The organism is Curtobacterium sp. ABR8, from assembly GCF_057812125.1.
Window position 1 is genome coordinate 447063 of sequence record NZ_CM173818.1, and the last position, 112889, is coordinate 559951.

Sequence of the window (112889 nt, forward strand, 5' to 3'; positions counted from 1 at the left end):
CGAGCCCTCCCAGCGGCCCGTCACACCACGGAAACGCCGGTCAGACGATGCGGGTGCGGACCGTGCCGACGCCGGCGATCGTGCCGACGACGAGTTGTCCGCGTTCCAGGGCCCCGACCCCCTCGGGCGTCCCCGTCATGAGCAGGTCCCCGGGGGCGAGCGTCACCGATCGCGACAGCGCCGCGATCGTCTCTGCCACCGACCAGATCTGCTCCGCCAGGTCACCGACCTGCCGTCGTTCGCCGTCGACGACGAGCTCGATGCTGCCCGCGCTGGGGTCGATGCCCTGCGCCGGGGCGATCGCGCCGATCGGTGCGGATGCATCGAACCCCTTCGCGGTGTCCCACGGACGGCCGAGGCGCTTCGCCTCGGCCTGGAGGTCGCGTCGGGTGAGGTCGATGCCGACCGCGTACCCCCAGACGTGGGCGAGCGCGTCGTCGATGCCGATGTCCGCGCCGCCGGTGCCGATCGCGACGACCAGTTCGACCTCGTGCTCGAGCTGCGCCGTCTGCGGCGGGTACGGGGTGTCCGCGTCGTCGACGACGACGGCGTCCGCCGGTTTCGTGAAGAAGAACGGCGGCTCGCGGTCCGGGTCGTGTCCCATCTCGCGTGCGTGCGCCGCGTAGTTCCGGCCGACGCAGAAGACGCGTCGGACGGGGAAGCGTGCGCCCGTGGTCGTGGGGACGGTCGGGAGGCTCGGGGCCGGGATGACGAGGTCGGTCACGGTCTCAGCGTGGCAGGCTCGCAGGGCATCGGTTCAGCTCTCACCGAAGGACGCCTCGTACTTGAGCTTCCGCGCGCGGGCGCGCTCCTGCCGTTCGCGCCACTCGATCCGCAGTTGCGCGAGTTCCTCTTCAGCGCCTTCCGCGCGCATGAGCGGCGCGTAGTGGGGGCTCGCAAGCAGCCGTGGCGTCGTCAGCTCTCGGTTGTCGAGCAAGCGCTTGAAGGCCTCATCGGTGAGCGTCGAGATCATCAGCGTTCTCCTTCCGGCGGTTCGTGCGTGTGCGGTCGTGGCGCTTCGGACGCCGCGAGCGCCCGGGACATCCAGGTGTCGTCGTCGGTCGTCCAGGTCCTGGTGACGAGCGCCGCGGACATCAGGGCGGCTGCGGCTCGTTGGCTTTCGTCGTCCGAGGTTGCGCGGTCAGCGACCCACGACCAACGCTGCCACCAGAGATCCCGGTGCCCCAAGAACTCGGTATTTCGCCGCCCAGCGCGCCCGTCGACGACCGACACGACCAACGCGCCGACGGCCACGAGAGCCCCGACCACCGACACGACCGCACTCGTCACCGCGACATCCATGTGGACCACCCTGACGCCACAGGACCGGCCACGCGGTGGGCGTGACCGGTCCTGTGGACGGTGATCCGGGCCTCCCGGCCTGTGCAGGAAGGATCAGGCGGACGGGCCCTGCGGCCACCCCGAGAACTCCCACCCGTCGACGGACTCGTGGTCCTCGCCCTTGTCGTACGCGTAGGTGCGCGCTGCGTCCCGCGCTGCGGACAGCGTCGCGAGCAGATCGGCGTGCGCGTCGGCGTCCACCCGGGTCAGGGCGTCGTGCGCCAGCGCGAAGCGGTCCATCTCGTTCCGCATGAGCATGTCGAACGGCGACGTCGTCGTGCCCCGCTCCAGGAACCCGTGCACGTGCAGGTCGTCGTGGCCGTTGCGGCGGTAGGTCAGCTGGTGCACGAGCGACGGGTACCCGTGGAACGCGAACACCGTCGGGGTCCCGGGCAGGAAGAGCTCGTCGTACCGCTCGTCGGGGATCGGGTGCTCGTGCTTCCGCGGGTCGCCGAGGGCGAGCAGGTCGACGACGTTGACGACCCGGACGCCGACCTCGGGCGCGTGCTTCCGGATGATGTCCGCGGCGGCGACGGCCTCGACGGTGGGGACGTCGCCGGCGCAGGCGAGGACCACGTCGACGCGGCCGACTTCCTGCTCGGTGCCGGCCCAGTCCCAGACCCCGAGGCCCGCGTCCACGTGGGCGACGGCGTCCTCGAGCGACAGGAAGACGGGCTCGGGGTGCTTCCCGGCGACGATCACCTCGATGCGGTCGGTCGTCTCGAAGGCGTGCGCCGCGACGGCGAGCAGGGTGTTGGCGTCGGCCGGCAGCTTGATCCGGACCAGGTCCTGCTGCTTCGACGCGACGACGTCGAGGAACCCGGGGTCCTGGTGGGAGAACCCGTTGTGGTCCTGTCGCCAGACGTGCGACGACAGCAGGATCGACAGGTTCGACACGGGTGCACGCCAGTCGATGTCGGTCGCGGACTCGAGCCACTTGGCGTACTGCCCGACCATCGAGTCGATGATGTGGGCGAACGCCTCGTAGGTGTTCAGGAGCCCGTGCCGGCCGGAGAGGACGTAGCCCTCGAGCATGCCCTCCAACAGGTGCTCGGACAGGACCTCGGTCACGCGTCCGCGAGCCCCGAGGTGTTCGTCCCCGACCGCGCGCTGCGCCCGCCACACCCGCGAGGTGACGTCGAAGACCGCGTCGAGCTTGTTCGAGATCGTCTCGTCGGGGCCGAAGAGCCGGAACGTCGACGCGTTCTGCGTGATCAGCGCGGCGAGCCACGGTCCGAGCGTGCCGGTGGCCGAGGCGGTCGAACCGGCCGGTACCCCGTACCCGTCGAGCGCCGGACGGTCGAGGGCCGTCCGGATGCGCCCGCCGTTGGCATGGGGCGTGGCGCTCATCCGCTCGTCGCCGGTGGGACGGATCGTCGTCATGATCCCGAGGGGGTTCCCGTCCTCGTCGAAGAGCTCCTCGGGTCGGTAGGACCGCATCCACTCCTCGAGCTGGGCCCGGTGGCCGTCGTCCTCGCGGACGTTCGACAGCGGCACCTGGTGTGCGCGGAACGTCCCCTCCACCTGCTGACCGTCGACCTCCTTCGGCCCGGTCCACCCCTTCGGGGTGCGGAGGATGATCATCGGCCAGCGCGGGCGCAGGTCGGCGGCACCCGCGGGCTGTCCCGCCGCCGCGCGTGCTGCCTGGGCTCGAGCTGCTGCTTGGATGTCGTCGATGGCGGCGAGTGCCCGGTGGAGCGCACCGTCGAACAGGGCGTGCACGGCGTAGGGGTCGTCGTCGACCCGCCGCGAGTCGACCACGATCGGGTCGTAGCCGAGGCCGCGGAAGTAGGCGGTCAGGTCCTCGCCGGGGATGCGGGCGAGGACGGTCGGGTTCGCGATCTTCCACCCGTTGAGGTTGAGGATCGGCAGCACGGCACCGTCCGACACCGGATCGAGGAAGGTGTGCGCCTGCCACGACCCCGCGAGCGGACCGGTCTCCGCCTCCCCGTCACCGACGACGCACGCGACCACCAGGTCGGGGTTGTCGAGGGCGGCCCCGTACGCGTGCGCGAGGGAGTAGCCGAGCTCGCCGCCCTCGTTGATCGACCCGGGCGTCTCCGGTGCCGCGTGCGACGGGATCCCGCCGGGGAACGAGAACTGCCGGAAGAAGCGCTGCAGGTCGTCGTCGGCGTACAGCTCGCCCCAGGTGCCGTCGAGCCAGGCGTTCGCGTTCATCGCCGGCCCGCCGTGTCCCGGGCCGCAGATGTACAGGAACTCGCGCCCGGTCTCCGCGATCAGGGCGTTGCAGTGCGCGTACACGAGGTTGAGGGCGGGGGAGGTGCCCCAGTGCCCGAGGAGCCGGGGCTTGATGTCGCCGGGCTCGATCGGCCGTTCGAGCAGCGGGTTGTCCAGCAGGTAGATCTGCCCGACCGTCAGGTAGTTGGCGGCTCGCCACCAGGCGTCGACCGCCCGGAGTCGGTCGGTCGTGGAGATGTGCGCAGGGGCCATGTGCCCACGCTACGAAACCCCGGTGCCGGAAACCTCAGGAAAGACGTCCCAAACCGATCGCGAGGGTGCGCCGAATGAGTTGCACAGGGCAAAAGCCCAGGGCGCTCTCCGGTCAGACATGGCCGGCACGCAGCTTCCACACAGCAAAGGAATCGATCACCATGCGCAAGAGCCTGAAGACCTCCATCACCCTCGCCACGACCGGCGCCCTCGTCCTCGGCGGTGCCGCGTTCGGCATCTCCTCCGCCCAGGCCGCCACCCCCTCGATCCACACCGTGTCGTCGTCCGAGTCGAAGATCCCCGCACCGGTCGCATCGGTCCCCGAGGTCCTCGGCGGGTCCACCGCCGTGAAGCTCGACTCCGGCTTCACCGACGCCCTCACCGCCCTGAAGCTCACCCCCGGCGTCTCCGGTGATGCGACCCTCGCCGACGGGTCCGTGTCGTTCCCGATCACCGCCGGGTCGGTCACGTACTGGTCGCCGGACGGCAACTACCGCCCCTACGTGCAGGGCCTGCTCAACCACGACGACTCCGGCCTCACGCTGAAGGCCGGCGACACCACCGTCACGCTCGAGAACTTCGTCGTGAACCCGGGCTCGTCCAAGCTCTACGGTGACGTCCTGGTCAACGGCAAGGTCGCAGCGTCCAACGCGTACCTGTTCGAGCTCTGGGGCGGTTCGCTCAAGCCCCTCCAGCTCGAGGGCGACAACGCCATCCTGACCGGCACCACCGTCCACGTCTCCGAAGACGCCGCCGGCCTGCTGAACAAGACCTTCGGCACCGACGCCGTCAAGCGCGGCCTCCTCGTCGGCACCGCCACCATCACCGCACAGATCAAGTAACACCCCGCACCACCACGCGAAGGGCCGCCCCGGACAACCGGGACGGCCCTTCGTGACGTTCAGCGACGGCGGTGCCACCACCGGCGAGGTCGGTCGTCAGACCCGGCCGCCAGTGCAGCCGCAGCCGCTGCGGCCGCGGCGAGACGGGCCTCCCGTCGCTCCCGCCACGCGGTCACCTCGTCGTCGACGTCCCGCAGCGGCGTCACGACCGGCGGCCCACCGAGCAGTTGGCGTCGGGCTTCCTTCACCCGGGCGTTGAAGTCCACGAGGACATCGCGCACGTCGGCCTCCGTGGACAGCGCATCGAGGGCATCGTCGAGTTCCGCGTCCTCGGTGCGGAGCGCGAGTGCGGGCGGAGCGATGCCGCGGATGTCCTCGCGTTCGATCTTGGAGCGGATCCACCAGTCCGGGTCGTGCTGCCCGTCGTTCCCGGGCAGCGGCTTGCCGTGGTAGGGGTTGCCCTCGAAGACGCCTCGGCGCTCGGCCTCCTCGATCTGTGCCCGCGCGTGCGCTGCGACGTCGGCGGCCTTCAGCAGCCGGCGTTCCTCGCGCACCTCGTCCGGATCGAGCGACCCCCGCTCGATCTCGCTGTCGACCAGCTGCTGGTAGCGGTACCGGGCGGCCCTCCTGAGCCGGTCCATCCGCGCATCGACGTCGTTCATGACCCCTCCATGATCACGCCGAGTGGTCGTCCTCGCCAGTCAGCTCCTCGATCGTCAGCGCTGCCTGGATGAGCGCCAGGTGGGACAGCCCCTGCGGGATGTTGCCCATGAACGCCCCGTCCTCGCTGATCATCTCGCTGAACAGCCCGACGTCGTTCGCCTGGCCGACCATGTCGTCCATCAGCGTCCGCGCGTCGTCGATCCGGCCGGTGCAGGCCATCGCGGCCGCGAGCCAGAACGAGCACGCGACGAACGGCGATTCCTCGTCCTCGATGCCGGAGTAGCGGTACACCAGCGGACCACGCTGCAGGTGCTCCTCGATCGCCCGGATGGTCGAGGCCATGCGCGGGCCGCGGTCGAAGGCGCTCATCGCGTGCAGCAGGATCGACGTGTCGAGCGCATCCGAGCCCGGGTACATCACGTAGTGGCCGCGCTCCTCGTCCCACCCGTTCTCCGCGACCCACTGCTCGATGAGTTCGCGGTTCTCGATCCACTTGTCACGCGGACCGTCGATCATGCCGGCGTCGTGGAGTTCCACGGCGGCGTCGAGCGCCTGCCAGCAGCCGATCTTGCTCGTGACGTAGTGCTGGGTGTCCTCGAGCTCCCACATGCCGGAGTCCGGTTCCTCCCACCGGTGACAGGCGTCGTCGGCGAGCTGCTGCAGGACCGCGGCGGTCTTCCGGTCGAGGACGTTGCCGGCGGCCACGTACTGGCGCAGGATCTCGAACACGTCGCCCCAGACCCCGAGCTGCAGCTGGTCGCCGGCCCGGTTGCCCACCGTGACCGGACCGATGCCGTTCCACCCGGGGACGTCGCGCTCCTCGACGTCGTCGCTCTTCGTGCCGTCGAGCTCGTAGAAGATCGGCATGTCCTCGTCGTGCTCGGCGATCGTGCGCATCACCCACGACACCGCCGCGTGGGTCTCCTCGCGCAGGCCGAACCGGGTCAGGGCGTGCACGGTGTACGACAGGTCGCGCACCCAGGCGAAGCGGTAGTCCCAGTTCTTGCCACCCGTCTGGTCTTCGGGCAGGCTCGTGGTCGGTGCCGCCGCGATCGCGCCGGTCGGCGAGAAGATGAGCAGCTTCAGGGCGAGGGCGCTCCGCTGCACCGCTTCGGCCCAGGGGCCGTCGTAGGAGAACTCCTCGGACCAGGTCGCCCAGTTGGCGATCGTCCGGTCCATCGCGGCGAGCGCGCTCTCCGGCCGCGGCATGAAGATCGGCTCGTCGTGCGTGCCGACGATGGTCAGGATGTGCTTCGAGCCCTCGTCAGCGGTGAACCGACCGGAGAAGCGCGGGCCGTCGTCGTGCGCCGGGTGGAACCCCTGCTCGACGATGGCGATCGTGATGCCGTCGATGCCGATGACGGCGCCGTTCGCGGTGTCGAGGCGCTTCGGCTCGGCGGTGCCCAGCAGGGTGCCCGGCACCACCGCCCACTCGAACTCCACGGAGCCGCTGACCCCCTGGACGCAGCGCGCGACCTCGGCCCACGGCAGGCGGCCGGCGACGCCGGTGACCATCGCGTCCGTCACGGTGGCCTGACCGGACGAGGTCGTCCACGTGGTGACGAGGACGTTGGTCCCCGGCAGGTACTCGCGGGAGACCTCGGCCGACCGGTCCACCGGGCGGAGCGCCACGTGGCCGCCGTGCTCGGCGTCCAGGATGCTCGCGAACACGGGCGGTGAGTCCATCGAGGGGATGGGCAGCCAGTCGATCTGCCCGTCGCGGGCGATGAGCGCGACGGTCCGGCCGTCCCCGATCGCTCCGTAGGTGCGGAGCGGGGCGTACCCGTCGGTGCGTGCGTGGGTGTCGACCGCGTCGAGGGTGTCTTCGGTGCGCTCCGTCATGCACCCAGCCTGCCCGCGCCCGAGGCGCGACCATCAGGCGGACGTACCCCGCCGGGGACGCCGTGGCGGCGGAACCGGCGCGGTACGTCGGCAGGCCGACCGTCAGTGCCCGGTCGTCGCCCCGACGAACTCGACGAGGTGGTCCAGCAGCACGCGCCGGAGCGGCACGGACGACCACCCGTGATCCGCGCCGTCGACGGCGGTGAAGGTCGCGCCGGGGAGCAAGTCGCCGTACCGCCGGCCGTAGTCGAGCGGCACGATCTGGTCTGCGGTCCCGTGCAGGACCTGGGCGGGTCCCGTGTAGCGCTCGATCGAGGCGTACACGTCGAGTCCGGCCATCACCTCGTCGATGAACGCGGTACCCAGCGGCATGCCGCCGAAGTCGAACCAGCCCTGCTGCCGGGCGGGCGCCAGCGGCTGTCCCTGGATCGCGTCGTGCTCGGCGATGTCGTCCACGACGACCCCGGCCGGGGACCACAGGGTCAGGGTCGCGACGAGTTCGGGCACCCGTGCGGCGGCGAGGGCCGACTCGACGGCGCCGAGACTGTGCGCCACGACGTGCACCGGCCGGTCTGCGTCCGTCGCGAGCGCGCGGATCATCGCGACGACCTGGTCGACCTCGTCGCCGATGGTGATGTCGGTGAAGTCACCGTCGCTGGTGCCGTGACCGAGGCGACTGTAGGACCGGGCGGGGATGCCACGCTCCGCCAGCGCGCGGGCGGTCTGCACGAAGAGCTGCTGGCCGCCGGTGTCCGTGCTCCCGAAGCCGTGGACGAGCAGCGCCGCGGGGCCTGTCGCCGTGGCCGCGTCGACGCCACGAGCAGCGGGCACGGCGCTCCCGAGCTGCCAACCGCGGAGTGTCCGTCCGCGGTTGTCGAGCGTGACCGGGAGGAACGCGGTCATCAGTTCGTCCGGTCCGCGAAGCCGGCGGGGAGGTCGCCGGGGGCGGTGTCGACGACGGATTCGTCGTCCTCGCCGACGTGCTCGAAGAGGGTGATGTGGGCGAACTCGGGCACCACGTAGATCGGGTAGGTGGGCCCCTGGTCCCGGTACTCGCGCATGCGGTCGAGGTGGTCGTTCTGGAACAGCACCGTCTTGCTGCCGTCCTCCTCGACCCAGCGAGGGAAGAAGATCGTGCCGTGCAGGACACGCTCGCCGGGGACGACCGTGACGACGACGCTGGTGCCGGTCGGCTCGTTCCAGGACACCTTGTAGACGCCCGCGGTGAGCGCGACGAGGTCCACCTGCTGGTCCTTCACCCAGCGACCGCCGACCATGCCGGAGTGGATCCGGTAGTCGATGGTCGTCGCGTTCTTGACGTACATCTCGTACTGCCAGCCGTTCGCGTACGTGTAGACGAAGCGGTGGCCGACGATGCCGGAGAGGTCCTGCTCGGGGACGGGGTGCTCGACGTTGGTGGTGATGTGCATGCCGTTGAGTTTGCTACCGAACTACGTTTGTTGCAAGCGCATATTCCGTGACTACCCTGGGAACGTGGACGAGCGACCGGACGAACCCGACCTGCGCCGGGTGGCCCGACGGTTGAGCGCGGAGATCGGCCCGTTCCGTCGGACGCTGCTCACCACCGCGCGGCGCTCCGTCGCCCTGCCCGACATCCCGGACGCGCAGATCGAGGTGCTCCGGCGGCTCGACGAGGACGGGTGGTCGAGTCCCACCGCGCTCGGCCGCACGCTCGGCCTGGCCCGGTCGACGGTGAGCAACCTCGTCGCCGCGATGGAGGGAGACGGCCTGGTCGAGCGTCGGCTCGCACGCGGTGACGGCCGGAGCACCGAGGTCGGGTTGACCGACCTCGCTGCACGGCGACTCGCCGACTACGACGCATCCGCCGAGCGGGTGCTCGTCGATGCGTTGACGGCGCTCTCCGATGGTGACCAGCGGGTGCTCGCCGACGCGATGCCGGCACTCGGACGACTGCGTGCCCGACTCGACGAGCGCGCCACTGACTGACCGGTCCACCCCGCGGTCTCCTGCGACGGTTGCCCCACGGAATCTGCATCCCGGGCGTGTCGCGCTTGTGCATCCCGGGCGTGTCGCACTACTGTCGACCCCTGCCCGCCAGCGCGATCGCTGACGGGCGCGACCGCCCGCCCCGGGCACACCGGAAGGACCGCGCATGCGCGCCGTGCAGCACAACGAGGAACGCGTCGAGCTCCAGCTCGCCGCGGCCGCCGTGCTGCCCGAGCAGCAGTGGTCCCTCCGCTATCCCGCGTAGGCACGCGACGTCCCACGACGCCTGCGTGCCCACCCGGCCCGGGGCGTTCGTCATCACCGCTTCCTCCCGTCCGTCCGCCACGTCCGGCGACGACCAGGAGGCCCTGCGTACGACCGTCTCGGACCGTCACCTCGACCGTCACGAAAGCGAGACGACTCCATGAAGAAGATCAACGACCGGCTGCTGAGCTGGGCCTCGATGCTCGAGGACAACACCGAGCAGCAGGCCCGCACGACCGCGCGCATGCCGTTCGTGTTCCCGCACCTGGCCCTGATGCCGGACGCCCACCTCGGCCTCGGGGCCACCGTCGGGTCCGTCATCCCGACCCTCGGCGCGGTCATGCCGGCGGCCGTCGGCGTGGACATCGGCTGCGGCATGATCGCGGTCCGCACGCAGTTCACCGCCACCGACCTGCCCGCCGACCTGCAGGGCCTGCGCGAGCAGATCGAGCGCGCGATCCCACTGTCGGCAGGTGCGTCGAACCGGAAGATCGTCGCGACCGCCGCGCCGCGGATCGCCGAGCTCGAGGCCATGGCCGAGACCGCCGGGTTCGACCCCACGCAGGTGCACGGTGGCTGGCGGAACCAGCTCGGCACGCTCGGCTCCGGGAACCACTTCATCGAGGTCTCCCTCGACGAGGAGGACCGGGTCTGGCTCTTCCTGCACTCCGGATCGCGGGGCGTCGGGAACAAGATCGCCCAGCGGCACATCACGGTCGCCAAGCGGCTGATGGAGCGCTGGTGGATCCAGCTGGCGGACCCCGACCTGGCGTACCTGGTCGAGGGCACGCCGGAGTTCGACCGGTACATCGCCGAGCTGCGGTGGGCCCAGCACTTCGCGCTGCTCAACCGTGAGGAGATGATGGACCGCGTCGTGCGGCAGCTGTCCGAGGTCGTCGGCACCCCCGTCGACGAGCAGGAGCGGATCAACTGCCACCACAACTTCACGCAGCGCGAGACGCACTGGGGGAAGTCCGTGTGGGTGTCCCGCAAGGGTGCGATCCAGGCGACGGCCGGTCAGCCCGGCCTGATCCCCGGGTCGATGGGCACCGCGTCGTACGTGGTCGAGGGGCTCGGCAACAAGCCCTCGCTCGAGTCGTCCCCGCACGGTGCAGGCCGGCTGTTCTCGCGGAGCGCGGCCCGGCGGACCTTCACCCACGAGCAGCTGCGCGAGGCGATGGTCGGCATCGAGTACCGCGACACCGACGCGTTCCTCGACGAGATCCCCGGGGCGTACAAGCCGATCGACCAGGTCATGGCGGACGCGTCGGAGCTCGTGTCGATCCGGCACACGCTGCGCCAGGTCGTCAACGTGAAGGGGGACTGAGACGCGGGCGCTCGTCGAACGGGAGGCGCGGGTGCGGCCCGCCCCGCGCCTCCCGTCCGGCGGTGGGCCGCCCCACCGCCCGGCGCGGCCCGGACAGACCGGGCCGCGTCGGGCACGCTTGACCGGATGGGTGACACAGCAGATCAGGCAGCACGGCAGACCGGACGACAGGTCCGACGAGCGGCGGACAGTCGCTGGTTCGAGCTGACCGCTCGCGCCGGCTTCGTCGGCAGCGGCATCGTCCACCTGCTGATCGGGTACCTGGCGATACTGCTCGGCATCGGCAACGCGTCCTCCGGTGGGGAGACCGACCAGTCCGGGGCGCTGCAGCAGATCGCCGCGGTCCCCGGTGGGGTGTTCCTGCTCTGGCTGATCGCCGTCGGTACGGCAGCGCTCACCGTGCGGCTGGTCGTCGAGGCGATCGTCGGCGGTCGTTCGGACACCACCCGGGGCTGGCTCGCCCGGCTCAAGGACGTCGCGAAGGCCGTGGTCTACGGGATCATCGCGTACTCGTCGGCCTCGTACGCCCTCGGCGCCGGGTCGAGTTCCAGCAGTTCGTCGCAGAGTGCCGCGGCGAAGACCCTCGCGACGCCCGGCGGGGTGTTCGTGCTGCTCCTCGCCGGCGCGATCGCGGTCGCGGTCGGCATCGGGCTCGTGGTGATCGGCTGCCGCCGGTCGTTCCGCAAGCAGATCACGCGACCGTCGGGCCAGCTCGACCGCGTCGTCACCGTCCTCGGGGTCGTCGGGTACGTCGGCAAGGGCATCGCCGTGACCATCGTCGGCGTGCTCATCGGCGTGGCCGGACTGCGGAGCGACCCCGATCAGGCGACGGGCCTCGACGCGGCGTTCGACGCGGTGCGCTCGATGCCCGGCGGCGTGTTCGTCCTGGTCGCGATCGGCATCGGGTTCCTCGCCTTCGGCGTCTACAGCTTCTTCCGCGCGAAGTACGCCCGCCTCTGACGTGCCGGGCGAGCTCGGTCCGGCTGAGGGAGCACGGAGCCGACGCCGGTAGACCGGTCCGATGAGCACCAGCGTGACGACCGGACCCGCGACCGTCTTCTCCGACGCCCGGGCAGTCCTCGCCGAGAGCATCGTGTGGGACCCGTCGGCGCAGCTGCTCCGGTGGACCGACATCACCCTCGGCACCCTCGTCACCGCGCGGGCCGACGGCACCGTCGTGTCGACCGTCCCGCTCCCGCCGCCGCTCGCGAGCTTCCAGCCGCGGGCGTCCGGTGGGTTCGTCGCGGCCCTCGGCGACACCGTCGTCGTGACCGACGAGCACGGGGCGATCGAACGCGAACTCACCCGCGTCGAGCACGCCACCGCCGGCCTCCGGTTCAACGAGGGCAAGTGCGACCCGTTCGGCCGGTTCCTGGTCGGCAGCATGAACCTGACGACCGGGGAGCCCGACGGCGCGCTCTACTCGGTCGAGGCCGACGGCACGACGCGGCTGCTCCGTGGCGGCTTCGGCGTGACGAACGGCTTCGAGTGGTCGGACGACGGCACCGTGATGTACGTCACCGACACGAGTGCGTCGACCATCTACCGCGGCTCCTACGGTCCTGACGGCGAACTCGGCGAGCTCGAACCGTTCGTCGTCGGCCACGCGCACGACGGTCTGGTCCGCGACGACGAGGGCTGCTCCTGGAGCGCGATCTACGGCGGCGGCCGGGTGGAGCGGTACGGCCCGGACGGGTCGCACCTCGAGACCGTGGAGCTGCCGACCCCGAACGTGACGTCGGTGGCCTTCGGCGGCCCCGACATGTCGACGCTGTTCGTCGCCTCGGCGCGGGAGAACCTCACCGAGGAGCAGCTCGAGCAGCACCCGTCCTCGGGGGCGATCCTCGCGGTTCCGACCAGGGTGCACGGGTTCCCCGCGAACACCTTCAGCGGCTGACCGGCCGGGAGCGCACGCAGCGTCGGGGTCCGCAGGTATCGTGGGCGCTCGCCCGACCCGAGGAGACCCACGTGAACGACGAGCGCACGGCAGCGACCCCGGACCCGGGAGGCGAACTCGCGAAGGCGGAGGACGCCGACGTCACCGTCGAGGTGGACCGGGTCGCCGTGGACGGTACCTACGTCCGCGTGAGTTCGATCGGGGAGCCGGGGGAGCGGGCGTTCCTGCTCGTCGCCGGCCTCGGCATCGCGGCCACCTACTACGAGCGACTCGCCCCGCACCTCAACGAGAACGGCCCGGTGCACGCACTCGACCTGCCCGGCTTCGCGGGCGTCCCCCGGTTCCGGGGGAAGGTGTCGATCGAGCGGTACGCCGACGCCGTCGAGAAGGTCATCGACGACCTCGAGCTGGTCGACCCGGTCCTGGTCGGCCACTCGATGGGCACCCAGGTCGTGACCGAGGTCGCGGCGCGTCACCCGGAGATCTCGGACCTCGTGCTCATCAGCCCCGTCGTGGACTCGCACGCGCGCTCGGTCCGGCAGTCCGCGTTCCGGTTCCTGCGGTCGACGCTGCACGAGCCCTCGGCGGTCCGCTGGCACGGCATCACGGCGTACGCGCTGTGCGGCTGGCACTGGTTCTCGAAGGTGCTGCCCCGGATGATCGCCTTCCCGATCGAGGAACGCGCGGCCCACGTCCAGGCGCGCACGCTCATCGTCCGTGGCGAGCACGACGCGATGGTCCCGCGGGACTGGATCCGGCGGCTCGCGCGGGTGTTCCCCTACGCCGTCCTGCGCGAGGTCGTCGACGGCGCCCACTCGGTGATGCACGCCCAGGCCGATGCGGTCGCCCGGCTGGCGGTCGCGCACGTCGACCACCGCCTGCCGGACCGCGGGGTGGGTTCGCTGCAGCGCGTGCGCGACGACTCGACGGCGTCCGACCTGTCACGGCTCAGCCCGGACGAGGCGTGGATGCTCGTCAAGTCGCGCTTCGTCGAGCTGGTCGGCATGGCGAAGAACGACGACGAGACGCTCGAGGCGGCCAAGTCCGCCCACGCGGTCGCCATGGCAGACGGTGACGACCTGCCGGTCGACCCCGCCGACCGCAAGGCGGTCGTCGACGCGGTCGCGCCCGAAGCCGACACGACCCGCTGACGCCGGGCACTGCACGGGGCGCACGGGAGGCCCGGTGCCGGTTCCGCGAACCGGCATCGGGCCTCCCGTCGGTCGCGTCCACGGCGACCAGCGCGCCGGTCAGGCCGTGATGCGGCCCGGCAGCATGTCGGGCGTCAGCGCGTGGGCCTCGGCGAGGACCTTGCGGGCCTCGTCGGTCTTGTCCCAGACGTTCCACAGCAGCACGCCGCGCACCAGGTCGTCGTCGTCCAGGTAGTAGACGACGCCGGTGACCGTGGGGTCCTGCCAGTCCTCGACGGTGCGGAGCTTGGTGGAGACCTGCCCCACCGCCTCGTACCCCATGTCGAAGACGTCGGAGTAGAACATCGGCGTGTGGTCGTAGGTCTCGTCGGCGTCCGCGAGGTTCCGGCCGGCTTGCCGACCCTGCTGCTGCGCGTTGTCGACGTGCTCGACCCGTCGGGTCCCGAGGATCCGGTCCGGGTACTCGGCGACGTCACCGGCCGCGAAGACCGAGTCGTCGTCGGTCAGCAGCGTCGACGAGACCACGATGCCGTCGCGCACGGTCAGGCCGGCGTCGGCGGCGAGCTGCGTGGCGGGCTCGATGCCGAGTCCGGCGACGACCGCATCCGCCTCGAGGACGGAACCGTCGTCGAGGGTGAGCGTGACCCCGTCGGCCGTCTGCGTGCCGGACTCGACCCGGCGGCCGAGTCGCAGGTCGACGCCGGCGTCGACGAAGCGCTGCTGGAAGGCGCGCGCGAGGTCGTCCGGGAACATCCGTCCGCCCACGACCTCGTCCGGGTCGACCAGGGTGACGCGGGCGCCGTTCTGCACGACCCCGGCGGTGATCTCCTGGCCGATGTAGCCGCCGCCCACCACGACCACGTGCGCCCCGGTGTCGGCGAGCTCGCGGAGCTTCCGGTAGTCGTCGGCGCTGCGGTAGTCGAGCACACGGTCCGAGGGTGCAAGACCGGGCAGGCCACGGGGCTTGCCGCCCGTGGCGATGAGCAGACGCTCGTACCCGTGGGTCTGACCGTCGTCCGTGGTCACGGTCTTCGCGGCACGGTCGATCCCCGTCACCGCGGTGCCGAGGACGAAGGACGCCCCCGTCTCCTCGGTGTGCAGGTCGACCTTCTCGTCCCAGCTGAAGTCCGGATCGGTCCACAGCTTCTTCGACAGGGCCGGGCGGGCGTAGGGCCGGTCGACGTCCTCGCTGAGGATGCCGATCGTGCCGTCGGCGTCGAGCTCGCGGACACCGCGGGCGGCGGCGTCGGCGACCATCCCGCCGCCGATGATGAGGTATCGGTAGTCGGTCACGGTGCCTCCCGGGTCAGATCGTGGCGACCGAGCCGGAGTCGACCCGGTAGTTGGAGCCGTTCACGAAGCTGGCGAGGTCGGAGCAGAGGAACGCGATGACGTTCGCGACCTCTTCCGGCTCGCCGCGGCGCTTCAGCTCCATGTAGGGGCGCTCCTCGTCGAGGAAGCTGGTGATCGCGTCGTCGAAGCTCTGGTTCGTCTCCTTGGCACGCTTGTTCATCATCGCGTCCGTCATGGGCGTGTGGATGAACGCTGGGCTGACGGTGTTCACGAGCACGCCCTCCCGCGCGTAGGTGCGGGACAGGCCCTTCGCGAACGACAGGACCCCGGCCTTCGCGGCGCAGTAGGGCAGTTCGTCGTCGTAGGGCTGCGAGGCGTCCTCGGACACCAGGTACACGATCCGGCCCCAACCGCCCTGCCGCAGGTCGCCGATGAACTCGCGCGTGATGCGGACGGGACCCATCAGGTCGACGTCGATGGTGTCGGCCCAGCCCTGCTCGTCGATCTCGTGGAACAGCCCCTGGGCGCCGGTGACGCCCGAGGACTGCACGAGGATGTCGATCGCGCCCACGGCATCCCGCACCTTGCCGTGCAGGTCGGCCAGGCTCGCAGCGCTCGTGACGTCCGCCGCGAACGCGTGCAGCTTGCCGAGCGGCGCTTCGAGCTGGTCGGCGCTGTTGTCGAGCTGCGCCTGGTCGATGTCGCTCACGACCACGGTCGCACCCTCCGCCAGGAGGATGCGAGCCGTGTTCCAGCCGATGCCGGAGTCGGCACCGAAGACGAGCGCGGTCTTGCCCTGGATGCCGAGGTCCACTCGGTCCCCTAGGCGTGCGCCGAGGCGTCGGCGACGGCAGGCGTCGTGGCGGAGGCCAGCGGCGTGCTCGGCGCGCGGTTCTCGGCGGAGACCATCCACGCGAGCTGCTCGAGGCGCTCGATGAAGCCGTGGAGCAGGTCCGCGGTCGTCGGGTCCTCCTCGTCGACCTCGTCGTGGACGTCGCGCATGGTGCCGGTCGCCTGGTAGAGGCGGAGCGTCACCTGGTCGATGGCGTCGTGGGTCGTGATCTCGCCGTCGGGGAACTGGTCGAGGTGGCTCGACGCCGCGACCGTGCTCGAGCGTCCGTCCGGCACGGCGTACAGGGCGCGCATGCGCTCAGCGGTGTCGTCGGCGAACTCGCGTGCGGCGTCGACGATCTCGTCGAGCTGCAGGTGCAGGTCGCGGAAGTTCGTGCCGAGGATGTTCCAGTGGGCCTGCTTGCCCTGGAGGTGCAGGTCGATGAGGTCCACGAGGACCGCCTGGAGGTTCTTGGCCATCTTGTCCGAAGCGTGCATGGTGGTGGCTCCTTTCGCGTCGGTGACCACTCCGGTCTACGCGCCGCGGCCGAGTCCACTCTCAGTGCGCACGGAACCGCGCTGTCCCCCGGGGTGCGGCTCAGTGCGCGGGGGCCGGGTCGACCTGGTCGACGGCGCCGCGCATCTGCTCGAGGAACGACGCGACGATGCGGGCGTCGGACGCAGGGAGCCCCTCGGCGATGGACATCATCCGGCGGTGCATGATGCCCAGGGTCGCGCGGACCTCGTCGTCGGTCTCGGTCGTCGGGGTGATCACGAGTGCACGGCGGTCGGTGGGGTGCGGATCGCGGCGCACGTGGTTCGACTTCACCAGCCGGTCGATCAGGATCGTGGTCGAGGCCGACGAGATCTTGAGGTAGGCGGCGAGGTCCTTCGGGCTCACGCTGCGGCCCGAGCGCTGCGCCTGCAGCAGGAAGCGCACGGCGAGCAGGTCGGTCTCGCCCATGCCCATCGAGTCGCGGGTGCGACGGCGCATCGCGGTCTCTGCGGCACGGTAGCGTCGCAGGGCGTTGAGCACGGCGACCCCGCGCTGGGTCGCGTCGTCGTCGGGGAACCAGTACCCGGACGCCTCGGTGATCTCCTGCGTTGCCATTGGCACAGGCTAGTCCGTCTCGTATGGAGGCTGTCTAGCGACTTCCTGTGGGTGCGGTCGACAGCACGGCCGACCGCACCCTGGTCGGCTACGCGGCGGCCTGCTCCGTCGACGCGTCGGCGAGCGCGGTCAGTGCGCCCTGGACGAGCGTGGTGACCTCGGCGTCCTCGCGCGGGTGGGTCTCCGCGAAGCGGACGACCGACTGCGGGATCGCGACCTTGACGTCCTCCAGGACCTTCGCACCGGCGATGCCGGCGACCTTGCGGGCGTCGTCGTGGGCCCACACGCCGCCGTACTGGCCGAACGCCGAACCGATGGCGGCGAGCGGCTTGCCGGACAGCGGCGAGGCGCCGAACGGACGCGATGCCCAGTCGAGGGCGTTCTTCAGCACGGCCGGGATCGTGCCGTTGTACTCGGGGGTGACGAGCAGGACGGCGTCCGCGGCGGCGATCGCGTCACGGAAGGCGACGGCCGCGGCGGGCGGGGTGTCGCCGTCGATGTCCTCGTTGTAGAACGGCAGGTCGACGATGCCGTCGAACGTGGTGACCTCGATGCCCTCCGGCGCGTGGTGGGCCGCGGCCTCGGCGAGCTTGCGGTTGATGGAGTCGGCGCGCAGGCTGCCGACGAGTGCGAGGACGTTCGTCATGGTGATCCTTCTCGTTCTGGACGTTGTACTGGGGCGGAAAGGTGTCAGCGACAACCAATGCTGTCACGTCGTCAGCCATTCCCGATCCGTGCCCGGTGTCCGCTCCGCTGGTACCCGGTGTCCGCTCCGCTGGGTACGGTGGCGACGTGAGCACCCTTCGGACGCCGGCCAGCACGCCCCGCACGACGAACCCGGACTGGTGGCGCGACGCCGTCGTCTACCAGGTCTACCCACGCAGCTTCGCGGACTCGAACGCCGACGGCCTGGGTGACGTCGCGGGCATCACGAGCCGTGTGCCGTACCTGGCGTCCCTCGGTGTCGATGCCCTCTGGCTCTCCCCGTTCTTCCCGTCGCCCCTCGCCGACGGCGGGTACGACGTGGCCGACTACCGGGCGGTCGACCCGCGACTCGGATCGCTCGACGACCTGGACGCCCTGCTCCGGTCAGCGCACGAGCACGACCTCCGGGTGATCGTGGACGTCGTGCCGAACCACACCTCGGACGAGCACGAGTGGTTCCGGGCGGCACTCGCCTCCGCGCCGGGGTCGGCGGAACGGGCGCGGTACGTGTTCCGCGACGGGAGCGGTCCCTCCGGAGCGCTGCCGCCGAGCGACTGGGTGTCGAACTTCGGCGGGAGCGCCTGGACGAGGGTCCCCGACGGCCAGTGGTACCTGCACCTCTTCGCGCCCGAGCAGCCCGACCTGGACTGGTCGAACCCCGAGGTCCGCGCCGACTTCGAGGACACGCTGCGCTTCTGGTCGGACCGCGGGGTCGACGGGTTCCGGGTCGACGTCGCACACGGCCTGGCGAAGGACCTGTCGACGCCGTACCGCGCATCGAACGAGCACGCGCTGCCGCTCGACGGCTCCGACCCGCTGTACGACCGCGACGAGGTGCACGAGATCTTCGCGTCCTGGCGCACCGTGCTCGACGAGTACGACCCGCCCCGGGCCGCGGTCGCCGAGGCCTGGGCGCCCGCACCGCGACGCGTCCTGTACGCCCGGCCCACCGAACTCGGACAGGCGTTCAACTTCGACCTGCTCGAGGCGCCGTTCGAGGCACCCGACTTCCGGAGCATCATCGAGCGGAACCTGGCGGCGTCCGAACAGTCCGGCGCCTCGAGCACCTGGGTGCTGTCGAACCACGACGTCGTGCGGCACGCCAGCCGCTACGGCCTGCCGGACGGCACCGACACCGATGCGTGGCTGCTGACGGACGGGACCACGCCGGAGCTCGACCGGGAGCGGGGACTGCGCCGAGCCCGCGCCGCGACCCTGCTGATGCTCGCCCTTCCCGGGTCGTCCTACGTCTACCAGGGTGAGGAGCTCGGGCTGCACGAAGCCGCCGCCATCCCGCGCGACCGGCTGCAGGACCCGAAGTGGCTGCGCTCCGGACACACCGTGAAGGGCCGGGACGGGTGCCGTGTGCCGATCCCGTGGACGACCTCCGGGCCGTCGTTCGGCTTCGGCGACGTCGCGCCGCTGCTGCCGCAGCCCGCCGACTTCGGAGCGTCGTCGGTCGAGGCGGAGGACGGCGACCCGTCGTCGACCCTGACCCTGTACCGCGCAGCGCTCGCGGCTCGGCGACGGTTGCAGCGGGGCGAGGAGCTCACCTGGCTGGAGTCCGGCGAGGGCGTCGTGGCCTTCGCCCGGCACGACGGGTGGCGGTCGGTCACGAACCTCGGGTCGACACCGGTGCCGATGCCGTCGGGGGAGGTCGTGGTCGCGTCCGGTCCGCTCGGTGACGCGGCCGGTGTCCTGCCGAGCGTCCTGCCGGGCGAGACGACGGTGTGGCTGGCCTGAGCAGTCCGGCTCCGGTGGTCCTTCCTCCACAGCCAGGAGGCCCGTGGCGGCGTTCCACAGATCGGCTCCTGCCCGCCGTCCGGTGACGTCCGGATCGCGACGATCGGGGCATGACAGAACCCACTGCTCCAGCACCCGTCCCACGTCCGTCCCGGCCGCGGGCGGCCCGTCGCCTCGCAGCGGCGTGCACCGCACTGACCGCGCTCGCCGTCCTCGCGGCGCCGACGATCCTGCCAGCGGGGTCGAGCGCGGCGGCACTCGACTTCCCGTACGTCAACCAGTTCTCGAGCGCGTCCGGCGGAGCCCTGCACGGTGACGCCACCGTCGCCGGCGGACGGCTGCGCCTGACCGAGGACATCCGCAACCAGGCCGGCGCCTGGTCGACGAACGACACCTTCCCCTCTGACACCGGACTCGAGATCGAGTTCACCTACGCGATGCACACCGCGAAGGACGACCCCGGGGCCGACGGCCTGCTCCTGTACCTCGCCGACGGCGCGGCTGCGCAGGGCGTGGGGTCGTTCGGCGCCGGGCTCGGGTACGCCTGCCGCAAGGAGTCCACCGAGGGCGGTGGGCGACTGTGCGACCTGCCCGGTGTCCCTGGTGGGTTCGCCGGGATCGCGATCGACCACTACGGCAACTTCTCGTCGCGCATCAACGCGTCCGGGCCGGGAGCCCAGCCGGACCACGTCGTCGTGCGCGGGTCCGGCAACGGGATCGAGGGCTACCGGTACGTCGCCGGGGCTCCCGCTCCCGGCGGCACGGTGACGAACGGATCGACGCCGCGGAAGGTCCGCATCACGCTGCTGCCGGGCGACGCCGGCGAACTCTCGATGACCGTCAGGCTGCAGGTGGGCTCGACGATGCGCACCGTGCTCGACGCCGTCCCCCTGCACGGGGACGACCAGACGCCGCTGCCGGCCACCCTCCGCCTCGGGTTCGCCGGCGCGACGGGCAGTCACGTGGACAACCACGAGGTCGACGCCCTCAGGGTGTGGAAGCCCGCCGACCTGTCCGTCGAGCACGACCTGCCCGCCACCGCGGTCGCCGGGGCACCCGTCCGCTACACCGTCACGGCGCGGAACCCCGGACCGAACGCCGCCGACCCCAGCCCACTGCAGGTGGACGTCCCCGACGGCATCCAGGACGTCAGGTGGACGTGCGAACCGGCGTCGGGCTCCGGTTGCGCCACCGCATCCGGGCAGGGCGACGTGGGGACCGACCTGGACCTGCCCCGCGGCGGGTCCGCGGTGGTGACGATCGAGGGACGGATCGCCGACGGGGTCGAGGGGCCGCTCGAGAGCGTCGCGACCATCGCGCCACCGACGTCGCTGTCCGACACGGACGAGTCGGACAACACCTCGCGAGCGAGCACCACGGTCGCCGCGGCCGCCCACGTCGAGACGGACAAGACGGTGTCGCCGTCCACCGTCGCGCCCGGTGACGAGGTCGAGTACACCGTGACCGCACGGAACCGTGGGCCCTCGGTCGCCCAGCAGGTCGGAGCGGTGGACGACCTGCCCGCGGCGATGCGGTTCGTCGGGTCCGACGACGGCTGCACCGCCGAGGGGCAGCGGGTGACCTGCCGGTCCGAGGTCGCACTCGCGGTGGGGGAGACCCACGACTTCCGGCTCCGTGCCGTGCTCGATCCGGACTACCAGGGGGACGGGTCCGACGTGGTGAACGTGGCCACGGCGACCTCCCCGACGGACCCGGACGGCGGCGACCCGTCGACGGAGGTCGCGATCCTCGTGGAGCAGGGCGACGACAGCCCGGCGCCGAGCCCGTCCGCCTCTCCGGCACCCGGTCCCGACGACGACCTCGAGGCGTCGGTGCCGGATGCTCCCCGCGGTGACGACGGTGACCGGGACGCCCGTGGACCCGCTCCCGACGCCGGGCCGCAGGCCGTGCAGGGTGCCCTCGCCTACACCGGTGCCGAGGACCTCGGGCTGCTCGCCGCGCTCGCCGGGGTGGTCGTGGCGGCCGGGTCGACCTGCTGGTGGCTCGCTCGTCGGCGCGCACGGCGGTCGGCGGTGTCGGACGACCAGCGGCGCGCCTGACCCGGCGGTGGGGTGGCGTCGCTCGGCCGACGCCGCCCCGACCGGGCATTCGAGCATCCTCAGTGCTGCCGGACCCACGGCGGTCGGTCGGCTCCCACCGCGGCGGTAGGATCGATCTCACGATCCGCATGCCTGAAAGAGGTCCCGTGTCCGACACCGTGGACGACGCCACCACCGTGAACGAGGCGACCCAACGCGCGCGGTACTGGCCGATCCCGATCCTCCGGGCCGTCCCCGCCGCGGTCGTCGCGCTCGTCATCACCTTCTCGACGAACCACGCCGCCGGCTACGGTCTCCTGCTGTTCGCCGGCTTCGCGCTGGTCGAGGGTCTCGTGCTCCTGTGGGCCGGCGTCGCGCGTCTCCCGCTCGACGGACGGTCACGCCGCACGACACTGCTGCAGGCGGTCATCACCCTGCTCGCCGCGGTGGCGGGCTTCGCCGGCAACGGCCTCGGGCTGCCGGCGTTCATCTCGATCATCGTCGCCTTCGCCGTGCTGACCGGGGCGCTCGAGCTGGCACAGGGGCTGCGTGCCCGTCGACGTTCCCCCTTCGCGCGCGACTGGACCACGATCGGTGCGCTCACCCTGCTGCTCGCCGTCGCGTTCCTCGTCACCCCGCCGGACTACTCGCAGCAGCTCGGTGGCGTGGAACAGGTCACCGGCACCCTCGACGCCTCGATCGTCCTGGTCGGCCTGCTCGGCGCCTACCTCGCCATCACGGCGGTCTTCCACGTGATCGCCGGCCTCTCGCACAAGTGGGGCACGGCCACGCCGGCCGTCGCCCCGGACGGAGCACCACACGCATGACCACCCCCAGCCGTCGTGACCGTCTGCGCCCGATCGAGCTCCTCGGGATCTCCGCGATCATCGCGGTGTTCACCGGGCTCGTCGTGCTGTTCTCGACGCGGGAACTGCAGTTGGCCGTGATCTTCCTCGGCATCGCGTTCATCGTGGTGGTCGTCGTGCTCGCGATGCTCCAGCTCGCGTCGACGAGCGACCAGGACGACAACGACATGCTCGGCGGGCACAAGGCGCCCGGCGAGGGCGAGGGCGACGACTTCCACTGATCCACGGCGGGCGCCGTCGCGCGGATCGCTGGCCGGACACGCCCGGGATCACGTTTCCGCCACGGTCCTGTCAGGATCGCGGGTCCTGCCGACACCTCTGGGTGAAGGAGGTGGGATGTGGACGTGACGACCGGCACCGACACGGACGAAGGACTCGTCCGTGCGATCGCGCAGGGGGACACCGGTGCGCTCGCACGGGTGTTCGACCGCTACGCCGCCACGCTCACCCGGTACGCCTGGGCCCTCGTCGACGACCGCTCGGATGTCGAGGAGATCGTGCAGGACTCGTTCCTGACCCTCTGGCAGCGCGCGGTGACGCTCGAACTCCCCGCGGACACCGTGCTGCCGTGGCTGCTCGTCGTCTGCCGCAACCACGCGTTCAACACCGGCCGCAAGCAGGCCCGGCGGCGGGCGGACGAGCTGCCCGAGCACCTCGCCGCACCGACCGACCAGGACGAAGCGCGGGAGCTCCTGCGGTGGGTGCGTGACGAGATCGCCGCGCTCCCCGAGACCGACCGCCGTATCTGCGAGCTCTGCCTGCTCGAGGGCTACTCCTACGCCGAGGCCGCCGAGATGCTCGGCCTGAGCGTCGGGGCGGTCACGCAGCGGGTCTCCCGCAGCCGGCGCCGACTCAAGAAGGTGGTGACGCACGATGAACACTGAACCTCCCGAGGGAGACGACCTGCAGCGCATGCTCGTCTCGATGAAGCAGAACGTCCTCGAGCGCGCCACCCCGCGGGCGAGGCGGGGTCGTGGCCGTTCCGGCATCGTCATCGGTGTCGTCGCGCTCCTGGCCGTGGGCACCGCGACCGGAGCCGTCGCCCTGACGCTCTCGCAGCAGGACACTCCGGTTGCCGCGCCCACCCAGACGCAGGCGCCCGAGCCCTCGCCGACGGCCACCACCCCGAGTTCCGCGCCGATCACCGGAACGCCCCGCCCCACGGCCACCGCCACCCCGACAGCGCCGAGCACGACCGCCACGATCCCGACCGAGTGCCATGCGTTGGTGCCCACGTCCGACTACGACCGCCTCTTCGGCGACACTCCGGTCATGCGGGTGGAACCCCCCGAGGAGGGGCTCCCGCCGGAGTACACGGCGGCGCCGGGAGTCCAGCCGGACGTCGATCCGGACACGGCGCCGACGAAGCTGTACTGCCTCTGGAAGGACCCACGGACCGACATCAGCGGCTTGGCGATCACAGTCGGTACCGGAACGCCGGAGCAGATCGCGGCGAGCGAGCGTGGACTGTTCGAAGGCTGGAACCCGACGTGCGAAGTGGTCGACGGCATCAGGACCTGCAGTCAGACGAAGCAGGATCCGATGTACGGCACGGACTGGGCGAGGACGATGTACACCCGCGGCGACACGTGGGTGCAGATCGACCAGTCGAACTTCCCGACCAACGGGCTCCTGCCCGCTGTCGTCGGGGAGATCTGGGGGGACTGACGGCCGGGAGGCCCGTGGCGGACCCGCCACGGGCCTCCCGTCCGCCGGTGGGGCGACCACCGCAGATCGTGAGCAGAAACGGTCACCTCACGCGCCGCGACCCGACCATTCCTGCTCACGAAGCGTCACACGACGCGCGCAGCGACGAGGTCGCGCGCCAGCGTGCGCACCGCGCGGTTCGGCTCCGGACTCGTTCGGATCGCCAGGCCGATGCGGAGCGGTTCGACCGTGTCCTCGAGTTCCAGGACCGCTCCGTCGTGCCGCACCCCGGAGTCCGGCACGACCCCGACGCCCAGCCCCGCCGAGGCGAACCGGATCACCGCGGGCATGTCGTTCATCTCGGCGACGATCCGCCGACGGATCCCGAGTCGTTCGAGTGCGCCGTCCAGGATGATCCGGTTGCCGAACCCGTGCGCGGTGTCGACGAACGGTTCGTCCGCGAGTTCGGCGAGTGACACCGAGTGCCGCCCGGCCAGCGGGTGGTCCGACGCCGTGAAGACCCGGAACGGCATCTCCCGCAGCGGTTCGACCACCACCCCGGCGGGCACCGTCGGCAGCCCCGTGTACGCGAGGTCGAGCCGTCCGGCGACGAGGTCCTGCACGAGCCCGGTCGTCCCGGACGGTGAGGTCATGAGCTCCACGGTGACGAGCGGGTGCCGCCGCCGGAACCGCTGCAGCACGCCGGTCAGGTCGACGATGTCCATGCTCGTGAAGATGCCCAGTCGCACCCGTCCACGCAGGTCCGCGTCGTCCACGGTCGCCAGGTCGCGCATCCGGTCGAGCGACTCCAACACGGCGCGGGCGTGGGGGAGCAGGTCCTCGCCGGCGGTCGTCAGCACGAGGTGCCGCCCGGTGCGGTCGAACAGCCGGACGCCGAAGGTCCGCTCGAGCGAGGCGATCCCCGCCGACACCGTGGACTGCGCCGCCCAGAGCCGCTCGGCCGCGCGGGTCACACTGCCCTCGGCGGCGACGGTCACGAACTGTTCCAGCAAACGGGTCTCCACGCCCTCATCATCGATCCGATCGATTGCTGACATCAAGAGCATCCGTTGGACTCGATGGTCGAGCCGCGCGATCATCGGAGCATGTCAACCGTGACCGACACCCCGACGGGCGCTCTCCCCGCCTCCGACACCGCTCCCGCGAGCGAGCGTGTCCCGGCCCCGCGCGGCCGTCGCGCGCACACCCGTCGGCGCCACGGCTTCGGGTTCTGGGCCGTCGCCTTCGCGTTCCTCTCGGTGATGGCCTTCGCGACCGTCCCCGCACCGCTGTACGTCATCTACCAGGCACGCGACGGCTTCCCGACGTTCACCACCACGATCATCTTCGCCGCGTACGGCGTCGGGGTCGTCGGGTCCCTCTACCTGGCTGGACACCTCAGCGACGTGCACGGGCGGAAGCCCCTGATCCTCGTGTCGATCGCGCTCGAACTCGTCGCCGCCGTGCTGTTCTTGGTCTGGAACGACGTCACCGGCCTCATCGTCGCGCGGCTCGTGACCGGTCTCGGCGTCGGCACGCTCACCGCCACGGCGACCGCCCACCTCGGGGAGCTCCGGGTCCGTGCGACCGGTTCGTCCGACTCGGCGAAGGGCGCGAGCGTGGCAGCGGGCGCCGTCAACCTCGGCGGGCTGTCGCTCGGTGCCCTCGTCGGTGGTGCACTGGCCGAGTTCGTCGGAGCGCCGCTCATGGTGCCGTACGTCGTGTTCGTCGTCGCCCTGGCCGTGGCCTTCGTGCTCGTCCTCGTCGTCCCGGAGACCGTCGCCCGGCCCGAGACCCGCGTGGCCTACCGCCCGCAGCGCATGCAGGCGCCGGAGGGCAAGGCCGCCGCGTTCTGGGCAGCCGGCGCCGCGGCGTTCGCGGCCCTCGCGGTCCAGGGACTCTTCACCTCGGTCGCCCCGACGTTCCTCGGCACCACCTTCCACGTCACCGACCGACTGGCGGCCGGTGCGACGACCTTCGGGGTGTTCGCCGCGAGCGCCGTGTCGCAGATCGTCTTCGCCCGTCTGTCGCAGCGCGCCCAGATCCGGCTCGGCATCGTGCTCCTCGTCGGCGGCCTGGCGGTGCTGGCGGTCGCCGCGGTCCTGCTGCAGGTCGCCGGGTTCATCGGCGGCGGCGTGGTGGCGGGCGCCGGAGTCGGGCTGCTCTTCCGGGCCAGCATCGCGAGTGCCGGAGCCCTGGTCGGTCCCGAGCGTCGGGGCGGGGTGCTCGCGGCGACGTTCCTCATCGCCTACGCCGGGCTGACGGTGCCGGTCGTGGCCGTCGGGGCGGCGCTCCTGGTGATCCCGACGCTGCCCGTCCTGATCGGGTACGTGGTGCTCGTCGCCGTCCTGGCCGTCATCGCCGGCACCCGACTGGCCGCGCGCGCCTGACGCGGGGCGGGCCTCCCGTCCGACCGTCCTGTCCCCGGAACCTGGTTCGGGACACCGCACCACGCGATCGCGCGGTGTCGTGTCCGGAACCCGGTTCCGACGTCCGCGACGCACTCCCGGCATACTGGGCGCGTGCCCCAGAACCACAACCGTCCCGTCATCACGGGGATCGCGGCGGTGGTGGCTGCCGGTCTCCTCGCCGGCGGGCTGTTCCTGACGGCGCGGCAGGGCGCGGACGACCCGACCATCGACACCGGACCGACGACGGGGACACCGACCGACGCTGCGACCGCCCCCGGCGACGGCACCGTCACGATCACCCGCACCGGGCCGGACCTCCCTGGTGACGCCGCCCTCGCACGGTGCGACTCCACGACCCAGGCGGCCGTCGCCCAGTACGACACCGCGGCGCTCGGCCGGGTCACCCTGCAGTGCGGCACGTCGGCGCAGGGCTACGAGCACATCCGGCAGCGGCACACCGCCGACTGGCAGGACGTCGTCGCCGGCCACGGCTCGCGCGACTGGGACGACGCGATGCTCACGGCGGTGCAGACGGCGCTGGTCTCGTCGCGCGACGGGTTCCCGGTCGACGCCGGCGACGGGAAGGTCTGCTACGCGGCGCCGGTGCGGTTCGACGACGGCTCGCGCCCCGACGAGGACCCGTTCGTGAAGGTCATCGTCTCCGCCACCACCGACCGCGTCATCACGGCGTACCCGACGCGCACCGACGACTGCTGACGCGGGCGCGAGCAAGCACCGATCCCGAACGACATGCTCGATGTCGTACGACGTCGAGCATGTCGCACCGGGTCGCCCGCAACTGCCCGCGCGCGCAACGAACGACGAAGCCGATGTCGTACGACGTCGACGATGTCGTTCCGCGTCGACAGTGCGAGCCCAGCAGGCACAACGCCCGCGCGCCGCGACCCTACGCGTGCACCTCGTGCTCGTGCCGCCGGTGCGACGCAGGCTCCAGCTGGAAGGTCGAGTGCTCCACGGGCACGTCGAAGTGCTCCGCCACGCACTGCTGCAGCTCGTCGAGGATCCGCGGAGCGTGCGCCGTCGAGAAGCACTCGTCGTCCACCACCACGTGGGCGGTCAGGTTCGGGACCCCCGTCGCCACCAGCGTCGCGTGCAGGTCGTGCACGGCGATGACGTGCTCGAGCTCGAGGATGTGGCCCCGCACGTCGTCGAGGTCGAGCCCCGGCGGCGTGGACTCGAGCAGCACGTTCGCGGTCTCGCGCAGCAGCCGGATCGCCCGCGGCAGGATGAGCAGGCCGATGAGGATTGCCGCGACCGAGTCCGCGCGTTCCCACCCGGTCAGCATCAGGACGACGGCGGCGGCGATGACGGCGACCGAGCCGAGCGTGTCGTTGAGGACCTCGAGCCGGGCGGCGCGCGAGGTGAAGCCCTCGCCCGAGGCCCGCAGCAGCACGCCGTAGGCCACCAGGTTGCCGACGAGTCCGATGACGCCGAACACGAGCAGTGGCCCGGAGTGGATCTCGGCGGGCACGAACAGCCGCTGGATCGCGGAGATGATCACGAAGACGCCGACCGCGAGCAGGATCGCCGCCTGGGCGGTGGCGCCGAGCACCTCGGCACGTTGGAAGCCCCACGTGCGCTGCGTCGTCGGGCTGCGGCGGGCGAGCCGGGTCGCGACGAGTCCGATGCCGAGCCCACCGGTGTCGACGACCATGTGCCCGGCATCGACCAGCAGCGCGAGGGAGCCCGTGACGACGGCACCGACGACCTCGGCCAGCAGGATCGTCGCCGAGATGCAGAACGCGATGAGCAGGGCGCGCTCCGAGGCGTGCCCGACGCCGTGCCCGTGGTCGTGTCCCATGTCCGACATCGTAGGGATCCGCACCGACGACATGCCAGGATCGGCAGGTGACCCGGTCGCCCTACGAGCTGTCCACACCGTCCGACGTGCTGGCCCGGTTGCACCCGCGGCTGTCGACGTACTTCGGTGCGATCCCGCCCGGTCACGTCGGCCGGGGCGAGGGCGTCTTCGACGTCGTCGGCACGCCCCGCCGGTGGCTCTGGCCGCTGCTCGCCTGGTTCGCCCGCGACTCCGTCATGTTCCCGGTCTGGGAACGGGACGTCCCGTTCACGGTCGAGAACCGGCCGGCTCGCGTCCGTCGTGGACCCGGGAACGGTCTGGAGGCCCGCCCCGCGGTCCGCGCGCACCGCACCTTCCGGTTCCGCTCCGGCAGCCGCACGATGGTGGACGCCATCACCGCCGAACCAGACGGCCTGGTCGACCACCTCGGTCGCCACGGGCGCGTCAGCGCCCGGCTCCGAGCGGAGGTCGACGCGCACGGGCCGGACGCGGGCGCCCTGCGCCTGGTCTCCACGCGTGTGACGTTCCGTGCGCTGGGACGCGAGGTGCGCCTCCCGGCCCTCATCGCACCGCGTGTGACGCTGAAGGAACGATTCGATGACGAAGCCGACCTCCAGCGCGTGTCCCTGGTGCTCACGGCGCCGGTGCTCGGCACGCTGTACCGGTACGAGGGGGCGTTCCGGTACGAGATCGCGCCGGACCCAGGACGGGGATGAGATGAGCGACCAGAAGGGCCGCGTCGTGATCGCGGGAGCGAGCGGCTTCGTGGGGCAGTACCTGCAGGAGGCCTTCACCGAGGAGGGCTACCAGGTCGTCACGGTCGGCCGGACCGGCGACGCCGTGTGGGGCAACACCCTGCGCATCCGCGAGCTCGTCGACGGTGCCGCCATGGTCGTGAACATGGCGGGGAAGAGCGTCAACTGCCGCTACGGACGACGCAACCGCGCCGAGATCATGCGCTCCCGGGTGGACACCACGCTCGAGCTCGCCGAGGCCATCCGCACCGCCGAGCACCCGCCGCCGCTGTGGCTGAACGCCTCGACCGCGACGATCTACCGGCACGCGGACGACCGACCACAGGACGAACTGACCGGCGAGCTCGGCGAGGGGTTCTCGGTCTCCGTGGCCCGCGCGTGGGAGGACGCCTTCTTCGGCGCCGACCTGCCGTCGACCCGTCGGGTGGCACTCCGGATGGCGATCGTCTTCGGCGACGGCAGCGCTCTCGTGCCGCTCATCCGGCTGGCGCAGACGGGGCTCGGCGGCCCGCAGTACGACGGGCCGTGGGTGCCGACGCGCTCCCGGCTCCGTGCCGGCACGTACCACCACCACCGGCCCACGCACGGTCGGCAGCGGTTCAGCTGGGTGCACATCGCCGACGTCCTCGGCTCGATCCGGTTCCTCCGCGACCACCCGGAGATCGAGGGTCCGGTGAACGTGTCGAGCCCGAACCCGTCCGACAACCGGACCGTGATGGCGACGATCCGCGACGCCGTGGGCCGCCGGTTCGGACTGCCGACGCCCCGTTGGATGCTCGAGGTCGGCTCCTTCGCGATCCGCACCGAGACCGAACTCGTGCTGAAGAGCCGGTGGGTGGTGCCGACGCGGCTGACCCAGGCCGGCTACGAGTTCCGGTACCCGCACCTGCGCGGGGCGCTCGCCGGGATCATCGCGGAGCGCCGCCAGCACCGGGGCTGAGCACCGGCACCGGGACCCCGTCGACCGGCGTCGGCTCCGGGACCTCGGACGGCGACGGGTGCGACGGACCCGACGCGCGTGCCGGTCGCGACGACCACAGCACCGCCCCGACCACGACGGCACCGGCGAGCACCTCCACCAGGTCGGGCACCTCGCCGAAGGCCGCCCACGATGCGAGCACGCCGACGACCGGCACGAGCATCGAGAACGGCGCGACGGTGCTCGACGGGTAGGTCGCCATCAGTCGCGACCAGATGCCGTAGCCGACCAGGGTCGCGACCAGCACGATGTAGAGCAGGCCGAGGTCGGCTGGCAGTGCCTCGGCGGTGAATGCCGTGCCGAGTGCGGCGCCGATGCGGTCCCGCCCCTCGACCACGAAGGACAGCACGGCCATCGGGATCGGCGGCACGACCGACCACCAGAGCGTCAGGTGCAGCGGGTTCGCGGCGCCTGCTCGTCGGGTCGCGACGTTGCCGATCGCCCACCCGAGCGCGCCGCAGAGCGCCAGCACCACCGGCAGCAGGGCCGCCGTCTGCGAGCGGTGCAGGGCGATCAGGCCGAGGGCGGCGACGGCGATCGTCACGCCGACGACCTGGCGTCCGGTGAGCCGTTCGCGCAGGAACACGCCGGCGAGCACCACGGTGAACGGTGCCGACGCCTGCAGCACGAGCGACGCGAGCCCGGACGGCATCCCCGACGCCATGCTCAGGTACAGGAACGAGAACTGCAGCACCCCGAGTCCGAACCCGACGAGCAGCAGCCGCCCGAACGGGATCCTCGGCCGCGGCACGAACAGCAGCGTCGGGACCGCCAGGATCGTGAACCGCAGGGCCGCGAGCAGGAACGGCGGGAAGTGCTCGAGCGCGAGCGCGGTCGCGGGGAAGTTGAGGCCCCAGACGACGGCGACGACCAGGGCGAGGAGACGGTCACGAGCGGTCATGCTCCGATCGTGACGGCTCCGAACGTGTAGGACCAGCGAATTGTTCGCAACCGACGTTGTAGCCTCCCTGCATGGTCGATTTCGACGTGCAGCTGCTCGCCGTCCTCCGCGAACTCGCCGAGCGCGGCAGCGTCACGGCGGTCGCCGAGGCCACCCACCGGACACCCAGCGCGGTGTCGCAGCAGCTGCAGACGCTGCAGCGGCAGGTGGGCGTCCCGCTCGTCGAGCGGGTGGGTCGCGGCGTCCGGCTCACCGCCCACGGCGAGGTGCTCGCCGGCCTGTCCACCGGCGTCGCCACGGCGATCGCCCGGGTCGACGCCGCCTGGCAGGAGCACCTGGGTGGGGCGACGGGACGCGTCGACCTCGCGATCTTCCCGTCGGCGGCCGAACTGCTGCTGCCCGGGGTCCTCACCCGGATGCGCGCGCACCCCGGCATCGAGCTGACGCTCGTCGACGTGGACGTCAGCGAGGGGGAGTTCGCGCCGCTCGCCGCCGACCACGACATCGCCGTCGGGCACCGGTCCGACGGCGTGCGGCCGGCGGACCAGGGATCGGTGGAGACCGTGCCGCTCCTGCGCGAACCGCTCGACGTCGCGGTGCCACCGGGGCACCGGCTCGCCGGTCGCGAGCGGGTCGGGATCGACGAGGTCGTCGGCGAGACCTGGATCGGCGTGCCCGAGGGCTACCCGATCGACCGGGTCCTGCAGGCGATGGCGGCGGCGTCGGACGCCCCACCGAGCGTCGCCTTCCGGACGATCCACCTCCCCGTCATCGAGAACCTGGTCGCCGCAGGCCACGGCGTCGCACTCGTGCCGCGGTACACCTCGGGCACCCGGGCGTCCGGCCGGTTCCACCTGGCCGAGCTGGCCGACGTGCGCGCGGGGCGCCGGATCGAGGCGCTGGTCCGCCCCGACCGTGCGGTCCGCCCCGTGGTGCGCACCGTCCTGGAGGCACTGGTCGCCGAGGCCCTGGACGTCACCACCTGAGACGGTCGCGCCCACTGCCGGGCGCACGCCGGGCCTCCCGTCCGGACGTGGGCCGCGGCAGACCCGTTCCGTGCGCGGAAACGCGCTCAGCGCACCTGGAACGGGGTGCCGAGCGGCAGGAGCTCGGCCAACGCGGTGATGTCGGCGTTGTGCATGCGGATGCACCCGTGCGAGGCGGCGGTCCCGATGCTCGAGCTGTCGTCGGTTCCGTGCAGGCCGATCTGGCCCGGGCCGCCGCCGAACGAGTTGAGGACGTCCGAGAACGCCGTCGTGCCGTACGCGTACGGGCCGTAGCCGCTGTTCGTCGGGGCGAGCAGCTCGGTCAGGGCGAACCGGCCGGTCGGCGACGGGGTGCCACCAGTGCCGGTGGCCACCGGGTAGCTGTCGACGACCTTGCCGTCCTTGTACAGGTCGAGCGTGTTGTCCGCGCGGGTGACCACGATGGCGTACGGGTCCTCGGAGAGGGTGACCGCGCTCGTCGGGACCCACCCGGTGCTGCCGTTCGGGCGCTGCGCGAGCTGCACCTGCGCCCAGCCGTCCTGCTGGTCGACCACACGGAAGACCAGTGGTGCGCCGGACTGCTGCGGGTTCGACAGGGTGGTCGTGGCGGCGCCACCGGGCCTGCTGCTGACCGGCACCGAGTCGCCGCGGACGGCCGCGACGGTGGTGCTCGCGGGCGCGTCGACCGCATCGGTGGGGCCCGCGGAGCGCGTCGGGCCCGGTGTCGCCGTGGGGGTCGGGGTCGCGCTCGCGGCGACGGACCGTGTCGGGGTCGGCGCGGGGGCCGCCGACAGCGGGCCGAGGGCGACGAACGCCACCGCCCCGGCGCAGACGACGGCCACGGCGGCGGCGATCAGTGTCGCGCGCCGCCGTGGCTCGGTCGGGAGGATCGGCAAGATCAGCCCGTGAAGGTCGCCGTTCCGGGCACCGGCACGGCGACCGGCGCCGTGGCCGCGTCGGCCGTCACGGTGAGCGTCGTCGTGGCCGTCTGCCCCGACGACAGGCCGACGAGACCGAGCACGTAGGTGCCGGCCGAGTCGACGAGGTCAGCGGGCAGGACGATGGTCCCGGAGACGTTGCCGTCGGCGTCGGCACGGAACTGGACGCCGGGGATCGCGACGGCGTCGGCTGCGTCGCCGACCGCAGCGGTGACGACCTCGTTCGGGGCGAAGCCCGAACCCTGCACGCGGACACCGGTCGTGGTGGCCTCGGTCAGGGTGGCGGAGGTGGTGAGCAGACGTGCTGCCGCGGTGGGCTGCGGGGTGAAGTACGTCGTGGTGTCGTCGATGCGCAGGGCCGAGATCGAACCGCTGGCGTCGGCGGCGAGGGCCTGGGCGTCGGACTCGAGCGGCGAGGCGAGGCTCTTCAGCTCGGCGCCGGGGGCTTCCTCGACCGGGGTGGTCGGGGCCGTGGTCGGCTCGTCCGTCGGCTCGTCCGTCGGGGCGGGCGTCTCGGTCGGTGCCGGCGTCTCGGTCGGGGCGGGCGTCTCGGTCGGTGCCGGCGTCTCGGTCGGGGCGGGCGTCTCGGTCGGGGCCGGCGTCTCGGTCGGCTCGTCGGTCGCGGGCGGTGCGGGGACCTCGGCGGTGATGTCGATGCCGACGTAGACGACGTAGCCGACGACCTCGGCGTCCGCTGCCTCCAGGTCGGTGGCGAGCTGCGAGGTCGACTCGACCTCGCCGGTGGCGGGGTCGATCCACCGGGTGAGGCCGTCGCTGACACCGTCGGTGTTGCGGGCGTCGGTGGCGAAGACGACGGTCTGGGCGCTGGTGTCGCCGCCCTCCTGGATCGCGAGGCCGAAGCTCGTCGCCCCGGTCGTCGTGGTGCTGAGGCCGGAGGCGAGCGCCCCGACCTCTCCGCCGGGCACCGGCTTCGTCAGGCCGCGCACCAGGCCGACGGCCTCGCCGTCGGAGACCGAGAGGCCGTCCTCGTCGAGCGTCGCGAAGTCGGTGATCTTCCCGTCGGCGGTCGGGTCGGACAGTGCCGCCCAGTACCACTCGTCGTTCAGCGGAACGGTGCCCTCGGGTGCCGCAGTGAAGTCGGCGGCCGAGTCGGTCCAGGTCACGATCGCCGACGCGGCGGTGGTCGTCTGGTTCGCGGTGGAGACGGTGGGGACGAGCGCAGCGGTGACGCCGAGCACGGTGGCGCCGACGGCGGCCGCGGTGATGCGGGAACGAAGCACGGTGTGGAGATCCATCCGGTCAGAGGGCAGGGATCGTCCTCTGTGACGCCCCCGGTGCTGAGACGATGCTCAGCACCACGAACCTACCGACTTCATGAGGATTCCGCACCCCTTTGCGTCGTTCTCGGTGCATCTGGCCGGTGAACAACAGTGGTCGGGCCCGTACCGGGACCCGACCACTGGTTGTTCGCGGAACGTGTTCGCGACGTCCGACGCTCAGACGTCGAGGTGGTCGACCAGCTCGTCCGCCAGACCCGTGTACGTCGCCGGCGTCAGGTTCGTCAGGCGGGCCTTCGCGCCGTCCGAGATGTCCAGGCCGTTCACGAAGACGATGAGGTCCTGCTGTGTCACGCGCTTGCCGCGGGTGAGGTCCTTGAGCATCGCGTAGGGGTCCTCGATGTTCGACTGCCCGGCGGTGACCTCGGCGCGGATGACCGTCTGGATGGCCTCGGCGAGGACCTCCCAGTTGTGGTCGAGGTCGTCGGCGAGCTTGGCCTCGTTCACCGCGATCTCGCCCAGGCCCCGGCGCAGGTTGTCGAGCGCGAGCAGCGAGTGCCCGAACGCGACGCCGATGTTGCGCTGCGTGGTCGAGTCGGTCAGGTCGCGCTGCAGACGGCTCGTCACCAGGGTCTCGGACAGCGTGGAGAACAGCGCCGACGAGATCTCGAGGTTCGCCTCGGCGTTCTCGAACTTGATCGGGTTGATCTTGTGCGGCATCGTCGACGACCCCGTGGCACCGGCGACCGGGATCTGCGTGAAGTACCCCATCGAGATGTAGGTCCACACGTCGGTCGCCAGGTTGTGCAGGATGCGGTTGGCGTGCCGGACCCGGTCGTACAGCTCGGCCTGCCAGTCGTGCGACTCGATCTGCGTGGTGAGCGGGTTCCAGGTCAGCCCGAGGCCCTCGACGAACTCGCGGGACAGCGTCGGCCAGTCGGCCTCGGGGTCGGCGGCGAGGTGGGCCGAGAAGGTGCCGGTCGCACCGGAGAACTTGCCGAGGTACTCGCCGCCCTCGATCTGGGCCAGGACGCGCTCGAGCCGGTAGACGACGACCGCGAGCTCCTTGCCGAGCGTCGAGGGGGTCGCGGGCTGCCCGTGCGTGTGGGAGAGCATCGGGACGGCGCGCAGCTCGACGGCGAGGGTCCGCAGCTTCTCGAGCACGGCACGGTACGCCGGCAGCCAGACCTGGTCGACGGTGTCGCGCACGGTCAGGGCGTAGGACAGGTTGTTGACGTCCTCGCTCGTGGCGGCGAAGTGCGTGAGCTCGGCGATCGAGTCGAGCCCGAGCTCCGACAGCCGTCGGCGGACGAAGTACTCGACGGCCTTGACGTCGTGGCGCGTGGTGGCCTCGATCTCGGCGAGTTCGGCGATCTGGTCGTGCCCGAAGGTCTCCGCGATGCGCCGGAGCGCGGCCTTGTCGTCGACGCTGAGCGGCGAGGTGGTGAACATCGCGTGGTCGGTCAGGAAGACCAGCCACTCGACCTCGACCACGATGCGTGCGCGGTTGAGCCCGGCCTCGGAGAGGTGCTCGCCCACCGTGTGCACGATCGGGTAGTAGCGCCCGTCGAGCGGGCTGATCGGCTGCGGGGGAAGGGGGGTCATGGGGCTCCCTGACGGACGGCCGGCTCGAGCTGGTGGAAGAGCGCCCGGCAGGCCCGTTCGACGGTCGAGAGCACTCGGTCGAACTCGTGCCGGTCCGCGTAGTACGGGTCCGGCACGTCGGTCTGCTGGGGCCAGGCGTCGTCGTACCGCAGCAGGAGCGTCACCTTGGCGGAGTCGTCCATGGTCGGGGCCCACGATCGCAGGACGCGTTCGTGGGAGCGGTCGAGTGCGACCACCAGATCGAGGTCCGGGAACCGGTCCGGGTCGAACTGACGGGCGCGATGCCTGCTGCCATCGTATCCGCGCGCCGCGAGGGCGGCGATCGTGCGCTCGTCGGCCGGTTCGCCGACGTGCCAGTCGCCGGTGCCGGCGGACTCGACCTGGAAGCGGTCGGCGAGCCCGGCGTCCGCGGCGATCTGCGCGAAGACGACGCCCGCCATGGGGGACCGGCAGATGTTGCCACTGCAGACGAACGAGACGCGGAACGGGGCGTCGACGTCCGGGGCCATGGTCACATCATGGCCCAGGGAGGTGTCCTCCGCGAGGTCCGTCCGCGTCACGCCCGCTGGCGGTTCAGCACCGGACGGACGAACAGCCCGATCAGCCAGGCGAAGACGGCGAGCACGAAGGCGCCCACGATGCCCCAGCCGAAGGACTCGACCTCGAGTCCGAAGCCGAACGCGTCCGAGATGCCCGCGACGATGAGCAGCAGGATCGCGTTCACGATGAAGGAGATGAGCCCGAGGGTCAGGATGTAGATCGGGAACGCCACGATCCGGATCAGCGTGCCGATCACGGCGTTGACGAGCCCGAACACGAAGGCCACGAGCAGGTAGGTGAGCACGGTGGCCGTGGTCCCACCGTCGCCGAACGCGGTGACGGAGACGCCGCTGACGATGAGCGTGGTGAGCCAGAGGGCCACGGCGTTGACGACGAGGCGGACGAGGAATCGCATGCACCCATGATGCCCTCCGACACCCGCGCAGTCACCGACACTGCCCGCACGGCCGCGGGTAGCCTGTGCAGGTGAGCGAGCAGCGTGTGCACATCCGGCCGGAGATCGCGGTCCTCCCCGCCTACAAGCAGGGACGCCAGGCAGCCGACGACGCCTTCAAGCTGTCGAGCAACGAGAACCCGTTCCCGCCCCTCCCCGGCGTCGTCCAGGCCGTGCAGGCACAGACCGCCTTCAACCGCTACCCCGACGCCACCGCCCTCGCCGTCCGCGCCGCGCTCGCGAACCGCTTCGGGCTGACCGCCGACGAGGTGCACGTCGCCCCCGGCAGCGTCGCGATCCTGCACGAGCTCGCCCGCGCGACCTCCGGCCCGGGTGACGAGATCGTCTACGCCTGGCGGTCCTTCGAGGCCTACCCGGGTGTCGTCACCGTCGCGGGGGCCACGAGCGTGCAGGTGCCGAACCGGCCGGACGGCGGCCACGACCTCGACGCGATGGCTGCCGCCGTCACCGAGCGCACCCGCATGGTGATCGTCTGCACCCCGAACAACCCGACCGGCCCGATCGTGACCCAGTCCGAGTTCGCGTCCTTCATGGCCGCGGTGCCGCAGTCCGTCCTGGTCGTGCTCGACGAGGCATACGCCGAGTTCGCCACCGACGAGACCGCCGTGCACGGGCACCCGCTCCTCGCGCAGTACCCGAACCTGGTCGTCCTCCGGACCTTCTCGAAGGCGTACGGTCTCGCGGGTCTGCGCGTCGGCTACGCCCTCGGTCCGGTGTACGTGCTCGACGCGGTCCGTGCGTGCGCGATCCCCCTCTCCGTCACGGCCCAGGGTCAGGCGGCTGCACTGGCCAGCCTGGAACGCGAGGACGAACTGCTCGAGCGGGTGTCCGAGATCGCCACGCTCCGCGACCACATCGTCACCGAGCTCCGCGAGCAGGGGTGGGCCGTGCCGGACGCCCAGGGCAACTTCGTCTGGCTGCCCACGGGGGACGGCACGGTCGCCGCGGCCGCCGCCTTCGAGGACGCCGGCATCATCGTGCGGCCCTTCCCGCCGGAGGGTCTCCGCATCTCGATCGGCGAGCACGAGGCTGTGGAAACGCTCCTCGAAACGGCCCGCTCGCTTGTGGGGGACCTCCAGGTGGCCGACTGATGGCTGCCGCTACGCTGGCCCGCATGTCATTCCGCGCCGCGGCTCCCGCGACGACCACCGTCCGGCTCCTCGACCCCGAGGGTCGGTTCGTGGAGACCGACGAGAACGCCGAGTTCGCCGCCGCCGCGCGGGCGATCCCCGATGAGACCCTGCTGGCGATGCACCGCCGCATGGTCCTCACCCGACGGTTCGACCACGCCGGCCACAACCTGCAGCGCACCGGCCAGCTCGGCCTCTGGGTGCCGAGCCACGGGCAGGAAGCCGCGCAGACCGGCTCCGCCTTCGCCCTGCGCGCCCAGGACCACGTCTTCCCCTCGTACCGCGAGCACGCCGTCACGATGCAGCGCGGCGTCGAGCCGATGGAGATCATCGCGATGTACCGCGGGCAGACCCACGGCGGGTGGGACCCGGACCAGCGCGGCAACACGCACATCTCCACCCTGGTGATCGGCTCGCAGACCCTGCACGCCACGGGCTACGCGCTCGGTCAGAAGCTCGACGGCGACGTCGGCACGGGCGACCCCGACCGCGACGCGTGCTCCATCGTCTACTTCGGCGACGGCGCGACGAGCCAGGGCGACGTGAACGAGGCGTACGTGTTCTCGGCGTCGACCAAGGCGCCCGTCGTCTTCTTCCTGCAGAACAACCACTGGGCGATCTCGGTGCCGGTGTCGGTGCAGTCCCCGACGCCGCTCGTCGACCGCCCGCGCGGCTTCGGGATCCCGAGCGTGCTCATCGACGGCAACGACATCCTCGCCTCGTACACGGCCTCGGTCGTCGCCACGGACCACGCCCGCAGCGGTCAGGGCCCCGCGTTCATCGAGGCGGACACCTACCGCATCGGCGCGCACACCAGCTCGGACGACCCGAGCCGGTACCGCGCCGACGGCGAGCTCGAGGACTGGGTCCGCCGCGACCCGATCGTCCGCTCCGAGGCGTACCTGCGCTCGAAGGGCGCCACCGACGCACAGTTCGCCGCGTTCGACGAAGAGGGCGAGGACATCGCCGCCGACGTCCGCCGCCGCACCGTGGCACTCACCCCGCCGTCCGTCGACGTCATGTTCGACAACGTCTACCGCGAGCCGCACCCGCTGGTCGCCGAGCAGAAGGCCTGGCTCGAACAGTACGAGGCCGGCTTCGAAGGGGGCGCCCACGCATGAGCACCACCGAGCAGCTCTTCGACTACACGCTGCGCTCCCACCCGGGCGCCGGCGAGGTCCCGAGCGACCCCACCCCGACCCTGCCGATGGCGAAGGCCCTCAACGCCGGACTCGCCGCGGCGATGCAGGCGGACGAGAAGGTCCTGCTGATGGGCGAGGACATCGGCCAGCTCGGCGGTGTCTTCCGCATCACCGAGGGCCTGCAGGACCGGTTCGGCCCGGAGCGCGTGCGGGACACCCCGCTCGCCGAGGCCGGCATCATCGGCACCGCGATCGGCCTCGCCCTGCGCGGCTACCGCCCCGTGGTCGAGATCCAGTTCGACGGCTTCGTCTGGCCCGGCTTCGACCAGATCACCTCGCAGCTCGCGAAGATGGCGAACCGGCTGCCGGCGCACATGTCGCTCCCGGTCGTCATCCGCATCCCCTACGGCGGCCACATCGGTGCCGTGGAGCACCACCAGGAGTCGCCCGAGGCGTACTTCGCGCACACCCCCGGTCTGCGCGTCGTCAGCCCGAGCACGCCGAACGACGCCTACTGGATGATCCAAGAGGCAGTGGCCTCGAAGGACCCGGTCGTCTTCCTCGAGCCGAAGTCGCGCTACTGGCCGAAGGGCCAGGTCGACCTCGTCGACGGGCACGTCCCGATGCACACCACCCGTGTGGCGCGCACCGGCACCGAGGTCACCCTCGTCGGCCACGGTGCGATGGTCGCGACCCTGATGCAGGCCGCCGAGCTCGCCGAGTCCGAGGGGACGAGCTGCGAGGTCATCGACCTCCGCTCGATCTCGCCCATCGACTGGGAGCCGATCCTCACCTCGGTCCGCAAGACCGGTCGCCTCGTCATCGCGCAGGAAGCCTCCGGCTTCGTCAGCGTCGGCAGCGAGATCGCCGCCACGGTCGCCGAGAAGGCGTTCTACACGATGCAGGCGCCGCCGCTGCGGGTGTCCGGGTTCGACGTCCCGTTCCCGGTCTCGAAGCTGGAGCACCTGCACCTGCCGGACGCCGACCGCGTCCTCGAGGCCGTCGACCGCGCCCTCGCGTACTGATCCAGCTCGACTGACCCAACTCGTCCGAACGCCGAAGGAGCCGTAAGTGGCCGTCGCCGAATTCCCCCTGCCCGACGTGGGCGAAGGCCTCACCGAGGCCGAGATCGTGCAGTGGCGCGTCGCGATCGGGGACGAGATCACCGTCGACCAGGTCCTGGTCGAGATCGAGACCGCGAAGTCGCTCGTCGAGCTGCCGTCGCCGTTCGCCGGCACCGTCACCGGGCTGCTCGTGTCCGAGGGCGACACGGTCGAGGTCGGCAAGCCGATCATCCGTGTCGAGTCCGACGCGTCGGTCGCGTCCGGTGCGCCCGTCACGGCTCCGGCCGTGCCGACGGTTCAGTCGGGAGGCCCGGCACGGGTCGCCGACAGCGTCCCGACCTCGCCCGTGGTCGCGGCCACCCCGCCGGCAGCGCCCGCCCCGGCTGCTCCGGTCGTGCAGACCCCGCCGGCTCCGGCTCCCGCCGCAGCTCCCGTCAGCCCAGCCCCGGCCCCGGCTGCCGCAGCGCCCGTTGCCCCGTCGGCTGCACCGGTGCAGCCCGTCGCCGACGGCGCCTCCGTCGTCGGGACGGACGAGTCCTCCGGCGCCGTCCTCGTCGGCTACGGTTCGGCGACCTCGTCGCCGTCGCGTCGCAAGCCGGGTGCCCGCCGGGCCGCAGCACTCGCGGCCGAGGCGAGCCGTGCCTCCAGTGTGGATGCCGCAGCAGCGGCCGAAGCGGCCAGCGATCCCGGTGAGGACACCACCGCCGAGGCCATCGCCGGTCTGGCGTCCGCGCCCGCACGCAAGCAGACCGTCGCGACCAACGTGCTCGCGAAGCCGCCGATCCGGAAGCTCGCGAAGGACCTCGGCGTCGAGCTCGTCGAGATCGTGGCGACCGGCCTCGCCGGCGAGGTCACCCGCGACGACGTCATCCGGCATGCGAAGCAGGCCAGCGTCTTCCGCAACATCGAGACACCCGAGTGGGGTGAGGTGCGCAGCGAGACGATCCCGGTCAAGGGCGTCCGCAAGGCCATCGCGACCGCGATGACCACCTCCGCGTTCACCGCACCGCACGTGTCGCTGTTCGTCGACGTCGACGCGACCCACACGATGGAGTTCGTCAAGCGGCTCAAGGCCTCGCCGACGTTCGCCGGCGTCAAGGTCTCGCCGCTGCTCATCGTCGCGAAGGCCGTCATCTGGGCCGTCCGACGCAACCGTTCGGTGAACTCGACCTGGACCGACCGCGAGATCATCGTCCACCACTTCGTGAACCTCGGCATCGCCGCGGCGACCCCGCGCGGGCTCATCGTGCCGAACATCAAGGACGCGCAGGACATGTCGCTGCTCGAGCTGGCGCAGGCGCTCGAGGAACTCACCCTCACCGCCCGCGACGGCAAGACGACGCCGAAGCAGATGGCGAACGGCACCGTCTCCATCACGAACATCGGTGTGTTCGGCATGGACACCGGGACCCCGATCCTCAACCCGGGCGAGGTCGCGATCGTCGCCATGGGCACGATCAAGCCGAAGCCGTGGGTCGTCGACGGCGAGGTCCGGTCGCGCATGGTCACGACCATCGGTGCCTCGTTCGACCACCGGGTCGTCGACGGTGACGTGGCGTCGCGTTTCGTGCACGACGTCGCCTCGGTGCTCGAGGAGCCCGCGCTCCTGCTCGACTGAGCGTACGACGTGCGGGCTTCCGCAAACGTCGCGTGGTGTTCACACGGATGTCGGTGGTGCGGGGCATGATCGGGACATGGTCCACCAGCTCCTGACCCCCTCGCAGGAGATCCGAACGGATCGCCTCCTGCTCACCCCGCTCACGCCGGCCGACATCGACGACGTGCACGCGGTGTTCTCCGACGCCCGGACGTGGCAGCAACTACCGAGCGGTCGGCACGTCGCCCGGAGCTCGAGCGTGGACATGGTGCAGCGGAAGATCGGTGGTCGGGCTCGACACGGACTCGGCTCGTGGGCCGTCCGCACCGCTGCCGATCACGCGTTCGTCGGGGTCGGTGGCGTGGACATGACCGCCGGCGGGGTCTGGAACCTCGGGTACCGGTTGGCACCCTCCGCCTGGGGGCAGGGCTTCGCCTCCGAGATCGCCCTCGCTGCCGTGCGCGCGGCTGCCGACACCGCGCCGGACGTCCCCGTCACGGGGCGCGTGCTCACGAACAACCCGGCCTCCGCAGCGGTGCTCCGTCGTGCCGGGCTGTCACTCGTGTGGCAGGGGACTCCCGGGGTGCAGACGTCCTCTGCCGCGGGGGTCGAGGGGCAGGTCTGGACCGACCGGCTGCTCTCCGACGAACAGTTCGCCTGGCTCGTCCGCAACGCCTGAACCTCCCGCTGGTCCTCGCGGAACGTCACGCACGTTGGCGTTCCGAGGTCGACTCGCTACTGTGATGGGAACTGGTCATGTCCGCGCATGACCACCACCCAGGACCAGCAACGGAGCACGAGGGACGCATGACGAGCCGCATCACCGAGGGTGCCGAACCGAAGCACCAGCAGTTGCGGCGCATCCTGCTCGACCTCGCCACCGCGCGCCTGGCTCCAGGCGCCGCGATCCCGTCCGAACGCCAGCTCATCGCCGAGTACGGCGTCTCGCGGATCACCGTGCGCGAAGCCCTCGGGCAGCTCGTCAACGAGGGCTACCTCGAGCGCGTGCGCGGCAAGGGCACCTTCGTGGCGCACCGGCCCGTGCAGTCGACGTTGCACCTGGCGTCGTTCACCGAGGAGATGCGGGCGATGGGCCACGTGCCGACGACGGTCGTCCTGGTGCGCGAGGAGCGCGTGCCGCCGAGCGACACCGTGGCGGCCCTGCGGCTCGACGCCGAGGTGTCGGCGTTCCACGTGAAGCGGCTGCGCATGGCGGACGGCGCTCCGGTGTCGATCGACGACGCCTGGCTCGTCGCCGACGCGTTCCCGGGCCTCCTCGACCACGACCTGTCCGGGTCGGTGTACTCGATCATCGCCAACGAGTACGGCACCCCGATCGACCGCGCGCAGCAGACGGTGGCCGCGAACCCGGCCGCCGACGACGTCGCGACGCTGCTCGGCACGAAGACCGGCGCTCCGGTGCTCGAGTTCGACCGGGTGTCGTACGCGGGGGAGCGCCCCGTGGAGCACACCCGCAGCTGGTACCGCTCGGACCGCTACCGCGTGCAGATGGAGGTCACGGCGACCCCTGCGGTCGCCTGAGTCTCCGGCCGGGAACGCGAAAGCGACCGTGTGCCGCGAACAGTTCGCGGTACACAGTCGCTTCGGCGGGAAGGACCGGGGAAGGACCGGGTGGATCCGGGTCAGACCTCGAACAGGGTGTCGCCGTCGAGCACCGAGGTGCCCACCGTGCCCTGGTCGACGGTGTCCGGCGCCGAGCCGAGCACCACGACGGGGCAGATCGGCGAGTAGCCGGCGGCCGAGATCACCGAGGGGGTGAACCGGACGACGGGGTCGCCGGCCGTGACCGTCGCGCCCTCGGTCGCGAGGAGCTCGAAGCCCTCACCGGCGAGCTTCACGGTGTCGATGCCGACGTGCACGAGCACGTCCGTGCCCGCCGAGCCCTGGAGTGCGAAGGCGTGCGGGTGCAGCTTCACGATGGTGCCGTCGACCGGGGCCACAGCGGTGACCGCGCCCTCGACGCCCGTCGGGTCGACGGCCACGCCGGCGCCGACGAGCTGACCGGCGAACACCGGGTCCGGCACGTCAGCGAGGGCGACGACCGGACCGGCGAACGGCGTGCGGACCGACGTCACAGTTCGTCCTGGATGTCCTGCGCGAGGTTGTCGGCGACCGTGCCGACGATGACCTGCCAGCCGGTGCCGCCACCGACGACGGCCTGGGCGCCCGCGGCCTGCAGCGCGGCCTTGTCGACGAGGTCACCGTCCTCGACCTCGACGCGGAGGCGCGTGATGCAGCCCTCGACCTCTTCGATGTTGTCGGCACCGCCGAGCGCGGCGATGATGTCGGCTGCCTTGATGTCGGCCATCGTTTCCTCCTCGTTAAGGGTTTGCGTCACAGGTTGACACCGGACCGGTCTCGGATCAGACTACGGAACTGGTCATGACCGGACAGGACCGGACCTGGCGACACCGCCGAGGTTACCTGCGCTGGCTGCACGACTCAACTCACCCCGACAGCTCCACCCAATGACGAGAGGACATCCGATGAGCGCCACCACTGCCACGGACGTGCCGGAGAAGAAGAAGCCGAAGAAGCAGTCCCGGCTGTTCGCGCAAGCGCAGCGCCTCGGACGGAGCCTGCTCCTGCCGATCGCGGTCATGCCCGCCGCGGGCATCCTGCTCCGCCTGGGGCAGTCCGACATGCTCGGTGCGATCCCCGGCTTCGAGCAGGGCGCGACCATCATCGCCGCGGCCGGTCAGGCCGTGTTCACCTGGCTGCCGCTGCTCTTCGCGGTCGGCATCGCGATCGGGTGGGCGAAGAAGTCGGACGGCACCACCGCACTGGCCGCCGTCGTCGGCTACATGGTCATGTACCAGGTCTTCGCGGCCATGTCGCCGATCGTGCTCGACGGGGTGAAGGACGCGAACGGCAACCCGGCGACCATCAACTTCGGCGTCCTCGGCGGCATCGTGATGGGCCTCGTGGCCGCCGTGCTGTGGGAGAAGTTCCACCGGACGAAGATGCCCGACTTCCTCGGCTTCTTCTCCGGTCGTCGACTGGTCCCGATCCTCACCGCTGCCGCCGGTCTGGTCATCGCGGTCGCCATGTCCTTCGTGTACCGCTACTTCGACATCGCGCTCACGGCCGCCGGCCAGGCCGTCGCCGACAACGCGGTCATCGGTGGCGGCATCTTCGGGTTCGCGAACCGCATGCTCATCCCGATCGGGCTGCACCAGCTGCTCAACTTCTTCCCGTGGTTCCAGCTCGGCAGCTTCACCGGTGCGGACGGCGTCATCGCCCACGGTGACGTGAACCGGTTCCTCGCGGGCGACCCGACGGCCGGCACGTTCATGACCGGCTTCTTCCCGATCATGATGTTCGCCCTGCCCGCCGGTGCCCTGGCGATCTGGCGCAACGCCAAGCCGCAGAACCGCAAGCTCGTCGGCGGCATCATGCTCTCGGCAGCACTCACCTCGTTCGTGACCGGCATCACCGAGCCGCTCGAGTACTCCTTCATGTTCGTGGCGTTCCCGCTGTACGTCATCCACGCGGTGCTCACCGGCACCTCGCTGGCCCTCGTCAACGCGCTCGGAATCCACGACGGGTTCTCGTTCTCGGCCGGTGCGATCGACTTCGTGCTCAACTTCGGCAAGGCGGACGGGGCGATCTGGCTCATCCCGATCGGTCTCGGTTACGCCGTCATCTACTACTTCCTGTTCAGTTTCGTGATCAAGAAGTGGAACCTCCGCACGCCCGGGCGTGAAGAGGACACGATCGCCGAGAACACGATCGACGCGGCCACCAAGCCGTAAGCGCGCGTTCCTGCGAGACGGGAGGCCCGGTGCCAGCTGGCACCGGGCCTCCCGTCCTGCTGTCGTCGCCACCAGAGCCCTGGTACCGGTTTTGACAATCGTTATCAGCAAGCGCTACCGTCGGGGCATGCACAACCGACTCCTCGCCCTCCCGCTCGTCGCCGGCGCCGCCGCGCTCGCCCTGACGGGCTGCGCGACGTCTTCGAGCTCGGGCGACGCCGGCAGCGACGGGAAGATCGCCGTCGTCGCCTCGACCAACGTCTACGGCTCGATCGTCGAGTCGATCGGTGGCGACCACGTGTCGGTCACGAGCATCCTCGACGACCCCTCGCAGGACCCGCACTCGTTCGAGTCGAGCGCCCGAACCCAGCTCGCGGTGTCGAAGGCCGACCTGCTCATCGAGAACGGCGGCGGGTACGACGACTTCATGACCACCCTCGCCGACGCGTCCGACACCACGGCCGACACGATCAACGTCGTGAAGCTGTCCGGTCTCGACACGGGCGGCGACGCGGAGTTCAACGAGCACGTGTTCTACAGCTACCCGACGATGGTCAAGCTCGTCGACGACGTCACGAAGCGCCTGTCCGCGCTCGACGAGGGCGAGAAGGCCACGTTCGAGCAGAACGCCGACACGCTCACCGCGAAGCTCGAGGACCTCGAGTCCCAGACCGCCGACCTGAAGAAGACGTACGACGGCGACGCGGTGGCGTACACCGAGCCGGTGCCGGGCTACCTGTTCGACGCGATCGGCCTGGACAACGAGACCCCCGACGCCTTCTCCGAGGCGATCGAGGAGGACGACGACGTGCCGCCGGCCGCCCTCAAGGACACCCTCGCGCTGTTCACGAGCGGCGACGTGGAGCTCCTGGCCTACAACGACCAGACCTCCAGCCCGGAGACCGAACAGGTCAAGAAGGCGGCGGAGGACAACGACGTCCCGGTGGTCGGTGTCACGGAGACGCTCCCCGAGGGGCAGGATTACGTCTCGTGGCAGCAGGCGAACATCGACGCGGTGCAGGCGGCGCTCCAGAAGTGACGACCTCGACCGCAGCAGTGACGACCGACAGCCCGGCGACCACCTCGGTGGACGACCGGGCTGCGGCCCGTCCGGTCCTGGCGCTGCGCGACGCCGGGTTGTCCTTCGGTGAGCGGAAGCTCTGGGGCCACCTCGACCTGGACATCGCGCCGGGGGAGTTCGTCGCGGTCCTCGGGCCGAACGGTGCCGGCAAGACCTCACTCCTGCGCACGGTGCTCGGGCAGCAGCGCCTGACGAGCGGCACGATGTCGTTCCTCGGCCAGCCCGTCCGTCGCGGACACCGCAAGATCGGCTACATCCCGCAGCAGCGGCTCATGGAGGCCGGCACCCCGCTGCGCGCGCGCGACATGATCGCGCAGGGCGTGACGGGACACCGCTGGGGCGTCCTGCCGACCTCGAAGGCCGACCGGGCCCGCATCGACCGGATCCTCGACGAGGTCGGTGCCACCGCGTTCGCGGACGCCCCGGTCGCCGAGCTGTCCGGCGGTGAGCAGCAGCGCACCCGCGTCGGTCAGGCCATCGCCGCCGACCCGGCACTGCTGCTGTGCGACGAACCCCTCATCTCGCTCGACCTCCGGCACCAACGCGGTGTCACCGAGCTCATCGACCGGCAGCGTCGGCAGCACGAGTCAGCCGTGCTGTTCGTGACGCACGACGTGAACCCGATCCTCGACGTCGTCGACCGGGTCCTGTACATCGCCGGTGGCCGGTTCCGGATCGGTTCCCCGGACGAGGTCCTGCGTGCCGACGTCCTGAGCGACCTGTACGGCACCCCCGTCGACGTCGTCCGGACCATGGGGCGCATCGTCATCGTCGGCGCGAACGACGCGCACGACCACCACCACGGCGAGGTCGACCCGCACGCCCCGGCGTCGGACGAAGGGCGGATCTGATGGACGTCCTGTCGACGGTCTTCTCCTTCCAGGACTACGGCGAGCTCGTGGCCCTGGTGCAGAACTCGATCTGGGCCGGCGCGGTGCTCGGCATCGTCGGCGGGCTCATCGGCCCGTTCGTCGTCGCGCGGAACATGCCCTTCGCGGTGCACGGCATCTCGGAGCTGTCCTTCGCCGGCGCGAGCGCATCCCTGCTGCTCGGCGTCAACGTCGTCACGGGCTCGCTCGTCGGGTCGGTGATCGCAGCGCTGCTCATCGGGGTGCTCGGCTCGAGGGCGCGCGACCGCAACTCGATCATCGCCGTGCTCATGCCGTTCGGCCTCGGGCTCGGCATCCTGTGCCTGGCGCTCTACAAGGGGCGTGCGGCCAACAAGTTCGGGCTGCTCACCGGCCAGATCGTGTCGGTGGACAACCCGCAGCTGACGTTCCTGATCGTCATCGCCGCCATCGTCGTCGCGACCCTGCTCGTCATCTGGCGCCCGCTGGTGTTCGCGTCGGTGGACCCCGACGTGGCCGCGGCCGCCGGCATCCCGGTGCGGACGCTCGCGATCGTGTTCATGCTCGTCCTCGGCCTGGCCACCGCGGTGTCGGTGCAGATCGTCGGCGCGCTGCTCGTGCTGTCGCTGCTCGTCACCCCGGCGGCCGCGGCCCTGCGGCTCAGCTCGCACCCGGTCGTCGTGCCGGTGCTGTCCACGGTGTTCGCCGTGGTGTCGGTCGTCGGTGGGATCCTGCTCGCACTCGGCGGCGGTCTGCCGATCAGCCCCTACGTGACGACCATCTCGTTCGCGATCTGGGTGGTCTGCCGGATCGTCGGGGCCAGGCGGGACCGCCGTGGACGCGACCGGGTCGTCCGCCGCGACCAGCGTGGCGGGGGCGCAGCGGGCCTCCCGTCCGGAACGAACGGAACCGGAACCACCGGGACCGGGACGAAGCCGGCAGCCGGCCAGAAGGAAGAGGTGCCAGCATGAACGCCGTGCAGAAGGTCAAGCGGAACACGTGGCAGCGCGAAGCGGTGCGCGGTGCCCTCGACTCGACCGAGGGGTTCGTCAGCGCGCAGGCGCTGCACCAGCACCTGCGTGACGAGGGCTCGACGATCGGTCTCGCCACCGTCTACCGGGCGCTCGCCGACCTGGCGACCGAGGGCGACGCCGACTCGTTGCAGCAGGACGGCGAATCGCTGTACCGGGCGTGCACGACGGACGCGCACCACCACCACCTGATCTGCCGGAACTGCGGCCGGACCGTCGAGATCGAGGCGGACCCCGTCGAGCAGTGGGCGCAGGACGTCGCCGCGGCGAACGGGTTCACGAACGCCAGCCACGTCGTCGACATCTTCGGCGAGTGCGCGGTGTGCACGGCGGCTGGTGCCGGAACCGGAACCGGAACCGGAACCGGCACCGGATCACGGACCGGCGACGCCGCCGGCGAGTAGGGTCCGCGCCATGCACGTCATCCTCGTCCCCGGGTTCTGGCTCGACGCGAGCGCGTGGGACGACGTCGCCCCGGTGCTGCTGCAGGCGGGCCACACGGTCGAGGCGATCACCCGCGACGGTGACACGCTCGACGAGCAGGTCGCGGCGCTCGTGGAGCGCCTGGACGACGTCGCCAGCCCCGACGAGCCCGTCGTGCTCGCCGGGCACTCCGGTGCCGGACCGATCGCGTACATGGCCGCCGACCAGCGGCCCTCTCTCGTCGCGCACCTGCTGTACGTCGACACGTTCCCCGGCCCCGCCGGTGGCTGCGTCAACGACGAACTGCCCGTGGTCGACGGGGTGGTCCCGCTGCCGTCGTGGGACGTCTGGGAGCCGGCCACGGTTCGCGGGATGACGCCGTCCCTGCGCGAAGCGTTCGAGCACCGGGCGGTCCCGGAGCCCGCCGCGGTGCCGTCCGATCGCTTCCACTACGCCGACGCCGCCCGGCACACGATCCCGGCGACGGTGATCACCTGCGAGATCCCGGCGACCGAGCTCGCGACGATGGTGGCCGACCACCAGACCTGGGCCGAGGAACTCGTCGCCACCGAGGAGCTCAGCATCGTCGGACTCGAGACCGGACACTGGCCGATGTTCACGGCACCGCTCGAGCTCGGCGAGCTCATGGTGCGTGCGCTTGCGACACGCCCGGACCTCGCGTAGGCTCTCCCCTTGGTTCTCCACGTCCGCGTGGTGGACCCGTTGTTCCAAGCCCTCCGACCGTCGCGAACGCCGCGGTCGCGTGGTGCTCGTTCCCCCTTCGACAGGGGGCTGCGGGCCTGGGCGGTGTGCACAACCCCCTCGCATGCGCCACTCCGGTGGTCCTGCGCGTGCGCACCAGGCAAGTGAACTTGGGTGCGGCCGTCCGGTCGCACGGTACCTCAGGAGGAAACCATGGCAGCAGTGTGCCAGGTGACCGGCGCCGTTCCCGGCTTCGGTCACAACATCTCGCACTCGCACCGCCGGACGAAGCGCCGCTTCGACCCGAACGTGCAGAAGAAGACGTACTACGTGCCGTCGCTGCGTCGCAACGTGACGCTCAACGTCAGCGCTAAGGGCATCAAGGTCATCGACGCACGCGGCATCGAGTCCGTCGTCAAGGACGTCCTCGCCCGTGGGGAGAAGATCTGATGGCGAAAAAGGGTCAGGACATCCGTCCGATCATCAAGCTCCGCTCGACGGCGGGCACCGGGTTCACGTACGTGACCAAGAAGAACCGTCGGAACAACCCCGACCGTCTCGTGCTGAAGAAGTACGACCCGGTGATCCGCAAGCACGTCGACTTCCGTGAGGAGCGCTAAGCATGGCGAAGAAGAGCAAGATCGCGAAGAACAACCAGCGTGCCGTCATCATCGCGCGCTACGCCGAGCGTCGTCTCGAGCTGAAGAAGGCCCTCGTGGACCCGAACGGTACCGACGAGTCGCGTGAGGCCGCTCGCGTGGGCCTGCAGAAGCTGCCCCGCGACGCATCCCCGATCCGCTACCGCAACCGCGACGCGATCGACGGCCGCCCCCGTGGCCACCTGGGTGAGTTCGGCATCAGCCGTGTCCGCTTCCGCGACATGGCCCACCGTGGAGAGCTCCCCGGCATCACGAAGAGCTCCTGGTAAGCACTCGCAGTACCCGACGCCCCGTCACCTCCTGGTGGCGGGGCGTTCGCTGTGTACGGGGTACATGCGACCCGTCATTCGTCACATCTGCCCCTCCAGCACCCGTCTCCGAGCCCGACAAGCCCGGAAATCCGGGCGAGTCGGCTGTTTTCACCCCCTGCGGCTGGTAGGTTCAACTCCGGTTCCGCCGGGCCCTCGGCCCACTGGCACCGTGGCACGGGGCAACCGCTCCGGGCGCCGGACGGCACGCTCGTCCGACCGATACTGCAAGAAGTCCGAGGAGGACATCCATGGCTGACAAGTCACTGAACCGCACCGAGCTCGTCGCTGCCGTCGCCGCCGAGTCCGGCCAGAGCCAGGCCACCGTCAACGGCGTCGTCGACGCGCTCTTCAGCGTCGTCTCGTCGTCCGTCGCGGACGGCACGAAGGTCACGATCCCCGGTTGGATCGCCTTCGAGAAGACGCACCGCGCCGCCCGCACCGGCCGCAACCCGCAGACGGGTGAGGCCATCGAGATCGCCGCGAGCGACTCGGTCAAGGTCAGCGCCGGCTCGAAGCTCAAGGCTGCGGTCAAGTAAGACTGTTCCGCACATCGGGAGGGACGGCTTCGGCCGTCCCTTTCGTCGTTCCCGGGGCGCGTTCGTCGCGTCGGGTCGCGTTCGTCGCGCTGGGTCGCGTTCGTCGCGCTGCGTCGACCGGGAGGCCCGTGCCGGTTCCCACAGATCGGCTCGGCCGGTTCTGCGGCCGGGTGGGCACCGCCTAGGCTTGACGGGTGAATCGGATCGCGCGCATCGCCGGTCCCGCCGTGCTCCTGCTCGTCGGGTTCGTGGCGCTGCTCACGGCACTCGTCATCGGCGGTGGTGCGAACGCAGCGCTGATCGCCGACCCCGGCCCCCTGGTCCGTTTCGGGCTGCCGATCTCCCGGCTGGTCGTGGACCTGTCCGCCGCCGCGACGATCGGCGGTCTGGCGCTCGCCACCGTCGGTCTCTCGCGGTCCGGCCCCGAGTGGAACCGCGCCATCGACGTCGCGGCCGCCGCGAGCGGCATCTGGACGGTGTCGTCCGCGGTCACCACCTTCTTCACCTTCCTGAGCGTCGCCGGCTCGGAGATCAGCATCGACGAGCAGTTCGGCCAGTCGATGGGCGTGTTCCTGACGGGCACGGACCTCGGCCTCGCCTGGCTCGTCACGGTGCTCGTCGCCGCCGCCGTCACGGTGCTCTGCTTCGCCGTGCGCTCGCGGGGGATGGTCGCCCTGACCGCCGGCGTCTCGATGATCGGCCTCATCCCGCTCGCGCAGCAGGGCCACGCCGCCGGTACCGCCAGCCACGACGCCGCGGTCACCGCGCTCGGGCTGCACCTGGTCGGTGCCGCGCTCTGGGTCGGTGGCCTGACCATGCTCGTGCTCCTGCGCGGCGTGCTGCCGGGTGACCGTCTGGCCGTGGTCGTCGCGCGGTACTCGAGCATCGCGCTCGGCTGCTTCGTGCTCGTGGCGGTGTCGGGTGTCGCCTCGGCCCAGATCCGTGTCGCCGCCCTGTCGAACCTGTTCACGCCGTACGGCACCCTCGTGCTGGTGAAGATCGGCGCCATCGTGGTCATCGGGGTGCTCGGTGCCGTGCAGCGTCGGCGTGCGATCCGGTCCCTGGCCGAGGCACCGGCACGGCACCGCCCGTTCTGGACCCTGATCGTGGTCGAGCTCGCCGTGATGGGCGTCGCGTCCGGCTTCGCCGCGGCGCTCGGACGCACGGCGACCCCGGTCGACCAGATCGCGCTGAGCAAGACGACCGACCCGAGCCCGGCCGAGCTGCTCACCGACGACCTGCTGCCGCACGCGCCCGGGGCCTGGGGCTGGCTGACGCAGTGGAACATCGACCTGTTCTGGCTGATGGCCGCCGTGTTGCTCGCCGCGACGTACGTCGCCGGCGTCGTCCGCCTGCGCCGTGCCGGGGTCCGCTGGCCGGTGCGCCGTTCGGTGGCGGCTGCCCTGGCGATCGTGTCGCTCGTCGTCGCGACGTCCGGTTCGCTGCACCAGTACGACCGGTTCCTGGTGTCGGCGAACGTCGGCGCGCACGTGCTGCTCGGCCTGGTGGTGCCGGCGCTGGTGTGGGCGGCGGCTCCGGTCGTGCTCATCCGGGCTGCGGTGCACCCTCGCGACGACGACAGCACCGGGGTGCGCGAGTGGACCGGTGTGCTGGTCGACAACGCCGCGGTCCGCTACCTGGTGCAGCCCTTCCCCGCGTTCCTGCTCGCCGCAGCGGTGTGGTGGGCGTACTTCGCCACCGACGCCGTTCGCTGGTCGGTGAGCGACTCCACGGGACGCACCGTCATCGACGTCGGCTTCCTGCTCATCGGACTCCTCGCGATGCCGACGCTGTTCACCCCCGTCGCGGCCGGCCGGACCCACCCGACCCGCGGTGCTGCGGTCGTCCGGATCGTCGGAGCCGTGGTCGTCGCGGCAGGGGCGGTGTCACTCGGCGTCGCGATGCGCGGGCCGCTCGGGCTGCTGCAGGCGTCGTGGTTCGGTGCGATGGGACGCACGTGGGGGCCCGACCCGCTCGTCGACCAGGCCCGCGGGGGGCTCGTGCTCGTGGCCGCCGGCGTGCTGCTCCTGGTGGCGGTCGTCGTCGTGGTGCTCGTGCAGCTGCGGCGTGCCGGAACGTCGGGTCGCACGCCCGCGGCGGACGCTCGCACGCCAGCGGCGGACCTGCGCACCCTCGAGCGGGACGCCCGATGAGCGTCGAACTCAGCGACGAGCAGCGGGCCGTCTTCGAGTACATCGAGCACACCCGCGACCACGTCTTCATCACCGGTCGGGCGGGGACGGGCAAGTCCACCCTGCTCAACCACCTGTCGTGGAACACCGAGAAGCAGGTCGTGATCTGCGCACCGACCGGGGTCGCGGCCCTGAACGTCGGCGGTCAGACGATCCACTCCTTGTTCCGCTTGCCGATCGGCCTGATCGCCGACGCCGAGCTGCGCCAGGGGCCGGACACCCGGAAGCTCCTGAACACCATCGACACCCTGGTCATCGACGAGGTCTCCATGGTGAACGCCGACCTGCTCGACGGGATGGACCGCTCGCTGCGGAAGGCCCGCGGGCGGCAGTTCGAGGCGTTCGGCGGCGTGCAGGTCGTGATGTTCGGAGACCCGTACCAGTTGCCGCCGGTGCCGGGCGGCGCCGACGAGCGCGCGTACTTCACCGACCACTACCGGTCGATGTGGTTCTTCGACGCCAAGGTGTGGCTCGAGGCGAAGCTGAACATCATCGAGCTCGCCACCGTGCACCGCCAGCGCGACGACGCGTTCGCCGCCATGCTCACGGCGGTGCGGCACGGCCGGGTCACCGCCGAGACCGCGGACCAGTTGAACACCGCGGGCGCGCGGCCCTCGCCCGACGACGCCATCACCCTCGCCACCCGGAACGACACCGTCGCGCGCATCAACAAGGCGGCGCTCGACCGGTTGCCCGGCAAGGTCAAGACCGCGAAGGCCGACGTCAACGGCGACTTCGGCGGGCGGAACTTCCCGGCCGACGAAGCACTCGAGCTGAAGCCCGGCGCGCACGTGATGTTCCTGCGCAACGACGCCGACCAGCGGTGGGTGAACGGGACGCTCGGCATCGTCACGGCGATCCGCGACACGGTGTGGGTCGACGTCGACGGGGAGTCGTTCGAGGTCCAGCCGTCGGTGTGGGAGAAGTTCAAGTACTCCTACGACGCCGACAAGAAGGAACTCAAGAAGGACACCGTCGGCGAGTTCCAGCAGTTCCCGTTGCGGCTCGCCTGGGCGGTCACGATCCACAAGTCCCAGGGCAGCACCTACGACCGAGCGGTGGTCGACCTCGGCAACCGGGTGTTCAGCGCCGGACAGACGTACGTCGCGCTGTCACGGCTGACCTCGCTCGAGGGGCTGTACCTGACCCGGCCGCTGCGGCCGCAGGACATCATCGTCGACACGGACGTCCGACGCTTCATGTCCGAGGCACCACGCATCGTCGCGACGGCACTCGAAGCCCCGAAGCCGGAGCCTGCGTCGGACCCCGACTCCGACGACGACGCCTGACACACCCGCACCCGTGCCCCGCACACGACGACGCCCGCCTGCCGCAGCGGCAGACGGGCGTCGGCGAGCGGGTCGGTGCGTCAGGCGCGAGCCGCCGCACGCAGGGCGCGGAGGTTCTCCTTGTCGGCACCGAACGCCGTCAGCAGCAGGACGACCCCGACGATCGCGTGGAACACGTTGTCGGTGGTGTTCAGCGCGAAGACGTTCGCCGAGGTGTCCACGAACACGAACCCGTAGACCGCCAGCACGACGAGCACGGCGCCGACGAGCAGGTTGCCGTTCCGCGAACCGATGGTGTTGCCGAGCCCGGTGATGAGCAGGACTGCGGCGAGCAGTACCCAGATGAGGGCGAGCGGCGGGTTCACGCCGAAGGCGTTCCACAGCATCCCGCCCTGGCGGCTGAAGAAGCCGGGGTCGCCGTCGGCGGCGAAGAAGAAGCCCAGGATGCCCCAGAGTGCGAGGACGCCACCGACCGTGAGCGCGAGCCCGCGGTTCGGTGAGGCGGTGATGCCCGGTTCCTTGATGGCCACTTCGGTCTCCTCCTCGTACACTGCCGACGCGACGTGCGTCAGTCCGGCGGTGCCCGCCGAACTGCGCGACGCGGCACTGAGCGGCACAGCGCGGGATCCGCGGTTGACGGCCGCGCGGTTCCCAGCCTCTGGCCGGTGAGCCAACGGTATCGTGTCCGACCCCGACCGTCCGAATCGCAGCGCCGTCACCAGGCGTGCGACGAGACCGACGACGACCACTCCGAGGAGGACCAGCCCGGTGACCTTGACACCCGAGCGCAATGCACCGGAGTCGCGTGGACCGAGCGTCTCGCGGCGGTTGCGGTGGGGTGTGCTGGCGACTCTGGGGTTCGTGATCGTGCCTTCCGTCTACGCGGCCGCGGTGCTGACGCCGGTGGGGCAGCGCATGGAGGACGCCGCGCTCGGCGGGGTCCGGGAGTCCGACCTGTTCAGCTCGGACACTGCGCTCAACGTCATCTCGGTGCCGGTGATCCTGTTGCTCGTTGTCGTGATCGTCGCGGTGGCGTTCGCCAGGCGACGGCTCTCGGTGGGGCTCGGCGCGGGTGCAGTGGTGCTCGCGTCGGCGGCCACCTCGACGCTCGTCAAGCGTATCGCCGAGCGCCCGGAGATCGCCCAGTCGACGACGCCGAACTCGTTCCCCTCGGGGCACGCGACGATCGCGCTCGCCGCGCTGTTCGCCGTGCTGATGGTCACGCCCCGTCGCTTCCGGCCGATCGTCACCCTGCTCGGGGCGGTCTACGCGGTCTTCGTGGCCAACCAGACGGTCGTGTACGGCTGGCACCGGGTGAGCGACATCATCGGCGCGTGCGCGATCGCGATGTTCTGGCTCGGCGTCGTCCGGGCGTTCGGACCGACGGTCGACCGGGGGCTCCGCGGTGACCGGGACGGCCGTCGGGGGCCGCGCCGGGTGGTCAGTGTCGTCCTGCTCGTCGCGACCGGGGTCACGCTGGCCGTCGGCGTCGCGGCGCTCGTCGTCGGCCTGACCGGGGACGGCGCCCACGACCGTGCCGCGATCCTGATGGCCGGACGCCTGGCCTCGAGCGCGAGCGTCCTGGCGGTGGTGACCGCGGTGTGGTTCCTCGACGGCATGCACCACGCGGCCCGGACGGACCCGGCCGCACTGCCCGACGCCCGCTGACGCGACCGGTCGGCACGTGGCGGGAATGTGCCGGCGTGCGGTACGTTGTACCCAGCAAGTCGATGCAAACGCATCGATATCGCGAAAGGCGGCGCATCATGCAGTTCGGCATCTTCACGGTCAGTGACGTCACGACCGATCCCACGACCGGCACCACGCCGGACGACACCCAGCGCGTCCGTGACATCCTCACCATCGCGCAGCACGCCGACCAGGCCGGACTCGACGTCTTCGCCACCGGTGAGCACCACAACCCGCCGTTCGTCGCCTCGTCGCCGACCACGCTGCTGGCCTACCTCGCGGCGAAGACGAAGGACATCACGCTCTCGACGAGCACCACGCTCATCACCACGAACGACCCGGTGCGCATCGCCGAGGAGTACGCGATGCTCCAGGTGATCTCCGACGGCCGCATGGACCTCATGATGGGTCGCGGCAACACCGGCCCCGTGTACCCGTGGTTCGGGCAGGACATCCGCCAGGGCGTCAACCTGGCGATCGAGAACTACGCGCTCGTCCGCCAGCTCTGGGAGAACGACGTCGTCAACTGGCAGGGCAAGTTCCGTACGCCGCTGCAGGGCTTCACCTCGACGCCGCGCCCCCTCGACGGCGTGCCCCCGTTCGTCTGGCACGGCTCGATCCGCACGCCGGAGATCGCCGAGCAGGCCGCCTACTACGGTGACGGCTTCTTCCACAACAACATCTTCTGGCCGATCCAGCACACCGAGCAGATGGTCGGGTTGTACCGCCAGCGCTTCGAGCACTACGGTCACGGCCGCGCCGACCAGGCGATCGTCGGTCTGGGCGGGCAGTTCTTCGCCCGGAAGAACTCGCAGGACGCGGTCAACGAGTTCCGGCCCTACTTCGACAACGCCCCGGTGTACGGCCACGGTCCCTCGATGGAGGACTTCGCCGCCCAGACCCCGCTCACGGTCGGTTCGCCGCAGCAGGTCATCGACCGGTACGCCGCGATGAAGGACCACGTCGGCCACTACCAGCGACAGCTGTTCCTGGTCGACCACGCGGGGCTGCCGCTCAAGACGGTGCTCGAGCAGATCGACATCCTGGCGACGGACATCGTGCCCGAACTCCGCAAGCTGAACGACGAGGGCCGTCCGGCCGACGTGCCGTCCAACCCGCCGAGCCACACGGAACGCGCCGCCGCGGCGCTCGCCGCCGGCACGGTCGGCAGCGACCACGTCGCCGCCGAGGACGAGTGGACGGGCGCGTCCGTCTGATCGTCACGTGACCACCTGACGGACGGGAGGCCCGGTGCCAGCTGGCACCGGGCCTCCCGTCCGTCTCGGCGCGCGCCCAGGGCGCTGCGTCGCGAAAGCGACAGTCCTGCGGATGGCGCTGCCGTCGCCGTTGCGAAAGCGACAGTTGCCCGCCGATCATCCGCGGAGATCTGTCGCTTTCGCGAGAGGAGCGGCGGGCTGTGCGACGGGACGAGCCGGCACGAGCTTCAGGCCGACGACGCAGCCGACGATCCCCGCGATGAACAGCACGCGCAGCACCGTGACGGGCTCGGCGCCGGTCGCCATGCCCCACAGGACGGTCAACGCCGCACCGGTGCCGGTCCACACCGCGTACGCGGTGCTGATCGGGATGTGCTGCAGGACGTAGCCGAACGCGACGAGGCTGACGACGATCGTGACCGCGAACACGAGCGTGGGGCCGGGGCGCGTGAAGCCGTCGCTCTCGCCGAGGGCGGTCGCCCACACGGTCTCGAGCGCGGCGCTCACGAACAGGACGATCCAGGCCACCTCAGCTCACCACCTTGAGGCCGACGACGCAGGCGACCAGGCCGAACACCAGACCGAGGCGGGCGAGCGACGCCGATTCCTGCCGGCGCAGGATCGACACGACGACCGTGAGCGAGGCGCCGATGCCCACCCAGACGGCGTAGGCGGTACCGACCGGGATCGACTTCATCGCGAACGCCAGGCCGACCATGCTGAGGGCCATGCCGGCGACGAACACGATCGTCGGGACGACCTTCTTGAAGCCGTTCGACGCGCTCAGCGCGGTGGCCCAGACGGCCTCGAGCACGCCGCTCAGCACGAGGATGACCCATGCCATGACGATGTTCCCTTCCTTCGGTCGCATAGTCGCACGACTGTGCGACAATGACCTCGACGGTAGCACGAGTTCGTACGACTGTGCGAGTATGGCGTCGTGGCCAGGAGCATGGACGTGGAGCAGCGGCGTCGGACCGTGTCCGAGGCGGCGTGCCGGGTGCTCGCCCGCGACGGACTGGGGGCGCTGAGCGTCCGGAACGTCGCGGCAGAGGCGGGGCTGCCGCCGAGCACCGTCCGCTACACCTTCCCGACCCAGGCGAGCGTCCGGTCCCACGCGCTCGAGCTCGTGTTCGACGCGACCTCGACCCGGATCGACGCCGTGCCCGCAGACCTGGAGGGGACGGCCTACGCGCACGCGGTGCTGCTCGAGCTGCTGCCCCTCGACGAGGAACGACGCATCGAGCTCGACGTCTACCTGGGCCTCGGCACCGCGGCCCTGACCGACGCCGAACTCCGGCCGTTCCACGACCGGGTCGTCGACGAGATGCGCGAGTGGTGCGGGCGGATCCTGCGGGCGCTCGGGGTGCCGGACGCCGACGCCGCCTACGAGACCCGCCGCCTGCACGCCCTGGTGGACGGGCTCGCGATGCACATCGTGCGGCTCGATCCAGGGGGTGACGCCTCGTGGGCGATCGACACCCTCGACCGGCACGTGGCGGGCATCGCCCGGGGCTGACCGCGGCGCGCGGCCTCGCACGGTGCGAGGGCGCGGGCGGACGGTGCGAGGTTCTGTACTCGGTGGGTGTCGCGCGACGCTGCACCGAGTACGGAACCTCGCACCGGACGACCTGGCCGGCCGCGAATTCGCACGGTGCGCAGGTGGGCGCGCACAGACCGCCACGCAGCACGCGTCGCCTATCCTTTCCGGGTGACGACGACCACGCCGCCGCAGCAGCGCTCCCGCTCCCGTTCCCTGACGGGCCCGGGCCTCGTGCTGCTCACCGTCGTCGTGCTCCTGGGGATCCGGCTGCTGTCCCCGAGCATCGGGACCGCCGGGCTGCCGGACGTCGTGCAGGACTTCCTGACGCTGGCGATCAGCGTCGTCGTCGAGTCGCTGCCGTTCGTGGTGCTCGGCATCGTGCTGTCGATCGTCGTCGAGGTCTGGGTGCCGGTCGGCGCGCTCGAGAAGGTCCTGCCGCAGAACGCCTTCGGCCGCCGCGCCGTGATCTCCCTGATCGGCATGCTCTTCCCGGTGTGCGAGTGCGGCAACGTGCCCCTCGCGCGCGGCCTGATGCTGCGCGGGTTCACGCCGGCCGAGGCCGTCACGTTCCTGGTCGCGGCCCCGATCCTCAACCCGCTCGTCATCATCAGCACCGCGCAGGCGTTCGGCTGGTCCGGGTGGATCCTGCCGGTCCGGATCGTCGGCGGGTTCGTCATCGCGAACCTCGTCGGCTGGATCGTCGCCGCGCACCGCCACCCGGCCGACCTGCTGCTCCCCGCCTTCGAGGCCCGGTGCCGTGCGGCCGTCGGAGCGCCCCGCGGCCTGCACCGCTGGCGGCAGAGCGCCGCGCAATTCGGCGGCGAGACGGCGACGATGATGCCGGCGCTGTTCGTCGGTGCCGGCCTGGCCGCCGCGATCCAGGTCGCTGTGCCCCGCTCGACCCTGGTCGCGATCGGCTCGAACCCGGTGCTGTCCGTCGCGGCGATGATGCTGCTGGCGATGACGGTGTCGCTCTGCTCGAACGTCGACGCCTTCTTCGCGCTGTCGTTCGCCTCGACGTTCCTGCCCGGGTCGATCACGGCCTTCCTGATCATCGGGCCGATCATCGACGTGAAGATGATCGCGCTGCTGCGCACGACGTTCCGGGCCCGGTTCCTGGTGCTGCTCGCCGTCGTGTGCGTCCTGTTCGCCGGCGCCGTGGGATTGGTGATGAATGTCCTCGTCTGATGCACGCAGCAACGCGCCCGCCTACCTGGGCCTCGGGTCGGTGCTGGCCGTGGCGCTCTGCACGCTGTGGCTGGCACTGGTCGGGCACCTCGACCTGTACATCAACCCGCGCTACTCCGTGTTCACGATCGTCCTCGCCGCCGTCGGGGTCCCCGCGTCGATCGCCGGCCTGGTCGTCATCGCCCGGGGGTACGGCCACACGCACGGCGACGACGCCGACGAGCACGAACACGGTGGGCGATCGGGAGCCGCGGGTCGCCGCACGCGCATCGCGCTCGGCGGGGCAGCCGCGCTCGTCACGATCGGCGTCACCGTCGCGATGCTCGTCCTGCCCCCGACGACGCTCTCCGCCCGCACCGCACAGCAGCGGAGCGTCGACTCGGCGACCCTGTCGAACGCCACGGGCTCCGAGGCAGCGGTGTCCCTGCTCGGCAGCGAGGGCGTCGACACCTCGCAGTACGGCGTCAAGGACTGGGCGGCGATGATCCGGCAGACCACCGACACCACTGCGCTCGTCGGCAAGCAGGTGCGGCTGTCCGGCTTCGTGGTGCCCGGCCAGGACGGTTCGTTCACGCTCACCCGGTTCGTGATCAGCTGCTGCGCCGTCGATGCCCAGCCCGTCGGTCTCGGTGTCGTGACGGACGCCGGCGACCGTCCCGACGCGGTGCCCGACGAGGGACAGTGGGTCACGGTGACCGGCGCACTCGCAGCCAACCCGGATCAGTCCGCCGACGCCCGCATCGTCATCAAGGCCGCGAAGGTCGCCGAGATCGCGCAGCCGAAGGACCCGTATGAGTACTGAGGGGCGCCGTGAGCGCCGCCCGGTCGCACACCGGTTCCACCGCCGGTACCTCGCCGTCGTGGTGGTGCTGGCCGTGGTGGCGGCGCTCGCGGCCGTCGTCGGCTCGCAGCAGGGTCCGCGGCTCCGCGACGTCTCCTACGACGCCAGCGGCCTGGTGTCCCGACCGGCGCAGCGGGTGATCCTGACGGCGAACCAGGCCCTGCAGCAGGTGTCCGCCGCCGACGTCCGAGTCAGCCCGGCAGCAGCCCACACGGTGACCTCGAGCGGCAACACGATCGCGGTCGAGTTCGCCGGACCCCTGGCCTACGACCGCGACTACACCGTGACGGTCGCGAACGTCCGGGCGCCGGGGCAGCGCGCCACGTCGGACCTCACCGCGGCGATCCGCACCGGCAGCACCGACGTCCTCGCCCTCGTCCCCGGCCAGGCCGGGGCGAAGGACCGCATCGTCCGGCGGTCCCTCGACGCGGGCGGTGCCACCACGGTCCACGAGGGCACGGCGATCAGCGAGTACGCCCGGCTCGGTCGTTCCCTGGTGGTCGTGAGCGGCACGGACGCCAGTTCGTCCGTCGACGTCGTGGCGCTGCGCGGCGGGGTGCAGGACGACGACGCGCCCGTCGAGCACCTCACCCTGCCGTCGTCGCAGGGTCGGGTCACCGCGCTGCACGTCGCCGACGACGGCGCCTCGTTCGGGTTCGAGTACGCCGACACCTCGACCGGGCAGTCCCGGAACACCGGCCTGTACGTGGTCGACATGACGGGCACGCACCTGCCCACCGCGATCGCGGCCAACGGCAAGCCGAAGACCGGTGCCGTGCCGATGACGGTCGGGCAGTGGGCCTACGTCCCGCGCACCGAGAGTGCCCTGGTCCGGACGGGCAGCGACGACCTGGTGCTCGTCGACATGAGCGGCCGCGCCGATCCGGTCCGGCTCGGCAGCGCCACGTACCTGCACGGGTTCGTCGGCACCGGCACCACGGCCGTGGTCGAGACCGGCACCGGCATCGAGCGGCTCGACCTGACCGACGGCGCGAAGACGGCGCTGCGCGCCCCGGCCGCCAGCACCGACGCGGCGGTCCTCGGCCGCATCGCTCCGCTGACGGACGACACGTACCTGCGGGTGCTGGGGGACGTGCGGTCGGACGGGACCGTCTCGGCTCGGATCGTGCGTGTGGACGGGGGACGGGCCTCCCGGCTGCCGGTGAGCATCCCCGACGACGCGAGCGTCACCGCGGTCTGCCCGTCGCCGAACGGCCAGTTCGCCGCGGTCGCGACGAAGTCGGCGACCGACGAGCTGGTGAGCATCGTCGACGCAGCCTCCGGTGCGCTCGAGGCGAGCATCGATGCCGACTCGGTCGACTGGTGCGGTGCCCTGCCGTCGGGCGACGAGGTCGGCTGACGGTTCGACGGACAGGCGGACAGACGGGAGGCCCGTTGCCGGCTGGCAACGGGCCTCCCTGTCACGCAGGTGGTGACGACTACGCCAGCGTGGCCGCGTCGATCACGAAGCGGTAGCGGACGTCCGAGGACAGGACGCGCTCGTAGGCCTCGTTGATCTGGTCGGCGCTGATGAGCTCGGTCTCCGGCAGGATGTCGTGCTCGGCGCAGAAGTCGAGCATCTCCTGGGTCTCCTGGATGCCGCCGATGGCGGACCCGGCCCAGCTGAGCCGACGCGGGATGAGCGCGAAGGCCGGGACCTCGAGCGGCTCGGACGGTGCACCGACGTTGACGAGCGTGCCGTCGACCTTGAGCAGGCCGAGGTACGAACCCATCGGGATCTTCGCCGAGACGGTGTTGATGATGAGCTCGAAGGAGTTCGCGAGCTTCTCGAACGTCTCCGGGTCCTTCGTCGCGTAGTGGGCCTTCGCGCCGTAGCGGAGCGAGTCGGCTTCCTTCGAGGTGGTCTGCGAGAGGACGGTGACCTCGGCGCCGAGCGCGACGGCGATCTTGACGGCCATGTGGCCGAGCCCGCCCATACCGACGACGGCGACCTTCGTGCCGGGGCCGGCGTTCCAGTGGTGCAGCGGCGAGTAGGTGGTGATGCCGGCGCAGAGCAGCGGCGCGACCTTCTCGATGTCGAGCGACTCGGGGACGCGGAGCACGAAGTCCTCGTTCACGACGACGGCCTGCGAGTAGCCGCCCTGGGTGATCGAGCCGTCGGCGGGGTCGACGCTGGCGTAGGTGCCGATGTTGCCCTTGAGGCAGTACTGCTCCTGGCCGGCGACGCAGTTCTCGCACTCGCCGCAGGAGTTGACCATGCAGCCGACGCCGACGCGGTCGCCGACCTTGTGCTTGGTGACGTTCTCGCCGACGGCGGTGACGTGGCCCACGATCTCGTGGCCGACGACCTGCGGGTACTGGATGGGGCCCCACTCACCGCGGACGGTGTGGATGTCCGAGTGGCAGATGCCGGCGTAGGCGATGTCGATCGCGACGTCGTCCGGGCCGACGTCCCGACGGGTGATGGTGGTCTTGACGAGCGGCTCGGTCGCTGACGGTGCCGCGTACGCGTTGACGGTGCGCAATGATCTCCTCGTGGGGGGTGGTTCGTTGCGGGCCGGTTCCGGCCCGGAACCAGTCTGATGGAGCGCGCCACGGCGTGGGAGGTTCCGATGGGGCTCCCCAGGGCGGGAATCGGGGTGCTCAGGCCATCCGTGCGAGCCGCTGCCCCGCGATGGCGGCGAAGCGCAGCGGATCGGCGAGGGCGTCGTCCGGTTCGCCGGTGGTCTGCGTGGCGAGCACGGTGAGCGAGGCAGCGGCGGCGTAGTCGTCGAGCGGCGCCTCGATCGCGCCGGCGACGAGCATCGACCGAGCCTCGGGTGCGTGCGTCGCCGTGAGCGACCGCACCACCGACGGGACCTTGCCGGCGGCGGACTGGCCGTCGTACCGGCCCTCGCCGCTGATGACCACGTCGGCGCCGGCGAGCCGGTCGGCCAAGCCGAGGACCTCGGCGACGCCGTCCGCGCCGCGGGCCAGCGTCGCGCCCCAGGCGAGCAGGCCGAAGCCCACGCCTCCGGCGGCACCGGCGCCGGGCGTGGCCGGGTCGACGTCCGGGAACCGCGCGGCCCAGGCGGCCAGCTGCTCGTCGAACGCGGCGACGCGCGAGGGCGCGATGCCCTTCTGCGGCCCGAAGACCGCGGCGGCGCCGGTGGGGCCGAGCAGGGGCGACGTCACGTCGGTCAGCACGGTCACGCCGAGCGGCGGCAGGGCACGCAGCGAGCCGCGGTCGCCGTCGTGGCCGAGCGCCTCGAGCACGGGTCGTCCGCCGTCGGTCGAGGCACTGCCGCCGATGCCGAGCACGAGCCCTGTGGCGCCGGCGTCGAGCGCGGCGGCGATCGCCTCGCCGAACCCTCGGCTCGTGGCGGTGTCCGGCAGCAGTTCGGTGAGCAGGGGGAGCCCGCTCGTCGCCGCGAGCTCGACCACCGCGCGGCCGTCGGGCAGCCGCAGCCAGTGGGTTTCGACGGGTTCGCCGGCCGGACCCGTGACCGTGACGGGGACGCGGACCGCGCCGGGGACCGCGGTCGCGAAGGCGTCGAGGGTGCCCTCGCCGCCGTCGGCCATCGGCACGAGCACGACGTCGTCGTCGGGGCGTTCGGCCAGCCAGCCGTCCGCGATCGCCTGGGCGACGGACGCCGCGGTCGCGGTGCCCTTGAACGAGTCCGGAGCCACCACGATGCGCACGAGGACCACCGTAGCGGGCGTGGTCAGGACGAGGCGCGCGGCGCGAGTCCGGCGAGGAACAGCGCCTCGGCCAGGGCCATGTGCTCGATCTCGGACGGGTCCACGCTCTCGTCCGGCGCGTGCACGTTCGCGGTCGGCTCGGACACCCCCGCCAGGATGACCTCGACCCCGGGGATCGCCCGTTCGAGCGTCGCGCAGAGCGGGATCGATCCGCCGCCTCCGAGGGAGCCCACCGACGACACCCGGTACGACGACGCCAGTGCGCTCCGGAACGCCGACGAGTACTGCCCGGCCGTCGCGCGGAAGCCGTCGCCGGTCCCCGTCACGCGCGCGGCGACCTCGACGCCGGCGGGCGCTCGCCGCAGCAGGTGCGCCACCAGCAGTTCGCCGGCGGCAGCGGGGTCGACGCCCGGCGGCACCCGGAGGTTCAGCGCGGCACCGGCGGTCGCCTGCACGGACGGCGACGACCCGGCGACGGCCGGCGCATCGATGCCGACGACGGTCAGCGCCGGCCGTGCCCAGACCTGGGATGCCGGGTCCCCGGACCCGATCGGCACCGCGCCGTCGAGCAGCCCGGCGTCGGCGGCGAACCGGTCGGCGTCGTAGGGCAGGCCGTCCCAGGTCTGGGACCCGTCGAGTCCGTCGACGGTGGTGTCCCCGGCGTCGTCGCGCAGCGTGGCGAGCAGGGCCACCAGGGTCGCGATGGCATCGGGCGCCGCACCACCGAACATCCCCGAGTGCACGGTGCCGTGCAGCGCTCGGATGCGCAGCTCGACGAACGCGGTGCCGCGCAGGGTGGTCACGAGCGCTGGGGCCCCGACGGCGGCGTTGCCGGCGTCCATCACGACGGCGGCGTCGACGTCGGCGAAGTCCGCTGCGTGGGTGGACACGTACTGCTCGAGACCGTCGGTGCCCTGCTCCTCGGATCCCTCGACGACCACGACGAGTCCGACCGGGAACGATCCGTGCACGTCGAGCAGGGCCTGCAGCGCCACGAGGTGGGTGACGACCCCGCCCTTGCAGTCAGCGGCACCGCGACCGTACAGGCGACCCTGGCGCTCGGTCAGGGTCCACGGGTCGCTCGTCCACGCCGCGAGGTCGCCGGCGGGCTGGACGTCGTGGTGGGCGTAGAGCAGGACCGTCGGGGCGCCGGCCGGGGCCGGGTGGGTGGCGACGACCGCCTGTGAGCCGTCCGACGTCGTGACGAGGCGCGACGCCAGGCCGAGGCCGTCGAACGCGACCCGCACGCGCTCGGCGACCCGGTCGCAGTCGTCGAGCGACTGCACGGCCGCGTCGTGCACGGACGGGATGGCGACGAGCGCCGCGAGCTCGTCGAGCCCCGCGGGCATCCCGGCGCGGACCGCGTCACGGAGCGGGTCAGCGGACTCGTTCGCCTGCTGCGCTGCGTCGCCGGTGCTCACGAGCGCCCGATCTCCCAGATGCGGAACTCACCCGAGGCGTCGACCGACTTCGTCAGCCCGGTGAGCGACTTCTGCCCGATGACGTTCTCCTGGCCGGCCAGCAGCGGGATGAGCGGCACGGACTCGGCGGTGTCCTGCTGGATCTGCTCGATCTGCTCCGTCCGCGCTGCAGTGTCCGGCTCGACGGCCTGCGATGCGACCAGCTGCTGCACGGCCCGGTCGTCGAAGTGGTTGGCGAGCAGGTTGACGTCCGCGGAACCGTAGGCCGGCGTCAGGTACGACGAGGCGTCGGGGTAGTCCTGGAAGAACCCGAGCTGGAAGACCGGGTACTCGCCCTTGCCGACGTTCCCGACGTAGGTGTCCCAGCTCGCCGACTGCAGGTCGACCGTGAACAGGCCGGTGTCCTCGAGCTGCTGGGCGAGCAGCGCGTACTCGTCGTCCGACCCGGAACCGTAGTGGTCCGTCGTGTACTCGATCGGCAGCGCGACGGGCGTGCGCACACCGGCCTTCCGGAGGATGGCCGCGGGGTCGGCACCGTCGTACTCCGTCTGGAACGCGTCGGTCGCGCCGGTGAAGTCGGACGGCACGATCGAGTACGCCGGAGCGTAGGTGCCCTGGTAGACGTCCTTCGCGATCGCTGCGCGGTCGACGGTCGCGGCGACGGCCTGGCGGATCGCGGTCTTCTGCGCGGTGTCGTCACCGGGCATCGTGTCGAGGTTGAAGCCGAGGAACCGGACCTCGCCCGACGAGCCCTGGACGCGCTGCAGGCCGTCGTCCTCGGACAACGAGGTGACCTCGGTCGGCGTGAGCTGGCGGTAGGCCACGTCGGCGTCGCCCTCCTGCACCGCGAGCTTGAGGTCGGCGGACTTCGTGTACTGCTTGATCGTCACGCTCGACGACTCCGGCGCGGTGCCGTCGTACTCCGTGTTCGCCGTCAGGGCGATGGTCGCCCCGCCGTCGGCGGACTGCTGCAGCGCGTACGGACCGGATCCGACGACCCCGTCGTCCGCGTGGACCTTCGTCTTCGAGAACACGCTGCTGTCGACGATCGCGCCGGCCATGCTCGCCAGGACGTACGGGAACGTCTGGTCGTTCGCCTGCTCCAGGGTGAACGTGACCTCGTCGCCGTCGGCCGCCACGGAAGCCATGTTGGCGAGCAGCGACCCCGGACCGTTCTCGGAGCCGATGCCGACCTGGCGCTCGAACGAGAACACGACGTCCTCCGCCGTCAGGGCGTCACCGTTCGAGAACGTGAGCCCGTCGCGGATCCGGCACACGTAGTGGGTGCCGTCGGTGAAGTCGCAGGACTCGGCGACCTCGGGACTCGGCGTGGTCCCGCCGGCCGGGTAGGTGAGCAGGTGCTGGTACAGCTGCGTCTGCACCGTGTAGCTGCCGCGGTCCCAGGCGCCGGCCGGGTCGAGGGACGTGACGGGATCGGTCGTCCCGATCACCAGGCCGTCGGAGACGTCGGTGGACGCTCCGGTCGAGGCGCAGCCGGTGAGCACGGCGGCGACGGCAGCTGAGAGCGCGAGTGCGGAGAGGAGTCGGGTCGTCACGGGGTTCCTGAGGGGGATGGTTTCGAGAGGGAGAAGCGGGGATGTGCGGCCCCGCCGGTCGCGAGGTCGGCGATCATGTCGCCGAGCAGCGGTGCGAACTTGAAGCCGTGGCCGGAGAACCCGGTCGCGACGGTGACGGGACCACGTCGGTCGATCACGAAGTCCTCGTCGGGGGAGTTGTCGTACAGGCAGCTGATGAAGGTCGGCTTCGTCGCGTCGACACCGGGCACGTACCGCGCGGCGTAGGCCTGCAGCCGCTCGGCCTCGGCCGGCACGGGCGTGAAGTCGCGGTGGTCCGGATCGACGACGGGGCCGGTGCCGTGGAACCCGACCTTGACGCCCTCGCCCGGGGTGAGCAGGCCGTAGACATCGTCGTCGGCCGCCCAGTGCACGAAGCTCGGCCACGCCTGGTCCGGCAGACGGCTGGGGAAGTGCGCGGGCTGTTCCTGGGTGACGCGGATGGCCGGGAGGCCCGCCCCGCGTCCGGCGAGCAGGTCGCCGACCAACGTGGGAGCCCACGACCCCACGGCCGCCACCACGGACGAGCTGCGGTGGGTGGACCCGTCGGACAGCGTCACCGTCACGTCGTCGCCGTGGTCGTCGAGCCCGGTGACCCGGGTGTCGAAGCGCAGGTCGGCGAGCCCGGTCCGCTCGGCCAGGGTCAGGAAGGCCTCGATCGCGCGGTCGGACCGGATGCGACCGGCCGTGGCGTGCGCGAGCACGCGCCCCTCGAACGCGATCCCCGGCCAGCGCGCGGCGGCGTCCTCCGGGCTGAGGGTCTCGTGGGGGATGCCGGCGTCCGTCAGTGCGGCGGCGATGGCGTCGACGACCTCGGCGCGGCCGTGGTCGACGGCTCCGGTGCGGACGATGAGCTCCTCGCCCGCAGCGCCCTCGAGCGCTTCCCACAGCACCAGGGCGCGCGAGGTCAGGTCGACGTACTCAGGGTCGGCGTAGCCCTGCCGGAAGATCCGGGTGGCGCCGTGCGACGAGCCGTTGTGGTGTCCGCGCTCGTGCTGTTCGACGAGCAGGACGCGCTCGCCGCGGAGTGTGAGGGCGTACGCGGTGGCGGCACCGACGACCCCGCCGCCGATCACGACGTGCGTCGGGGCCCGGTCGCTCAGCACGTCGCTCATGCCACGGCTCCGGCACGTCGGGCGTCTGCTTCGCGCCGCGCCGGCATCATCGCGACCACCTCGGCCTCGGTCGGGGCCGCCGCCGGGAACCGCGCCGGGGCGTAGCGGCTCGCATCGCCGAGGGTGGTCGTGCCCGTGACGCTCAGTTCCGCCGCGATCCGCCCGAGCCCCGGACCGTGCGTGACGCCGGACTCGTTGTCGCCGCCCGCCACCACGAGCCCGCGCAGCTCGGGGACCGCGCCGACGATGAAGTTCCGGTCGGCGGTCATCGAGACGACGCCCTGCGTGGGGGTCTCGTCCACCCCGAGCACGCTCGCGGCAGCGGGGAGCAGCCGGGCGACGATCGGGTGCAGGTACGTGCGCATGGCGTCGAGCAGGTCCGTGCGCACGGGGCGGCGCGCGGGCTCGTCGCGCCGGTCCGCGCCGCCGACGTGCAGCGGCTCGTACCCGGGGCCGGCACCGTACGTCAGGCCGCCGCGGTGCTCGCGGATCCACAGGCCGTGCAGCTCGGGGAGCATCAGGGTCGGCAGGGAACCCGGCAGCCCGAACGGCGTCGTCACGAGGCGGCTGGCGACCACCCGGACCGTCGGCAGCTCGCGCCCGAAGGGGGCGAGCAGCGCGTTCGTCCAGCTGCCGGCGGCGAGCACGACGCGATCGGCGCTGATGACCTCGCCACCGGCGGTCCGGACGCCCGTGACGGAGCCGTCACGGGCCTCCAGTCCGGTCACCGGCGTGTGCTCGCGGATCTCGACACCGCGTGCGCGTGCCGATGCCGTCAGCGCACGCGCGGTGTCCGGCGCGCTGATCTGGATGCCGTCGGGGTGCAGGAAGCCGGCGGTGACCGCGGCCGGGTCGAGCCCGGGCACGAGGTCGGCCGCCTCGGCGGGGGTGAGGGTGCGCGCCCCGGCCGGTCGGAGCGGGTGCTGCTCGAACGGCGGCAGGTGGTCGGCCCGGCCCTGCTCGGTGACGGTCAGCCACACGTTGCCGTTCTGCCGGTACCCGGTCGGGCCGTGCCCGGCGCCGGCGAGGTCGCGGTAGAAGTCGATGCCGTACTGCTCGACGTCGCGTTCGGACTCGTTCCAGTACCAGGCGTAGCCGGCTGCCCACTGGCCCACGAACCCGGCACCCGCGGTGGTGGTGCCGCCGGCGACCGTCCCGCTGTCGAGGAGCAGGACGCGCTGCCCGAGCCCGGCGAGGTGCCATGCAGCGCTCAGCCCGATGACGCCGGCGCCGACGACGACCACGGGGAACCCGGAGGAGGACATGGAGCGAGCGTAGTGTCCCGAGGTCGCCGACAGGTGTTGTTCATGACGCCGTGTGACGCGGTGCAGAACAGCCACCGCCGGCCCGGTCGATCAGTGGTCGAACGCGTCGAGCACCGCCGCGGCCGACCGCGCGACCAGGGCGTCGTCGTAGGCGGCGTCGGGGTCGTTCCGCGTGGTCAACACGGAGAGCACGATCGGGTCGCCGTCGGGCGGCGTGACCCGTGCGACGTCGTTCCGGATCCCGCCCGCGCCGCCGGACTTGTCCACCACGACCCAGCCGTCGGGCGCACCGGCGCGGATCAGGGCGTCGCCGGTCGCGTTGCCGCCCATCCAGTCGACCAGCAGCGCGGTGTCGGCGCTGTTCAGGGTGCTGCCGTCGAGCACGGTCGCCAGGGCCGCGGTGAACGCCGCCGGGGTGGTGGTGTCCTCGGTGCTGCCCGGCTCGATGGTGTTGAGGTCCGGCTCGCCGTGGACCACCTCGGTCGTGGTGTCGCCGAGCTCGGCCAGCGCGGCGTCGAGACCGCTCGGACCGCCGATGCGCGTGAGCACGAGGTTCAGGGCCGTGTTGTCGCTCATCCGGACGGCCGCCTCGGCGAGCTGCGCGGACGTCAGCCCGTCGGTCACGTGCTGCTCGGTGACGGGCGAGTACCCCGCGGCCGCGACGTCGGCGGCCGTCCAGTGCACGACCTCGTCGCGGGCGTCCGCGGGCACCGAGCGCAGGAACTGTGCCGCGGCGAACACCTTGATCGTGGAGGCGTAGCCGAAGCGTCGGTCGCCGTTGTACGCGACCGCGTCACCCGTGACGGTGTCGGTCGCGACGACGCCGACCGTGGCGTCGTACTCGCGTTCGAGGGCCGCGAGCGCTCGGTCGACACTCCGGTGGTCGAGTGCGGCGGCGCTCGACGACGGAGTGGGCGAAGGAGTCGACGTCGGGGAACCACCCGGTGCCGGAGCCGTTCCACCGGAGCAACCGGTCACGGCGAACACGATGACCGTGGACACCACGACGCCGCGGGCGAGGTTGGAGCGCAGACGACGCATGGAGCGAGTGACGGGAATCGAACCCGCGCTACCAGCTTGGGAAGCTGGAGTTCTACCATTGAACTACACTCGCGCGCCCCGCAGAACGGGACTCGGCAAGCCTAGCGGATTCTCGCCTGGAAGCCAGCCGACCGCGTACCGTACGCCTCCTGCCGGGCGTGTGTCGTGCCTCCCGAGTCTCCGCTGTGAGCACGCCAGCCTGACGGACAGGTGTCGTCCTCGTGTGTACCGTCCAGGGAGTTCCAGCGCCGAAGAACCCGAGGAGGACCGGATGGTCAGGCATCCCCTCATCGACGACGTGGTCGGTCCCGCCATCGTGGTCGAGTCCGCCTCGCCGGTCGTGTGGCTGACCGACGCGCTCGCCTCACTGCTCCGTCGGTCGGCGGACGCCGGCCGCACGGTCGTGCTGCGGACCGGACGGGAATCCGCGATCACCCCCGCGCTCCGGCATGCCCTCGGCGCGTACGGTGCCGCGTGGGCCGTCGCCGACTTCGACGGGACCCTGCGGGACGGCCGGACGGGCGTCGCCGCCTCGGGCATCGAGGACTTCGTGCACCGCGGCCCCGAACTCGTCGGCACACCGTCGCCCGAGCACCCCGTCTCGGCGGACTCCGTCCGCCAGATCAGCATCGACCTGACCCTCCGCCACCACGCCCAGCGCGCCGTGGACATGGGATCCGCGATCGAGGCCCTGTGCCACACCGTGGGGACCTGCCCCACCCGCTGGGGCACCGCCGAACCACTCACCGTGCCGTGGGACCGCTGGGTCGTCACGCAGTACGCCAAGCACGAGGCCCCCGGGGTGTCGACGTCGTACGCGGTGGGTGAGGGCTTCTCCGCCACGATGACCGCTCACCTGGTCGGTGGCGTGGTCGTCGAGACGATGTCCGCCGTGCTCACCGTGCCCGAGGAGAACACCGATCCGGAGCTCGCGAACCGCCTGTTCGACGCCGTCCAGCAGGTCGCTGACCAGGTGGTGCCGGTCTTCGGCGTGGTCATGCAGCGCCGCGGGGACGCCGACCACCTGGTCCGCGCGGTGTCGCACGGCGAGCCGTCGCCGCTCGCCGTGGTCATCGGGCCCGAAGCGTCCGAGTTCCTCGACCGCGACGGGGTCTGGCCGCCGCCGCGCACCACGACGGCGACGTTCGGCACCCGGTCCGGGGCCGACGGCGACCGGAGCGAGGACGGCGACACGGACAGCACCGACGGCGGCATGATCGTCCGGTTCGAGGACGGTTGGGAGGCCCTCGAGTCCTTCCTCGACCGCATCGACGAGGACCGCTTCCTGCAGCTCGTCGGCGGAGCACCGCTCGATCCCGCCCACGACGAGGGCACGCTCGACGGACACGTGCGGGACGCTCGGGTGACGGGCGGTCACGGTGCCCCGTGACGTCACCATGCTCTGCCGTCGACCGGTCGAGACGCGGGAGGTCGCCGAGGCGCTGCTCCTGCACGACGAGTCCTGGGGTGTCCGCGCCCTCGACGACGGCCCGATGCTGCAGGTCTGCCGCGACGCCACCCACCCGGTGATCACGGTGCTCGGGGTGCGGCGGGTGGACTCGTTCGACGAGGTCGAGCGGATCCTGCCGGATGCCCCCACGATCGCGACGCCGCTGTGGTGGGTGGACACCGTCACCCCTGCGGGCTCCGACGGCGAGTCCGGGATCTCGGCTGCGCTCGAGGCTGCTCTGGACCTCGACGCGGTCTGCATCGTCCACGGCGACTGACCGAGTCGTCGCGGTCGGCGGGTCCGCGGTGCCGGATGCGCCTCAGTCGCGGCGCGCGGTGTCCGACGCGTTGATCGCCGCCAGGCGTTCGTTGTACGCCTTCAGGTCGGCGTCGCCGTCGCGTTCGGCCTTGCGGTCGAGCCGCTTCGCATCACGCTTGTCCGTCCGGATCCAGTTCCGCACCACGAGCAGCGCCACGAAGACCATGGGCAGCTCGGAGGCGCCCCAGGCGATGCCGCCGCCGGTGTGCTGGTCGTCGAGCAGCGCCGCGTCGTTCGTCTGGCCGAGGGCGTGGAACCAGTCGATCGCGAACACCGACTGCGAGGTCATCACGGCGACCCCGAAGAACGCGTGGAAGGCCAGCGTCGCGAGCAGCGCGATGATCAGGATCGGGTACGGCGGACGCTTCGGCCCCGGGTCGACGCCGACGAACACCCAGAAGAACAGGTAGCCGCTCAACACGAAGTGGACGACCATCGCCACGTGCCACTCGTGCGACTGCATCGCCGCCTGGTACGCCGGCGTGAAGTAGAACACCACGAGCGACCCGGCGAAGACGACACCGGCGACGGCGGGCTTCCCCATGAACTGCATGTACCGCGAGTGCACGAAGAGCATGAGCCACTCGCGGGCCCCGCGGGAGCCGTCGTTCCGGACCGGCAGGGTGCGCATTGCGAGGAGCACCGGACCGCCGAGCACGAGCGGCAGCGGCACGAACATCATGAGCAGCATGTGCTGGACCATGTGCGACGAGAAGTGGATCATGCCGTACACGGCCGGGCCGGCCGAGGTGGTCCAGATGAACAGGGCGCATCCGATGACCCATGCGATGGTGCGCCCGACGGGCCACTTGTCGCCGCGCTTCCGGAGCTTCCGCACGGCGAGCAGGTACCAGACGGCCCCGACGACGGCGAGCCCGAGCCACACCCAGTCGATGTGCCACTGCGTCAGGTAGGTCTGCATCGTCTGCGCCGGCGGGAACGGGAACCCGATCAGGCCGGAGCGGGTGTCCTCGCCGGTCTCGGGCGTCTGCGGGATCGGTGGCTGGGAGCGCGAGACGGCGACCGAGACACCGATCGCGACGGCCATGAAGACGATCTCGGCCAGCGCGAACCGGGTGAACCGGCGACGGTCGAGCGGCGCGCGGAGCAGCCCGGGCACGAGCTTGCGGCGCTGCACGACGCCGGCGATCCCGAGCAGCACGAGGATGGTCGCCTTGACCGTGATGAGTGCCCCGTAGGGCGTCGTGACGAGGTCGAGCGGACCGGTCAGCCGCAGCGAGGCGTTGACGATGCCGGAGAACGCGACGGCCCCGAACGACCAGCCGGCCAACGTCGAGTAGCGGGAGACCACCCGTCCGGTCGCGCCCTTCGTGCGGGTGCGCAGCAGCACCACGGCGACGAGCCCACCGGCCCAGACGCACACCCCGATCAGGTGGATCGCGAGCGAGTTCACCGCGTTGGCGTGCTCGAGCGAACCGGCGGCGTGGCCGGACAGCGCCAGGGGGAGCAGTGCGAAGACGCCGAACACCGTGGCGACGGCGAGCGTCGTGACCCGGGTGGCGAACGCGGCGATCACGGTCGCGATGAGGATCGCCGCCGCCGAGACCACGAGCGCCTGACCGATCTCGACCTGGAACGCGAACAGCATGAAGTTGCGGGCGAACACCGGACTGGTGAGCGGGACGCCGAGGGTGTTGGCGCCGGTCAGCACGACGGTGACGGCAGCCGCGAGGAACCAGACCGATCCCGTCGCCGCCGCCCAGCGCGTGGCGCGGTGCTGCACGCTCGAGAGTGCCCGGTGGTCCTTCTTCTGCGCCGGCAGCGCGAACGCGGCGACGATGAGCAGGCCGACCGTCAGGGCCGCCATCGTGTCGTGCACCACGCGGGCGATCGGCAGGCCGTACTCGACGACGTCACCGGCGGACACCAGCTGCTGGTTCGCGGTGAACGCCCCGGTGACCGTCAGCCCGAGGAGCGAGCACGCGACGGCGAGCGGGATCGCGACGACCAGCACGGTCGCGACGGTGGACGTGCGCGCGGTGACGGGCGCGGATTCCGGCGCGGGTCCCGGTTGCTGGGTTTCGGGTGACGTGACGGTCATGACCGTCCAATGGTAGGCGCGTCTGCTGGCAAGCAGCCCTCGGATGCGCCCTCAGTCCCGCCGTTCCCAGATCCCCTCGCTGCCGACGCCGACGAACCCGACGGCCTCGTTCACGTCGAGCATCGGGCGGTTCTCCTCCGCGTTGAACGTGATGATCGAGGGGTGCCCCGGGTGGTCGCGTTCGACCGTCTCGATCCCGACGACCTTGAGCAGCCACCCGAGCCGGTGGCCGCGGTGCTCGCGCAGCACCAGGGTGTCGCCCTGCATCACCGGCTGGACGACGGGCCCGGGGACGGCGAGCTGGGTGAAGCCGACCAGTGAGCCGGACGACACGTCCTCGACGGCGACGGTGCGCATCGTGCGCGGGCCGTCGTCGAGGTGCTGCTCGTGCGTCCGGAGCCGGTCGACCGTCCAGGCGTCCTCGGGCTCGGCCATGTCACCGGACGGGGCGTCGGTGCTCATCCGGGTCAGGAGGAGCGCGACGTCCGTCTGCCACCGGAGCGGCGTCGGCCCGGCCCAGCTGTGCACGCGGTACCGGTCGGCCGCTGCCCGCGTCGCCGCGGCGCGGATGTCGCCGAGGGCAGCAGGGGCGGCGGGCAGCTCCAGTCGGCTGATCCGGTTCACCTGGCCGAACCGCCAACCCCGGCCCGTCAGGAACCGGACCCCCGGCTCGTCCTCGGGCACGGCGCCGTACCCGGTGGGAGCACGGAGGTACCCGGGGCCGGACGCCGCCCCGACGTGCCGGGAGACGGCGTACGTCTTCCACTGCGTGCGACCCTGCTGCCGAGCGACGTCCTCGACGTGCTCGGCCAGGAGCGTGCCGATGCCCCGGCGTCGGTGCTCGGGCGCGACGCTGACCGCGAGCCAGCAGTTCGGGGCGTCCGCGGTGGCCTTCGAGTCGTACGAGCCGGCCCCCACCGCGGTTCCCTCGTCGTCCCGGACCAGGAACAGTCGGCTGGGTGCGTCGGGGTCGATCAGGTACGGCAGTTGTTCCTCGGGCGTCCAGAGCAGCTCCGGCAGTCCGGTGATCGACACCTCGGCGCGGTTCTGCACGTCGACCCACTCGCGGAACGCCTGCACGGTCCCCGGGTCGTCGTCCATCGTGGCGGGGACCACGAGTTCGTGGACCGTGTAGGCGGTCATGTCGGTTCCTCCCGGCGGTGTGACGCCGTCCGGCCCCGGACAGCCTCGCAGCATATCGGCGGGGGTCCGCTGCCGCTAGGCTGCACGGCGTGCTGCTCTCCGATCGCGACATCACCGCCCAGCTCGCCGAGGGCCGGATCGGTCTCGACCCCCACGACGCCTCGCTCGTCCAGCCGTCGAGCATCGACGTCCGGCTCGACAAGTTCTTCCGGCTGTTCGACAACCACAAGTACCCGCACATCGACCCGGCGGTCGACCAGCCCGACCTGACCCGGCTGGTCGAGACCGACCCGGACGAAGCCTTCGTGCTGCACCCCGGCGAGTTCGTGCTCGGCTCGACGTACGAGGTCGTCACGCTCCCCGATGACATCGCCGCGCGTCTCGAGGGCAAGAGCTCGCTCGGCCGCCTCGGGCTGCTGACCCACTCGACCGCCGGGTTCATCGACCCGGGGTTCTCCGGCCACGTCACGCTCGAGCTCTCGAACGTCGCGACGCTGCCGATCAAGCTCTGGCCCGGCATGAAGATCGGGCAGCTCTGCTTCTTCCAGCTGTCCAGCCCGGCCGACAAGCCGTACGGCTCGGCCGAGTACCAGTCGCGGTACCAGGGCCAGCGCGGCCCGACGCCGTCGCGTTCGGCGCAGAACTTCCACCGCGCGGACGTCTCAGCGCGTTCCTGACCGCGATTCGGCCGACCCGGGACGACTCCTTCGACGTCGCACGACGTCGACCACGTCGTTCCGGGTCGTCGACTCCACGTCATCCAGCGGACGAAATGTCGCATTCTGTGTATCGTTGCAGCATGTCCGCAGTCCCTCCACACCCGGTGCCGACGGTGTCGGCGGCCGCGCTCATCCGCGACGCCCGTGAACGCGCCGAGCTCACGCAGGTGCAGCTCGCCCGTCGGGCCGGTGTCACGCAGAGCGTCATCAGCACGTACGAGAACGGCCGACGCGAACCCTCGCTCGCCGCGCTCCAGCGCATGCTCCGGGCCGCGGGCTTCACCACGTCGATCGACCTGCTGCCGGTCGAGGACCCACCGCCCCTGCGGGACCGCGTCGCCGCCGCACGACAGGACCTGATCGCCGTCGTCGAGCGGCTCGGCGGCCGGAACCCGCGCCTCTTCGGCAGCGTCGCTCGCGGTGAGGACGGCCCGGGCAGCGACGTCGACCTGATGATCGACGTGGACGCGGGCCTCGGCATCTTCGCGCTGATGCGGATCCAGGACGCCGCCGAACGGCTGCTCGGCGTGCGCGTCGACGTCGTGGACGCCGCCGGCATGAGCCCCGAGGTCGTCCGCCGCGCGGTGCCGCTGTGAGCCAGGACCCGACGACGCACCGCCTTGTCCGGGACCGACTCGACGACGTCATCGACGCGTGCGAGGCGATCCGGCGCTACGTCGGGGACGCACGCCTGCCGGAGGACCTGGTGCACGACGCCGTCCGGATGCGGCTGGTCGAGATCGGCGAGGCGGTCCGCGTCCTGCCGAGCACCCTCACCGCGAGCGAGCCGGACATCCCGTGGGCGCGGGTGTCCGACCTCGGCGAACGCCTGACCCGGCGCTACTTCGACACCACCCGCGCTGTGGTGTTCGGCACCGCCCACACCGACGTGCCGCACCTGGCCGAGGCGGCGCGTCGGTTGCGCGCGACGCGGCCCTGACCCGGCGGGTCGCGTCGGCCCTGGACGCGCGTGCACGGCGGACGGGAGGCACGGATCACGACGTGCGCCGGGCCTCCCGTCCGCCGTGTGGCCGGCCTCCGGACGACGCAGGACGGCCCCGTCTCGCCGAGGCGAGACGGGGCCGTCCGTGGTGCTGGGGAGATCAGCCCTTCTTGGCGAGCTCCTCGAGGGTGTCGTTGCCCTTGTAGGCCTCGACGGCGTTGTCCTTGGTGACCAGGACCGGCGTGAGCTCGATCGCGGGGACCGTCTTCTTGCCGTTGTAGTTGTTCGTCTTGTCCATCGTCGTGTCGGGCTTGTCGCCCTTCGACAGCGTGGAGACGAGGTCGACGGCCGCCTGGGCCTCCTTCGACGTGTCCTTGAAGATCGTCGAGTACTGCGTGCCCTTCATGATGAGCGGGATGGACGCGGTCTCCGAGTCCTGGCCCGTCACGACGGGGTTGTCCTTGCCGGCGGCCTTGGTCGCGGTGAGGATCGCACGGGCGAGGGTGTCGTTCGGCGACAGGACGCCGTCGAGCTCGGTGTCACCCGTGTAGTACTGCGAGAGCAGGTCGGTCATGCGCGACTGGGCCTTCTGCGCGAGCCAGCCCTGCGTGACGACCTTCTGGAACGTGGTCTGGCCGGAGACGACCTTGATCGTGCCGTCGTCGATCTTCGGCTGCAGGACGTCCATCGCACCGTTGAAGAACACGGTCGCGTTGGCGTCGTCCGGCGAACCGGCGAAGAGCTCGACGTTGTACGGCTTGTCGCCCTTCTTCTCCTCGAGGCCCTTGAGCAGCGCCTCGGCCTGGAGCTGGCCGACCTTGAAGTTGTTGAACGCCACGTAGTAGTCGACGTTCTTCGTGTTCAGGATGTTGCGGTCCCAGGCGATGACGACGGCGCCACGGTCCTTGGCGGACTTGACCTGCGCGGTCAGCTGCGAACCGTCGGCGGCACCGATGATGACGGCCTTGGCGCCCTTGGTGATCATGCCCGAGATCTGCGACTGCTGGTCCGGGACGGGGTTGCCGGCGTTGGCGTACTGGATGTCGGCCTTGAAGCCCGCGTCCTCGATGGACTTCTTGAAGGCTGCACCCGCGAGGACCCAGTTCTGCGAGGTCTTGGCCGGCAGGGCGACGCCGATGAGGTCGCCCTTCTTGATGGTGCTGGTGCTGCCGGCGTCGTCGGACGAGCCGCGTGCCGAGCAGCCGCTGAGGGCCAGGCCCGCGACGAGTGCCAGACCGATGCCGGCGATGAGCTTCTTGCGCATGAGATTGCTTTCTCTTCGTTGAGGTGGTGGTGCTGTGAGGGGAAGGGTTGGACTAGGGGAGGGTGATCTTGTCCGGCTGGTCCTCGATGGACCGCGGCTGCTGGGCGGCCACCGTGTTCTGCTCGGTGTCCTTCCGCTGGAACTGCCGCAGCATGCCGCCGATCAGGGACGGACGACCCTGCGACTTCGAGTAGACGTCGAAGGCGACGGCCACGAGGAGGACCAGACCGCGGATGATCTGCACCTGGTTGGACTCGAGGCCCATGAGCTGCAGACCGTTCGACAGCAGCGCCATGACGAGACCACCGATGATCGAGCCCGAGATCGTGCCGACGCCACCGGCGACCGCAGCACCACCGACGAACACGGCGGCGATCGCGTCGAGCTCCCAGCCGGTGCCGTCCGCGGGGCCCGAGGCGCCGGAGTAGGCGACGAACACCATGCCCGCGATCGCGGCGAGGATCGACATGTTCATCATGACGAAGAAGTTGACCCGTCGCGCCGAGACGCCGGACAGGACGGCGGCGTTGGCGTTGCCACCGACGGCGTAGACCTGGCGACCGAAGATCGTGTTCTTCGTGACGAAGCCGTAGATGATGGTCAGGACACCGAGGATGATCGCGACGATCGGGACCGAGGTGCCGACCGGGCCGGCGCCGAACAGGTACGTGGCGACGAGCGTGACGGCGACCAGGATGCCGGTGCGGACGATCGAGACCCACAGCGGCGGGACCTCGGCCTGCATCTTCCGGCGGCGGGCACGGCCTCGGGCCTCGATGATGATGAGCGCGAGGATCGTGACGAGGCCGATGAGGAGCGTGCCGTTGCTGAAGCCGAAGTCGGGGCCGAAGTCACCGAGGAACCCGGCACCGATCGGGGTGAAGGCGTCCGGGACGGGGACCGACGTCGAGTTGCCGATGATCTGGTTCACACCACGGAAGATGAGCTGACCGGCCAGCGTCACGATGAAGGCCGGGACCTTCACGAACGCCACCCAGAAGCCCTGCCACGCACCGATCAGGGCACCGCACGCGAGCCCCAGGATGATGGCGGCCCACACCGGGAAGTCCCACACGGCCATGGACTGCGCCACGACGATGCCGACGACCGCTGCGACCGAACCCACCGACAGGTCGATGTGCCCCGCGATGATGACCATGACCATGCCGAGCGCCAGGATCAGGATGTACGAGTACTGCAGGAACAGGTTGATGACGTTGGTCGGCTCGAGGATGAGCCCGTTCGTCGTGACCGAGAAGAAGACCAACAGCACGATGAGGGCGATGATCATGCCGTACTGGCCGATGCTGTTGCCCTTGCCGAAGAGCAGTTTCAGGTTGTTCATGAGGCGGTGGCGCCCTTCCGCGCGGAGGTCATGCTGCGCATGAGCGATTCGGGATCGGCCTGGTCGGCCGGGAGGTCAGCGGTGATCTGGCCCTCGAAGATGGTGTAGATCCGGTCGGAGAGACCGAGGAGTTCGGGGAGCTCGGACGAGATGAGGATGATGCCCTTCCCCTCGGCCGCGAGCTGCTGGATGATGCCGTAGATCTCGAACTTCGCGCCCACGTCGATGCCGCGGGTGGGTTCGTCGAGGATCAGGATGTCCGGGTCGGTGAACATCCACTTGGACAGGACGACCTTCTGCTGGTTGCCACCGGACAGCTTGCCGACGTTGTCCTCGACGCTCGGCACCTTGGTGCGGAGCATCTTGCGGTACTTCTCGGCGACGGAGTACTCCTCGAGCGAGTCGACGACGCCGACCTTCGAGATCTTCTTCAGGTCGGCGGCGACCGTCGAACGCTTCACCGTGTCGAGCAGGTTCAGGCCGAGCGCCTTGCGGTCCTCGGAGACGTAGCCGAGGCCGTTCTCGATCGCCTGCTGGACGTTCGTGACCTTGATCTCGCGGCCGTCCTTGATGATCTGGCCGTCGAGCCAGGTGCCGTACGAGCGACCGAACAGGCTCATCGCGAGCTCGGTGCGTCCGGCGCCCATCAGGCCCGCGAAGCCGACGATCTCACCGCGGCGGACGTGGAAGTTCGAGCCCTTGCAGACCAGACGTGACGAGTCGAGCGGGTGCTGCACGGTCCAGTTGCGGACCTCGAAGAAGGTCTCGCCGATCTTCGGAGTGCGGTCCGGGAACCGGCTCTCGAGCGAGCGGCCGACCATGCCGCGGATGATGCGGTCCTCGTTGACGCCGTCCGCCTTGACGTTGAGCGTCTCGATGGCCTTGCCGTCGCGGATGATCGTGATCTCGTCGGCGATCTGCTCGATCTCGTTGAGCTTGTGGCTGATGATGATGCTCGCGATGCCCTTGGCCTTCAGCCCGACGATCAGGTCGAGCAGGTGCTGCGAGTCGTTCTCGTTGAGCGCGGCGGTCGGCTCGTCGAGGATGAGGAGCTTGACGTCCTTGTGCAGAGCCTTCGCGATCTCGACGAGCTGCTGCTTGCCGACACCGAGGTTCTTGATCTGCGTGTCCGGGTCGTCGGCCAGGCCGACGCGGGCGAGCAGGTCCTGCGCACGGAGCTGCGCGGCGGTCCAGTCGATCCGCCCGAAGCGGCCGGGCTCGTTGCCGAGGAACAGGTTCTCGGTGATCGAGAGCTCCGGGATGAGCGCCAGCTCCTGGTGGATGATGACGATGCCGGCCTGCTCGGACTGCTTGATGTTCGAGAAGCGGACTTCTTCGCCCTCGTAGACGATCTCGCCGCTGTAGGTGCCGTAGGGGTAGACGCCCGAGAGGACCTTCATCAGGGTCGACTTGCCGGCGCCGTTCTCGCCGCAGATCGCGTGGATCTCGCCGGCGCGGACGCTCAGGGAGACGTCGGAGAGCGCCTTCACACCAGGGAACTCCTTGGTGATCGAGCGCATCTCGAGGATGGTCTCGGGTGCGGTGATCGACCGGGTCTCGAGTCCGGTGTCGATCGGGTGTGACGCCACAGTGCATCTCCTTCTGCCGCTGCGATGCGGCAGTTGTTCGGGTGGTTCTGCTGCGGCAGCGAATGGGCGCAGGTGGCCTGCGTGGACTTCGTTGTCGCGTCCGGTGTCCTGCTCGTGTGACGCTCATGTGAACGGTCACATCGGCTGGACGGAGGTAATTTACGCACGTCCCCGGTGCGGCTGTCAATTCGGATTGGTCGCGTTTTCGTAACGGCCTGCGTGATCTGGCGGAAGCAGGCCGATCACGTCCCCCGCGTTGGGGTGATCGTGCGGAGTCCCGCACGTTCCACCGGTCGGGTCACCGGCCGCGCGGGGCTCCCGTGGACGCACGCACGACGAGCTGCGGGACGATGTCGATCGGGCGGAGCAGCTCGTCGTCGCCCGGCAGGAGCAGGTCCACGCACCGTCGTCCGAGCTCCGCGAAGTCGACCTGCACCGTGGTGAGCGGCGGCCAGAAGTGCTTCGCCTCGGGGATGTCGTCGTAGCCGACCACCGACAGGTCACCGGGCACGTCGAGCCCGTACGAGCGTGCCGCGTGCATGACGCCCAGCGCCATCTGGTCGTTCGAGCAGAAGACCGCCGTGCAGTCCCGCCACCGCAGGAGTTCGCGGCCGGCGTGGTAGCCGAAGTCCGCCGTCCAGTCGCCGAGGATCGGCGGGACGACGGGCATGTCGCGGTCGGACATGGCGCGCAGGAACCCCTGCATGCGGGCGTCCGCCTCGATCCAGTCCTGCGGGCCCGCGATGTGCCGGACGTACTCGTGGCCCAGGTCGAGCAGGTGCTCGGTCGCGAGCCGCGCGCCCTCCATCTGGTCGACCCACAGGGCCGTCGGGTCCTCGCCGACGCTGGCCCGCATGGTGACGTACGGCGTGCGGATGCCCAGTTCCTCGATCAGGTCGAACACCCGCTGTTGGGGCGCGATGACGACGATGCCCTCGACGTCGAGGTCGAGCAGGTGCCCGAGCCCCTCGCGCACGGCGGTGTCGGTCGCCTCGGCGATGTTCGCCGTCGTCACCGAGTACCCGCGGAGCATGGCCGCGTCCTCGATCGCCTGCAGTGCGACCGCCGGGCCGTAGTGGGCACGGCGAGCGGTGAGGACGCCGATCGTGTGGGTCCGGCTCGTCACGAGGGCCCGCGCCGCACGGTTCGGCCGGTACTGCAGCTGTTCCATCGCCGCCAGGACCTTGTCGCGCGTGGCGTCGCGGATGGCGTCGGAGTTGTTCAGCACCCGCGAGACGGTCTGGTGGGAGACGCCCGCGATCCGTGCGACGTCACGGATGCTGGGCGAACGCGGTTGCTGTGCCCGCGATGACGCCATTGCTGCTCGTTTCCGCCCGGGGCCGTGGCACATCGATGTGCACGTTCACATTCCGGGCCAGATCATTATGCACGCCCGGCGGATCGACGCCACCTGAACGTCCGCGAGGGCGCGGTCTCGCTGCGCCCTCGCGGCGCGTCAGAGCCAGTTGCGCTTGCGGAAGATCGCCCAGAGCACGCCCATCAGCGCGAGCATGCCGAGGATCGCGACCGGGTAGCCGTACCGCCAGTGCAGTTCCGGCATGTGGTCGAAGTTCATCCCGTAGACGCCGGCGATGAGTCCGGGCGCGAACAGGATCGCCGCCCACGACGAGATCTTCTTCACCTCCTCGCCCTGCCGGTGTGCGGCGCGGGCGAGCTGCCGGCTCTCCTCGCCCTGGGCCAGGCTGGCGCTGGTCATCCGGCGCATGGCCTCGTTCTGCTCCTGCGACACCAGGGTCGCGTGCAGCGTCAGGGCGTTCTCGAGCAGGGACCGGAACGAGTCGACCCGCTCCGTCACGCGCAGGGCGTGGTCCAGCACGTTCCGCAGGCGGTGCTGCACCTCGTCGTCGACGCCGTACTTGTCGGCCCCGCGCAGCAAGCCCTTCACCATCGCCGGCACCGGCTTCGTGGCGCGTTGGAACGAGAGCACCTCGCTGAGCAGCTGGTAGATCCGCTTCGAGACACCCGGGTCCACCTGTCCGGCGAAGAGCTGGTCCTCGATGGCGTCGATCCCGTCCTGCAGGACCTCGACGACCGGCGCGTAGCCGTCCACGACTTCGTCGAGCACCGCGGCGGTCACGGCCTCCGACCCCAGCGCCAGGAACTCGGGGTCGGCCTCGACCTGCGCGCGGAGCGCCGCGAGGTCGGGGCGCTCGGCGTGCCGGACGCTCACCACGAAACGGTCGCCGACGAACAGGTGCACCTCGCCGAACTCGACGGTGCCCTCGGACTGGTCGAACCAGGCCGGCCGGAGCACCAGGAACAGGGTGTCGCCGTACCGCTCGAGCTTCGCGCGCTGGTGCCCCTTGCGGGCGTCCTCGACGGCGTTCTCGTGCAGGTCGAACTCGGTCGCGACGGCGTCGAGTTCCTCCGGGTCGGGGCGGAGCAGCCCGATCCACGCCAGGTCGCAGCGGGGGACCTGGTGCCGGGCGCCGAGTGCCAGGGTCGAGGGCGACTCCACGCGACGTCCTTCGACGTAGATCGCGTTGTCGATCATTGCCATGCGCGTGCTCCTCGTGGTCGGGGAGCAGGCAGGCGCGATGCCGCGGCGGACCGCGGCGGGCGGAGGAGATCTAGGACACGGGCGCGGCGGCGAGGGGGAGGGGCTGCCGGCCCGCGCGAGGATGGTCACCCGACATCGCGCCTCACCTGCCCTTCTCGTCTGCGTCGTTCGTTCGTCGTGCGGCGGCGCCGGAGCACTGCCGACCGTCGAGCCTACGCCCGTCGACCCGCCCCGACAACCAGAGGGTGGACGGGTGCGCGTGCGCCCGGGTCAGCGTGTGATGTGCAGACCGGCGGCTTCGAGTTCGGTGAGCTGCCAGCCCAGCCAGGGGCTCCACCCGAACGGCGCACCGGCGACGGCGGCCCGCAGGGAGTCCTCGGAGACCCACGCGTACTCGGCGACCTCGTCGTCGGCGGGGGCGGGCAGGTCGTCGGTGACGGCGCGGAACACCGGGCAGACCTCGTTCTCGACGATGCCGGAGGCGTCGACGGCGCGGTACCGGAAGTCGGGCAGCACGAGTTCGACGTCGCGCACGGTGATGCCCAGTTCGCGCGAGGCACGGCGGGCGATGGCGTCCTCGAAGGACTCGTCGGGGCCGGGGTGCCCGCAGAACGTGTTCGTCCAGACACCGGGCCACGTCTTCTTCGACAGGGCGCGACGGGTCACCAGCACGTCCCCGTCGGTGTTCCGGACGTGGCACGAGAAGGCCAGGTGGAGGGGCGTGTGGTCTGTGTGCACCGTGAACTTGTCCGCTGTGCCGATCGGGGTACGGTCGTCGGCCAGCAGGACCACGGTTTCCGGGAAAGCGCTCATCTGCACCGATAGGTTAGGCCAATGAGCGAGGAAGCGGCCACCGTGGCGCACATCGACCTCGCGCTCGTCGACGACTGTCTCGAGCGCTTCTTCGTCGTTTCCTCGGCTCGTGCCGCGCGCTACGGCCGTCCGTCCGAGGAGCTCTGGCGGGTGCTCCGCAAGGCGAGCATGGGCGGCAAGCGCTTCCGGCCCCGCATGGTCCTGACCGCGTACCTCGGCCTCGGTGGGGACGACGTGCACGCCGCTGCGCACGTCGCCGCCGCCTACGAGCTCCTGCACACCGCGCTCGTGGTGCACGACGACGTCATCGACCGCGACTGGGCCCGCCGCGGCCAGCCGAACGTCGCCGGGTCCTACCGCGACGCCGGCACGACCGGCGGTCTGCCGCTCCCCACCGCCGAGCACCGGGGCATGAGCGCCGCCGTGATCGCGGGCGACCTCGCACTCTCCGGCGCACCGCGGTTCATCGAGTCCGCGGGGGTGACGGGGGAGCGTCGTGGTCGCCTGCTGGAGCTGCTGGACGAAGCCGTGTTCGCCAGCGCCGCCGGCGAGATGACCGACGTCGACCTGGCCCTCGGCGTGATGCCGACGGTGGACGAGGTCCTGGCGATGGAGCGTGCGAAGACCAGCGTGTACTCGTTCGAGGCGCCGCTGCAGTCCGGGGCCGTGCTCGCCGGCGCGCCCGAGCCGGTCGTCACCGCGCTCGGCGCCTTCGGCCGCGAGATCGGCATCGCGTACCAGATCGTCGACGACCTGCTCGGGGTGTTCGGCGACGAGACGACCACCGGCAAGAGCGTGCTGGGGGACCTGCGCGAGGGCAAGCGGACCATGCTCATCGCGTACGCGGCGACGACGGACTGCTGGCCGGACATCGCTCCCTACCTGGGCGACCCGGACCTGACCGAGGAACGCGCGGCCGAACTCCGTGCGACCCTGGTCACCTGCGGCGCCCGAGCCGCAGCCGAGTCCCGGATCGCCGACCACGTCGCACTCGCCCGTGCCGAGCTCTCCGGACTGCCGTACGACCTCGCCGACCGCCTGGAGGGCCTCGTGACCGAACTCGTGGAGCGCGCCCGGTGACGACCGAGACCACCCGGACCGGCAGCGCGCCGTCCGGTCGGCTGCCCCTGTACGACGCCACGGCCGAGGCCGCGTCGAGCGTCGTCATCGACCGCTACTCGACGTCGTTCGGTCTCGCGAGCCGGTTGCTCGCCAAGGACGCCCGAGAGCACATCCGGAACGTCTACGCGCTGGTGCGGGTCGCCGACGAGGTCGTCGACGGTCCCGCGACCGAGGCGGGTCTCGACCCCGACCTGGCGCGGACGGTCCTCGACGAGCTCGAGGCCGACACCGAGCGCGCGATCGCCCTCGGCTTCTCGGTGAACCCCGTCGTGCACGCGTTCGCCCGGACCGCGCGGGTCACGGGCTTCGGCGCGGAGCTCACGAAGCCGTTCTTCGCGTCGATGCGGATGGACCTGGAGCGCACCGAGCACGACGACGCCTCGTTCGACGCCTACGTGTACGGCTCGGCCGAGGTCGTGGGGCTGATGTGCCTGCGGGCCTTCGTCCACCGCGCCGGCCGACCGACCTTCGACCAGGCAGAACTGGTCGCGGGAGCCCGTGCGCTCGGCGCCGCGTTCCAGAAGGTGAACTTCCTGCGGGACCTGCACGCCGACTTCGAGGTGCTCGGTCGCTCCTACTTCCCGGGGATCGACATCCGCTCGTTCGACGAGGCCACGAAGGACCGGCTGGTCGCCGACGTGCAGGCCGACCTCGACCACGCGGCCCGGACGATCCGCCTGCTGCCGTCCGACGCGCGGGGCGCCGTCGGGCTCGCACACGCCCTGTTCCAGGAACTCAACGACCGCATCGCGCGCACGCCGGCGACGCGTCTGGTGACGACGCGCGTGCGCGTCCCGAACCCGGTCAAGGCCCGCCTGGCCGCACAGGTGCTCGCCGGACGCGCCCCCGTGCGGTCGAAGGCGGCCACCCGTCAGCCAGGAGGCTCGTCATGACCCCGCCCCGCGCCTCCCGTCCGGAGGCCGCCGCCTCGACCACCCGGCGCAAGGTACCGGCGCGGCGCGCCGTCGTCATCGGCGGCGGCATCAGCGGACTGGCGTCCGCCGCGCTGCTCGCGCGGGACGGCTTCGCCGTGACCGTGCTCGAGCAGCGCTCCCAGCTCGGCGGCCGTGCCGGTTCGTGGGAGCGTGACGGCTTCCGGTTCGACACCGGGCCGTCGTGGTACCTCATGCCCGAGGTGTTCGACCACTTCTTCCAGCTGCTCGGCACCTCGGCCGACGCCGAACTCGACCTGGTGAAGCTCGACCCCGGCTACCGCGTGTACAGCGAGGGCAACGACGAGCCGATCGACCTGCGGGCCGACGCCGAGGCGAACATCGCGCTGTTCGAGTCCGTCGAGCCCGGAGCCGGCAAGCGCATCCGGAAGTACCTCGCCTCGGCCGAGGACACCTACGCGATGGCGATCCGGCGGTTCCTGTACACGACGTTCCAGGACCTCACGAAGCTCGCCGCGCCCGACGTGCTCCGTCGTCTGCCGAAGCTCGCACGGCTCCTGCTGCAGCCGCTGTCGTCCCGTGCCGCCTCGGCGGTCAAGGACCGGCGACTCTGGCAGATCCTCGGCTACCCGGCGGTGTTCCTGGGCACGAGCCCGTACGCCGCTCCGAGCATGTACCACCTGATGAGCCACCTCGACCTCGCCGACGGGGTGCTCTACCCGAAGGGCGGCATCACCGAGGTGATCGCGGCGGTCGAACGGGTGGCCCGCGCCGAGGGCGCGAAGATCATCGCCGGTGCGAAGGTCGAGCGGATCGTCGTCGAGGACGGCGTCGCCACCGGCGTCGTCCACCGCGACCGCGACGGCGTCCAGCACACCGCCCCGGCCGACCTGGTCGTGAGCGCCGCGGACCTGCAGCACACCGAGATGCAGCTGCTCGACCGCGAGCACCGCACCCACGGCGCCGAGCACTGGAAGACCCGCGACCCCGGGCCGAGCGCGGTGCTCGTGTACCTCGGCATCGACGGCCCGACCCCCGGCCTGCTGCACCACACGCTCGTCTTCACCGAGGACTGGAAGGCGAACTTCGGCGCGATCTTCGGCAAGGACCGGCACGTGCCGGACCCCGCGTCGATCTACGTCTGCGCGCCCTCGGAGACGGACCCGTCCGTCGCGCCCCGCGGCTCGAGCAACCTGTTCATCCTGGTGCCGCTGCCCGCCGACCTGTCCATCGGCAAGGGCGGGATCGACGGCGCCGGCGACTTCGAGGTCGAGCAGATCGCCGACCGCGCCATCGACGTCGTCGCCGAGCGTTCGGGCGTCCCCGACCTGCGGGACCGCATCCGGGTCCGTCGGACGATCGGTCCGCGCGACTTCGCCGACGACCTCAACGCGTGGAACGGGTCGATGCTCGGCCCCGCGCACACACTGAAGCAGAGCGCGTTCTTCCGCGAGAAGAACGCCTCGGCCAAGGTCGAGGGGCTGTACTACGCCGGGGCGTCCACGATCCCGGGCATCGGCCTGCCGATGTGCCTGATCAGCGCCGAGGTCCTGCTCAAGCGGATCCACGGCGACACGAGCACCGAACCGCTGCCCACCCCGCTCGGCACCCCGCGGAACCGGGCCGGCACCGTCTGATGCCCGGGGTGTACCTCGCCGGCCTGGTCGTCTCGCTGGTCGGGATGACCGTGCTCGACGCCCGCTTCCGGCTGTTCTTCTGGCGGGCACCGTGGCGTGCTGCGGCCGTGATGGTCGTCGGCGTCGCCTTCTTCATGGTGTGGGACGTCGCCGGTGTCGCGTTCGGCATCTTCTTCATCGGCCCGCAGAACCTGCTGACCGGGGTCCTCCTGGCGCCCGAGGTGCCACTCGAGGAACTCTTCTTCCTGCTGCTGCTCTGCTACTCGACGATGGACCTGGTCGGCTTCGTCCGGCCCCTCGTGCAGCGCGCGACCGATCGGCGGCGCGCGTGAACGGCACCGGGGCGTACGCGCTCCTCGCCCTGCCGTTCTTCGGCGTCACGGCCGTCGTGGCCGTGCTCGCCGGTGTCGTCGCCGCTCGCCGGGCCCGAGCGGCGGGCCGGCGGCCTGCGGTCGGGCGCCGGGTCGCGGTGCTCACGTCGGTGATCGCGGGCATCGCCCTGCTCGTGATGACGATCGTGTTCGACAACGTCATCGTGACCCTGCGCATCGTCGCCTACGACCCGTCGCTCATCAGCGGGGCGAAGATCGGCGCGATCCCGGTCGAGGACCTCGCCTACGCGATGGCGGCGATCGTCCTGCTGCCCAGCCTGTGGGTCCTGTTCGACCGGACCGGCGCGCGCCCCGCGCCCGACCCGACCACCGCACCACCGGAGGACACGAAGTGAACGCCACCACCGCCTCCAGGCCGTCGACCCTGCGCGCCCTGTTCGTGTCGTCCCGACCGATCAGCTGGGTGAACACCGCCTACCCGTTCGGTGCCGCCTACCTGCTCGGCAGCGGGGTCGGCGTCGAGGGCGGCGGCGGGTTCTCGCTCGTCGCGTTCCTGGTCGGCGTCGTGTACTTCCTGGTGCCCTACAACCTGGCGATGTACGGCATCAACGACGTCTTCGACTACGAGTCCGACCTGCGCAACCCGCGCAAGGGCGGCGTCGAGGGTGCCCTGCTCGACAAGAGCGTCCACCGCACCACCCTCTGGGCCGTCGTCGTCACGAACGTGCCGTTCCTGGTCGCGCTCGTCGTGCTCGGAGCGGTGAGCGGGAACGGGCCGTGGTCGTGGCTCGTCCTCGCGATCAGCGTGTTCGCGGTCATCGCGTACTCGGCGCCGGGGCTGCGGTTCAAGGAGAAGCCGTTCCTCGACTCGCTGACCTCGTCGACGCACTTCGTCTCGCCCGCGATCTACGGCCTGGCGCTCGCCGGACCGCACTGGACCGGTGAGCTCGTCGCCGTGTGCATCGCGTTCTTCCTGTGGGGTGTGGCCTCGCACGCGTTCGGCGCCGTGCAGGACGTCCTCGCCGACCGGGCCGGCGGCATCGGCTCCGTCGCGACCGTCATCGGTGCGCGGGCGACCGTGCGCCTCGCGTTCGTCGCGTACCTGGTCGCCGGCGTCGCGCTGCTGTTCTCGGCGTTCCCCGGGCCGATCGCCGCCGTCGTCGTGATCCCGTACGCGCTCAACGTGCTGCCGTGGTGGAACATCACGGACCAGGGCGCCGAGGCTGCGAACGCCGGGTGGAAGCGGTTCCTCTGGATCAACTACCTGGCGGGGTTCATCGTGACGATGGCCCTCATCGCCTACGCCTTCGCGCACTGAGCTCGCCCGGTCGCCCCGTCGAGGTTCCGAAATCTCGGCATCTCGACGTCGCCCGTCGCGCTCCGTGGAACCTCGGCGCCTCGCACACGGCATGTCGTGGAACCTCGACGCCCGCCGCGCGCAGCACTGACAGCGCCCGCCGCGCGCAGCACTGACAGCGCCCGCCGCACGCAGCACTGACAGACTGGACGGACGCGCCACGGGAGTCGTGACGCGGCAGCCACGAAGGAGTGCACGCATGACGGTCCGGATCATCCACGTCGGTCTCGGAGGGTGGGGCGGCAACTGGGCCCGCACCGCCATCCCAGAGGTAGCCGAAGTAGAGGTGGTCGGGCTCGTCGACCCGGTGCCGGCGACACTGACCGCCGTGCAGCAGGACCTCGGGCTGCCGGAGTCCGCAGCGTTCGCGTCCCTGACCGAGGCACTCGCCGGGGTCGAGGCCGACGCCGTCGTCATCACCGCGCCCGCGGTCACGCACGTGCCGCTCGCGCTCGAGGCCCTGGACGCCGGCAAGCACGTCCTCGTCGAGAAGCCCTTCGCCAACACCACGGACGAGGCCGTCACCGCCGTGCGCCGTGCCGAGGAACTCGGCCTCGTGCTGCAGGTCAGCCAGAACTACCGCTGGTACCCGGCCCCTCGCGCGGTCCAGGAGATGCTCGAGGCGGACGTGGTCGGCGAGATCTCCGCGATCAACATCGACTTCCGGCAGTGGGACAACGACCTGGCGTTCGAGGAGCACCCGCACTACCGGTTCCCCCACGCCATGATCAACGACATGGCCATCCACCACTTCGACCTGCTCCGGATGGTCACCGGGCAGGAGGCCGTCCGGGTCTTCGCCAAGGCGACCTTCCCGTCGTACAGCAAGTACCAGGACGAAGCCATCGCCTCGATGATCATCGAGCTCGACGGCGGCCTGGTGGTCAGCTACCGCGGCAGCTGGCTGAGCCGTGGGCCCCGCACGGCGTGGGCCGGCGAGTGGAGCATCCAGGGCGAGGACGGCGAGCTCTGGTTCACCAGCCGCGACGGTGCGCCGAACGCGATCGACGGCGACGTCGTCACCCTCCGCCGGACGCAGGACGACGAGGCCGAGCCCGTCGAGCTGCCCGTGCTCGAGCACACCGACCGCCAGGGCGGGCTGCAGGCATTCGCGCGCTCGGTCGAGGGTGGTCCCGCACCGGCGACGAGCGGCCGCGACAACCTGCGCAGCCTCGCGCTGATGGAGGCCGCCACTCGCTCGGCGGCCAGCGGCCAGCCAGAGGACGTCGTCGTCCCGTCCTGAACGCACCGGCTGACGGACGGGAGGCCCGTGGCGGGCCCGCACCGGGCCTCCCGTCCGCCGTGGGGTCGCGCCCACTGCCGCTCTCACGACACGGCCCGCGTGACCGCGCCGCGGCCATCTGGGCGCGCCCCCGGCGCGGACGTGTAGAAACTGGGGAATGGCCAAGGACAGTCTCCCCGAGCTCGAACTCGCGAACGTCCGCACGCGTGAGCGCATGACCGACACCGTCACCGAACTCAAGCGCCGTGCGAACCTCCCCGCGCGGGCACGTCTCGCCGCTGCGAAGACCCGCCAGCGCTGGCACCGTGACCCGACCCCGCTCGTCGCGATGGGCATCACCGGGCTGACCGGTGTCGCGGCGATCGTCCTCGGCATCGCGCTGCGGAACCGCCCCGCTGGGCACTTGGCCGCGCCGCCGGCGAGTTCGGCCTTCACCGCGCTGCTGCCCTTCGGCGCGCGCGGCGACGCCCCCTCCGCCATGGAGCAGGCGCAGTCCGGCCGCAAGGGCCGCAAGGCCCGCGCGAAGGCTGCCGAGGAGGCGCTCGAACGCGATCCGGCGCACAAGGCCCGGGTCAAGCAGCAGGTCGGCATCAGCGCGGTGCAGCGACGAGCGAACAAGAACCGCAAGCAAGCGGTGAAGCGGTCGAAGCAGGCCCTGAAGGCGCGGGGGTAGTCCGATGGCGCAGGAACAGCAGAAGCCGGACCCGGACGACTCCCGGAAGCCGGACAACCCCACCGACCTCACGAAGCCGACGCTCGTCTACACGCTCAAGAAGACGTTGCGCGAGTTCTCGAGCGACCAGTGCACCGACCTCGCAGCGGGCCTGACGTACTACACGGTCCTCGCGCTGTTCCCCGGACTGCTCGCGATCGTCTCGATCCTCGGTCTCGTGTCGAACCCGTCGGACACCATCACGTCGCTGCTGGACGTCGTGCGCAACGTCGGCGGCGGCCAGGTCGCGGACCTGCTCCAGGACCCGATCGAGGGACTCGTCCGCTCGCCCGCCGCCCCGGTCACGTTCATCGTCGGTCTCGTCGGTGCCCTCTGGTCGGCCTCCGGCTACGTCGGCGCCTTCGGCCGGGCGATGAACCGCATCTACAACGTCCGCGAGGGTCGTCCGATCTGGAAGCTCCGCCCGACGATGCTCGGCGTGACGCTCGCGACCGTCATCCTGCTCGTCCTCGGACTGCTGACGCTCGTCTCCGGTCCGTTCGCCCGCAGCTTCGGTGACGTCATCGGCCTCGGGGACGTCGCTGCGACGGTGCTCCTCATCGTGCAGTGGCCGATCCTGCTGATCATCGCGATCGTCGTGGTCGCGGTGCTCTACTACTGGTCGCCGAACGTCAAGCAGCCGAAGTTCACCTGGGTCAGCGGCGGGTCGATCCTGGCGCTCCTCATCTGGATCATCGCGAGCGTCGGCTTCGGCTTCTACGTCGGGAACTTCTCGAACTACAACGCCACCTACGGTTCTCTCGGTGGGGTCATCGTGTTCCTGCTGTGGATCTGGATCACGAACAACGCGCTGCTCTTCGGTGCCGAGTTCGACGCCGAGATCGAGCGCGGCCGCGAGCTGCAGGCGGGCATCCGTGCCGAGGAGGACATCCAGCTCCCCGAGCGCGATACCCGCCAGATCGAGAAGCAGGACGAGAAGCGCGCGCAGGACGTCCTCGAGGGGATCCGGATCCGGCAGGGCGCCGACGGCGACTGACCGCTGAGGCGTTCCTCCGGGCGGAGGCGTTACGGTGCGAGGCGTGCCCGCCTTCCTCGAGGGACTGCCGTTCCGGTGGCTCGTCCTCGCGCTCTTCGTGATCGTGTTCTGCCGCGCGCAGGCCACGTACTGGGTGGCGCGACTCGCGGTGACGGGGGCGTCCCGCTCCCGTTGGGGCGGCTGGCTGCACTCGCCGGCGGTCCGCCGTGGCTCGACGCTCCTCGAGCGCTGGGGACTGCCCGTGGTGACGGTGAGCTTCGTGGTCGTCGGTCTGCAGACGGTGATGAACGCCGCCGCTGGCCTGGCTCGGGTGGCGTGGTGGCGGTACACGATGGCGATGCTGCCGGGCTGCGTCGCGTGGGCCTTCCTCTACGCGACCGTCGGGCTCGCGGTGTTCTGGGCGGTCGTCGCTGCGCTCGCCGGTTCGCCGTGGGGCATCGCAGCGGTGGCCGTCCTGGTGGTCGCGGCGGTCGTCGCGGTGACGGTTCTCCACAGATCGCGGAAGCGGACGGGAGGCCCGGCCCGGCTTCCGTAGGCTGGCCTCCGTGACGACTTCCCTGACTGCAGATCGTCCGGTCGCCCTGGTGACCGGTGCCACCCGCGGCATCGGCCGCGCGATCGCCGCCGACCTCGGCCGCACCCACCACGTGCTCGTGGGTGGCCGGTCCGCCGAGGCGGTGGACGCCCTCGTCGCGGAGCTGCCGAGCGCGGTGCCGTTCGTCGGGGACCTGGGCGCGGGCGAGTTCCCCGCGCTGCCCGAGCGGCTCGACGTGCTCGTGCACTCCGCCGGCGTCGAGCAGGGCACGACCGTCGCCGACACCCCGCGTGCCGTGTGGGAGCAGGTCTTCGCGACGAACGTGTTCGCCGTCGCCGAGCTCACCCGGCTGGCGCTGCCCGCACTCCGGACGGCGCGGGGCATCGTCGTGCCGATCAACAGCGGTTCCGGGTTCCACTCCGGCCCCGGTGGTGGCGTGTACGCGGCGTCGAAGTTCGCACTGCGGGCCTTCGCCGACGCCCTGCGCGAAGAGGAGCGGGCGAACGGCGTGCGGGTGTCGAGCGTGCACCCGGGGCGCACCGACTCGGACATGCAGCGTGCGCTGACCGAGAAGCTCGGCGAGGACTACGACACCGCGTACTACCTGGCGCCCGAGGACGTGGCCGCCGCGGTCCGCGCCGTCGTCGACCTGCCCGAGCGCGGCACCGTCGAGTCGCTCGCGATCCGACCGACCCGACGGCGCTGACCGCGGGCTAGGACAGCTCGATGCGCGCGTCGAGTTCCAGGCGTTCCAGGAACGTCTCGTCGTGGCTGACCACGACCAGCGCTCCACGGTAGGCCCGCAACGCGTCGACGAGCTGGTCGACGCTCGTCAGGTCGAGGTCGTTCGTCGGCTCGTCGAGCACCAGCAGCTGCGGCGGCGGGTCAGCGAGCACCAGGGCCGCGAGCGCCACCCGGAACCGCTCCCCGCCGGACAGCGCCCCGGCCGGCCGGTCGACGGTGTCGCCGCGGACCAGGAACTTCGCGAGCCGGTTCCGCACCTCGGCGACGGCGACGTGCGGGGCGTCCCGGCGCACGTTCTCGAGCACCGTCGCGGTGTCGTCGAGGGTGTCCTTCCGCTGCGGCAGGTAGGCGATCCGCTCGACGTGGGCGACGGCACCGGTGCCGGGCAGCGGGTGCTCCCGGGCCTCCGGCGCTCCGACGAGCTGTTCGAGCAGGGTGGACTTCCCGACGCCGTTGTCCCCGGTGACCGCGATCCGCTCCGGTCCCTGCACGATCACGTCCCGCCCACGCACCGTGACGGTGGCGATCTGCCGTGACGCCGGCACGTCGGGGTCGGGCAGGGTCACGTGGATGGACTCGTCGTCGCGGAGCCGGAGCTGTGCGTCCCGCTTCGCCTCGAGGGCAGCGGCCTCGTCGTCGGCGTACCCGACCCGCAGCCGACCGGCGGTCTCCTGCGCTTTCTTCCGCTGCTCGTTCGCCAGGATCTTCGGCATCGAACGGCCCGCTTTCTCCCCAGCCTTCGCACGACGGGCGATCTTCGTCTCGGCCTCGATGCGCTGCCGTTTCTCGGTACGGTGCCGCTGCTCGGCGACCCGGACCTCGCGTTCGACGGCCGCCTGCTGCACGGCCAGGTGCTCCTCGAACGCGCTGAACGTCCCGCCGAACACGGTCATCGACCCGGACCGCAGCTCCACGGTCTCGTCGACGTGCTCGAGGAGCTCCCGGTCGTGGCTGACCACCACGAGGGTCCCGCGCCAGTCGTCGACCAGGTCGAGCAGGAGCCCGCGTGCCCGCCGGTCGAGGTTGTTCGTCGGCTCGTCGAGGAACGCGATCGGACGGCCGCGCAACCGCACCCCGGCGACGGCCACGAGCACGGCCTGCCCGCCGGACAGCGTGGACACCGGGCGCTCCAGGTCGGCGCCGTCGAGTCCGACACTCGCGATCGCGGTGGCGGCCCGCTCCTCGAGGTCCCAGTCGTCGCCGACCGCCTCGAAGTGCTCGGGCGACGCGTCACCGGACAGCACGGCCCGGAGCGCGGTGAGCGTCGACCGGATGCCGAGCAGGTCGGCGACGGTCTCGTCCTCGCTGGCCTGGGCCCACGCCGCCGGTTCCTGATCGACGCGCCAGCGGCGATCAGGCCGTGCCGGTGGGGAGAGGCGTTGGGGCAGGTGGTCGACGGGACCCGACGTCGAGATGGTGCCCGACGTGGGGTGGAGCCGGCCGGTGGCGAGCCGGACCAGCGTGGACTTGCCGGCCCCGTTCCTCCCGACCAGGCCGGTCCGGCCACGCCCGAAGGCGGCGGTGAGGTGGTCGAGCGCGACGGTGCCGTCGGGCCAGGCGAACGTGACGTCGTGCAGGACGACGGATGGACTGCTGGGCATGGGGATGCCTCCCGGTGTCGATGCTGGGCGCACGACACCGAACCCACCGCTGTGCGGTGGAGCGCCCGACGGGGCGCGCGATCACGGTGTCAGCGCGTGGGCTGAGCAGAACCGGTGATCGACAGCAATCCGTCTTCTTCCGTCGGGGACCCCCGTGACCGCCATCCGCGCCGCCGGTCGGTCTCCCGCCCCGGGGGCCTCGCGATGACGACGAGGTGCCACCCACGGTAATCCCGCCCACGGGGACGCGCAAGGGATGACAGGCTGGGGGCATGCCGGAGAACCTGTTGCCGAACCCCTCGACGAACCCCGAGACCCTGCTGCCCACCGAACCCGAGGTGACCGCGGCGCTCGCCGCCGACGCACCCGTCGCCAGTGTGGTGGTGTCGCACCCCTCGTCGAGCCTGGCGTGGGCACTGCTCGCCGACGAGGCCTGGGCGCGCGGCGCGACCCTGGAGTCCTACGCGTACGCCCGTGTCGGGTACCACCGTGGGCTCGACGCCCTGCGCAAGGCCGGGTGGCGCGGTGTCGGTCCGGTGCCGTGGTCGCACGAACCGAACCGCGGCGTCCTCCGGGCGCTGTTCGCCCTGCGGCGTGCGGCCGAGGCGATCGAGGAGCCGGGCGAGGCCGAGCGCCTGACCGACTTCCTCAACGCGAGCGACCCCGAGGCCCTGCGCGCCCTGTCCGCCGACGCGTAGCGCGGCGCGGCCGACGGTTCGCGCCCCGCCCCCGTCATCGCGCCCCGAAGAGACGGGGCGCGATGACGGCAGCGGGGCGCGGACGAGCCGGACGAGTCGGACGCAGACCCGCCTACGCGAGCAGCACGCTCCAACTGAACGCCTGCGGCCAGAGCTGGTGCTCCGGCAGCACGTCGAGGCCGCACGCCCGGCTGCCGAGCCCGTGCTGTGCCGCGTCGAGGTACAGGTACAGGTGCTCCGACGTCGGCAGCTCGTACGGGTGCTCGGCGCGGTCGATCTGCTGCGCGGTCCACGGCGTCAGGGTGAACCCCGCACGGTGCGACCCCACGGTGGACACCGTGAACGGGCCGACCGACAGTGACCGCAGCGACGGCCGGTGCCCGGTCTCCTGCGGCCTGGAGTACTCCACCCCGAGCGACCGCACCGGCGCGGTGAACCGGCCGACACGGGCAGCGTGCGACGAGTCGGCGTACGACTCCAGCGGTCCGGTCCCGAACCACGTCGCGTCCTCGTCCGCGAGCGACGCGGGCAGGTCGAACCGCACGCCGATCCGCGGCCAGGTGACGTCCCACGCGCCGAACGGCACCGCGTCGGTCTGCAGCACCAGCCCCTCGGCGGTCAGGGTCCAGCGGTGCGTGACGTCGAGGCCCCAGCCGCTGTTCGCCGCGGCCACGCGCACCCGCTGTTCCAGGCCGGAGTCGGTCCGTGACACGGACACCAGCCGGTGCGTCAGCCGGTCCAGCCCCCGCTCCCGCCAGCGCGTGGCCGACGGGGGAGCGTCCGGGTCGCCGACGCCGTGCGTCAGTACCGGGTCCGCCGTCTCGTAGCCGCCCTGCGATGCCAGTCGGTCGTTGTCGGTCGGCGCGCGCCAGAGTTCCAGGCGGGGACCCGCGACCTCGTGTCCCTTCCAGGACACCAGGGCGCCGCGGTCCGAGAACGTCCCGTCGCCGAGACGGTCGCCGTCCCACCCCTGCCGGGAGGCCCGTGGTGCGTCCGCCACCCGGCTCGCGACGAGCCGCTGGGTGCGTGCGACCACGTGGCCGGTGTCGGCCCATGCGGTCGGGCCCGCCAGTTCGGCGGTCAGGTCGAGCCAGAGCTCGTCGCCGGGGGCGAGTTCGGCCGTGGCCGCGTCGAGCACCTCGGTCGGCACCGGGACGGTCGCCGACTCGCGGGCCGCCACCACGCCGGCGGCGAACCGACCGGACGCCTCGACGACGCCGTTGCGCGACAGGGTCCAGCAGAACCGCAGTCCGGCGGTCGACGCCGAGTGGTACCGGTTCTCGACCAGGATCGTGCTGTCCGAGACCGCCAGGCGGACCGGGGCGACGACGGCCGCGAACTCGGCGAGCCCGGGCGTCGGGGTGTCGTCGGGCAGCACCAGGCCGTCCATCACGAAGTTGCCGTCGTGCACGACCTCGCCGAAGTCGCCGCCGTAGGCGTAGTAGTCCTCGCCGGTGGGCGTCGTCGCGAGCAGACCGTGGTCCCGCCACTCCCACACGAACCCGCCGTGCAGGCGCGGGTACCGGTCGACCAGGGCCTCGTACTCGGCGATCTGCCCGGGGCCGTTGCCCATGGCGTGCACGTACTCGCAGTGGATGAACGGCTTCGAGCGCTGCCGCGCCGCCTCGGCGGGGCCGCAGCCGAGCAGGGGCGTCGGGGTGCCGCCGCCGATGGACTCGGTCTCCTGCAGCGTCGGGTACATCCGCGAGTACACGTCGGTGTACTCGCCCGTGTAGTCGCCCTCGTAGTGCACGGGGCGCTCGGCGTCGCGGTCGTGCACCCACTGCGACATCGCCGCGAGGTTGCGGCCGGTACCGGACTCGTTGCCGAGCGACCACATCACGATGGACGGGTGGTTCTTGTCCCGCTCGACGGTGCGTGCGACGCGGTCGAGGTAGGCCTCGGCCCAGTCCGGGTCGTCCGAGGGGTTGCCGACCCAGCCGGTGAAGACGAACCCGTGGGTCTCGAGGTCGGTCTCGAGGATCACCCAGAAGCCGAGCTCGTCGGCCAGGTCGAGCACGCGGGGGTGGGGCGGGTAGTGCGAGGTCCGGATCGCGTTGACGTTGTTGCGCTTCATGAGCGCCATGTCCGCGCGAGCGTGCTCCTCGTCGAAGACGCGGCCGCGCACGGGGTGGGTCTCGTGCCGGTTCACGCCGTGGAACACCACGCGCTCGCCGTTGACCAGGAACCGGTCGCCCTCGATCGACACGGTGCGGAAGCCGAGCCGCAACGACACGGTCTCGCCACCGGCGGTGCCGCCGGCGTCGGTGCCGGTCGACACCGTCGCGTCGTAGAGCCTCGGCAGTTCCGCGCTCCACGGCTCGACGCCCTCGACCGCGATCGGGGTGACGTCGTCCGCCGTCGCCCAGGTCACGTCGACACCCAGGTCGGGCACCGCGAACCGCACCGGGAACACGGCGTCGAGCGTCGGGAACGTGATCGTCCCGCTGCCGGTCGCGGGCCGTCCGGACGCGGCGGTCCCGGCCGTCGCGGCGCTCCCGAGGGTCGGGCTCCACCCGGCGCGGACGAACACGTCGTCGATCGGTGCCGTGGGACGGGCGAGCAGCGTGACGTCGCGGAAGATGCCCGGCAGCCACCACTGGTCCTGGTCCTCGAGGTACGAGGCCGCCGACCACTGGTGCACCCGGACGGCCAGGTCGTTCGACCCCGGTCGCAGCAGCTCGGTGACGTCGAACTCGGTCGCCAGCCGGGACCCGGTCGACCAGCCCACGAGGGTGCCGTTCAGCCAGACCCGGAAGTGCGACTCGACCCCGTCGAAGCGGAGCAGCACACGGCCGGCAGCCGTGAACGACGCCGGCAGCTCGAACGAGCGTCGGTGGTCACCGGTGGGGTTCTCGTCCGGCGGGTGCGGCGGGTCGATCGGGAACGGGTACTGCAGGTTCGTGTAGCTCGGCGACCCGTGGCCGTGCAGCACCCAGTGCGACGGCACCGGCAGCTCGCCCCAGGCGGGGTCGTCGTCCACGACGTCGTCGGTGGCGAACGCGTCGGACACCGACGCGACCGGCGACCACCGGAAGCGCCAGTCGCCGTTCAGCGACAGCGAGGGTGCGTCGGTGTGGAGCGCGGCCCGTGCCGGGAGCCGTGACGCCGAACCCGGCGAGGTCGAGTGGAGGTCGTCGAGTGCGGAGATGGTCAACCCTTGACCGATCCTTCCGTGAGGCCCCCGCGCCAGAAGCGCTGCAGGACGATGATGGCGATGACGAGCGGGATGACCGAGACGAGCACCCCGCCGGTGGTGAGCTGGTAGAACTCCGGCAGGCGGTCGACCTGCGAGCGCCAGTTGTTCAACCCCAGTGTGATCGGGTACAGCTTCTGGTCCGCCAGCATGATGAGCGGCAGGAAGAAGTTGTTCCAGATGCCGACGACCTGGAACAGGAACACGGTCACCAGGGCCGGGGTCATCTGGCGGAGCACCACGGTGTGGAAGATCCGGAGCTCGCTCGCACCGTCGATGCGTGCCTGCTCGAGGAGCGTGGTGTCCACCGACGCGGCGGCGTACACCCGGCACAGGAACAGCCCGAACGGGGAGACGAGGCTCGGGATGAGCACGCTCCAGTAGGTGTCGGTCAGGCCCAGCGTCGAGAACAGCAGGAACAGCGGCAGCGCCGTCGCGGTCCCCGGCACGAGCACGCCGCCGAGGATCGTGCCGAACACGAACTGCCGACCCTTGAAGTCGTACTTCGCCAGGGCGTACCCGCCGGCCGCGGCGAAGTAGGTCGCCAGGACCGCACCGACGCCGGAGTACAGGATGCTGTTCGCGATCCAGCGGACGAAGATGCCGCTGTCGTACGTGAACACCTGCTGCAGGTTGCTCCACAGGGCGAACTCGCCGCCGAACCAGAACCCGTTCGTCGAGAACAGTGCCCCGGTGGTCTTCGTCGCGGCGATGACGACCCAGTACAGCGGGACGAGGAAGTACAGCGCGACGATGACGAGGATGCCCGTCACCACGATCTGCGAGCGCGGGGACCGGTCGAGCTTGCGGCGCTGGTGCGCCGAGATCGACGTGGTGTCCACGGGGACGGCGGTCTTCGCCGTGGCCGGCGCTTCGATGGCTTCGCTGGTCATGCGTCCGCCCCCTTCGTTCCGTTCTGCAGACCGGACCTGGCCTGGAGGCCCGGCGCGGCTTGGGAAGTACCCGTGCTGCCCGCCGCAGCGCGCGTCTGGAGCGCGGTGCGGGCCTCCAGGCCGTCACGCTTGGCACGCTTGCGCCGGTCGCGTTCGTCCTTCGGCGCGCGGTTCGTCAACGCGAGGAACGCGAACGACAGGATGAACGCGGCCAGCGCGATGATGACCGCCTGCGCACTCGCGACGCCGTACTCGTTGAACGCGAATGCGTTCGTGTAGGCGGCGTAGTTCGGCGTGTACTCGGTGTCGATCGCCGGGGCGACCGTGGACAGGATCTGCGGCTCCGCGAAGAGCTGCAGCGTGCCGATGATCGAGAACACCGTCGTCAGCACCAGGGCCGGGGCGATGAGCGGGATCTGGATCCGCCACGCGACCTGGAACGGGCCGGCGCCGTCCATCTTCGCGGCCTCGTAGACCTCGCCGGGGATCGACTTCAGCTGGGCGACGATGATGAGCATGTTGTAGCCGGTGTAGGTCCACGTGACGATGTTCGCGATCGACCACAGCACGCTGTTCGCGCCGAGGAAGTCCGGCTGCAGCCCCATCGACTGCAGCAGCGACACGATCGGCGACAGGCCGGGCACGTACAGGAACGACCACAGGATCGTCGCGATGACGCCGGGGACGCCGTACGGCATGAAGTAGATCGCCCGGAAGAAGCCCGGCCAGCGGGCGCTCGCCGACTCGAGCAGCAGCGCGAGGATCGTGCAGGCGATGATCATCACCGGGACCTGCACGATGCCGAAGAGCAGCATGCGGCCGATCGAGGCGACGAAGCCGGAGTCCTGCAGGGCGATCGCGTAGTTGTCGAAGCCGGCGAAGCGTCCGACGACGCCGTCCTCGCCGAACAGCCCCTCGCGGTCGACGGTCGTGAACGACTGGAACAGGGCGCTGATGATCGGGATGATGAACGTCAGCAGGAACAGGGCCAGGAACGGCGCGAGCAGGATCCACGGCGCACGCTTCTGCGCACTCGTGGCCTTCGTGCTCGTCCGGAAGGCGGGTCGCGTGCTGGTCTGCTGGCTCATCGTGCCGTCCTGACGCTGAGGCCCTTGTCCTTGAAGGACTGGACGATCTCCCGCTGCGCGAGTTCCACCGCGTCGGAGAGCTTGAGGCCGGAGGTGAGCTTCCGGCGGAACTGGTTCTGCAGGCTCGTGAAGGCCGACTGGGTCACGGGGGACCAGGACCAGTCGATGTTCTGCTCCTTCGACGCCGGCACGAAGACGTCCTCGTTGTAGTTCTGGCCGGAGAACCACTTGCTCGGCTTCTCGCGCTGCGCACCGATGTAGTCGACCGCGGGCGACCACCCGATGCCGCAGTACTTGATCATCGCGTCGATGCCCTCCTTCGAGGTGGTCATCCACGTGATGAACTCGAGCGCCTCCTTCGGGTGCTTCGCGTTCGCCAGGACCGCCGCCGTCGAGCCGCCGATCGCACTGGAGCCGAAGCCGTCGGCGCCCCACTTCTGCATCGGGGCGACCTTCCACTTGCCCTCGCCGCCCTGCACCGACTCGATCAGGGCGTCGCCCCAGCTCGCGCTCGTGACGGCGGCGATCTTGCCGCTGGCGGCCGAGGCGTACCAGCCGGGGGAGTACGCGCCGGCAGAGGTGTCGACGAGCTCGTCGTCGATGACCCCGTCGAAGAAGTCCGCGACCATCAGGGTCTTGTCGTCGGTCATGTCGACGACCCACTCGTCACCGTCGACCTTGAACCAGCGGGCACCGGCCTGCTGCGCGTACGCGGCGAACGGTGACGCGTCGGACACCGGGAACACCTCGAGGTAGTTCTGCTTGCCGGTCCCCCGGACCTTCTCGGCCAGGTCGCGCCACTCGTCCCAGGTCGTCGGGGGTTCGCCGCCGGCCTGCTCGAGGATCGCCGTCTGGTAGTAGAACCCCATCGGACCGGTGTCCTGCGGGATGCCGTAGATGCCGTCCACGAACGACACCTGCGCCCACGCGGCCTCGTCGTACTTCGACTCGAAGTCCTTCGCGCCGTACCGGGCGAGGTCGACGAGGCCGTTGGCGAGCATGAACTCGGGGATCTGCCGGAGCTCGACCTGGCCGATGTCCGGACCGCCGCCGGCCGCCAGCGCGGAGTACATCTTCTGGTACCCGCCGCTGTTGCCGCCGGGGATCCAGTTCGCCGACACCTGGATGTTCGGGTGCGTCGCGTTCCAGACGTCACAGACCTTCTGCAGGTCCTTCAACCAGGCCCAGTAGGTGAGCTGGACGGTCTCGCCCGACGCGGCGGCCGGCACGAGGGCGGCCTTGTTCACGTTGGTGGAACCGGGGACCGCGCAGCCGGCGAGCAGCCCTGCCGCCGCCGTGCCGATGCCGAAGCCCAGGAGTTGTCGTCGGGAGATGGGTCGTGGTCGTGGCGTCATTGCCGTACTCCGGTTCGTCGTCGATTCGGGGTCGTGATCAGGAAACCACAAAACCGAGCGTCGTTGCAGTTTCGCGCCTGGGTGTTCGCTCCCGACTGTGGACGCCCGGCGGGGGCGAGGTGGAGTGTGGTCGCACGTGAGAGCGCCGGGGCTCATCGGCTCCGGCAACCGTCCGAGAGGAGCTGCCATGACGTCGACCAACGCGACGAGCGAACTGCACCGGATCCTGGGAGAGCGACTGGAGGGCGGCGGCACCTGGGCCTGGGCCTACGCCGACGTCTCCGGGAACGTCGAGGATCCCCGACGGCAGGCGGCGCTCAAGCTCCGCGGCGTCGAGGAGGGGCTCCGCGCGCAGGGCGCATCCGACGAGGTCGTCGACGCCGTCGCCGGTGAGTTCGAGCAGGAGCCCGGCGTCCCCTCGCCCGTGAACCGCTACGTGCTCGTGCACGACGACGAGGTCGTGCTGAGCGAGGTCCTGCCCGGGCAGCTGCACGGACCGGAGTCCGTCGGCGTCGGAGCCGTACCGGACCTCGTGCCGCTCGTCGCCCACCGCCCCGTCGACCTGCCGTTCCTCGTGGTGCACGCCGGCAAGGAGGGGGGAGCCTTCCGCGCCTACCGCCTCGGACACGCCCCGGTCGCCGGGAACACCTCCGAGCAGCAGGTCCAGGGCCGGAACGACACCCTGCACTACGCCAAGGCCGGCACCGGGTGGAAGCAGCCGCACTGGCAGCAGCACACCGAGGAGATCTGGAAGCAGAACTCGTCGGAGACCGCCGCCGCCGTCGACGAGACCGTGCGGACGATCCGCCCCGGGCTCGTCGTCGTGGCCGGGGACGTCACCGCGCGCGAGCTGCTGGTGAAGGCGTTCTCGGCGGAGACCCGCGCCCTCGTGTCGGTGTTCCCGGGCGACCCGCGCGCCGACGCCGGCTCGAAGCAGGCGTTCGTCGAGCACGTCGAGACCGCACTCGCCCGCGTCGTCGCCACCCGCCGCCACGACCTGGAGGACTCGCTCCGCACCCACGTCGGCCGCGGCGACAACCAGGTCGTCACCGGCCTCGGACCCGTCGTCGAGGCGCTGCAGCAGGCCCAGGGTGCGACCGTTGCGCTCGACGCCGTGGCCATCGGCGAGCGGACGTTGCTCGCGCTCGCCGGGGCACCGTGGGTCGCCACCGCACCGGAGCAGGCCGCCGGGACGCCGGTCATCGGCGCGGTGCCGGCGGTGTGCGCGCTGGTGCGGGCCGCGGTGCTGACCGATGCCGAGCTCGTGCTCGTCAACGCTGCGTCGTTGCCCGGGGGAGCCCCGGCCGCCGCACTGCTGCGCTGGCCCGTCGGCCCGGTCGTCCCCGCCTAGTTCGCGGAGCCGTGCGCGCCTCGAGGTTCCGAAATCTCGGCATCTCGGGGCTTGCACCGCGGTTCGTCGGAACCTCGGCGAACCGCATGCGGCGAGTCGTGGAACCTCGGCGCTCCGACACCGCGCGAGTCGTGGAACCTCGGCGCCCCGACCCCGCGCGGGTCGTGGAACCTCGGCGCACCGACCCCGCGCGGGTCAGTCGTGCGACCGGTCCGCGCGCGGGACCAGCGGGAGCGCCAGCAGGGGCAGCACGGCGACGATGCCGAACGACGCCGCGAACCCGAGTGCCGTGACCAGCGCGCCGATGCCGGGGCCGACGGCGCTCGCCGCGATGAACTGCCCGGTGTTCTGCGTGCCGAGTGCCCGGCCGGACCAGAACGGCCCGGCGGCCTCGGCGACGGAGGTGTAGGCGAGGCCGTTGTCCGCCACCGTGACGCTCGTCGCGATGACCAGGAACACGGCCCCGGCCGCCAGGTGGGTGACGTCGACCAGGGCGAGCAGGCCCATCACGACGGCGGCGCTCACCACGACGACCCGCAGTGGTCCGACCCGCGAGCCGGCGCGGTCGCTCCACACCCCGACGAGGATCCGTCCGATCGCCCCGACGAACTGGGATGCGCCGACGAGCAGCCCGGCCGCGGGGGTCGACCAGCCCAGGCCGACGAGCCACACCAGCCCGTAGGTCGACAGCGTGAACTGCGGCACGACGAGCAGGATCGACACCGCGTGGATCCGCCACAGGAAGCCGCTCGTCCGGTAGGGGTTCGCCGTCGTCTCGGCCGGGGCCGTGTGCCGGGCCGGCCGTGGCGGGTTCTGGATGCCGACGGCGCAGAGCACCGCGAGCACGATGCACAGGACGATCGGCAGGACGAGGGCTGCGCGGATCCCCGACCCCTCGGCGAGCTGCGGGACCGTGACGGCCGCGAGCGTGACCCCGAGCGGCTGCGACATCTGCCGGATCCCCATGGCCAGCCCGCGCCGCTCCTTCGGGAACCACCCGACGACGACCCGGCCGCTCGCCGCGTTCGTCGACGCGCTGGTCATGCCGGCCGCCAGGAATGCCAGCCCGAGCAGGACCGGGTCACCCGCTGCGAGCCAGGCGCCGACCACCGCGAGGGTCGTCAGGACCAGCCCGCCGGCGATCACGCTCCGTTCGCCGAACCGGTCGGTGATCGCGCCCCAGGCGATGAGCGTCAGGACCATGCCGAACGTCGGCGCGGCGGCGAGGACCCCCGCCACGGTGAGGGACGTGCCGCTCGCGTGCAGGTACGGGATGAGCAGTGCCGGAGCCGTCACCACGAGCGTGCCGGCGGCCTGCGCGGCGACCCCGAGCGCGAGCATCGTCCACGCTCGGGGTCCGATCGTGCCGGAGGTCTGGGGCGCGGCGCTCGCTGTCGGGGTGGGAGTTCGCATGCGTGTCGCATCGTTTCGCGTCGGAAGCAATTGGTATACCACAACGGTATACCATTCCGACGGTGTCCCCGCTAGAGTTGGTGGCCGTGACCGAGACGACCGATGCAACCCCGGTGTCGCAGACGGCCCAGCTCTACGACAACCTCCGCGCAGCGATCCTGACGCTCGACATCGCGCCGGGGGAGCGCATCTCGGAGCGCGGTCTCGAAGCACGGTTCCACGCCTCGCGGACCCCTGTCCGTGCCGCGCTGTCCCGGCTCGAGCGCGAGGGGCTCATCCTGCACGAGGGGCGCTCGTGGACGGTCACTCCGATCGACCTCGACGAGATCGCCTCGCTCGCCGAACTCCGCGGCGTGCTCGAACCCGCTGCCGCCCGACTCGCGGTCGAGCGGGCGAGTGCCGAACAGCTCGCCGAGGTCCGCGGTCACCTCGACACCCTGCGTCCGACGCCCGACCAGCAGGCCGGCATCCGGATGGGGTCGACGTTCCACCTCGACCTGGCGGCGCTCGGCGGCAACCGGTTCATCACCGACGCGATCGCCGACGCCCTGACCCGTCTCGAGCGCACCCGGTGGATCGAGGTCCGCACGCCCGAGGCCCGCGACGCCGCGTGGGACGAGCACAGCGCGATCATCGACGCCGTGCGTGACGGTGACGCCGACCGCGCGGCCGAGCTCGTCGCCGCGCACGTCGCCGGCACGAACGACCGGTTGCTCGGCTGGATCGCGCAGGAACGCCGGCGCCTGCGCGGTGCTGGCATGACGATCGTCGGCGCGACCGAGCGCTGACGGCACGCACCTGTCGTGACGCGGTCCGTGCCGTGGACGCGGGCGTCTCGAAGACGCGACCCGACAGGAGCTGCCGAGCCGCGCCTCCTGGCCGTGGCCTGGTCGACGCCGGAAGCGACCCGCTACGGGCGGTCCGGGCGTTCCTCTGCCGCGTCGAGCTGGTCGAACGTCGAGCCGCCGCTGCCGTCGGTGCGGTCGAGCAGCGCGTCGCGCACCTCGGCCTCGTCGTGGCTCGCGCGGTTGGCCAGCTTGCTTCCGGATCGTGTCGCCTGTGACATGTCGGTGTCCTTCCCCTGTGTGTGGGCATCGTGGTGAGCGCGGGCATCCTGCCCGCCGGTGCGCTTCCTCACGGGACGTACTGAGGTCGCAACAGTGTGGCGCGCTCGCTTCCGTCGCCGCAAGGCCCCTGCGTCACATGTGGAAAAGTGCCGGGGAGGAGCATGCCTAGGATGGTGCGGCCGCGCCGGAACGGTGCGACCCAGCGGACGTCGGACGGGAGGCACGGCTTGGCTGCACCGCGCACCGCACCTCCCACGGTCTACGACGTGGCCAGTGCCGCGAACGTCTCGATCGCGACCGTCTCGCGCGTGCTCCGCACGCCGGACGCCGTCCGCGAGGGCACCCGGGACCGCGTCCAGGCGGCGATCCGCAGCCTCGGCTACGTCCCCTCCGGCAACGCCCGTGCCCTCGCCGGCAAGCGCACCGGCGTCGTCGGGCTGCTGCTGCCCGGGTTCGACGTGGTGCCCGACGAGCGGCCGGACCTCGTCACCGACGGCGGCGTCCGCGTGGTCGACGACCGGCGGCACGTGACGCAGCCGTTCTCGTCCAACCTGTACTTCGACGAGGTCCTGCGCGGCGCCGAGACCGAGGCCTGGCAGCGCGGCCTCGCCCTCATGGTCGCCGCCGGTCGGGGGTCGTCGCGCGACGTGATCGTCAACGACGTCGCCGGCCGGGTGGACGGCCTCGCCGTGCTCGCACAGACCGTCCCGGACGACCTGCTCGAGCACGTCGCCCGTCGGATCCCGGTCGTGGTGCTCGCCGACGACCGGCGGTCGCACGGCTTCGACTCGGTGAGCGTCGACAACACGGCCGGCATGCGGACGCTCGCGTCGCACGTGATCGGGCGGCTCGGCATCCGGTCGCTCGCGTACGTCGCGGGTCCGATCGACTCACCGGACGACATGGAGCGCTCGACGGGCTTCCGGGCCGCGTTGGCGGACCACGGGGTGCCGGCATCGTCGGTCCGGGTGGTGCACGGCGACTTCGGCCGGGCGCGGGCGCGGGAGCTGGCGGAGACGCTGCTGGCCGCCGACGTGCCCCGGGCCGTCGTCTGCTCGAACGACCAGTCGGCGCTCGGGGTGCTCGACGCCGCCGCCGCGCGGGGACTCCGCGTGCCCGAGGACGTCGTCGTCACCGGGTTCGACGGCATCGACGCCGGGCGGTTCTCGTCACCGCGGCTCACGACGGTGCACCAGCCGATGGGTGAGCTCGGGCGTGCGGCGGTGCGGGCGATCGTCGACCGGCTGGACCGCCGCGAGGGGCCGCCGCGTGCCGTCCGGCTGCCGGTCGAGGTGCTGCTGCGCGAGAGCTGCCCGCCGACGTTGTAGGGCGCGCTGAGTCCGCACCGTGCCGCCTTGCTCATCCCGTGCGCCGTTGCTTGCCTGGTGCCAGCTTGCAGCGGCGCACGGAGCGGGCAATCTCGCACCGGCCGACGGCACGCACGCCGTGCGGCGCCCACTTGCCTCGCACCCGACGACCGAACGCGCACCGTGCCGCCCCCGCACAAAACTCCCTTGTTGCGCTGCGCGATGTAAGCGCATACATTGACCCAGTACCGATTCGACACGGAGGTCGACCGAGCAATGACGCTTCCCCCACAGCGCAACGGCACCCGACGACGCGGACGACTCGTCGCGGCGATCGCCGGGCTCGCAGCAGTGGCCCTCATGGCCACGGGCTGCAGCATCCAGGTCCGGTCCGAACCCGATCCCACGATCGGCAAGGACACGATGCTCATCAACGCGGACCGCGGCAATCCGCTGTTCGACCGCAACTTCAACCCGTACATCGCGAACGCCCGCACGGCCTCCAAGTGGATGTACGAGCCGCTCATCGAGATCAACCCGCTCGACGGCAAGGGCACCCCGTGGCTGGCCAGCAAGTGGAGCCAGCCCGACGCGAAGACCATCGACATGACGATCCGCCAGGGCGTCGAGTGGTCCGACGGCTCGCCGTTCTCGGCGAAGGACGTCGTCTTCACGTTCGACCTGCTGAAGAAGTTCCCCGCCATGGACGTCAAGGGCGCCTGGCAGCACATCGAGCGCATCGAGCAGGACGGCGACCACGTCGTCTTCCACCTCAAGAGCGAGGACGTCCCGAGCCTCAACATCATCGGCGCGACGTACATCCTCGGCGAGCAGCACTGGGGCGGGGTGAAGGACCCGACCACGTGGCGGGACCCGAACCCGGTCGGCACCGGTCCGTTCGTGCTCGGGAACTACACCGACCAGCAGTACTCGATGAACAAGAACCCGACGTACTGGCAAGCCGACAAGATCGCCATCAAGCACCTCATCCTGCCGGCGACGAACACCCAGCTCGACACCGTCACGCGTGGTTACGACTGGGCGTACTCGTTCATCTCCGACGTCAAGGGCACCTGGGGTGCCGCGTCGAAGACGAACCAGTGGTGGTTCCCGGCCGGCGGTGTGATCGGCCTCATCCCGAACCTGACGAAGGCGCCGTACAACGACGTCAACGTCCGCAAGGGCATCTCGCTCGCGCTGAACCGTGACGACATCGCCGAGACCGCGTCCGAGGGCAACCTGTCCGCAGCGGGCCAGACCGGCCTGATCCTGCCGAACCAGGAGCAGTACCTCAACCCGGACATCCCCGACCAGGGCATGATCACGCAGGACGTCGACGCCGCGAAGCGCGAACTCGCGAAGTCCGGCTACACCGAGCAGGGCGGCAAGATCATGAAGGACGGCAAGCAGCTGTCCATCACCATCATGACCGCGAACGGCTACTCGGACTGGCTCCGGGCCGCGCAGGAGGTCCGCCGGTCCCTGACGGCCATCGGCATCAAGGTGACGATCCAGGCCCCGCAGCCCGCTGGCTACCAGCAGAACATCAACAACGGCACCTTCGACATGGCGATGGGCGGCATGGGCAACGGCGACGTCTACCAGGCGTTCAACTCCCTGCTCAGCAGCGACTTCTACCAGCCGGTCGGCAAGTCGACGGTGAACAACTACGAGCGCTACAAGAACGCCGACACCCAGAAGCTCCTCGACGAGTACAAGGCGACGACGGACCCCGCGAAGCAGCAGGAGATCCTGAACCAGCTGCAGGAGATCGTGTACGACGACCTGCCCGTCATCGGCATGTACTACGGCGGGCTCTGGGGCCTGTTCAACACCGGCAAGTTCGTCGGGTGGCCCACCGCGAAGGACCCGTACATGGCACCGCAGAACTACGACTCCGCGCCGCTGCTCATCTTCACGAAGCTCCGGCTGCGTGACAGCGCGGCCGGCAAGCAGATCCTGCAGGAGCAGAAGGCGCAGGGGGACCAGAAGTGAAGTACATCCTGCAGAAACTCGTCCTGTTCGTCCTGACCCTCTGGGCCGCGGTCACGCTGAACTTCCTGCTCCCGCGCCTGATGCCCGGCAGCCCGGCCGACGCCGCGCTCGCGAAGCTCAGCCAGAACGGTCCGGTCACCGACGCCACCAAGAAGGCCATCGAGGCCCAGCTCGGCGTCCCCACCGGCAACCTGTGGGACCAGTACGTCAGCTACCTGCACCAGGTCATCACCCTCGACTTCGGCACGAGCTACACGTTCTACCCGCAGCCCGTCGGCGACCTCGTCGCGAAGGCTCTGCCGTACACGCTGATCCTGGTCGGCGTCGTCACGATCCTCGCGTTCGTGCTCGGCACCCTCATCGGTGTCGCGGCGGCGTGGAAGCGCGGCACCTGGCTCGACTCGCTCCCGACGCTGTCGGGCTCGTTCATGTCGACGTTCCCGTACTTCTGGACCGCCCTGCTCCTGCTGTTCTTCCTCGGCTACGTGCTGCACTGGTTCCCGACGACGGGCGCCTACTCGGCGACCACCACCCCTGGGCTCAACGGAGCGTTCGCAGCCGACGCCCTGCAGCACGCGGTGCTGCCCGCGGTGACGATCCTGGTGACGAGCCTCGGCGGCTGGATCATCGGCATGCGCAACGCGATGATCAACACCCTCGGTGACGACTACGTGACGTTCGCCGAGGCGAACGGCCTCCGCGGCCGCACCGTGGCGATCCGCTACGCGGCCCGCAACGCGATCTTGCCGAACCTGACCGGTTTCGGTCTGGCACTCGGTGGCGTGGTCGGCGGGTCGGTGCTGGTCGAGCAGGTCTTCGGCTACCCCGGCATCGGCTACCTGCTGTTCAACGCCGTCATCGGCCAGGACTACCCGCTCATGCAGGCCCTCTTCCTGATGATCACCGTGTCGGTGCTCATCGCCAACTTCATCGTGGACGTCATGTACGGCGTCCTGGACCCGAGGACGCGTCGATGACCAACACCACCACTCCGGACGCCACAGTCGCAGTCCGCACGCAAGAAGAAGAACAGCACGCCCCGAGCAAGCTCCGTGCAGCCGCCCGCCAGTTCGGCGTCGTCTGGTCGAACTCGAAGGCCCGGATCGGCATCATCATCCTCGGGGTGTTCGTGCTGGTCGCGATCTTCGCGCCGCTCCTGGCCCCGTACGGCGCCAGCCAGAACGGGTTCGCCCGCTCCGCCGACGCGACCGCCGACCACTGGATGGGCACCACCGCCGCCGGCGAGGACGTCCTGTCCCAGATCATCTACGGCGCACGGATCTCCGTGATGGTCGGCGCGGTCGCGGGCATCCTGTCCACGCTCGTCGCCGTCGCGATCGGCCTCAGCTGGGGCTACGTCCGCGGGTGGATCGGCGAGGTCATCGGGTTCATCGTGAACCTGTTCCTGGTCATCCCGGGCCTGCCCCTGATGATCGTCATCGCCGCCTACCTGCAGAACGGCGGGATCGCCGTCATCATCGCGGTGATCGTCGTCACCGGCTGGGCCTGGGGCGCTCGCGTCCTGCGGAGCCAGACGCAGTCCCTGCGTGGCCGCGACTTCGTGACGGCGGCGCAGTTCTCCGGTGACGGCGCGACCCGCATCGTGTTCCGCGAGATCCTGCCGAACATGACCTCGCTCATCGTCGGCTCGTTCTTCGGGGCGGCCACGAGCGCGATCCTGGCCGAGGCCGGCCTCGAGTTCCTCGGGCTCGGCGACTCGTCGATCGTCAGCTGGGGCACGATCCTCTACTGGGCGCAGAACTCCAACGCACTGCTCACCGGCCAGTGGATCCTGCTCTTCGCCCCCGGCCTCTGCATCGCGCTGCTCGCGATGAGCCTCACCCTGATCAACTTCGGCGTCGACGCCGTCTCCAACCCGCGGCTGCGCGAGGGCGCGCGTCGTCCCAAGGGAGCCAAGAATGCCTGAATCCACCCTGGAGGCCCGTCCCGGGTCCGCCCCGCAGGCTGCGGACGTCCTGCTCGACGTCCGCGACCTGTCGGTCGTCTACGAGTCGGCCGGCCAGACGGCCGTCCAGGCGGTCGACCACGTGTCGTTCCAGCTTCGGAAGGGCGAGTTCGTCGGCCTGGTCGGCGAGTCCGGTTCGGGCAAGTCGACGCTCGGCTACGCGCTGACACGGCTGCAGAAGCCGCCGGCGCGCACGAACGGCGGCAGCATCGTCTTCAACGGCTACGACATCCGCGACCTCGACGAGGAAGCGCTCCGCCAGCAGCGCCAGG

112 protein-coding genes, 1 tRNA gene and 1 pseudogene (1 of these 114 only partly in view) are annotated in these 112889 nt (G+C 71.1%); 65 read left to right on the forward strand and 49 right to left on the reverse strand.

What is annotated here, in order from left to right:
* Positions 1-40: 40 nt before the first annotated feature.
* The 4 genes from ACXKZB_RS02215 to ACXKZB_RS02230 form a co-directional block, all read right to left on the reverse strand.
* Entirely contained in the window at positions 41-724 is a 684-nt protein-coding gene (locus ACXKZB_RS02215) for a fumarylacetoacetate hydrolase family protein (RefSeq protein WP_488824536.1), read from the reverse strand.
* A gap of 33 nt (positions 725-757) precedes the next feature.
* A complete protein-coding gene (locus ACXKZB_RS02220) occupies positions 758-973 on the reverse strand; it encodes a hypothetical protein (RefSeq protein ID WP_111085822.1) in 216 nt (71 codons plus the stop codon).
* Positions 973-1302 carry a hypothetical protein gene (locus tag ACXKZB_RS02225; protein WP_488824537.1) on the reverse strand — a complete coding sequence of 110 codons (330 nt, stop codon included), beginning with the start codon at positions 1300-1302 and terminating at the stop codon, positions 973-975. The genes ACXKZB_RS02220 and ACXKZB_RS02225 overlap by 1 nt, the downstream gene beginning before the upstream one ends.
* A 93-nt stretch (positions 1303-1395) precedes the next feature.
* Positions 1396-3792 carry a phosphoketolase family protein gene (locus ACXKZB_RS02230; RefSeq protein ID WP_396289970.1) on the reverse strand — a complete coding sequence of 799 codons (2397 nt, stop codon included), beginning with the start codon at positions 3790-3792 and terminating at the stop codon, positions 1396-1398.
* 161 nt (positions 3793-3953) lie between these two features.
* On the opposite strand from ACXKZB_RS02230, the gene ACXKZB_RS02235 reads away from it, so the two are divergent.
* Positions 3954-4634, forward strand: coding sequence for a hypothetical protein (locus ACXKZB_RS02235; RefSeq protein ID WP_488824538.1), 681 nt, complete (start codon positions 3954-3956; stop codon positions 4632-4634).
* 59 nt (positions 4635-4693) lie between these two features.
* On the opposite strand, the gene ACXKZB_RS02240 is transcribed toward ACXKZB_RS02235, so the two are convergent.
* The 4 genes from ACXKZB_RS02240 to ACXKZB_RS02255 form a co-directional block, all read right to left on the reverse strand.
* Positions 4694-5296: a DnaJ family domain-containing protein gene (locus ACXKZB_RS02240; protein WP_488824539.1), complete on the reverse strand. Its 603-nt coding sequence runs from the start codon at positions 5294-5296 to the stop codon at positions 4694-4696.
* A 13-nt stretch (positions 5297-5309) separates the two neighbouring features.
* Positions 5310-7139 (reverse strand): glycoside hydrolase family 15 protein, encoded by a 1830-nt coding sequence (locus tag ACXKZB_RS02245; RefSeq protein WP_488824540.1) that lies wholly within the window; start codon positions 7137-7139, stop codon positions 5310-5312.
* Positions 7140-7241: 102 nt separating this feature from the next.
* On the reverse strand, positions 7242-8042 hold the full coding sequence (locus ACXKZB_RS02250; RefSeq protein WP_488824541.1) for an alpha/beta hydrolase: 801 nt from the start codon (positions 8040-8042) through the stop codon (positions 7242-7244).
* Positions 8042-8569 (reverse strand): phenolic acid decarboxylase, encoded by a 528-nt coding sequence (locus ACXKZB_RS02255; protein WP_261784047.1) that lies wholly within the window; start codon positions 8567-8569, stop codon positions 8042-8044. Before ACXKZB_RS02255 ends, ACXKZB_RS02250 begins: the two co-directional genes overlap by 1 nt.
* 64 nt (positions 8570-8633) lie before the next feature.
* Here ACXKZB_RS02255 and ACXKZB_RS02260 point away from each other — a divergent pair, with 64 nt between their 5' ends.
* From ACXKZB_RS02260 to ACXKZB_RS02280, 5 genes are all read left to right on the forward strand, one after another.
* Positions 8634-9107 carry a MarR family winged helix-turn-helix transcriptional regulator gene (locus tag ACXKZB_RS02260; protein ID WP_488824542.1) on the forward strand — a complete coding sequence of 158 codons (474 nt, stop codon included), beginning with the start codon at positions 8634-8636 and terminating at the stop codon, positions 9105-9107.
* A 424-nt stretch (positions 9108-9531) separates the two neighbouring features.
* On the forward strand, positions 9532-10698 hold the full coding sequence (locus ACXKZB_RS02265; protein WP_488824543.1) for an RtcB family protein: 1167 nt from the start codon (positions 9532-9534) through the stop codon (positions 10696-10698).
* A 126-nt stretch (positions 10699-10824) separates the two neighbouring features.
* Positions 10825-11658, forward strand: coding sequence for a DUF1206 domain-containing protein (locus tag ACXKZB_RS02270; protein WP_488824544.1), 834 nt, complete (start codon positions 10825-10827; stop codon positions 11656-11658).
* A 61-nt stretch (positions 11659-11719) separates the two neighbouring features.
* Complete coding sequence (locus ACXKZB_RS02275; RefSeq protein ID WP_488824545.1) at positions 11720-12595, forward strand: SMP-30/gluconolactonase/LRE family protein; 876 nt, start codon at positions 11720-11722, stop codon at positions 12593-12595.
* Positions 12596-12666: 71 nt separating this feature from the next.
* A complete protein-coding gene (locus ACXKZB_RS02280; RefSeq protein ID WP_488824546.1) occupies positions 12667-13746 on the forward strand; it encodes an alpha/beta fold hydrolase in 1080 nt (359 codons plus the stop codon).
* A 99-nt stretch (positions 13747-13845) separates the two neighbouring features.
* Here the strand turns inward: ACXKZB_RS02280 and ACXKZB_RS02285 are convergent, their stop codons facing one another.
* The 5 genes from ACXKZB_RS02285 to ACXKZB_RS02305 form a co-directional block, all read right to left on the reverse strand.
* Positions 13846-15039, reverse strand: a complete 1194-nt coding sequence (locus ACXKZB_RS02285) for an NAD(P)/FAD-dependent oxidoreductase (protein ID WP_488824547.1) — start codon at positions 15037-15039, stop codon at positions 13846-13848.
* Between the two features lie 13 nt (positions 15040-15052).
* Positions 15053-15853 carry an SDR family NAD(P)-dependent oxidoreductase gene (locus ACXKZB_RS02290; RefSeq protein ID WP_123310708.1) on the reverse strand — a complete coding sequence of 267 codons (801 nt, stop codon included), beginning with the start codon at positions 15851-15853 and terminating at the stop codon, positions 15053-15055.
* A gap of 8 nt (positions 15854-15861) precedes the next feature.
* Positions 15862-16368, reverse strand: coding sequence for a Dps family protein (locus ACXKZB_RS02295; RefSeq protein ID WP_111086918.1), 507 nt, complete (start codon positions 16366-16368; stop codon positions 15862-15864).
* A 100-nt stretch (positions 16369-16468) separates the two neighbouring features.
* Positions 16469-16981: a MarR family winged helix-turn-helix transcriptional regulator gene (locus ACXKZB_RS02300; RefSeq protein ID WP_222659294.1), complete on the reverse strand. Its 513-nt coding sequence runs from the start codon at positions 16979-16981 to the stop codon at positions 16469-16471.
* Between the two features lie 88 nt (positions 16982-17069).
* A complete protein-coding gene (locus ACXKZB_RS02305) occupies positions 17070-17627 on the reverse strand; it encodes an NADPH-dependent FMN reductase (RefSeq protein WP_123310704.1) in 558 nt (185 codons plus the stop codon).
* A 146-nt stretch (positions 17628-17773) separates the two neighbouring features.
* Between ACXKZB_RS02305 and ACXKZB_RS02310 the strand changes: the two genes are divergently transcribed.
* The 6 genes from ACXKZB_RS02310 (at position 17774) to ACXKZB_RS02335 (ending at position 24002) form a co-directional block, all read left to right on the forward strand.
* Positions 17774-19429 carry a glycoside hydrolase family 13 protein gene (locus tag ACXKZB_RS02310; RefSeq protein WP_488824548.1) on the forward strand — a complete coding sequence of 552 codons (1656 nt, stop codon included), beginning with the start codon at positions 17774-17776 and terminating at the stop codon, positions 19427-19429.
* 110 nt (positions 19430-19539) lie between these two features.
* Positions 19540-21489 carry a hypothetical protein gene (locus tag ACXKZB_RS02315; RefSeq protein ID WP_488824549.1) on the forward strand — a complete coding sequence of 650 codons (1950 nt, stop codon included), beginning with the start codon at positions 19540-19542 and terminating at the stop codon, positions 21487-21489.
* 146 nt (positions 21490-21635) lie between these two features.
* Positions 21636-22295 carry a DUF308 domain-containing protein gene (locus ACXKZB_RS02320; protein WP_456796286.1) on the forward strand — a complete coding sequence of 220 codons (660 nt, stop codon included), beginning with the start codon at positions 21636-21638 and terminating at the stop codon, positions 22293-22295.
* Entirely contained in the window at positions 22292-22555 is a 264-nt protein-coding gene (locus ACXKZB_RS02325) for a hypothetical protein (RefSeq protein WP_488824550.1), read from the forward strand. The genes ACXKZB_RS02320 and ACXKZB_RS02325 overlap by 4 nt, the downstream gene beginning before the upstream one ends.
* Positions 22556-22678: 123 nt before the next feature.
* Positions 22679-23218: an RNA polymerase sigma factor gene (locus ACXKZB_RS02330; RefSeq protein WP_222659299.1), complete on the forward strand. Its 540-nt coding sequence runs from the start codon at positions 22679-22681 to the stop codon at positions 23216-23218.
* Positions 23208-24002, forward strand: coding sequence for a hypothetical protein (locus tag ACXKZB_RS02335; RefSeq protein ID WP_488824551.1), 795 nt, complete (start codon positions 23208-23210; stop codon positions 24000-24002). The genes ACXKZB_RS02330 and ACXKZB_RS02335 overlap by 11 nt, the downstream gene beginning before the upstream one ends.
* 125 nt (positions 24003-24127) lie before the next feature.
* On the opposite strand, the gene ACXKZB_RS02340 is transcribed toward ACXKZB_RS02335, so the two are convergent.
* A complete protein-coding gene (locus tag ACXKZB_RS02340; RefSeq protein ID WP_185021243.1) occupies positions 24128-25006 on the reverse strand; it encodes a LysR family transcriptional regulator in 879 nt (292 codons plus the stop codon).
* Between the two features lie 81 nt (positions 25007-25087).
* On the opposite strand from ACXKZB_RS02340, the gene ACXKZB_RS02345 reads away from it, so the two are divergent.
* Positions 25088-26371, forward strand: coding sequence for an MFS transporter (locus tag ACXKZB_RS02345; protein ID WP_488824552.1), 1284 nt, complete (start codon positions 25088-25090; stop codon positions 26369-26371).
* A 132-nt stretch (positions 26372-26503) separates the two neighbouring features.
* Complete coding sequence (locus ACXKZB_RS02350) at positions 26504-27109, forward strand: hypothetical protein (RefSeq protein ID WP_488824553.1); 606 nt, start codon at positions 26504-26506, stop codon at positions 27107-27109.
* A gap of 190 nt (positions 27110-27299) precedes the next feature.
* Here the strand turns inward: ACXKZB_RS02350 and ACXKZB_RS02355 are convergent, their stop codons facing one another.
* Entirely contained in the window at positions 27300-28214 is a 915-nt protein-coding gene (locus tag ACXKZB_RS02355; RefSeq protein ID WP_488824554.1) for a cation diffusion facilitator family transporter, read from the reverse strand.
* Between the two features lie 47 nt (positions 28215-28261).
* On the opposite strand from ACXKZB_RS02355, the gene ACXKZB_RS02360 reads away from it, so the two are divergent.
* Both ACXKZB_RS02360 and ACXKZB_RS02365 read left to right on the forward strand, forming a co-directional pair.
* Positions 28262-28930 (forward strand): DUF4166 domain-containing protein, encoded by a 669-nt coding sequence (locus tag ACXKZB_RS02360; protein WP_488824555.1) that lies wholly within the window; start codon positions 28262-28264, stop codon positions 28928-28930.
* Position 28931: 1 nt separating this feature from the next.
* The gene (locus ACXKZB_RS02365) at positions 28932-29909 is read left to right on the forward strand and encodes an epimerase (protein ID WP_488824556.1); all 978 of its coding nucleotides are present in this window, start codon (positions 28932-28934) and stop codon (positions 29907-29909) included.
* On the opposite strand, the gene ACXKZB_RS02370 is transcribed toward ACXKZB_RS02365, so the two are convergent.
* Positions 29878-30849: an EamA family transporter gene (locus ACXKZB_RS02370; protein ID WP_488824557.1), complete on the reverse strand. Its 972-nt coding sequence runs from the start codon at positions 30847-30849 to the stop codon at positions 29878-29880. The genes ACXKZB_RS02365 and ACXKZB_RS02370 overlap by 32 nt on opposite strands.
* Positions 30850-30920: 71 nt before the next feature.
* On the opposite strand from ACXKZB_RS02370, the gene ACXKZB_RS02375 reads away from it, so the two are divergent.
* Complete coding sequence (locus tag ACXKZB_RS02375; RefSeq protein WP_123310680.1) at positions 30921-31835, forward strand: LysR family transcriptional regulator; 915 nt, start codon at positions 30921-30923, stop codon at positions 31833-31835.
* 86 nt (positions 31836-31921) lie between these two features.
* Here the strand turns inward: ACXKZB_RS02375 and ACXKZB_RS02380 are convergent, their stop codons facing one another.
* From ACXKZB_RS02380 to ACXKZB_RS02400, 5 genes are all read right to left on the reverse strand, one after another.
* A complete protein-coding gene (locus ACXKZB_RS02380) occupies positions 31922-32731 on the reverse strand; it encodes a L,D-transpeptidase family protein (protein WP_488824558.1) in 810 nt (269 codons plus the stop codon).
* A 2-nt stretch (positions 32732-32733) separates the two neighbouring features.
* Complete coding sequence (locus tag ACXKZB_RS02385) at positions 32734-34029, reverse strand: hypothetical protein (protein WP_488824559.1); 1296 nt, start codon at positions 34027-34029, stop codon at positions 32734-32736.
* A gap of 201 nt (positions 34030-34230) precedes the next feature.
* On the reverse strand, positions 34231-35616 hold the full coding sequence (purB, locus tag ACXKZB_RS02390) for an adenylosuccinate lyase (RefSeq protein ID WP_488824560.1): 1386 nt from the start codon (positions 35614-35616) through the stop codon (positions 34231-34233).
* Positions 35613-36125, reverse strand: coding sequence for a low molecular weight protein-tyrosine-phosphatase (locus ACXKZB_RS02395; protein ID WP_123312163.1), 513 nt, complete (start codon positions 36123-36125; stop codon positions 35613-35615). Before ACXKZB_RS02395 ends, purB begins: the two co-directional genes overlap by 4 nt.
* Positions 36126-36172: 47 nt before the next feature.
* A complete protein-coding gene (locus ACXKZB_RS02400; RefSeq protein ID WP_111087052.1) occupies positions 36173-36571 on the reverse strand; it encodes a phage holin family protein in 399 nt (132 codons plus the stop codon).
* Positions 36572-36642: 71 nt separating this feature from the next.
* Here ACXKZB_RS02400 and ACXKZB_RS02405 point away from each other — a divergent pair, with 71 nt between their 5' ends.
* From ACXKZB_RS02405 to ACXKZB_RS02430, 6 genes are all read left to right on the forward strand, one after another.
* Positions 36643-37722: a histidinol-phosphate transaminase gene (locus ACXKZB_RS02405; protein ID WP_488824561.1), complete on the forward strand. Its 1080-nt coding sequence runs from the start codon at positions 36643-36645 to the stop codon at positions 37720-37722.
* Between the two features lie 23 nt (positions 37723-37745).
* Positions 37746-38882 (forward strand): thiamine pyrophosphate-dependent dehydrogenase E1 component subunit alpha, encoded by a 1137-nt coding sequence (locus ACXKZB_RS02410; protein WP_123310666.1) that lies wholly within the window; start codon positions 37746-37748, stop codon positions 38880-38882.
* Positions 38883-38968: 86 nt separating this feature from the next.
* Positions 38969-39928, forward strand: coding sequence for an alpha-ketoacid dehydrogenase subunit beta (locus tag ACXKZB_RS02415; protein ID WP_488825941.1), 960 nt, complete (start codon positions 38969-38971; stop codon positions 39926-39928).
* Positions 39929-39974: 46 nt separating this feature from the next.
* Positions 39975-41585 (forward strand): dihydrolipoamide acetyltransferase family protein, encoded by a 1611-nt coding sequence (locus tag ACXKZB_RS02420; protein ID WP_488824562.1) that lies wholly within the window; start codon positions 39975-39977, stop codon positions 41583-41585.
* Positions 41586-41661: 76 nt separating this feature from the next.
* Positions 41662-42243, forward strand: coding sequence for a GNAT family N-acetyltransferase (locus ACXKZB_RS02425; protein WP_488824563.1), 582 nt, complete (start codon positions 41662-41664; stop codon positions 42241-42243).
* Positions 42244-42371: 128 nt separating this feature from the next.
* Positions 42372-43106, forward strand: coding sequence for a GntR family transcriptional regulator (locus ACXKZB_RS02430; RefSeq protein WP_123293453.1), 735 nt, complete (start codon positions 42372-42374; stop codon positions 43104-43106).
* Positions 43107-43207: 101 nt separating this feature from the next.
* On the opposite strand, the gene ACXKZB_RS02435 is transcribed toward ACXKZB_RS02430, so the two are convergent.
* Entirely contained in the window at positions 43208-43660 is a 453-nt protein-coding gene (locus tag ACXKZB_RS02435; protein ID WP_488824564.1) for a PTS sugar transporter subunit IIA, read from the reverse strand.
* Positions 43657-43893 carry a PTS sugar transporter subunit IIB gene (locus tag ACXKZB_RS02440; RefSeq protein ID WP_071253138.1) on the reverse strand — a complete coding sequence of 79 codons (237 nt, stop codon included), beginning with the start codon at positions 43891-43893 and terminating at the stop codon, positions 43657-43659. The genes ACXKZB_RS02435 and ACXKZB_RS02440 overlap by 4 nt, the downstream gene beginning before the upstream one ends.
* Before the next feature lie 178 nt (positions 43894-44071).
* On the opposite strand from ACXKZB_RS02440, the gene ACXKZB_RS02445 reads away from it, so the two are divergent.
* From ACXKZB_RS02445 to ACXKZB_RS02500, 12 genes are all read left to right on the forward strand, one after another.
* Positions 44072-45340 carry a PTS transporter subunit EIIC gene (locus ACXKZB_RS02445; protein WP_340197237.1) on the forward strand — a complete coding sequence of 423 codons (1269 nt, stop codon included), beginning with the start codon at positions 44072-44074 and terminating at the stop codon, positions 45338-45340.
* A gap of 127 nt (positions 45341-45467) precedes the next feature.
* Positions 45468-46379: a metal ABC transporter solute-binding protein, Zn/Mn family gene (locus tag ACXKZB_RS02450; protein ID WP_488824565.1), complete on the forward strand. Its 912-nt coding sequence runs from the start codon at positions 45468-45470 to the stop codon at positions 46377-46379.
* 47 nt (positions 46380-46426) lie between these two features.
* A complete protein-coding gene (locus tag ACXKZB_RS02455) occupies positions 46427-47272 on the forward strand; it encodes a metal ABC transporter ATP-binding protein (protein ID WP_488825943.1) in 846 nt (281 codons plus the stop codon).
* A complete protein-coding gene (locus ACXKZB_RS02460; protein ID WP_488824566.1) occupies positions 47272-48240 on the forward strand; it encodes a metal ABC transporter permease in 969 nt (322 codons plus the stop codon). Before ACXKZB_RS02455 ends, ACXKZB_RS02460 begins: the two co-directional genes overlap by 1 nt.
* Positions 48237-48704, forward strand: coding sequence for a Fur family transcriptional regulator (locus tag ACXKZB_RS02465; protein WP_488824567.1), 468 nt, complete (start codon positions 48237-48239; stop codon positions 48702-48704). Before ACXKZB_RS02460 ends, ACXKZB_RS02465 begins: the two co-directional genes overlap by 4 nt.
* Positions 48705-48714: 10 nt before the next feature.
* The gene (locus ACXKZB_RS02470) at positions 48715-49407 is read left to right on the forward strand and encodes an alpha/beta fold hydrolase (protein WP_488824568.1); all 693 of its coding nucleotides are present in this window, start codon (positions 48715-48717) and stop codon (positions 49405-49407) included.
* A gap of 231 nt (positions 49408-49638) precedes the next feature.
* Positions 49639-49875 carry a 50S ribosomal protein L28 gene (gene rpmB, locus ACXKZB_RS02475; protein ID WP_111085377.1) on the forward strand — a complete coding sequence of 79 codons (237 nt, stop codon included), beginning with the start codon at positions 49639-49641 and terminating at the stop codon, positions 49873-49875.
* Positions 49875-50045: a 50S ribosomal protein L33 gene (rpmG, locus tag ACXKZB_RS02480; RefSeq protein ID WP_017886456.1), complete on the forward strand. Its 171-nt coding sequence runs from the start codon at positions 49875-49877 to the stop codon at positions 50043-50045. The genes rpmB and rpmG overlap by 1 nt, the downstream gene beginning before the upstream one ends.
* A 2-nt stretch (positions 50046-50047) precedes the next feature.
* On the forward strand, positions 50048-50353 hold the full coding sequence (gene rpsN / locus ACXKZB_RS02485) for a 30S ribosomal protein S14 (protein WP_017886455.1): 306 nt from the start codon (positions 50048-50050) through the stop codon (positions 50351-50353).
* Between the two features lie 290 nt (positions 50354-50643).
* Positions 50644-50931, forward strand: coding sequence for an HU family DNA-binding protein (locus ACXKZB_RS02490; protein WP_111085379.1), 288 nt, complete (start codon positions 50644-50646; stop codon positions 50929-50931).
* A gap of 194 nt (positions 50932-51125) precedes the next feature.
* The gene (locus tag ACXKZB_RS02495; protein WP_488824569.1) at positions 51126-53084 is read left to right on the forward strand and encodes a bifunctional copper resistance protein CopD/cytochrome c oxidase assembly protein; all 1959 of its coding nucleotides are present in this window, start codon (positions 51126-51128) and stop codon (positions 53082-53084) included.
* On the forward strand, positions 53081-54412 hold the full coding sequence (locus ACXKZB_RS02500; RefSeq protein WP_488824570.1) for an ATP-dependent DNA helicase: 1332 nt from the start codon (positions 53081-53083) through the stop codon (positions 54410-54412). The genes ACXKZB_RS02495 and ACXKZB_RS02500 overlap by 4 nt, the downstream gene beginning before the upstream one ends.
* Positions 54413-54492: 80 nt before the next feature.
* Here the strand turns inward: ACXKZB_RS02500 and ACXKZB_RS02505 are convergent, their stop codons facing one another.
* Positions 54493-54942: a DUF4383 domain-containing protein gene (locus ACXKZB_RS02505; protein ID WP_488824571.1), complete on the reverse strand. Its 450-nt coding sequence runs from the start codon at positions 54940-54942 to the stop codon at positions 54493-54495.
* A gap of 331 nt (positions 54943-55273) precedes the next feature.
* On the opposite strand from ACXKZB_RS02505, the gene ACXKZB_RS02510 reads away from it, so the two are divergent.
* Together ACXKZB_RS02510 and ACXKZB_RS02515 are read left to right on the forward strand one after the other, a co-directional pair.
* Positions 55274-56080, forward strand: a complete 807-nt coding sequence (locus ACXKZB_RS02510; protein WP_488824572.1) for a phosphatase PAP2 family protein — start codon at positions 55274-55276, stop codon at positions 56078-56080.
* 98 nt (positions 56081-56178) lie between these two features.
* Complete coding sequence (locus ACXKZB_RS02515) at positions 56179-57318, forward strand: CE1758 family FMN-dependent luciferase-like monooxygenase (protein ID WP_488824573.1); 1140 nt, start codon at positions 56179-56181, stop codon at positions 57316-57318.
* Positions 57319-57474: 156 nt separating this feature from the next.
* Here ACXKZB_RS02515 and ACXKZB_RS02520 read toward each other — a convergent pair whose 3' ends face one another.
* Positions 57475-57846 (reverse strand): DMT family transporter, encoded by a 372-nt coding sequence (locus tag ACXKZB_RS02520; protein WP_488824574.1) that lies wholly within the window; start codon positions 57844-57846, stop codon positions 57475-57477.
* 1 nt (position 57847) lies between these two features.
* Positions 57848-58162, reverse strand: a complete 315-nt coding sequence (locus ACXKZB_RS02525; protein ID WP_123310629.1) for a DMT family transporter — start codon at positions 58160-58162, stop codon at positions 57848-57850.
* Between the two features lie 96 nt (positions 58163-58258).
* On the opposite strand from ACXKZB_RS02525, the gene ACXKZB_RS02530 reads away from it, so the two are divergent.
* The 4 genes from ACXKZB_RS02530 to ACXKZB_RS02545 all read left to right on the forward strand — a co-directional run bounded on the left by ACXKZB_RS02530 (position 58259) and on the right by ACXKZB_RS02545 (position 62250).
* The gene (locus ACXKZB_RS02530; protein ID WP_488824575.1) at positions 58259-58837 is read left to right on the forward strand and encodes a TetR/AcrR family transcriptional regulator; all 579 of its coding nucleotides are present in this window, start codon (positions 58259-58261) and stop codon (positions 58835-58837) included.
* A gap of 192 nt (positions 58838-59029) precedes the next feature.
* Positions 59030-60049, forward strand: a complete 1020-nt coding sequence (locus ACXKZB_RS02535) for a permease (protein WP_488824576.1) — start codon at positions 59030-59032, stop codon at positions 60047-60049.
* Complete coding sequence (locus tag ACXKZB_RS02540; RefSeq protein WP_488824577.1) at positions 60036-60851, forward strand: TIGR03943 family putative permease subunit; 816 nt, start codon at positions 60036-60038, stop codon at positions 60849-60851. The genes ACXKZB_RS02535 and ACXKZB_RS02540 overlap by 14 nt, the downstream gene beginning before the upstream one ends.
* Positions 60841-62250 (forward strand): hypothetical protein, encoded by a 1410-nt coding sequence (locus ACXKZB_RS02545; RefSeq protein ID WP_488824578.1) that lies wholly within the window; start codon positions 60841-60843, stop codon positions 62248-62250. Before ACXKZB_RS02540 ends, ACXKZB_RS02545 begins: the two co-directional genes overlap by 11 nt.
* A gap of 79 nt (positions 62251-62329) precedes the next feature.
* Here the strand turns inward: ACXKZB_RS02545 and ACXKZB_RS02550 are convergent, their stop codons facing one another.
* From ACXKZB_RS02550 to ACXKZB_RS02585, 8 genes are all read right to left on the reverse strand, one after another.
* Positions 62330-63376 (reverse strand): NAD(P)-dependent alcohol dehydrogenase, encoded by a 1047-nt coding sequence (locus tag ACXKZB_RS02550; RefSeq protein WP_488824579.1) that lies wholly within the window; start codon positions 63374-63376, stop codon positions 62330-62332.
* 118 nt (positions 63377-63494) lie between these two features.
* Positions 63495-64532: a glycerate kinase gene (locus tag ACXKZB_RS02555; RefSeq protein WP_488824580.1), complete on the reverse strand. Its 1038-nt coding sequence runs from the start codon at positions 64530-64532 to the stop codon at positions 63495-63497.
* Between the two features lie 23 nt (positions 64533-64555).
* Positions 64556-65953, reverse strand: a complete 1398-nt coding sequence (locus ACXKZB_RS02560) for a M20/M25/M40 family metallo-hydrolase (RefSeq protein ID WP_488824581.1) — start codon at positions 65951-65953, stop codon at positions 64556-64558.
* Positions 65950-67509 (reverse strand): ABC transporter substrate-binding protein, encoded by a 1560-nt coding sequence (locus tag ACXKZB_RS02565; RefSeq protein ID WP_488824582.1) that lies wholly within the window; start codon positions 67507-67509, stop codon positions 65950-65952. The genes ACXKZB_RS02560 and ACXKZB_RS02565 overlap by 4 nt, the downstream gene beginning before the upstream one ends.
* On the reverse strand, positions 67506-68642 hold the full coding sequence (locus ACXKZB_RS02570) for an FAD-dependent oxidoreductase (RefSeq protein ID WP_488824583.1): 1137 nt from the start codon (positions 68640-68642) through the stop codon (positions 67506-67508). The genes ACXKZB_RS02565 and ACXKZB_RS02570 overlap by 4 nt, the downstream gene beginning before the upstream one ends.
* A complete protein-coding gene (locus ACXKZB_RS02575) occupies positions 68639-69907 on the reverse strand; it encodes an NAD(P)/FAD-dependent oxidoreductase (RefSeq protein ID WP_488824584.1) in 1269 nt (422 codons plus the stop codon). Before ACXKZB_RS02575 ends, ACXKZB_RS02570 begins: the two co-directional genes overlap by 4 nt.
* A 90-nt stretch (positions 69908-69997) precedes the next feature.
* Positions 69998-70948 (reverse strand): class A beta-lactamase, encoded by a 951-nt coding sequence (bla, locus tag ACXKZB_RS02580; RefSeq protein ID WP_488824585.1) that lies wholly within the window; start codon positions 70946-70948, stop codon positions 69998-70000.
* A tRNA-Gly gene (locus tag ACXKZB_RS02585) sits at positions 70948-71021 on the reverse strand. The genes bla and ACXKZB_RS02585 overlap by 1 nt, the downstream gene beginning before the upstream one ends.
* Positions 71022-71219: 198 nt before the next feature.
* On the opposite strand from ACXKZB_RS02585, the gene ACXKZB_RS02590 reads away from it, so the two are divergent.
* Positions 71220-72338 carry a DUF6177 family protein gene (locus tag ACXKZB_RS02590; protein WP_488824586.1) on the forward strand — a complete coding sequence of 373 codons (1119 nt, stop codon included), beginning with the start codon at positions 71220-71222 and terminating at the stop codon, positions 72336-72338.
* On the forward strand, positions 72328-72675 hold the full coding sequence (locus ACXKZB_RS02595) for a hypothetical protein (protein ID WP_123310590.1): 348 nt from the start codon (positions 72328-72330) through the stop codon (positions 72673-72675). The genes ACXKZB_RS02590 and ACXKZB_RS02595 overlap by 11 nt, the downstream gene beginning before the upstream one ends.
* 42 nt (positions 72676-72717) lie before the next feature.
* Here the strand turns inward: ACXKZB_RS02595 and ACXKZB_RS02600 are convergent, their stop codons facing one another.
* Both ACXKZB_RS02600 and ACXKZB_RS02605 read right to left on the reverse strand, forming a co-directional pair.
* Positions 72718-74778 carry a bifunctional copper resistance protein CopD/cytochrome c oxidase assembly protein gene (locus ACXKZB_RS02600; protein ID WP_488824587.1) on the reverse strand — a complete coding sequence of 687 codons (2061 nt, stop codon included), beginning with the start codon at positions 74776-74778 and terminating at the stop codon, positions 72718-72720.
* 51 nt (positions 74779-74829) lie between these two features.
* On the reverse strand, positions 74830-75921 hold the full coding sequence (locus ACXKZB_RS02605) for a GNAT family N-acetyltransferase (RefSeq protein WP_488824588.1): 1092 nt from the start codon (positions 75919-75921) through the stop codon (positions 74830-74832).
* Between the two features lie 89 nt (positions 75922-76010).
* Between ACXKZB_RS02605 and dcd the strand changes: the two genes are divergently transcribed.
* From dcd to ACXKZB_RS02620, 3 genes are all read left to right on the forward strand, one after another.
* Positions 76011-76598 carry a dCTP deaminase gene (gene dcd / locus ACXKZB_RS02610; protein ID WP_222659347.1) on the forward strand — a complete coding sequence of 196 codons (588 nt, stop codon included), beginning with the start codon at positions 76011-76013 and terminating at the stop codon, positions 76596-76598.
* A gap of 122 nt (positions 76599-76720) precedes the next feature.
* On the forward strand, positions 76721-77236 hold the full coding sequence (locus tag ACXKZB_RS02615; RefSeq protein ID WP_488824589.1) for a helix-turn-helix domain-containing protein: 516 nt from the start codon (positions 76721-76723) through the stop codon (positions 77234-77236).
* Positions 77233-77580, forward strand: a complete 348-nt coding sequence (locus ACXKZB_RS02620; RefSeq protein WP_488824590.1) for a HepT-like ribonuclease domain-containing protein — start codon at positions 77233-77235, stop codon at positions 77578-77580. The genes ACXKZB_RS02615 and ACXKZB_RS02620 overlap by 4 nt, the downstream gene beginning before the upstream one ends.
* Positions 77581-77743: 163 nt before the next feature.
* Here ACXKZB_RS02620 and ACXKZB_RS02625 read toward each other — a convergent pair whose 3' ends face one another.
* The 6 genes from ACXKZB_RS02625 to idi all read right to left on the reverse strand — a co-directional run bounded on the left by ACXKZB_RS02625 (position 77744) and on the right by idi (position 85115).
* Complete coding sequence (locus tag ACXKZB_RS02625; protein WP_488824591.1) at positions 77744-78847, reverse strand: substrate-binding domain-containing protein; 1104 nt, start codon at positions 78845-78847, stop codon at positions 77744-77746.
* 52 nt (positions 78848-78899) lie between these two features.
* Complete coding sequence (gene mmsB / locus ACXKZB_RS02630) at positions 78900-80192, reverse strand: multiple monosaccharide ABC transporter permease (RefSeq protein WP_123310575.1); 1293 nt, start codon at positions 80190-80192, stop codon at positions 78900-78902.
* Entirely contained in the window at positions 80189-81712 is a 1524-nt protein-coding gene (mmsA, locus tag ACXKZB_RS02635) for a multiple monosaccharide ABC transporter ATP-binding protein (protein ID WP_181437544.1), read from the reverse strand. The genes mmsB and mmsA overlap by 4 nt, the downstream gene beginning before the upstream one ends.
* A 367-nt stretch (positions 81713-82079) precedes the next feature.
* The gene (locus tag ACXKZB_RS02640; RefSeq protein ID WP_222659352.1) at positions 82080-83099 is read right to left on the reverse strand and encodes a LacI family DNA-binding transcriptional regulator; all 1020 of its coding nucleotides are present in this window, start codon (positions 83097-83099) and stop codon (positions 82080-82082) included.
* A 138-nt stretch (positions 83100-83237) separates the two neighbouring features.
* The gene (locus ACXKZB_RS02645; protein WP_488824592.1) at positions 83238-84302 is read right to left on the reverse strand and encodes a magnesium and cobalt transport protein CorA; all 1065 of its coding nucleotides are present in this window, start codon (positions 84300-84302) and stop codon (positions 83238-83240) included.
* Positions 84303-84572: 270 nt separating this feature from the next.
* A complete protein-coding gene (gene idi / locus ACXKZB_RS02650) occupies positions 84573-85115 on the reverse strand; it encodes an isopentenyl-diphosphate Delta-isomerase (RefSeq protein WP_111085474.1) in 543 nt (180 codons plus the stop codon).
* 21 nt (positions 85116-85136) lie between these two features.
* Here idi and ACXKZB_RS02655 point away from each other — a divergent pair, with 21 nt between their 5' ends.
* From ACXKZB_RS02655 to ACXKZB_RS02705, 11 genes are all read left to right on the forward strand, one after another.
* Entirely contained in the window at positions 85137-86195 is a 1059-nt protein-coding gene (locus ACXKZB_RS02655; RefSeq protein WP_488824593.1) for a polyprenyl synthetase family protein, read from the forward strand.
* Positions 86192-87130, forward strand: coding sequence for a phytoene/squalene synthase family protein (locus ACXKZB_RS02660; RefSeq protein ID WP_488824594.1), 939 nt, complete (start codon positions 86192-86194; stop codon positions 87128-87130). The genes ACXKZB_RS02655 and ACXKZB_RS02660 overlap by 4 nt, the downstream gene beginning before the upstream one ends.
* Positions 87127-88767 carry a phytoene desaturase family protein gene (gene crtI, locus ACXKZB_RS02665; RefSeq protein ID WP_260232925.1) on the forward strand — a complete coding sequence of 547 codons (1641 nt, stop codon included), beginning with the start codon at positions 87127-87129 and terminating at the stop codon, positions 88765-88767. The genes ACXKZB_RS02660 and crtI overlap by 4 nt, the downstream gene beginning before the upstream one ends.
* A complete protein-coding gene (locus ACXKZB_RS02670) occupies positions 88767-89099 on the forward strand; it encodes a lycopene cyclase domain-containing protein (protein ID WP_488824595.1) in 333 nt (110 codons plus the stop codon). The genes crtI and ACXKZB_RS02670 overlap by 1 nt, the downstream gene beginning before the upstream one ends.
* On the forward strand, positions 89096-89494 hold the full coding sequence (locus ACXKZB_RS02675; protein WP_185021237.1) for a lycopene cyclase domain-containing protein: 399 nt from the start codon (positions 89096-89098) through the stop codon (positions 89492-89494). Before ACXKZB_RS02670 ends, ACXKZB_RS02675 begins: the two co-directional genes overlap by 4 nt.
* Entirely contained in the window at positions 89491-90417 is a 927-nt protein-coding gene (locus tag ACXKZB_RS02680) for a prenyltransferase (RefSeq protein WP_488824596.1), read from the forward strand. Before ACXKZB_RS02675 ends, ACXKZB_RS02680 begins: the two co-directional genes overlap by 4 nt.
* Positions 90418-90655: 238 nt before the next feature.
* Entirely contained in the window at positions 90656-91699 is a 1044-nt protein-coding gene (locus tag ACXKZB_RS02685) for a Gfo/Idh/MocA family protein (RefSeq protein ID WP_488824597.1), read from the forward strand.
* A gap of 157 nt (positions 91700-91856) precedes the next feature.
* A complete protein-coding gene (locus ACXKZB_RS02690; RefSeq protein ID WP_488824598.1) occupies positions 91857-92372 on the forward strand; it encodes a hypothetical protein in 516 nt (171 codons plus the stop codon).
* Between the two features lie 4 nt (positions 92373-92376).
* Positions 92377-93408, forward strand: a complete 1032-nt coding sequence (locus tag ACXKZB_RS02695; protein ID WP_488824599.1) for a YihY/virulence factor BrkB family protein — start codon at positions 92377-92379, stop codon at positions 93406-93408.
* A 43-nt stretch (positions 93409-93451) separates the two neighbouring features.
* Positions 93452-93943: a VTT domain-containing protein gene (locus ACXKZB_RS02700; RefSeq protein ID WP_488824600.1), complete on the forward strand. Its 492-nt coding sequence runs from the start codon at positions 93452-93454 to the stop codon at positions 93941-93943.
* Positions 93944-93953: 10 nt separating this feature from the next.
* Positions 93954-94649 carry an SDR family oxidoreductase gene (locus ACXKZB_RS02705; protein ID WP_488824601.1) on the forward strand — a complete coding sequence of 232 codons (696 nt, stop codon included), beginning with the start codon at positions 93954-93956 and terminating at the stop codon, positions 94647-94649.
* Between the two features lie 7 nt (positions 94650-94656).
* On the opposite strand, the gene ACXKZB_RS02710 is transcribed toward ACXKZB_RS02705, so the two are convergent.
* Positions 94657-96288 carry an ABC-F family ATP-binding cassette domain-containing protein gene (locus ACXKZB_RS02710; protein ID WP_488824602.1) on the reverse strand — a complete coding sequence of 544 codons (1632 nt, stop codon included), beginning with the start codon at positions 96286-96288 and terminating at the stop codon, positions 94657-94659.
* Between the two features lie 272 nt (positions 96289-96560).
* On the opposite strand from ACXKZB_RS02710, the gene ACXKZB_RS02715 reads away from it, so the two are divergent.
* Positions 96561-96986, forward strand: a complete 426-nt coding sequence (locus tag ACXKZB_RS02715) for a DUF3151 domain-containing protein (protein WP_488824603.1) — start codon at positions 96561-96563, stop codon at positions 96984-96986.
* Positions 96987-97098: 112 nt separating this feature from the next.
* Here ACXKZB_RS02715 and ACXKZB_RS02720 read toward each other — a convergent pair whose 3' ends face one another.
* From ACXKZB_RS02720 to ACXKZB_RS02735, 4 genes and pseudogenes are all read right to left on the reverse strand, one after another.
* A complete protein-coding gene (locus ACXKZB_RS02720; RefSeq protein ID WP_488825944.1) occupies positions 97099-100137 on the reverse strand; it encodes a glycoside hydrolase family 2 TIM barrel-domain containing protein in 3039 nt (1012 codons plus the stop codon).
* Positions 100138-100139: 2 nt separating this feature from the next.
* Positions 100140-101075 (reverse strand): carbohydrate ABC transporter permease, encoded by a 936-nt coding sequence (locus ACXKZB_RS02725; RefSeq protein WP_488824604.1) that lies wholly within the window; start codon positions 101073-101075, stop codon positions 100140-100142.
* A gap of 167 nt (positions 101076-101242) precedes the next feature.
* Positions 101243-102163: pseudogene (locus ACXKZB_RS02730) on the reverse strand (carbohydrate ABC transporter permease); the annotation flags it as partial.
* Positions 102160-103518, reverse strand: coding sequence for an ABC transporter substrate-binding protein (locus ACXKZB_RS02735; RefSeq protein WP_488824605.1), 1359 nt, complete (start codon positions 103516-103518; stop codon positions 102160-102162). The pseudogene ACXKZB_RS02730 and the gene ACXKZB_RS02735, both read right to left, overlap by 4 nt.
* 187 nt (positions 103519-103705) lie before the next feature.
* On the opposite strand from ACXKZB_RS02735, the gene ACXKZB_RS02740 reads away from it, so the two are divergent.
* Positions 103706-104869 carry a baeRF2 domain-containing protein gene (locus ACXKZB_RS02740; RefSeq protein ID WP_488824606.1) on the forward strand — a complete coding sequence of 388 codons (1164 nt, stop codon included), beginning with the start codon at positions 103706-103708 and terminating at the stop codon, positions 104867-104869.
* A gap of 195 nt (positions 104870-105064) precedes the next feature.
* On the opposite strand, the gene ACXKZB_RS02745 is transcribed toward ACXKZB_RS02740, so the two are convergent.
* Positions 105065-106282, reverse strand: coding sequence for an MFS transporter (locus ACXKZB_RS02745; protein ID WP_488824607.1), 1218 nt, complete (start codon positions 106280-106282; stop codon positions 105065-105067).
* Positions 106283-106368: 86 nt separating this feature from the next.
* Here ACXKZB_RS02745 and ACXKZB_RS02750 point away from each other — a divergent pair, with 86 nt between their 5' ends.
* Positions 106369-107070, forward strand: a complete 702-nt coding sequence (locus ACXKZB_RS02750) for a GntR family transcriptional regulator (RefSeq protein ID WP_488824608.1) — start codon at positions 106369-106371, stop codon at positions 107068-107070.
* 122 nt (positions 107071-107192) lie between these two features.
* Here ACXKZB_RS02750 and ACXKZB_RS02755 read toward each other — a convergent pair whose 3' ends face one another.
* Entirely contained in the window at positions 107193-107348 is a 156-nt protein-coding gene (locus tag ACXKZB_RS02755; RefSeq protein ID WP_185021236.1) for a hypothetical protein, read from the reverse strand.
* Between the two features lie 267 nt (positions 107349-107615).
* Between ACXKZB_RS02755 and ACXKZB_RS02760 the strand changes: the two genes are divergently transcribed.
* The 5 genes from ACXKZB_RS02760 to ACXKZB_RS02780 form a co-directional block, all read left to right on the forward strand.
* Positions 107616-108677 carry a LacI family DNA-binding transcriptional regulator gene (locus ACXKZB_RS02760; protein ID WP_488824609.1) on the forward strand — a complete coding sequence of 354 codons (1062 nt, stop codon included), beginning with the start codon at positions 107616-107618 and terminating at the stop codon, positions 108675-108677.
* Between the two features lie 255 nt (positions 108678-108932).
* Complete coding sequence (locus tag ACXKZB_RS02765) at positions 108933-110651, forward strand: ABC transporter substrate-binding protein (RefSeq protein ID WP_488824610.1); 1719 nt, start codon at positions 108933-108935, stop codon at positions 110649-110651.
* A complete protein-coding gene (locus ACXKZB_RS02770) occupies positions 110648-111628 on the forward strand; it encodes an ABC transporter permease (protein WP_123310534.1) in 981 nt (326 codons plus the stop codon). Before ACXKZB_RS02765 ends, ACXKZB_RS02770 begins: the two co-directional genes overlap by 4 nt.
* Positions 111625-112578: an ABC transporter permease gene (locus ACXKZB_RS02775; RefSeq protein WP_488824611.1), complete on the forward strand. Its 954-nt coding sequence runs from the start codon at positions 111625-111627 to the stop codon at positions 112576-112578. Before ACXKZB_RS02770 ends, ACXKZB_RS02775 begins: the two co-directional genes overlap by 4 nt.
* Positions 112571-112889, forward strand: partial view of an ABC transporter ATP-binding protein gene (locus tag ACXKZB_RS02780; RefSeq protein WP_488824612.1) — the 5' end (the start) only. It continues 1436 nt past the right edge of the window; 319 of the gene's 1755 nt are visible here — the first part of the coding sequence; its start codon is at positions 112571-112573; its stop codon lies beyond the right edge, outside the window. The genes ACXKZB_RS02775 and ACXKZB_RS02780 overlap by 8 nt, the downstream gene beginning before the upstream one ends.

Coding starts and splice junctions, on each gene's coding strand:
- ACXKZB_RS02220 (WP_111085822.1), bottom strand. CDS start 973: ATGATCTCGACGCTCACCGATGAGGCCTTCAAGCGCTTGCTCGACAAC.
- ACXKZB_RS02225 (WP_488824537.1), bottom strand. CDS start 1,302: ATGGATGTCGCGGTGACGAGTGCGGTCGTGTCGGTGGTCGGGGCTCTC.
- ACXKZB_RS02230 (WP_396289970.1), bottom strand. CDS start 3,792: ATGGCCCCTGCGCACATCTCCACGACCGACCGACTCCGGGCGGTCGAC.
- ACXKZB_RS02235 (WP_488824538.1), top strand. CDS start 3,954: ATGCGCAAGAGCCTGAAGACCTCCATCACCCTCGCCACGACCGGCGCC.
- ACXKZB_RS02240 (WP_488824539.1), bottom strand. CDS start 5,296: ATGAACGACGTCGATGCGCGGATGGACCGGCTCAGGAGGGCCGCCCGG.
- ACXKZB_RS02245 (WP_488824540.1), bottom strand. CDS start 7,139: ATGACGGAGCGCACCGAAGACACCCTCGACGCGGTCGACACCCACGCA.
- ACXKZB_RS02250 (WP_488824541.1), bottom strand. CDS start 8,042: ATGACCGCGTTCCTCCCGGTCACGCTCGACAACCGCGGACGGACACTC.
- ACXKZB_RS02255 (WP_261784047.1), bottom strand. CDS start 8,569: ATGCACATCACCACCAACGTCGAGCACCCCGTCCCCGAGCAGGACCTC.
- ACXKZB_RS02265 (WP_488824543.1), top strand. CDS start 9,532: ATGAAGAAGATCAACGACCGGCTGCTGAGCTGGGCCTCGATGCTCGAG.
- ACXKZB_RS02270 (WP_488824544.1), top strand. CDS start 10,825: ATGGGTGACACAGCAGATCAGGCAGCACGGCAGACCGGACGACAGGTC.
- ACXKZB_RS02275 (WP_488824545.1), top strand. CDS start 11,720: ATGAGCACCAGCGTGACGACCGGACCCGCGACCGTCTTCTCCGACGCC.
- ACXKZB_RS02295 (WP_111086918.1), bottom strand. CDS start 16,368: ATGCACGCTTCGGACAAGATGGCCAAGAACCTCCAGGCGGTCCTCGTG.
- ACXKZB_RS02300 (WP_222659294.1), bottom strand. CDS start 16,981: ATGGCAACGCAGGAGATCACCGAGGCGTCCGGGTACTGGTTCCCCGAC.
- ACXKZB_RS02305 (WP_123310704.1), bottom strand. CDS start 17,627: ATGACGAACGTCCTCGCACTCGTCGGCAGCCTGCGCGCCGACTCCATC.
- ACXKZB_RS02315 (WP_488824549.1), top strand. CDS start 19,540: ATGACAGAACCCACTGCTCCAGCACCCGTCCCACGTCCGTCCCGGCCG.
- ACXKZB_RS02325 (WP_488824550.1), top strand. CDS start 22,292: ATGACCACCCCCAGCCGTCGTGACCGTCTGCGCCCGATCGAGCTCCTC.
- ACXKZB_RS02335 (WP_488824551.1), top strand. CDS start 23,208: ATGAACACTGAACCTCCCGAGGGAGACGACCTGCAGCGCATGCTCGTC.
- ACXKZB_RS02345 (WP_488824552.1), top strand. CDS start 25,088: ATGTCAACCGTGACCGACACCCCGACGGGCGCTCTCCCCGCCTCCGAC.
- ACXKZB_RS02355 (WP_488824554.1), bottom strand. CDS start 28,214: ATGGGACACGACCACGGGCACGGCGTCGGGCACGCCTCGGAGCGCGCC.
- ACXKZB_RS02365 (WP_488824556.1), top strand. CDS start 28,932: ATGAGCGACCAGAAGGGCCGCGTCGTGATCGCGGGAGCGAGCGGCTTC.
- ACXKZB_RS02370 (WP_488824557.1), bottom strand. CDS start 30,849: ATGACCGCTCGTGACCGTCTCCTCGCCCTGGTCGTCGCCGTCGTCTGG.
- ACXKZB_RS02375 (WP_123310680.1), top strand. CDS start 30,921: ATGGTCGATTTCGACGTGCAGCTGCTCGCCGTCCTCCGCGAACTCGCC.
- ACXKZB_RS02385 (WP_488824559.1), bottom strand. CDS start 34,029: ATGGATCTCCACACCGTGCTTCGTTCCCGCATCACCGCGGCCGCCGTC.
- purB (WP_488824560.1), bottom strand. CDS start 35,616: ATGACCCCCCTTCCCCCGCAGCCGATCAGCCCGCTCGACGGGCGCTAC.
- ACXKZB_RS02395 (WP_123312163.1), bottom strand. CDS start 36,125: ATGGCCCCGGACGTCGACGCCCCGTTCCGCGTCTCGTTCGTCTGCAGT.
- ACXKZB_RS02400 (WP_111087052.1), bottom strand. CDS start 36,571: ATGCGATTCCTCGTCCGCCTCGTCGTCAACGCCGTGGCCCTCTGGCTC.
- ACXKZB_RS02410 (WP_123310666.1), top strand. CDS start 37,746: ATGTCATTCCGCGCCGCGGCTCCCGCGACGACCACCGTCCGGCTCCTC.
- ACXKZB_RS02415 (WP_488825941.1), top strand. CDS start 38,969: ATGGCGAAGGCCCTCAACGCCGGACTCGCCGCGGCGATGCAGGCGGAC.
- ACXKZB_RS02425 (WP_488824563.1), top strand. CDS start 41,662: ATGGTCCACCAGCTCCTGACCCCCTCGCAGGAGATCCGAACGGATCGC.
- ACXKZB_RS02430 (WP_123293453.1), top strand. CDS start 42,372: ATGACGAGCCGCATCACCGAGGGTGCCGAACCGAAGCACCAGCAGTTG.
- ACXKZB_RS02440 (WP_071253138.1), bottom strand. CDS start 43,893: ATGGCCGACATCAAGGCAGCCGACATCATCGCCGCGCTCGGCGGTGCC.
- ACXKZB_RS02445 (WP_340197237.1), top strand. CDS start 44,072: ATGAGCGCCACCACTGCCACGGACGTGCCGGAGAAGAAGAAGCCGAAG.
- ACXKZB_RS02450 (WP_488824565.1), top strand. CDS start 45,468: ATGCACAACCGACTCCTCGCCCTCCCGCTCGTCGCCGGCGCCGCCGCG.
- ACXKZB_RS02460 (WP_488824566.1), top strand. CDS start 47,272: ATGGACGTCCTGTCGACGGTCTTCTCCTTCCAGGACTACGGCGAGCTC.
- ACXKZB_RS02465 (WP_488824567.1), top strand. CDS start 48,237: ATGAACGCCGTGCAGAAGGTCAAGCGGAACACGTGGCAGCGCGAAGCG.
- ACXKZB_RS02470 (WP_488824568.1), top strand. CDS start 48,715: ATGCACGTCATCCTCGTCCCCGGGTTCTGGCTCGACGCGAGCGCGTGG.
- rpmB (WP_111085377.1), top strand. CDS start 49,639: ATGGCAGCAGTGTGCCAGGTGACCGGCGCCGTTCCCGGCTTCGGTCAC.
- rpmG (WP_017886456.1), top strand. CDS start 49,875: ATGGCGAAAAAGGGTCAGGACATCCGTCCGATCATCAAGCTCCGCTCG.
- rpsN (WP_017886455.1), top strand. CDS start 50,048: ATGGCGAAGAAGAGCAAGATCGCGAAGAACAACCAGCGTGCCGTCATC.
- ACXKZB_RS02490 (WP_111085379.1), top strand. CDS start 50,644: ATGGCTGACAAGTCACTGAACCGCACCGAGCTCGTCGCTGCCGTCGCC.
- ACXKZB_RS02500 (WP_488824570.1), top strand. CDS start 53,081: ATGAGCGTCGAACTCAGCGACGAGCAGCGGGCCGTCTTCGAGTACATC.
- ACXKZB_RS02515 (WP_488824573.1), top strand. CDS start 56,179: ATGCAGTTCGGCATCTTCACGGTCAGTGACGTCACGACCGATCCCACG.
- ACXKZB_RS02525 (WP_123310629.1), bottom strand. CDS start 58,162: ATGGCATGGGTCATCCTCGTGCTGAGCGGCGTGCTCGAGGCCGTCTGG.
- ACXKZB_RS02540 (WP_488824577.1), top strand. CDS start 60,036: ATGTCCTCGTCTGATGCACGCAGCAACGCGCCCGCCTACCTGGGCCTC.
- ACXKZB_RS02545 (WP_488824578.1), top strand. CDS start 60,841: ATGAGTACTGAGGGGCGCCGTGAGCGCCGCCCGGTCGCACACCGGTTC.
- ACXKZB_RS02570 (WP_488824583.1), bottom strand. CDS start 68,642: ATGAGCGACGTGCTGAGCGACCGGGCCCCGACGCACGTCGTGATCGGC.
- ACXKZB_RS02575 (WP_488824584.1), bottom strand. CDS start 69,907: ATGTCCTCCTCCGGGTTCCCCGTGGTCGTCGTCGGCGCCGGCGTCATC.
- bla (WP_488824585.1), bottom strand. CDS start 70,948: ATGCGTCGTCTGCGCTCCAACCTCGCCCGCGGCGTCGTGGTGTCCACG.
- ACXKZB_RS02590 (WP_488824586.1), top strand. CDS start 71,220: ATGGTCAGGCATCCCCTCATCGACGACGTGGTCGGTCCCGCCATCGTG.
- ACXKZB_RS02600 (WP_488824587.1), bottom strand. CDS start 74,778: ATGACCGTCACGTCACCCGAAACCCAGCAACCGGGACCCGCGCCGGAA.
- ACXKZB_RS02605 (WP_488824588.1), bottom strand. CDS start 75,921: ATGACCGCCTACACGGTCCACGAACTCGTGGTCCCCGCCACGATGGAC.
- ACXKZB_RS02615 (WP_488824589.1), top strand. CDS start 76,721: ATGTCCGCAGTCCCTCCACACCCGGTGCCGACGGTGTCGGCGGCCGCG.
- ACXKZB_RS02625 (WP_488824591.1), bottom strand. CDS start 78,847: ATGCGCAAGAAGCTCATCGCCGGCATCGGTCTGGCACTCGTCGCGGGC.
- mmsB (WP_123310575.1), bottom strand. CDS start 80,192: ATGAACAACCTGAAACTGCTCTTCGGCAAGGGCAACAGCATCGGCCAG.
- mmsA (WP_181437544.1), bottom strand. CDS start 81,712: ATGCGCTCGATCACCAAGGAGTTCCCTGGTGTGAAGGCGCTCTCCGAC.
- ACXKZB_RS02640 (WP_222659352.1), bottom strand. CDS start 83,099: ATGGCGTCATCGCGGGCACAGCAACCGCGTTCGCCCAGCATCCGTGAC.
- ACXKZB_RS02645 (WP_488824592.1), bottom strand. CDS start 84,302: ATGGCAATGATCGACAACGCGATCTACGTCGAAGGACGTCGCGTGGAG.
- idi (WP_111085474.1), bottom strand. CDS start 85,115: ATGAGCGCTTTCCCGGAAACCGTGGTCCTGCTGGCCGACGACCGTACC.
- ACXKZB_RS02655 (WP_488824593.1), top strand. CDS start 85,137: ATGAGCGAGGAAGCGGCCACCGTGGCGCACATCGACCTCGCGCTCGTC.
- crtI (WP_260232925.1), top strand. CDS start 87,127: ATGACCCCGCCCCGCGCCTCCCGTCCGGAGGCCGCCGCCTCGACCACC.
- ACXKZB_RS02670 (WP_488824595.1), top strand. CDS start 88,767: ATGCCCGGGGTGTACCTCGCCGGCCTGGTCGTCTCGCTGGTCGGGATG.
- ACXKZB_RS02685 (WP_488824597.1), top strand. CDS start 90,656: ATGACGGTCCGGATCATCCACGTCGGTCTCGGAGGGTGGGGCGGCAAC.
- ACXKZB_RS02690 (WP_488824598.1), top strand. CDS start 91,857: ATGGCCAAGGACAGTCTCCCCGAGCTCGAACTCGCGAACGTCCGCACG.
- ACXKZB_RS02695 (WP_488824599.1), top strand. CDS start 92,377: ATGGCGCAGGAACAGCAGAAGCCGGACCCGGACGACTCCCGGAAGCCG.
- ACXKZB_RS02710 (WP_488824602.1), bottom strand. CDS start 96,288: ATGCCCAGCAGTCCATCCGTCGTCCTGCACGACGTCACGTTCGCCTGG.
- ACXKZB_RS02715 (WP_488824603.1), top strand. CDS start 96,561: ATGCCGGAGAACCTGTTGCCGAACCCCTCGACGAACCCCGAGACCCTG.
- ACXKZB_RS02725 (WP_488824604.1), bottom strand. CDS start 101,075: ATGACCAGCGAAGCCATCGAAGCGCCGGCCACGGCGAAGACCGCCGTC.
- ACXKZB_RS02735 (WP_488824605.1), bottom strand. CDS start 103,518: ATGACGCCACGACCACGACCCATCTCCCGACGACAACTCCTGGGCTTC.
- ACXKZB_RS02740 (WP_488824606.1), top strand. CDS start 103,706: ATGACGTCGACCAACGCGACGAGCGAACTGCACCGGATCCTGGGAGAG.
- ACXKZB_RS02745 (WP_488824607.1), bottom strand. CDS start 106,282: ATGCGAACTCCCACCCCGACAGCGAGCGCCGCGCCCCAGACCTCCGGC.
- ACXKZB_RS02755 (WP_185021236.1), bottom strand. CDS start 107,348: ATGTCACAGGCGACACGATCCGGAAGCAAGCTGGCCAACCGCGCGAGC.
- ACXKZB_RS02765 (WP_488824610.1), top strand. CDS start 108,933: ATGACGCTTCCCCCACAGCGCAACGGCACCCGACGACGCGGACGACTC.
- ACXKZB_RS02775 (WP_488824611.1), top strand. CDS start 111,625: ATGACCAACACCACCACTCCGGACGCCACAGTCGCAGTCCGCACGCAA.